Source organism: Streptomyces sp. NPDC049813 (assembly GCF_044465085.1).
Lineage (GTDB): Bacteria > Actinomycetota > Actinomycetes > Streptomycetales > Streptomycetaceae > Streptomyces.
The window spans coordinates 55,650-166,694 of sequence record NZ_JBITLI010000014.1; the positions used below are offsets into that span (position 1 = coordinate 55,650).

Annotated in this window: 104 protein-coding genes, 3 pseudogenes and 1 riboswitch (2 of these 108 running past the window's edge); of the genes and pseudogenes, 57 read left to right on the forward strand and 50 right to left on the reverse strand. The window is 73.5% G+C overall.

Annotated elements, in window-relative coordinates; genetic code table 11:
• Both ACIBW6_RS26160 and ACIBW6_RS26165 read left to right on the forward strand, forming a co-directional pair.
• Nucleotides 1–451, forward strand: the end of a protein-coding gene (locus ACIBW6_RS26160; RefSeq protein WP_399063654.1) for an amidohydrolase. 836 nt of this gene lie to the left of the window's left edge; the window shows 451 of its 1,287 coding nt (coding positions 837–1,287); its start codon lies beyond the left edge, outside the window; its stop codon occupies nucleotides 449–451.
• 49 nt (nucleotides 452–500) lie between these two features.
• Nucleotides 501–1,757, forward strand: a complete 1,257-nt coding sequence (locus ACIBW6_RS26165) for a hypothetical protein (protein WP_399063656.1) — start codon at nucleotides 501–503, stop codon at nucleotides 1,755–1,757.
• Between the two features lie 40 nt (nucleotides 1,758–1,797).
• Here the strand turns inward: ACIBW6_RS26165 and ACIBW6_RS26170 are convergent, their stop codons facing one another.
• A complete protein-coding gene (locus ACIBW6_RS26170) occupies nucleotides 1,798–2,724 on the reverse strand; it encodes a LysR family transcriptional regulator (RefSeq protein ID WP_399063658.1) in 927 nt (308 codons plus the stop codon).
• A 71-nt stretch (nucleotides 2,725–2,795) separates the two neighbouring features.
• Here ACIBW6_RS26170 and ACIBW6_RS26175 point away from each other — a divergent pair, with 71 nt between their 5' ends.
• Nucleotides 2,796–3,683: an SDR family NAD(P)-dependent oxidoreductase gene (locus tag ACIBW6_RS26175; RefSeq protein WP_399063660.1), complete on the forward strand. Its 888-nt coding sequence runs from the start codon at nucleotides 2,796–2,798 to the stop codon at nucleotides 3,681–3,683.
• Between the two features lie 56 nt (nucleotides 3,684–3,739).
• The gene (locus ACIBW6_RS26180; RefSeq protein ID WP_399063662.1) at nucleotides 3,740–4,711 is read left to right on the forward strand and encodes an SDR family NAD(P)-dependent oxidoreductase; all 972 of its coding nucleotides are present in this window, start codon (nucleotides 3,740–3,742) and stop codon (nucleotides 4,709–4,711) included.
• Between the two features lie 9 nt (nucleotides 4,712–4,720).
• On the opposite strand, the pseudogene ACIBW6_RS26185 reads toward ACIBW6_RS26180, so the two are convergent.
• A pseudogene (locus ACIBW6_RS26185) lies at nucleotides 4,721–5,387 on the reverse strand (helix-turn-helix domain-containing protein); the annotation flags it as partial.
• A 328-nt stretch (nucleotides 5,388–5,715) separates the two neighbouring features.
• Between ACIBW6_RS26185 and ACIBW6_RS26190 the strand changes: the two are divergent.
• Both ACIBW6_RS26190 and ACIBW6_RS26195 read left to right on the forward strand, forming a co-directional pair.
• Entirely contained in the window at nucleotides 5,716–6,264 is a 549-nt protein-coding gene (locus ACIBW6_RS26190; protein WP_399063664.1) for a hypothetical protein, read from the forward strand.
• Nucleotides 6,265–6,383: 119 nt separating this feature from the next.
• Nucleotides 6,384–7,415: a hypothetical protein gene (locus ACIBW6_RS26195; protein ID WP_399063665.1), complete on the forward strand. Its 1,032-nt coding sequence runs from the start codon at nucleotides 6,384–6,386 to the stop codon at nucleotides 7,413–7,415.
• 45 nt (nucleotides 7,416–7,460) lie between these two features.
• Here the strand turns inward: ACIBW6_RS26195 and ACIBW6_RS26200 are convergent, their stop codons facing one another.
• Nucleotides 7,461–10,187, reverse strand: coding sequence for a molybdopterin-dependent oxidoreductase (locus tag ACIBW6_RS26200; protein WP_399063667.1), 2,727 nt, complete (start codon nucleotides 10,185–10,187; stop codon nucleotides 7,461–7,463).
• Nucleotides 10,184–11,014, reverse strand: a complete 831-nt coding sequence (locus ACIBW6_RS26205; RefSeq protein ID WP_399063669.1) for an FAD binding domain-containing protein — start codon at nucleotides 11,012–11,014, stop codon at nucleotides 10,184–10,186. Before ACIBW6_RS26205 ends, ACIBW6_RS26200 begins: the two co-directional genes overlap by 4 nt.
• A 211-nt stretch (nucleotides 11,015–11,225) precedes the next feature.
• On the opposite strand from ACIBW6_RS26205, the gene ACIBW6_RS26210 reads away from it, so the two are divergent.
• The 3 genes from ACIBW6_RS26210 to ACIBW6_RS26220 all read left to right on the forward strand — a co-directional run bounded on the left by ACIBW6_RS26210 (nucleotide 11,226) and on the right by ACIBW6_RS26220 (nucleotide 14,486).
• Entirely contained in the window at nucleotides 11,226–12,803 is a 1,578-nt protein-coding gene (locus ACIBW6_RS26210; RefSeq protein WP_399063671.1) for a PucR family transcriptional regulator, read from the forward strand.
• A 244-nt stretch (nucleotides 12,804–13,047) separates the two neighbouring features.
• Complete coding sequence (locus tag ACIBW6_RS26215; RefSeq protein WP_399063673.1) at nucleotides 13,048–13,818, forward strand: class I SAM-dependent methyltransferase; 771 nt, start codon at nucleotides 13,048–13,050, stop codon at nucleotides 13,816–13,818.
• On the forward strand, nucleotides 13,815–14,486 hold the full coding sequence (locus ACIBW6_RS26220) for a TetR/AcrR family transcriptional regulator (protein WP_399063674.1): 672 nt from the start codon (nucleotides 13,815–13,817) through the stop codon (nucleotides 14,484–14,486). Before ACIBW6_RS26215 ends, ACIBW6_RS26220 begins: the two co-directional genes overlap by 4 nt.
• A 9-nt stretch (nucleotides 14,487–14,495) precedes the next feature.
• On the opposite strand, the gene ACIBW6_RS26225 is transcribed toward ACIBW6_RS26220, so the two are convergent.
• Complete coding sequence (locus ACIBW6_RS26225) at nucleotides 14,496–15,035, reverse strand: DUF3291 domain-containing protein (RefSeq protein ID WP_399063676.1); 540 nt, start codon at nucleotides 15,033–15,035, stop codon at nucleotides 14,496–14,498.
• Nucleotides 15,036–15,433: 398 nt separating this feature from the next.
• On the opposite strand from ACIBW6_RS26225, the gene ACIBW6_RS26230 reads away from it, so the two are divergent.
• The 4 genes from ACIBW6_RS26230 (at nucleotide 15,434) to metE (ending at nucleotide 21,949) form a co-directional block, all read left to right on the forward strand.
• Nucleotides 15,434–17,032 (forward strand): amidohydrolase family protein, encoded by a 1,599-nt coding sequence (locus ACIBW6_RS26230; protein WP_399063678.1) that lies wholly within the window; start codon nucleotides 15,434–15,436, stop codon nucleotides 17,030–17,032.
• Between the two features lie 138 nt (nucleotides 17,033–17,170).
• The gene (locus ACIBW6_RS26235; RefSeq protein WP_399063680.1) at nucleotides 17,171–17,536 is read left to right on the forward strand and encodes an STAS domain-containing protein; all 366 of its coding nucleotides are present in this window, start codon (nucleotides 17,171–17,173) and stop codon (nucleotides 17,534–17,536) included.
• 115 nt (nucleotides 17,537–17,651) lie between these two features.
• A complete protein-coding gene (locus tag ACIBW6_RS26240; protein WP_399063681.1) occupies nucleotides 17,652–18,866 on the forward strand; it encodes a metallophosphoesterase in 1,215 nt (404 codons plus the stop codon).
• 371 nt (nucleotides 18,867–19,237) lie between these two features.
• Nucleotides 19,238–19,463: riboswitch (cobalamin riboswitch) on the forward strand.
• Between the two features lie 155 nt (nucleotides 19,464–19,618).
• On the forward strand, nucleotides 19,619–21,949 hold the full coding sequence (gene metE, locus ACIBW6_RS26245; protein WP_399063683.1) for a 5-methyltetrahydropteroyltriglutamate--homocysteine S-methyltransferase: 2,331 nt from the start codon (nucleotides 19,619–19,621) through the stop codon (nucleotides 21,947–21,949).
• Between the two features lie 113 nt (nucleotides 21,950–22,062).
• On the opposite strand, the gene ACIBW6_RS26250 is transcribed toward metE, so the two are convergent.
• Nucleotides 22,063–22,971, reverse strand: a complete 909-nt coding sequence (locus ACIBW6_RS26250) for a DUF2637 domain-containing protein (RefSeq protein ID WP_399063685.1) — start codon at nucleotides 22,969–22,971, stop codon at nucleotides 22,063–22,065.
• A 477-nt stretch (nucleotides 22,972–23,448) separates the two neighbouring features.
• Between ACIBW6_RS26250 and ACIBW6_RS26255 the strand changes: the two genes are divergently transcribed.
• Together ACIBW6_RS26255 and ACIBW6_RS26260 are read left to right on the forward strand one after the other, a co-directional pair.
• Nucleotides 23,449–24,249 carry a hypothetical protein gene (locus ACIBW6_RS26255; RefSeq protein WP_399063687.1) on the forward strand — a complete coding sequence of 267 codons (801 nt, stop codon included), beginning with the start codon at nucleotides 23,449–23,451 and terminating at the stop codon, nucleotides 24,247–24,249.
• A 141-nt stretch (nucleotides 24,250–24,390) separates the two neighbouring features.
• Entirely contained in the window at nucleotides 24,391–24,615 is a 225-nt protein-coding gene (locus tag ACIBW6_RS26260; protein ID WP_399063689.1) for a zinc ribbon domain-containing protein, read from the forward strand.
• A 42-nt stretch (nucleotides 24,616–24,657) separates the two neighbouring features.
• Here the strand turns inward: ACIBW6_RS26260 and ACIBW6_RS26265 are convergent, their stop codons facing one another.
• Entirely contained in the window at nucleotides 24,658–26,235 is a 1,578-nt protein-coding gene (locus ACIBW6_RS26265; RefSeq protein ID WP_399063691.1) for a VCBS repeat-containing protein, read from the reverse strand.
• 60 nt (nucleotides 26,236–26,295) lie between these two features.
• On the opposite strand from ACIBW6_RS26265, the pseudogene ACIBW6_RS26270 reads away from it, so the two are divergent.
• A pseudogene (locus ACIBW6_RS26270) lies at nucleotides 26,296–26,706 on the forward strand (hypothetical protein); the annotation flags it as partial.
• Between the two features lie 291 nt (nucleotides 26,707–26,997).
• On the opposite strand, the gene ACIBW6_RS26275 reads toward ACIBW6_RS26270, so the two are convergent.
• Nucleotides 26,998–27,990, reverse strand: coding sequence for a glycosyltransferase family 2 protein (locus ACIBW6_RS26275; RefSeq protein WP_399063693.1), 993 nt, complete (start codon nucleotides 27,988–27,990; stop codon nucleotides 26,998–27,000).
• 85 nt (nucleotides 27,991–28,075) lie between these two features.
• Here ACIBW6_RS26275 and ACIBW6_RS26280 point away from each other — a divergent pair, with 85 nt between their 5' ends.
• The 3 genes from ACIBW6_RS26280 (at nucleotide 28,076) to ACIBW6_RS26290 (ending at nucleotide 31,862) form a co-directional block, all read left to right on the forward strand.
• Entirely contained in the window at nucleotides 28,076–30,133 is a 2,058-nt protein-coding gene (locus tag ACIBW6_RS26280) for a GtrA family protein (RefSeq protein WP_399063695.1), read from the forward strand.
• A 113-nt stretch (nucleotides 30,134–30,246) separates the two neighbouring features.
• Nucleotides 30,247–30,696, forward strand: coding sequence for a universal stress protein (locus ACIBW6_RS26285; protein WP_399063698.1), 450 nt, complete (start codon nucleotides 30,247–30,249; stop codon nucleotides 30,694–30,696).
• Nucleotides 30,693–31,862: an adenylate cyclase regulatory domain-containing protein gene (locus ACIBW6_RS26290; RefSeq protein ID WP_399063700.1), complete on the forward strand. Its 1,170-nt coding sequence runs from the start codon at nucleotides 30,693–30,695 to the stop codon at nucleotides 31,860–31,862. The genes ACIBW6_RS26285 and ACIBW6_RS26290 overlap by 4 nt, the downstream gene beginning before the upstream one ends.
• A 94-nt stretch (nucleotides 31,863–31,956) precedes the next feature.
• On the opposite strand, the gene ACIBW6_RS26295 is transcribed toward ACIBW6_RS26290, so the two are convergent.
• The 5 genes from ACIBW6_RS26295 to ACIBW6_RS26315 all read right to left on the reverse strand — a co-directional run bounded on the left by ACIBW6_RS26295 (nucleotide 31,957) and on the right by ACIBW6_RS26315 (nucleotide 37,902).
• Nucleotides 31,957–32,991, reverse strand: coding sequence for a sulfotransferase (locus ACIBW6_RS26295; protein WP_399063702.1), 1,035 nt, complete (start codon nucleotides 32,989–32,991; stop codon nucleotides 31,957–31,959).
• Nucleotides 32,992–33,145: 154 nt separating this feature from the next.
• A complete protein-coding gene (locus ACIBW6_RS26300; protein ID WP_399063704.1) occupies nucleotides 33,146–34,195 on the reverse strand; it encodes a zinc-binding dehydrogenase in 1,050 nt (349 codons plus the stop codon).
• 122 nt (nucleotides 34,196–34,317) lie between these two features.
• Nucleotides 34,318–35,844, reverse strand: a complete 1,527-nt coding sequence (locus ACIBW6_RS26305) for a hypothetical protein (protein ID WP_399063706.1) — start codon at nucleotides 35,842–35,844, stop codon at nucleotides 34,318–34,320.
• A gap of 591 nt (nucleotides 35,845–36,435) precedes the next feature.
• Nucleotides 36,436–37,167, reverse strand: a complete 732-nt coding sequence (locus ACIBW6_RS26310; RefSeq protein ID WP_399063708.1) for an ANTAR domain-containing protein — start codon at nucleotides 37,165–37,167, stop codon at nucleotides 36,436–36,438.
• Between the two features lie 108 nt (nucleotides 37,168–37,275).
• Nucleotides 37,276–37,902 carry a TetR/AcrR family transcriptional regulator gene (locus ACIBW6_RS26315; RefSeq protein ID WP_399063710.1) on the reverse strand — a complete coding sequence of 209 codons (627 nt, stop codon included), beginning with the start codon at nucleotides 37,900–37,902 and terminating at the stop codon, nucleotides 37,276–37,278.
• Nucleotides 37,903–38,010: 108 nt separating this feature from the next.
• On the opposite strand from ACIBW6_RS26315, the gene ACIBW6_RS26320 reads away from it, so the two are divergent.
• Together ACIBW6_RS26320 and ACIBW6_RS26325 are read left to right on the forward strand one after the other, a co-directional pair.
• Nucleotides 38,011–38,676 (forward strand): CatB-related O-acetyltransferase, encoded by a 666-nt coding sequence (locus tag ACIBW6_RS26320; protein WP_399063712.1) that lies wholly within the window; start codon nucleotides 38,011–38,013, stop codon nucleotides 38,674–38,676.
• Nucleotides 38,677–38,815: 139 nt separating this feature from the next.
• On the forward strand, nucleotides 38,816–39,793 hold the full coding sequence (locus ACIBW6_RS26325) for a helix-turn-helix transcriptional regulator (RefSeq protein ID WP_399063714.1): 978 nt from the start codon (nucleotides 38,816–38,818) through the stop codon (nucleotides 39,791–39,793).
• Between the two features lie 571 nt (nucleotides 39,794–40,364).
• On the opposite strand, the gene ACIBW6_RS26330 is transcribed toward ACIBW6_RS26325, so the two are convergent.
• A complete protein-coding gene (locus tag ACIBW6_RS26330) occupies nucleotides 40,365–40,913 on the reverse strand; it encodes an RBBP9/YdeN family alpha/beta hydrolase (RefSeq protein WP_399063716.1) in 549 nt (182 codons plus the stop codon).
• 122 nt (nucleotides 40,914–41,035) lie between these two features.
• Between ACIBW6_RS26330 and ACIBW6_RS26335 the strand changes: the two genes are divergently transcribed.
• Entirely contained in the window at nucleotides 41,036–41,491 is a 456-nt protein-coding gene (locus tag ACIBW6_RS26335; protein ID WP_399063718.1) for an Lrp/AsnC family transcriptional regulator, read from the forward strand.
• A 238-nt stretch (nucleotides 41,492–41,729) separates the two neighbouring features.
• Here the strand turns inward: ACIBW6_RS26335 and ACIBW6_RS26340 are convergent, their stop codons facing one another.
• The 5 genes from ACIBW6_RS26340 to ACIBW6_RS26360 all read right to left on the reverse strand — a co-directional run bounded on the left by ACIBW6_RS26340 (nucleotide 41,730) and on the right by ACIBW6_RS26360 (nucleotide 46,944).
• On the reverse strand, nucleotides 41,730–42,461 hold the full coding sequence (locus ACIBW6_RS26340) for a class I SAM-dependent methyltransferase (protein ID WP_399063720.1): 732 nt from the start codon (nucleotides 42,459–42,461) through the stop codon (nucleotides 41,730–41,732).
• 116 nt (nucleotides 42,462–42,577) lie between these two features.
• On the reverse strand, nucleotides 42,578–43,129 hold the full coding sequence (locus tag ACIBW6_RS26345) for a MarR family winged helix-turn-helix transcriptional regulator (protein WP_399063722.1): 552 nt from the start codon (nucleotides 43,127–43,129) through the stop codon (nucleotides 42,578–42,580).
• A 153-nt stretch (nucleotides 43,130–43,282) separates the two neighbouring features.
• Nucleotides 43,283–43,693 carry a hypothetical protein gene (locus tag ACIBW6_RS26350; protein ID WP_399063724.1) on the reverse strand — a complete coding sequence of 137 codons (411 nt, stop codon included), beginning with the start codon at nucleotides 43,691–43,693 and terminating at the stop codon, nucleotides 43,283–43,285.
• Between the two features lie 146 nt (nucleotides 43,694–43,839).
• The gene (locus ACIBW6_RS26355) at nucleotides 43,840–45,501 is read right to left on the reverse strand and encodes a cation acetate symporter (RefSeq protein WP_399063726.1); all 1,662 of its coding nucleotides are present in this window, start codon (nucleotides 45,499–45,501) and stop codon (nucleotides 43,840–43,842) included.
• Nucleotides 45,502–45,675: 174 nt separating this feature from the next.
• Nucleotides 45,676–46,944 carry an MFS transporter gene (locus ACIBW6_RS26360; RefSeq protein WP_399063727.1) on the reverse strand — a complete coding sequence of 423 codons (1,269 nt, stop codon included), beginning with the start codon at nucleotides 46,942–46,944 and terminating at the stop codon, nucleotides 45,676–45,678.
• Between the two features lie 230 nt (nucleotides 46,945–47,174).
• On the opposite strand from ACIBW6_RS26360, the gene ACIBW6_RS26365 reads away from it, so the two are divergent.
• The 6 genes from ACIBW6_RS26365 (at nucleotide 47,175) to ACIBW6_RS26390 (ending at nucleotide 53,177) form a co-directional block, all read left to right on the forward strand.
• The gene (locus tag ACIBW6_RS26365) at nucleotides 47,175–47,936 is read left to right on the forward strand and encodes a PIG-L deacetylase family protein (RefSeq protein WP_399063729.1); all 762 of its coding nucleotides are present in this window, start codon (nucleotides 47,175–47,177) and stop codon (nucleotides 47,934–47,936) included.
• Between the two features lie 116 nt (nucleotides 47,937–48,052).
• On the forward strand, nucleotides 48,053–49,009 hold the full coding sequence (locus tag ACIBW6_RS26370; RefSeq protein WP_399063731.1) for an ATP-binding cassette domain-containing protein: 957 nt from the start codon (nucleotides 48,053–48,055) through the stop codon (nucleotides 49,007–49,009).
• On the forward strand, nucleotides 49,006–49,800 hold the full coding sequence (locus ACIBW6_RS26375) for an ABC transporter permease (protein WP_399063733.1): 795 nt from the start codon (nucleotides 49,006–49,008) through the stop codon (nucleotides 49,798–49,800). The genes ACIBW6_RS26370 and ACIBW6_RS26375 overlap by 4 nt, the downstream gene beginning before the upstream one ends.
• Nucleotides 49,801–49,812: 12 nt before the next feature.
• Complete coding sequence (locus ACIBW6_RS26380; protein ID WP_399063735.1) at nucleotides 49,813–50,619, forward strand: MerR family transcriptional regulator; 807 nt, start codon at nucleotides 49,813–49,815, stop codon at nucleotides 50,617–50,619.
• 105 nt (nucleotides 50,620–50,724) lie between these two features.
• Nucleotides 50,725–52,227, forward strand: a complete 1,503-nt coding sequence (locus ACIBW6_RS26385) for an MFS transporter (RefSeq protein WP_399063737.1) — start codon at nucleotides 50,725–50,727, stop codon at nucleotides 52,225–52,227.
• Complete coding sequence (locus tag ACIBW6_RS26390; RefSeq protein WP_399063739.1) at nucleotides 52,224–53,177, forward strand: sigma-70 family RNA polymerase sigma factor; 954 nt, start codon at nucleotides 52,224–52,226, stop codon at nucleotides 53,175–53,177. The genes ACIBW6_RS26385 and ACIBW6_RS26390 overlap by 4 nt, the downstream gene beginning before the upstream one ends.
• A gap of 53 nt (nucleotides 53,178–53,230) precedes the next feature.
• Here the strand turns inward: ACIBW6_RS26390 and ACIBW6_RS26395 are convergent, their stop codons facing one another.
• From ACIBW6_RS26395 to ACIBW6_RS26405, 3 genes are all read right to left on the reverse strand, one after another.
• On the reverse strand, nucleotides 53,231–54,112 hold the full coding sequence (locus ACIBW6_RS26395; RefSeq protein WP_399063741.1) for an alpha/beta fold hydrolase: 882 nt from the start codon (nucleotides 54,110–54,112) through the stop codon (nucleotides 53,231–53,233).
• Nucleotides 54,113–54,169: 57 nt separating this feature from the next.
• Entirely contained in the window at nucleotides 54,170–54,550 is a 381-nt protein-coding gene (locus ACIBW6_RS26400) for a hypothetical protein (RefSeq protein ID WP_399063743.1), read from the reverse strand.
• A gap of 271 nt (nucleotides 54,551–54,821) precedes the next feature.
• Complete coding sequence (locus ACIBW6_RS26405; RefSeq protein WP_399063745.1) at nucleotides 54,822–55,196, reverse strand: ATP-binding protein; 375 nt, start codon at nucleotides 55,194–55,196, stop codon at nucleotides 54,822–54,824.
• A 549-nt stretch (nucleotides 55,197–55,745) separates the two neighbouring features.
• Between ACIBW6_RS26405 and ACIBW6_RS26410 the strand changes: the two genes are divergently transcribed.
• The 4 genes from ACIBW6_RS26410 to ACIBW6_RS26425 all read left to right on the forward strand — a co-directional run bounded on the left by ACIBW6_RS26410 (nucleotide 55,746) and on the right by ACIBW6_RS26425 (nucleotide 58,446).
• Entirely contained in the window at nucleotides 55,746–56,612 is an 867-nt protein-coding gene (locus tag ACIBW6_RS26410; protein WP_399063747.1) for a helix-turn-helix domain-containing protein, read from the forward strand.
• Nucleotides 56,609–56,860, forward strand: a complete 252-nt coding sequence (locus ACIBW6_RS26415) for a DUF397 domain-containing protein (protein ID WP_399063749.1) — start codon at nucleotides 56,609–56,611, stop codon at nucleotides 56,858–56,860. Before ACIBW6_RS26410 ends, ACIBW6_RS26415 begins: the two co-directional genes overlap by 4 nt.
• 82 nt (nucleotides 56,861–56,942) lie before the next feature.
• Complete coding sequence (locus ACIBW6_RS26420; protein WP_399063751.1) at nucleotides 56,943–57,758, forward strand: SAM-dependent methyltransferase; 816 nt, start codon at nucleotides 56,943–56,945, stop codon at nucleotides 57,756–57,758.
• 73 nt (nucleotides 57,759–57,831) lie between these two features.
• Entirely contained in the window at nucleotides 57,832–58,446 is a 615-nt protein-coding gene (locus ACIBW6_RS26425) for a hypothetical protein (protein ID WP_399063753.1), read from the forward strand.
• Here ACIBW6_RS26425 and ACIBW6_RS26430 read toward each other — a convergent pair.
• From ACIBW6_RS26430 to ACIBW6_RS26440, 3 genes and pseudogenes are all read right to left on the reverse strand, one after another.
• A pseudogene (locus tag ACIBW6_RS26430) lies at nucleotides 58,435–59,037 on the reverse strand (ZIP family metal transporter); the annotation flags it as partial. The gene ACIBW6_RS26425 and the pseudogene ACIBW6_RS26430 overlap by 12 nt on opposite strands.
• A gap of 78 nt (nucleotides 59,038–59,115) precedes the next feature.
• Entirely contained in the window at nucleotides 59,116–59,433 is a 318-nt protein-coding gene (locus ACIBW6_RS26435; RefSeq protein WP_399063755.1) for a hypothetical protein, read from the reverse strand.
• 262 nt (nucleotides 59,434–59,695) lie between these two features.
• Nucleotides 59,696–60,235, reverse strand: coding sequence for an EF-hand domain-containing protein (locus ACIBW6_RS26440; RefSeq protein WP_399063757.1), 540 nt, complete (start codon nucleotides 60,233–60,235; stop codon nucleotides 59,696–59,698).
• A 254-nt stretch (nucleotides 60,236–60,489) separates the two neighbouring features.
• Between ACIBW6_RS26440 and ACIBW6_RS26445 the strand changes: the two genes are divergently transcribed.
• Nucleotides 60,490–61,326, forward strand: coding sequence for an NAD(P)H-dependent oxidoreductase (locus ACIBW6_RS26445; RefSeq protein ID WP_399063759.1), 837 nt, complete (start codon nucleotides 60,490–60,492; stop codon nucleotides 61,324–61,326).
• 58 nt (nucleotides 61,327–61,384) lie between these two features.
• On the opposite strand, the gene ACIBW6_RS26450 is transcribed toward ACIBW6_RS26445, so the two are convergent.
• Nucleotides 61,385–64,705 (reverse strand): NACHT domain-containing protein, encoded by a 3,321-nt coding sequence (locus ACIBW6_RS26450; RefSeq protein WP_399063761.1) that lies wholly within the window; start codon nucleotides 64,703–64,705, stop codon nucleotides 61,385–61,387.
• Complete coding sequence (locus ACIBW6_RS26455; protein WP_399063763.1) at nucleotides 64,705–65,067, reverse strand: trypco2 family protein; 363 nt, start codon at nucleotides 65,065–65,067, stop codon at nucleotides 64,705–64,707. Before ACIBW6_RS26455 ends, ACIBW6_RS26450 begins: the two co-directional genes overlap by 1 nt.
• A 168-nt stretch (nucleotides 65,068–65,235) precedes the next feature.
• Between ACIBW6_RS26455 and ACIBW6_RS26460 the strand changes: the two genes are divergently transcribed.
• Both ACIBW6_RS26460 and ACIBW6_RS26465 read left to right on the forward strand, forming a co-directional pair.
• Complete coding sequence (locus ACIBW6_RS26460; protein ID WP_399063764.1) at nucleotides 65,236–65,703, forward strand: GNAT family N-acetyltransferase; 468 nt, start codon at nucleotides 65,236–65,238, stop codon at nucleotides 65,701–65,703.
• A gap of 247 nt (nucleotides 65,704–65,950) precedes the next feature.
• The gene (locus ACIBW6_RS26465; protein WP_399063766.1) at nucleotides 65,951–66,391 is read left to right on the forward strand and encodes a VOC family protein; all 441 of its coding nucleotides are present in this window, start codon (nucleotides 65,951–65,953) and stop codon (nucleotides 66,389–66,391) included.
• A 64-nt stretch (nucleotides 66,392–66,455) separates the two neighbouring features.
• Here the strand turns inward: ACIBW6_RS26465 and ACIBW6_RS26470 are convergent, their stop codons facing one another.
• Nucleotides 66,456–67,961, reverse strand: a complete 1,506-nt coding sequence (locus ACIBW6_RS26470; RefSeq protein WP_399063768.1) for a SulP family inorganic anion transporter — start codon at nucleotides 67,959–67,961, stop codon at nucleotides 66,456–66,458.
• 406 nt (nucleotides 67,962–68,367) lie between these two features.
• Between ACIBW6_RS26470 and ACIBW6_RS26475 the strand changes: the two genes are divergently transcribed.
• Complete coding sequence (locus ACIBW6_RS26475; protein WP_399063770.1) at nucleotides 68,368–68,781, forward strand: MerR family transcriptional regulator; 414 nt, start codon at nucleotides 68,368–68,370, stop codon at nucleotides 68,779–68,781.
• A gap of 212 nt (nucleotides 68,782–68,993) precedes the next feature.
• Here ACIBW6_RS26475 and ACIBW6_RS26480 read toward each other — a convergent pair whose 3' ends face one another.
• Nucleotides 68,994–70,046, reverse strand: a complete 1,053-nt coding sequence (locus tag ACIBW6_RS26480) for an RNA polymerase sigma-70 factor (RefSeq protein ID WP_399063772.1) — start codon at nucleotides 70,044–70,046, stop codon at nucleotides 68,994–68,996.
• Between the two features lie 268 nt (nucleotides 70,047–70,314).
• Between ACIBW6_RS26480 and ACIBW6_RS26485 the strand changes: the two genes are divergently transcribed.
• Both ACIBW6_RS26485 and ACIBW6_RS26490 read left to right on the forward strand, forming a co-directional pair.
• Nucleotides 70,315–71,088, forward strand: coding sequence for an SDR family oxidoreductase (locus tag ACIBW6_RS26485; RefSeq protein ID WP_399063774.1), 774 nt, complete (start codon nucleotides 70,315–70,317; stop codon nucleotides 71,086–71,088).
• Nucleotides 71,089–71,185: 97 nt separating this feature from the next.
• Nucleotides 71,186–72,046, forward strand: coding sequence for a DUF72 domain-containing protein (locus tag ACIBW6_RS26490; protein ID WP_399063776.1), 861 nt, complete (start codon nucleotides 71,186–71,188; stop codon nucleotides 72,044–72,046).
• 45 nt (nucleotides 72,047–72,091) lie between these two features.
• Here the strand turns inward: ACIBW6_RS26490 and ACIBW6_RS26495 are convergent, their stop codons facing one another.
• Nucleotides 72,092–72,526 (reverse strand): VOC family protein, encoded by a 435-nt coding sequence (locus ACIBW6_RS26495; RefSeq protein ID WP_399063778.1) that lies wholly within the window; start codon nucleotides 72,524–72,526, stop codon nucleotides 72,092–72,094.
• A gap of 54 nt (nucleotides 72,527–72,580) precedes the next feature.
• Nucleotides 72,581–72,913: a hypothetical protein gene (locus ACIBW6_RS26500; protein ID WP_399063780.1), complete on the reverse strand. Its 333-nt coding sequence runs from the start codon at nucleotides 72,911–72,913 to the stop codon at nucleotides 72,581–72,583.
• 226 nt (nucleotides 72,914–73,139) lie between these two features.
• On the opposite strand from ACIBW6_RS26500, the gene ACIBW6_RS26505 reads away from it, so the two are divergent.
• From ACIBW6_RS26505 to ACIBW6_RS26515, 3 genes are read left to right on the forward strand one after another with little or no spacing between them, the layout of a single operon-like run.
• Nucleotides 73,140–73,466 (forward strand): PadR family transcriptional regulator, encoded by a 327-nt coding sequence (locus tag ACIBW6_RS26505; RefSeq protein ID WP_399063782.1) that lies wholly within the window; start codon nucleotides 73,140–73,142, stop codon nucleotides 73,464–73,466.
• Nucleotides 73,463–73,819 carry a DUF1048 domain-containing protein gene (locus ACIBW6_RS26510; protein WP_399063784.1) on the forward strand — a complete coding sequence of 119 codons (357 nt, stop codon included), beginning with the start codon at nucleotides 73,463–73,465 and terminating at the stop codon, nucleotides 73,817–73,819. The genes ACIBW6_RS26505 and ACIBW6_RS26510 overlap by 4 nt, the downstream gene beginning before the upstream one ends.
• Before the next feature lies 1 nt (nucleotide 73,820).
• Nucleotides 73,821–74,159, forward strand: coding sequence for a DUF1048 domain-containing protein (locus ACIBW6_RS26515; RefSeq protein WP_399063786.1), 339 nt, complete (start codon nucleotides 73,821–73,823; stop codon nucleotides 74,157–74,159).
• Here ACIBW6_RS26515 and ACIBW6_RS26520 read toward each other — a convergent pair.
• The 5 genes from ACIBW6_RS26520 to ACIBW6_RS26540 form a co-directional block, all read right to left on the reverse strand.
• Nucleotides 74,131–75,273 carry a glycoside hydrolase family 3 N-terminal domain-containing protein gene (locus ACIBW6_RS26520; RefSeq protein ID WP_399063788.1) on the reverse strand — a complete coding sequence of 381 codons (1,143 nt, stop codon included), beginning with the start codon at nucleotides 75,271–75,273 and terminating at the stop codon, nucleotides 74,131–74,133. The genes ACIBW6_RS26515 and ACIBW6_RS26520 overlap by 29 nt on opposite strands.
• Nucleotides 75,274–75,413: 140 nt before the next feature.
• Nucleotides 75,414–76,205, reverse strand: coding sequence for a GH25 family lysozyme (locus ACIBW6_RS26525; protein ID WP_399063965.1), 792 nt, complete (start codon nucleotides 76,203–76,205; stop codon nucleotides 75,414–75,416).
• Nucleotides 76,206–76,604: 399 nt separating this feature from the next.
• A complete protein-coding gene (locus tag ACIBW6_RS26530; RefSeq protein ID WP_399063790.1) occupies nucleotides 76,605–78,014 on the reverse strand; it encodes a phosphatase PAP2 family protein in 1,410 nt (469 codons plus the stop codon).
• 130 nt (nucleotides 78,015–78,144) lie between these two features.
• On the reverse strand, nucleotides 78,145–79,095 hold the full coding sequence (locus tag ACIBW6_RS26535; protein ID WP_399063792.1) for a squalene/phytoene synthase family protein: 951 nt from the start codon (nucleotides 79,093–79,095) through the stop codon (nucleotides 78,145–78,147).
• A gap of 104 nt (nucleotides 79,096–79,199) precedes the next feature.
• On the reverse strand, nucleotides 79,200–79,883 hold the full coding sequence (locus ACIBW6_RS26540) for a GAF and ANTAR domain-containing protein (RefSeq protein ID WP_399063794.1): 684 nt from the start codon (nucleotides 79,881–79,883) through the stop codon (nucleotides 79,200–79,202).
• 180 nt (nucleotides 79,884–80,063) lie between these two features.
• On the opposite strand from ACIBW6_RS26540, the gene ACIBW6_RS26545 reads away from it, so the two are divergent.
• The gene (locus tag ACIBW6_RS26545) at nucleotides 80,064–80,663 is read left to right on the forward strand and encodes a TetR/AcrR family transcriptional regulator (RefSeq protein ID WP_399063796.1); all 600 of its coding nucleotides are present in this window, start codon (nucleotides 80,064–80,066) and stop codon (nucleotides 80,661–80,663) included.
• A 28-nt stretch (nucleotides 80,664–80,691) separates the two neighbouring features.
• Here ACIBW6_RS26545 and ACIBW6_RS26550 read toward each other — a convergent pair whose 3' ends face one another.
• From ACIBW6_RS26550 to ACIBW6_RS26565, 4 genes are all read right to left on the reverse strand, one after another.
• The gene (locus ACIBW6_RS26550) at nucleotides 80,692–81,336 is read right to left on the reverse strand and encodes a cytochrome b/b6 domain-containing protein (RefSeq protein ID WP_399063798.1); all 645 of its coding nucleotides are present in this window, start codon (nucleotides 81,334–81,336) and stop codon (nucleotides 80,692–80,694) included.
• Nucleotides 81,320–82,045, reverse strand: coding sequence for a molybdopterin-dependent oxidoreductase (locus tag ACIBW6_RS26555; protein ID WP_399063800.1), 726 nt, complete (start codon nucleotides 82,043–82,045; stop codon nucleotides 81,320–81,322). Before ACIBW6_RS26555 ends, ACIBW6_RS26550 begins: the two co-directional genes overlap by 17 nt.
• Before the next feature lie 141 nt (nucleotides 82,046–82,186).
• Nucleotides 82,187–82,843, reverse strand: a complete 657-nt coding sequence (locus ACIBW6_RS26560) for a chorismate mutase (protein WP_399063802.1) — start codon at nucleotides 82,841–82,843, stop codon at nucleotides 82,187–82,189.
• 129 nt (nucleotides 82,844–82,972) lie between these two features.
• A complete protein-coding gene (locus ACIBW6_RS26565; protein ID WP_399063804.1) occupies nucleotides 82,973–83,545 on the reverse strand; it encodes a hypothetical protein in 573 nt (190 codons plus the stop codon).
• 350 nt (nucleotides 83,546–83,895) lie between these two features.
• On the opposite strand from ACIBW6_RS26565, the gene ACIBW6_RS26570 reads away from it, so the two are divergent.
• Nucleotides 83,896–85,329 carry a glycoside hydrolase family 76 protein gene (locus ACIBW6_RS26570; RefSeq protein ID WP_399063967.1) on the forward strand — a complete coding sequence of 478 codons (1,434 nt, stop codon included), beginning with the start codon at nucleotides 83,896–83,898 and terminating at the stop codon, nucleotides 85,327–85,329.
• Between the two features lie 42 nt (nucleotides 85,330–85,371).
• Here the strand turns inward: ACIBW6_RS26570 and ACIBW6_RS26575 are convergent, their stop codons facing one another.
• On the reverse strand, nucleotides 85,372–86,298 hold the full coding sequence (locus ACIBW6_RS26575; RefSeq protein WP_399063806.1) for a class I SAM-dependent methyltransferase: 927 nt from the start codon (nucleotides 86,296–86,298) through the stop codon (nucleotides 85,372–85,374).
• 96 nt (nucleotides 86,299–86,394) lie between these two features.
• Between ACIBW6_RS26575 and ACIBW6_RS26580 the strand changes: the two genes are divergently transcribed.
• The gene (locus ACIBW6_RS26580; RefSeq protein WP_399063808.1) at nucleotides 86,395–87,228 is read left to right on the forward strand and encodes a MarR family transcriptional regulator; all 834 of its coding nucleotides are present in this window, start codon (nucleotides 86,395–86,397) and stop codon (nucleotides 87,226–87,228) included.
• Nucleotides 87,229–87,369: 141 nt separating this feature from the next.
• Here ACIBW6_RS26580 and ACIBW6_RS26585 read toward each other — a convergent pair whose 3' ends face one another.
• Nucleotides 87,370–89,052 carry a multicopper oxidase family protein gene (locus ACIBW6_RS26585; RefSeq protein ID WP_399063810.1) on the reverse strand — a complete coding sequence of 561 codons (1,683 nt, stop codon included), beginning with the start codon at nucleotides 89,050–89,052 and terminating at the stop codon, nucleotides 87,370–87,372.
• Nucleotides 89,045–89,590, reverse strand: a complete 546-nt coding sequence (locus ACIBW6_RS26590) for a hypothetical protein (RefSeq protein ID WP_399063811.1) — start codon at nucleotides 89,588–89,590, stop codon at nucleotides 89,045–89,047. The genes ACIBW6_RS26585 and ACIBW6_RS26590 overlap by 8 nt, the downstream gene beginning before the upstream one ends.
• A 159-nt stretch (nucleotides 89,591–89,749) precedes the next feature.
• Between ACIBW6_RS26590 and ACIBW6_RS26595 the strand changes: the two genes are divergently transcribed.
• The 3 genes from ACIBW6_RS26595 (at nucleotide 89,750) to ACIBW6_RS26605 (ending at nucleotide 94,484) form a co-directional block, all read left to right on the forward strand.
• A complete protein-coding gene (locus tag ACIBW6_RS26595) occupies nucleotides 89,750–90,640 on the forward strand; it encodes a LysR family transcriptional regulator (RefSeq protein WP_399063813.1) in 891 nt (296 codons plus the stop codon).
• A gap of 226 nt (nucleotides 90,641–90,866) precedes the next feature.
• On the forward strand, nucleotides 90,867–92,069 hold the full coding sequence (locus tag ACIBW6_RS26600; protein WP_399063815.1) for a cytochrome P450: 1,203 nt from the start codon (nucleotides 90,867–90,869) through the stop codon (nucleotides 92,067–92,069).
• A gap of 180 nt (nucleotides 92,070–92,249) precedes the next feature.
• On the forward strand, nucleotides 92,250–94,484 hold the full coding sequence (locus tag ACIBW6_RS26605; RefSeq protein ID WP_399063817.1) for an acyltransferase family protein: 2,235 nt from the start codon (nucleotides 92,250–92,252) through the stop codon (nucleotides 94,482–94,484).
• Between the two features lie 724 nt (nucleotides 94,485–95,208).
• On the opposite strand, the gene ACIBW6_RS26610 is transcribed toward ACIBW6_RS26605, so the two are convergent.
• The 3 genes from ACIBW6_RS26610 to ACIBW6_RS26620 all read right to left on the reverse strand — a co-directional run bounded on the left by ACIBW6_RS26610 (nucleotide 95,209) and on the right by ACIBW6_RS26620 (nucleotide 98,220).
• The gene (locus ACIBW6_RS26610; RefSeq protein WP_399063819.1) at nucleotides 95,209–95,670 is read right to left on the reverse strand and encodes a pyridoxamine 5'-phosphate oxidase family protein; all 462 of its coding nucleotides are present in this window, start codon (nucleotides 95,668–95,670) and stop codon (nucleotides 95,209–95,211) included.
• A 168-nt stretch (nucleotides 95,671–95,838) separates the two neighbouring features.
• Nucleotides 95,839–97,398: an MDR family MFS transporter gene (locus ACIBW6_RS26615; RefSeq protein WP_399063969.1), complete on the reverse strand. Its 1,560-nt coding sequence runs from the start codon at nucleotides 97,396–97,398 to the stop codon at nucleotides 95,839–95,841.
• Between the two features lie 111 nt (nucleotides 97,399–97,509).
• Complete coding sequence (locus ACIBW6_RS26620; RefSeq protein ID WP_399063821.1) at nucleotides 97,510–98,220, reverse strand: TetR family transcriptional regulator; 711 nt, start codon at nucleotides 98,218–98,220, stop codon at nucleotides 97,510–97,512.
• A gap of 189 nt (nucleotides 98,221–98,409) precedes the next feature.
• Between ACIBW6_RS26620 and ACIBW6_RS26625 the strand changes: the two genes are divergently transcribed.
• The 5 genes from ACIBW6_RS26625 to ACIBW6_RS26645 all read left to right on the forward strand — a co-directional run bounded on the left by ACIBW6_RS26625 (nucleotide 98,410) and on the right by ACIBW6_RS26645 (nucleotide 102,486).
• Nucleotides 98,410–99,111, forward strand: coding sequence for a GNAT family N-acetyltransferase (locus ACIBW6_RS26625; RefSeq protein ID WP_399063823.1), 702 nt, complete (start codon nucleotides 98,410–98,412; stop codon nucleotides 99,109–99,111).
• A 204-nt stretch (nucleotides 99,112–99,315) separates the two neighbouring features.
• The gene (locus ACIBW6_RS26630; RefSeq protein ID WP_399063825.1) at nucleotides 99,316–99,600 is read left to right on the forward strand and encodes a polyprenyl synthetase; all 285 of its coding nucleotides are present in this window, start codon (nucleotides 99,316–99,318) and stop codon (nucleotides 99,598–99,600) included.
• Nucleotides 99,593–100,645 (forward strand): polyprenyl synthetase family protein, encoded by a 1,053-nt coding sequence (locus ACIBW6_RS26635; protein WP_399063827.1) that lies wholly within the window; start codon nucleotides 99,593–99,595, stop codon nucleotides 100,643–100,645. Before ACIBW6_RS26630 ends, ACIBW6_RS26635 begins: the two co-directional genes overlap by 8 nt.
• Nucleotides 100,646–100,704: 59 nt before the next feature.
• Nucleotides 100,705–101,871: an oxygenase MpaB family protein gene (locus ACIBW6_RS26640; RefSeq protein ID WP_399063829.1), complete on the forward strand. Its 1,167-nt coding sequence runs from the start codon at nucleotides 100,705–100,707 to the stop codon at nucleotides 101,869–101,871.
• A gap of 108 nt (nucleotides 101,872–101,979) precedes the next feature.
• Nucleotides 101,980–102,486 carry an NUDIX hydrolase gene (locus ACIBW6_RS26645; protein ID WP_399063831.1) on the forward strand — a complete coding sequence of 169 codons (507 nt, stop codon included), beginning with the start codon at nucleotides 101,980–101,982 and terminating at the stop codon, nucleotides 102,484–102,486.
• A 102-nt stretch (nucleotides 102,487–102,588) separates the two neighbouring features.
• Here the strand turns inward: ACIBW6_RS26645 and ACIBW6_RS26650 are convergent, their stop codons facing one another.
• Both ACIBW6_RS26650 and ACIBW6_RS26655 read right to left on the reverse strand, forming a co-directional pair.
• Nucleotides 102,589–103,677: a Gfo/Idh/MocA family protein gene (locus tag ACIBW6_RS26650; RefSeq protein WP_399063833.1), complete on the reverse strand. Its 1,089-nt coding sequence runs from the start codon at nucleotides 103,675–103,677 to the stop codon at nucleotides 102,589–102,591.
• Entirely contained in the window at nucleotides 103,662–104,354 is a 693-nt protein-coding gene (locus ACIBW6_RS26655) for a ThuA domain-containing protein (protein ID WP_399063835.1), read from the reverse strand. Before ACIBW6_RS26655 ends, ACIBW6_RS26650 begins: the two co-directional genes overlap by 16 nt.
• 196 nt (nucleotides 104,355–104,550) lie before the next feature.
• Between ACIBW6_RS26655 and ACIBW6_RS26660 the strand changes: the two genes are divergently transcribed.
• Nucleotides 104,551–104,739 (forward strand): hypothetical protein, encoded by a 189-nt coding sequence (locus tag ACIBW6_RS26660; protein ID WP_399063837.1) that lies wholly within the window; start codon nucleotides 104,551–104,553, stop codon nucleotides 104,737–104,739.
• A 153-nt stretch (nucleotides 104,740–104,892) separates the two neighbouring features.
• On the forward strand, nucleotides 104,893–105,918 hold the full coding sequence (locus ACIBW6_RS26665; protein ID WP_399063839.1) for a DNA topoisomerase IB: 1,026 nt from the start codon (nucleotides 104,893–104,895) through the stop codon (nucleotides 105,916–105,918).
• 72 nt (nucleotides 105,919–105,990) lie between these two features.
• On the opposite strand, the gene ACIBW6_RS26670 is transcribed toward ACIBW6_RS26665, so the two are convergent.
• Nucleotides 105,991–106,206: a hypothetical protein gene (locus ACIBW6_RS26670; protein ID WP_399063971.1), complete on the reverse strand. Its 216-nt coding sequence runs from the start codon at nucleotides 106,204–106,206 to the stop codon at nucleotides 105,991–105,993.
• A gap of 394 nt (nucleotides 106,207–106,600) precedes the next feature.
• Here ACIBW6_RS26670 and ACIBW6_RS26675 point away from each other — a divergent pair, with 394 nt between their 5' ends.
• From ACIBW6_RS26675 to ACIBW6_RS26685, 3 genes are all read left to right on the forward strand, one after another.
• Nucleotides 106,601–107,722, forward strand: coding sequence for an endonuclease/exonuclease/phosphatase family protein (locus ACIBW6_RS26675; RefSeq protein ID WP_399063841.1), 1,122 nt, complete (start codon nucleotides 106,601–106,603; stop codon nucleotides 107,720–107,722).
• 214 nt (nucleotides 107,723–107,936) lie between these two features.
• Nucleotides 107,937–110,144: a FlgD immunoglobulin-like domain containing protein gene (locus ACIBW6_RS26680; RefSeq protein ID WP_399063843.1), complete on the forward strand. Its 2,208-nt coding sequence runs from the start codon at nucleotides 107,937–107,939 to the stop codon at nucleotides 110,142–110,144.
• 137 nt (nucleotides 110,145–110,281) lie between these two features.
• Entirely contained in the window at nucleotides 110,282–110,731 is a 450-nt protein-coding gene (locus ACIBW6_RS26685; RefSeq protein WP_399063845.1) for a spore-associated protein, read from the forward strand.
• Between the two features lie 94 nt (nucleotides 110,732–110,825).
• Here ACIBW6_RS26685 and ACIBW6_RS26690 read toward each other — a convergent pair whose 3' ends face one another.
• Nucleotides 110,826–111,045, reverse strand: the 3' portion of a protein-coding gene (locus ACIBW6_RS26690) for an enoyl-CoA hydratase/isomerase family protein (RefSeq protein ID WP_399063847.1). Its footprint extends 554 nt past the window's final position; only the last 220 of its 774 coding nucleotides appear in the window; its start codon lies off the right edge, out of view; it ends in the stop codon at nucleotides 110,826–110,828.

The window sequence follows — 111,045 nt, forward strand, 5'->3', positions numbered from 1 at the left end:
GGTCCTCACCGGCCTGCGCCGCGTCGTCCGCGCCGAGGCCGAGGCGCAGGGCGCCACCCGGGAGCCGGAGATCGACGTCTACGACTCCTTCCCGCCGACCGTCAACGATCCGGACGCCACCGCACGCTGTCTGACGGCTCTCGCCGCCGACGGGACGCGGGGCCGGATGCTGCCCGATCCGCTCGCGGCCAGCGAGGACTTCGGCCGGTTCGCGGCCGCCGCGGGCTGCCCGTCCGTCCTCTACCACTTCGGCGGCGCCGACCCCGCGGACTTCGACGCAATGGCCGTCGCCGCGCTGGAACGCGGTGTGCTGCCCGAGGGCACCGTGCTGAACCACTCCCCGCGCTACGCGCCCAGCGACCACCACGCGGTCGCCGCCGGAATCCGCCACTTCCTCGCCGCTGCCGATGCCTGGCTGGGCCGCACCAGGTCGCTGGGCCCCGCCGCCTGAGCACCGCACCGCTCCCGCCGTCGCCGCCACCACTGCCGTAAGGACACTGATGAAGTTCTGGAAACCCCTGCTCCTCACCGCCGTCCTCACACTGGCGTCCGTGACGCCCGCCACCGCCGCCGGGGCGGGTGCCTCCGGGCCCACCACGCCGGACTGCGCCTGGCATCCCCTGGGGTACCGGACGTCGAACGTCGCCTACCCCGACACCAACTCCCAGTACTGGCTGCTGCACTACACCGTGCAGGACGGCCTCAGCATCGCCCTCGACGGCCGCTACCCGGACGCCCGGTACGCCTCGTTCGCGTCCTACGACGCCGCGCACGACAGCGTCACGGGCCCGGGCGGAGCACCGGCCGTCCTGACCGACCACCAGATCGCCCCCGACCGGGGCAGCCGCAATCCCTACCAGTACGGCGGCCGGGCGGGCGGCAAGTTCACCGTCACCGTCGCGGAGCGCGCAGGCCGCGGGAGCAACGCGCTGCCGCTCTCCTCCGCGGGCACCCCGCAGGGCGCCGAAGGGACCGTCATCTACCGGGTCTACCTGGCGGACGGCACGGTGCGGCTGCCGAAGGTCACCTTCCGGCGCGACGGCCACCGGGTCTCCGTCCCCCCGTGCGCCGACGCGCAGGGCTCCGGTGCGGCCACGCCCGACGCCACCCGCGCCACCGGGCCGGCGCCGCTCCGGGACGCCGATCCGGCCCGCCCGGCCTTCGCCCGCCAGGCCGGATCAGGCCTGTACCCCAACCCCGACAACGCCTACGTCTCCGCCGGGTTCGACGCCCCGCCCGCCGGCGACGTCCTCGTCGTCCGCGGCAAGGCCCCGGCCTCGACGACCGGACACCGGGCGCGGCCCTGGCCCGACCCGGCGGCACAGGTCCGGTACTGGTCGATGTGCGACAACCTGTGGTGGGGGCCGGGCGAGGTGGTCGCCAACCCGCTGCCCGACGGCACCGTCGACCCCGGCTGCCGCACCGACTCCGACACACATGTCGCCGCCGACGGGACGTACACCTACGTCGTCGGCACGGAGCAGCAGCGCGCGGCCATCACCCGGATACCCGGGGCGACGTTCGTGCCGCTGTCCTCGGCGACGCCGACGGACAAGCATGTGCTGATCCTGCGCAACATGCTCGCCGCCCCCGGCTTCGCCGAGGCGGTCCAGCGGGTGCCGACCGGCAGCGACGCCGCTCGTACGGAGGCGGTGATGGGCGCCTACTACCCCAGGGCGACCTACTGTTCCCTGAGCCTGCTCGCCGCGTCTGGGCCGGAGGCCTGTACTGCCGGCCGCGAGGATCACAAGGAGTGAGGTTCTCCCCTACGGGTCCCAGGCGCAGTCGTGCTCCCGCTCAGGGCGGCTCCGGCACGTCGGCGCCGAGGGCTGCCGCGCGCAACGCGGTGGCCACGCGCGTCACCGGTTCGGGCGGCGTGCGCGGGAGGTGTGCCAGCAGGAGCCGCCGGTGCTCCTGGGGGCCGCGGACGGGCAGGATGCGCACGCCCTCCGGCGCTGCCGCCGCCAGCGTCACGGGCACCGTGGTGAGTCCGCAGCCCGCGGCGACCAGGTGCAGCTTGGCCAGCCAGTCGCGGGCGGTGTGCGCGATCTCGGGCCGCTCGTCGAGGCCGGGCCAGACCCCCATCAGCCGGTCCTCGCCGGACGTGGATCCGGCGATCCAGGTCTGCCCGCGCAGGTCGGCCACGTCGACGTGGTCGCCGCGGGCCAGCGCGTGCGTGGCGGGCACCGCCAGACACAGCGCGCGTTCGGTCAGGGTCCGCAGGACGAGCGGCGGTGACTCGGTGTCCGGCGGCCGGAAGGGGGGCGCGGAGGCGAGCAGGGCCAGGTCGATGCTGCCCGCCCGCAGGGCGCGTACCAGGGCGGGGGTGCCGCCTTCCCGGCCGACGACGCGCAGGCCGGGGTCGGTGTGGCGCAGGGCGGCCAGGGTGCGGGGCACCAGGACGGCGCCCGCGGTGGGCAGCCAGCCCAGGCGTACCGTCCCGGTCTGCGCGGGCAGGCCGGACAGTTCACGCGCGGCCGCGTCGATCTCCGCGAGGACGACCGTGGCGCGGCGCATGACGAGCCGGCCGGCCGCGGTGAGCCGTACGCCCTCGCGCCGCCGCTCCAGCAGCTCGGCGCCCGCCGCCCGTTCGAGAGCGGCGATCTGCCGGGACACGGCCGACTGCGTGTAGCCGAGGGACGCGGCGGCGGCCGTGAAGGTGCCCTGCTCCGCGACGGCCCGGAAGACGCGGAGCGCTGTGAGGGAGACATCGGTGAAGTCCATGACGTTTACGCATACTAGCCGTGCCGAACTTTCGTTGGACTCATGTAATGGCCGTTCGTAGCGTGGAACGCATGAACGGTTCACGGATCGCCCTCGTCACGGGCGCAAACCAGGGACTCGGCCGCGCTCTCGTCGAAGGGCTGGCGGCTCGCCTGCGACCGCACGACCTGGTCCTGCTGACCGGCCGCGACCACCGGCGGGTGACGGACGCCGCGCGGGAGGTCGGCGAGCTGCCGGCCACCCGTGCGCGCGTCGAGGGGCGCGTCCTGGACGTCACCGACAGCGAGGCCGTCGTCCGTCTCGCCGACGAGCTGCGCGCCCGGTACGGCGGGGTCGACGTCGTGGTCTCCAACGCGGTCGCCCGGCTGCTGCCCGAGGAGTCGCAGGCCGAGCGGGCCGACGAGTTCATCGACGTCTCGAACACCGCCACGCACACGATCCTGCGTGCCTTCGGACCCGTCCTGCGGCCGGGCGGGCGGCTGCTCGTCGTCGCCAGCAGCCTGGGCACCCTCGGCCACCTCGACGCGCGCCTGCACCACCTCTTCGACGGCGCGGGCCTCGACCAGGTCGAGGACGCCGTCGAGTCCTGGCGCGGCGCCGTCCACCTCGGCACCGCGCGCGAGGCAGGCTGGCCGGTGTGGCTGAACGTGCCCTCGAAGGTGGCCCAGGTCGCCGCCGTCCGCGCGGTCGCCGCCGAGCGCCGCGCCGCCGACCTCGCCGCCGGCACCCTGATCGCGTCCGTGTGCCCGGGGATGGTGGACACCGCGACCTCGCGGCCCTGGTTCAGCGACTACAGCCGGGCGCAGTCGCCGGGCCAGGCAGCCGAGGCCGTCCTCGACCTGGTCCTCGCCGACGACGTGGACCCCGCGCTCTACGGCGAACTGGTCCGGTTCGGCAAGGCCCTGGACTGGCACGGCGGTACGCCCCCGGTGGAGCAGGACCGTCTGGTGACGCCGTGACCCGCGGCGCCGACGCGCTCACCGCGCATACACCTACATCGCAGGGAAGTGCATCCATGAGCACCACCACTCCCGCCACGATCACCACCCCGTTCGGGTTCTCCAGCACGGCCACCGAGGTGGCGCAGGGCATCGATCTCACCGGCCGCCAGGCGGTGGTCACCGGGGCCTCGTCGGGGCTCGGTGCCGAGACGGCCCGTGTCCTGGCCGGCACCGGGGCGAGTGTCACGCTCGCCGTGCGTGACGTGGCGACAGGCGCACGCGTCGCCAAGGACATCGCCGGATCGACCGGCAACCGGCGGGTCCGGGTCGAGCGGCTCGACCTGACCGATCTGGGTTCCGTCGCCGCCTTCACCGCGGCGTGGCGGGGGCCGCTGCACATCCTGGTGAACAACGCGGGCGTGATGGCCGGCCCCGAACAGCACACCGAGCACGGCTGGGAGTGGCAGTTCGCCACCAACCACCTGGGGCACTTCGCGCTCACCACCAGCCTGCACGCGGCGCTGGCGTCCGCGGGCAACGCCCGGGTCGTCATGGTGAGTTCCTCGGGGCACCAGCAGTCCCCCATCGTCTGGGACGACGTCGACTTCGCCTTCCGCCGCTACGACCCGTGGCTCGCCTACGGGCAGTCGAAGACGGCGAACGTCCTCTTCGCCGTGGAGGCGACCCGCCGCTGGGCCGGCGACCACATCACCGCCAACGCCCTGATGCCCGGCGCGATCCACACGAACCTCCAGCGCCACCTCAACGGCGGGGGCAGCGGAAGGGTACCCGCCGATCTGATCAAGACGGTCGGGCAGGGCGCCGCGACCTCCGTGCTCCTCGCGACGTCACCGCTGCTCGAAGGGGTCGGCGGCCGGTACTTCGTCGACTGCAACGAGACCGCGACCGTCGACCGTCGCACCGGCACCCTGCACGGCGTCGCCCGCTACGCAGTCGACCCGGCGAACGCCCGCCGTCTGTGGGACCTGTCGCGGGAGATACTCGACCGGGCGGGGCTCCGGACGGAAGAGGGGCGGCCGGCCTGACCCGGCCCGTCAGCGGCCGGGCCAGGCGATGTCGTCGACGGCGAGGAACGGCTCGCCGGCCACGGCCCCGGGCGTGACCCCGGTGAACGCCCGGACGTCGCGGTGCAGATAGGACTGGTCGGCGCAGCCCGCGTCGGCCGCGACCTGGGCCGCGGGTCCGCCCGCGACCAGAAGGTGGGCGGCATGGTCGAAGCGGACCAGTTGTGCGGCCCGCTTGGGCGGCAGACCCAGCTGCGAGCGGAACCGGGACCACAGCCGCTCGCGGCTCCATCCGACCTCGGCCGCGAGGCCGTCGACGCGGGCCCCGCCGCGGCTGACGACGATCCGGCGCCAGGCCCGGGCCACCTCCGGATCCACCGCGGGTTGCGCCGCGAACCGCCGGGCGAGGAACGCGTCCGTCACCGCGAAGCGGTCCTGCCACGAGGGAAGTTCGGCGAGCCGTTCGCGCGGCCGTGCCGCCTCCCGGCCCCACAGGTCCGTCGAGGTCGGCGGGGGACGCGCCCAGGACCGCGCGTGCGATCACCGGGGAGAGACGTACCTGTACGCACTCCCCGATCACCAGGGAGAGACGTACCTGTACGCACTCCACGTCCTCGCCGCGCGCCAGGACCGTGCCGCCTGACCCGAGTCCGGGCCCCGCCGCGATGCTCCCCCGCTGCGGCCCGCAGGCGCCGTCACCGCCTCTTCCCTGCTGGCCTTCACCGCCAGTCACGCCGTGCGGACGAGCTGACCGGGCCGGAGCGGGGCCCGAGGGGTCTCCGTCCGCGGCGCAGGCGGGCGCCGGCGTGCGCGGGCCGGGGCGCCGTCGTGCACACGGGTGTGCTCCGCCGCACCCTGGCCCGCGCCCGCCGCGCTCTGCCCCACGCGGGCCATGGCTCCCGGGTGCGCCCCCGGGCACCATGAGAGCCCCCGCCCCCCGGTGCCTTCAGCGCCCCCGCGACCGCCGTGCCGGCGGCGCCGACCCGCCGTGCGGGCCTGAGCAGGAAGACGAAAGGATCACGTCCATGCGCAGATCGTTCAGACGACTGGCCGCCGCTCTCCTCACCACCGGGGTGACCGCCCTGGCGTTCGCACTGCCCGCCTCTCCGGCCGGCGCGGCTCCCCGCACCGTGACCACGCTGACGTGCACCAGCACGTCGACCACCACCTACGATCCGCCGATCACCACGACCGCGGCGACCAGCACCCGCACGATCGACCAGACCTACGGCCCCTGTCTGGGCACGGGTGCCGCCGCGGCCGTCACCGGGGGCACGCACACCTCCTCCAACACCACGCAGCGCTCCTGCCTGCAACTGCTGTCGACGGCGACGGTGAGCTGGACCATCAACTGGAGCAACGGGCAGAGCAGTACGGTCACCGCCCAACGCGTCTCCAACCTCGCCGGTGCCGTCTTCACCAACGAGTTCACCGGCACCGTCACCAGTGGCTACCTGGCCGGGCACGGCTTCGTCGAGACCATGACCGCACCGTCGCTGCAGATCACCACCTGCACCTTGCTCGGGGGCTCCGTCTCCGGCCTGGGAGCGGTGCACACCTTCACGCTCCTCTAGCGGACGCGGGGCGGGCGGCGGGTGCACCCCGCGGTCACGTTGTCGACCAGCTGGAAGCAGGCACGAGGACAGCAAGCGCTCTTAGATTCCGCTTAGAACACGTCCTTAGCGTCTGCGCCATGAAGAAGCAACGCGGTGCAGTCGGATTCGTCGTGTTCACGGCCGTGACCTTGGCGGCTCCCGCCGGGGTGGCGGCCGCCGCCCCCGCTCCCGCAGCGGACGCCGTGTCCGCGGCCCCGGGCAGGCCGACGGACAACTTGTACATGTCCCTCGGTGACTTCGAGGATGCCACGTCGGGCGCGGCGCCGGAGGTCAAGGCCATGATCGACCGGGCGGACATCGGCGGGGTCCAGGTGGTGGCGCCCTGGAAGGCGCTGGAGGGCAAGAAGAAGGGGGAGTACACGTGGTCGCGCCTGGAGCAAGCGCTGCGCTATCTCCACCAGCGGCACAAGAAACTGTTCGTCCAGGTCCAGGACCGGTTCTTCGACGTGGCGATGGCGGACGCCGGGGTCCCGCAGTACGTGAAGGACGCGGGCGGCGTCGCACCGACGGTCGATGAGAACCCCGACAACCCCACCACGCACGGCGCCATGGCCGCGCAGTGGAACACGGAGGTGCGCGCGGACTTCCAGGCCCTGCTCAAGGCGATGGCCCGGAAGTTCGACGGCAGGCTCGCCGGGGTGAACCTGCCGGAGACCGCGGTCGACGTGGACACCGCCACGGACCGGACCGGATACACGTCGAGCTCCTACATAGACGCCGAGATCGCCACCATGCGGTACGGCAAGAAGGTGTTCAGCAGGACGCCGTTCGTCCAGTACGTCAACTTCCTGCCGGATGACGACGATCACCGGCGCATGAAGGAGATGTTCGATCTGGCCCGGGACAAGAAGATCGGCATCGGCGGGCCGGACACCCTGCCGGACCGGCCGTACCAGATGGAGAACTCCTACAAGTTCCTGCACGCGTACAAGAACGTCCTCCCGCTCGTGGCGATGGCCGTCCAGGAACCCGACGTCCACGCCACGGACCCGCGGACCGGCGAGCCGTACACCCGTGAACGGTTCACGGACTTCGCCCACGACTACCTCGGGGCGCGGCAGCTGTTCTGGACGCCCGAAGCGGAGTGGCTGCGCACGCCCCCGGCCTGACCGCAGGGAGGATGCGACCAGGCCGTCTCCGCACCCGCGGCGAGATCAGGGACCCTCCGCGGCGCGCTCCGCCAGCGCCAGCCAGACCCGGTCCCGGGTCAGGGGGACCTCCGTGAAGCGGATGCCCGTCGCGTCGCGCAGGGCGTTGGCGAGCGCGGGCGCCACCGGGTTGAAGGGGCTCTCGCTCATCGACTTGGCGCCGAGCGGGCCGATGGTGTCCGTCGTCTCGGTGAAGTGGACCTCGGTGCGCGGGACATCGGCGTACTGGGGAAGGCGGTAGCGGCGGAAGGCGGCGGTGGAGACCTTGCCGCGCTCGTCCAGGCGTACGTTCTCGAAGAGGGTGGCGCCGAGTGCCTGCGCGACGCCGCCCTCGACCTGGCCGCGGCACTGCATCGGATTCATGACCTGGCCCGCGTCGGCCGCGTGCACGCTGCGCAGGATGCGGATCTCGCCGCTGCCGGGGTCCACGGCGACTTTGAACCACTGCGCGTTGAAGGCGACCGAGCGGGGCGTCCCGCCGAAGCGGCCGTCGGCCGTGCAGTCGACGCCGACGGCGCGCGCGGCCGCGTACAGCTCCTTGAGGAGGAGGCGGCCGCCCGGGTGCACGACCGCTTCCTCGACGAGGCGGCAGTCGGCGCGCGCGACGCGCAACTGGGCGGCGGCGAAGTCGAGGAGCAGGTCGGCCAGGGCGCGGGAGGCGCGCAGCGTGGCCTTGCCGGCGACGACCGTCCCGGTGGAGGCGAAGGCTCCGGTGTCGTGCCGGACGACGTCGGTGTCGGACTGGCGGACGGTGATCCGGTCGACGGTGGTGGCGAGTTCGCCGGCGGCGATCTGCCGGTGGACGGTAGTGGTGCCGTTGCCGAACTCGGCCGTGCCGACGGCGAGGTCGAAGGAGCCGTCGGGCAGCAGCGTCGCCCTGGCGTCGGCGATGTGGCCACCGGGCGGCCCGGTGGCGATCATCGCGAGGGCGGCGCCCTCGCCGACCAGCCAGCCGTCGGGGGCGGGGTCGTCCCGGTACGCGGACCGGGCGCGGCGCACGACGGAGAGGCACTGGTCCAGGCCGTAGCTGGCGATGTGCAGGTCCTCCTCGTGCCCGCCGGGGGTGACCATCGCCTCCCCCGCCGCGATGACGTTGCGGGCCTTGAACTCCAGCGGGTCGAGGCCGAGTCGGCGGGCGAGTTCGTCGAAGGCGGACTCGACGGCGAACGTCACCTGGCCGAGGCCGTAGCCGCGGAAGGCCCCGGCCGGGACGGTGTGCGTGTAGACGGAGTACGCGTCGACCTTCTTGTGCGCGGCGCGGTACACGGCCATGGACTCGCCGACGCTGTGGAACATGACGGCGGGGCCGTGGTTGCCGTACGCGCCGGTGTTGGACACCACCCGCAGCTGGAGGGCGGTGAGCGTGCCGTCGCGGCGCGCGCCCGCCTTGACGTGGATGGTGAAGGGGTGGCGGGTGGTGGCGCCGTAGAACTGCTCGGCGCGGGTGTACTCCAGTCTCACCGGGCGGCGCAGCCGCAGCACGGCGAGGGCCACGACGTCCTCGACGAGCATCTCCTGCTTGCCGCCGAAGCCGCCGCCGACCCGGCCCGCGACGACCCGCACCTTGTCCTGCGGCAGGTCGTACAGGGCGCACAGGGCCCGGCGGGTCAGGAACGGCGTCTGTGAGCTGGTGCGCACGGTGAGGCGGTCGTCCTCGTCGAACCAGGCGACGGCGCCGTGGGTCTCCAGGCTCGCGTGCTGCACGCGCTGGGTGCGGTAGGTGGCCTCGTGGACGGCGTCGGCCGCGGCGAAGCCGGCCTCGATGTCGCCGGTCTCGCCGTGCGCCTCGCCGACGACGTTGTCGCGCGGGCGGGCGATGCGGGCCGTCGCCGGGTCCTTGTCGTGGACGACGGGGGCGCCGGGGCGCATCGCCTCCTCCGGGTCGAGGACCGCGGGGAGCACGTCGTACGTGATCTCGACGCGGCGGCAGCCCTCCTCCGCGGCGGCCTCGCTGTCGGCGACGACGGCGGCGACTCGCTGACCGATGTAGCGGACGGTGTCGTCGAGGACGCGGGTGTCGTCCGGGTCCTCGGTGGGGTGTTCGTGGCGTGCGGTGGAGAAGTGCCGCTCGGGGGCGTCGTGGTGGGTCAGCACGGCGTGGACGCCGGGTACCCGCAGCGCGGCGGCGGTGTCGACGGCGACGATGCGGGCGTGGGCGTGCGGGGAGCGCAGCAGCTTCATGTGGAGCAGGCCCGGGACGTCGATGTCGAAGGTGTAGCGGGCGGTGCCGGTGACGACCTGGGGCCCGGCCGGGGCGGGAAGGTTGCGGCCGACGGCCTCGCCCGCGCAGGGGGCTTCGACGTGCTTGACCCCGCGGACGGCGTCCTCGATGGCGCGATAGCCGGTGCAGCGGCACAGGTTTCCCTTGAACGCGCGGGGCAGGTCGGCCTGTTGCTCCTCGTCCAGGGCCGCCGTCGTCATCAGGAATCCGGCCGTGCAGAACCCGCACTGGAATCCTTGTGCGTCGAGGAACTTCTGCTGTACGGGGTGGAGTTCGCCGTCGGTGGACGCCAGTCCCTCGACGGTGGTCACCGTCCGCCCGTCGGCGCGGAAGGCGGGGTAGAGGCAGCTGTGCACGGGTGCGCCGTCCACGTGGACGGTGCAGGCGCCGCAGTCCCCCGCGTCGCAGCCCTTCTTCACGCCGAACCAGCCGCGCTCGCGCAGGTAGGTGCGCAGGCATTGCCCGGACCGCGGGTCCTCCTCGTGCGTACGGCCGTTGACCTCGATCTTCATCGCGCCGCCCCTTTCTCTGGCCGCAGTTCGCGGCGGATCTCCTCGGCGTGCAGGAGTGTCATGTGGCGCCGCCACGCGGGCAGCCCGTGGATGTCGTCGAACCACTCGTCGTCCGCGACTGCCGCGTCGAGTGCGGCCCGCAGCGTGGCGGCGTCGGGCGGCAGCGGGAACCAGAGCCGCACCGGCCGGACGGTCGCCGCCGTGACGGTGATCGCGAACGAGCCGTCGGCCGGGTCCAGGACGCCGATCACCAGCGCGCCGGACCGGCCGAGCCCGTACAGCGACGCCTGCCGGAACGCCGTACGACAGGCAAGGGACCGGGCGGGCAGGGTCACCGAGCGCAGCAGTTCGCCCTCCGCGAGGTCCTTGCGGCCGGCGCCGGTGACGAAGTCGCTGACGCGCACCCGGCGGAGCGCGCCGTTCTGGGAGCGCAGCAGGCACACGCCGTCGAGCGCGGCCGTCAGCGAGATCATCGGGCCCGCCGGGAGTGCGTTGCAGAGGTTGCCGCCGACCGTGGCCATGTTCCAGATCTTGAACGAGGCGAGGAAGGCGCGGCAGCACTGCTCGAAGAGCGGGGCCGCGGGTGCCGTCAACGTGCGTGCGAAGCGTGACAGTTGCGCGATCGTGCAGGTGGCGGCGGTCTCCAGGGAGCCGTCGGCGTGCTGTGCGACCGGGGTCCAGCCGGTGCGGCTGAGGTCCACGAGGCGGCGCAGGTGCGGCTGCGGTTCGGAGAAGAGATAGGTGCCGCCGCCCAGCCAGGCGTCGCCCGGCCGCCAGGGCGCGGGCACCCTGGCGTCCCGGATCTCCGTCACGGTGTTCAGGTCCATGGCCGCCAGTGAAGCAACGCGTGCCCGGCCGGGACGACTGGTGCGCCACACGGAATCACCGGCGTTCGGGCCGGGGTCTTTGGTGATTCAACCAGGGGGCGTTCACCTCCGCTCACCTTGCACTTACGATGCGATATCTCGCTTTCACCTGGTGAATGCGGGATGCCGGGGTTCCTTCATCGCCCGGCGACCGTACGAGGGGCCGGAACACATGCACGTCGAACACCTCCTGGACGACCAGAGCCTGGGCCTGCGCCCGGTGTGGGCCGAGCCCGGTCTGCTGGGCCGGGAGATCAGCGGAGTGACCGTCACCGACCTGGAGGACCCGGGCCGCTTCGTTCGGGCGGGTGAGGCCGTGCTCAGCGGGCTCGTCTGGTGGACCCCGGACGGCGGCGAGGAGAAGGCGGACCGGTTCGTGCGGGCGCTGCGGCGCGTGGACGCGGCCGTCCTGCTGGCCGGCGAGGAGACGCACGGGTCGGTCCCGGAGGAGCTGGTCGCGGCGTGCGTCCGGCACCGCCTGCCCCTGGCGGGCGTCCCCCGGCACGTGATGTTCCGCGCCGTCACCGAGACCGTGTACCTCCAGCAGTGGGGCGAGCTGAGCCGCCACCACGCGCTGCCCGACCACCTCCGGGCACGGCTCGGCGGCCTCCTGGCCCAGGGCGCGGGGCCGCAGGAGATTCTCGCCGCCGCCTTCGCGCAGCCGCGGGCGGGGACCGCGGCCGCCGTCCGGACGGCTGCCGGGCGGACGGTCGCGGCGACGCCGGGTGCGGACGCCCCCGCCCCGCCGAGGGCGGGGGCCGGCGGGGCGGGCGCGGCCGGCGGCACCTCGATCCCGGTCGAAGCGGGCGTCGCGTCACCCTACGAGCGCTGGAGTCTCCACCTGCCCGAGCCCGACGCGGCGCCGCCGCGTCTGCTCCAGGAGGTGGCGGCCGTGCTGGGCCGCTGCCAGGAGGCGTACATCCGGCGTGAGACCGCGGCACGAGAGGCCGCGGACGGGCTGGGGGCGCTGCTCGTGGACGCGGGCGGCGAGCGCCGCTCCGGCGCCGCCACGGGTGTCGAGCGGGAGCTGCGCGCCTGCGGACTGCCGGCCGAAGGGCCGTACCGCGTCTTCGCCGTTCGCACGGGATCCCGGCGGGCCGGGTGGGCGGTGGGGGCGCTGGCCGAGGTGCTGGCCTGGACCGGTGGGGGCCCCGCCGCGTTGGGGCGACTGCCCGGGGGGACCGCGTTCGCGGTCGTGCCGCGCAGCGCTCCGCCGGAGGAGTTCGTCAGGGTGTGGCCACTGGTCGCCGGGGGCGTGCCGGGCGAACCGCTGCACGGCGGGACGGGCGTCCCGGCCGCGGACCCCGGCGGGCTCGCCGCGGCGCTGGCCGAAGCCCGGTACGCCCTCGCCTGCGCCCGGTCGGCCGCGCCGGGGGCCGCCCTGCTCACCGACGCGGCGGCGCTCGGCAGCCTCGACGCGCTCCTGGGCGGCGTGCCGGCACGGGTCCGCGCCACCTACAGCCGCACGGTCCTGGGCCCGTTGGCCGAGCCGCGCAACGCCTCCGCCGCCGCGCTGCTGGAGACCCTGCGCACCTTCCTCGCCTGCGACGGGTCCTGGGCACGCGCCGCCGAGGCACTGCACCTGCACGTCAACACCGTCCACTACCGCGTCCAGCGCATCGAACACCTCACCGGCCGGACCCTGTCCCGGCTCACCGACCGCCTCGACCTGCGGGCCGCGCTGCTCTGCCGCGACGCCGGGGGCGGCGATTCCGGCGGTGAGCGTGGACCTGGCGCGCAGGACGTCTGAGCACGCCCCCGGGCGGCGTCGGCGGAGAGCCGCACCCCCGCGCGCCGGGCCCCTGCGCATGGCCCACCCGCGCGGCATCGGCGCATCCTCCAATGCTTTTACCGCATATGCCACGCCATTTGGCCTAACCGCCAAGCATTAGCCAGGCCTCTTTGCACTTGAGCGCAGCAGATGCAAGATAGGAGGTGATATCCGGGGTGCGCCTGCCGTCGACTCCGGCCGGGCACGGAAGGCGAGGTCCCTCATGGTCATGCGCACCCTCGACGGTGGCGACGTCAGCCACCGGGGACTCGACCGTCCGTACGTCCCGCCGCGCCGCCCCGACGAGCGCATCGGCCACCTCGTCGCCCAGTCCCTCCGCGAGGCGCGCACCGTCCTCAACGTCGGTGCGGGCACCGGCGCGTACGAGAGCACCGCGCACGCCATCACCGCGGTCGAGCCGTCCCTGGCCATGCGGGCCCGGCGCCCCGCGCGACTCGCCACCGCCATCGACGCCGTCGCCGAGGACCTGCCCTTCGCCGACGGGCAGTTCGACGCGGCGATGGCGCTGCTGAGCGTGCAGGACTGGTCCGACATCGACGCGGGGCTGCGCGAGATGCGCCGCGTCACACGCGGGCCCGTGGCCGTGCTGACGTTCGACCCCGCGCTGATCCGCGACTTCTGGCTCTACGAGTACGCGCCGGAGGTGCTGGAGGCCGAGGCGCGCCGCTACCCGCCCCTGGCCCGGATCACGGCGGCGCTCGGCGGCCGCACCACCGTCGAGTCCGTCCCCGTGCCGCTGGACTGCACGGACGACTTCAACGAGGCGTACTACGGCCGCCCCGAGCTGCTCCTCGACCCGGCGGCCCGGCGGGCCTGCTCGGCCTGGAGCTTCCTCGACGACGGCGCCCGCCAGGAGTTCGACATCTCGCTGCGCCGCGCGCTGGGATCGGGCGCCTGGGACGAGGCGTTCGGCCAACTGCGCGGCCGTCCGGTCCACCACGGTTCGCTCGTCCTCGTGCGCGCCGCCCCGTGACGGCCGGGGCCCCGCGCGCGGACGGGGGCGGCGCCGCACCGGGTTCGGGTTCCGGCGACGGCCTGCGGACACCGTCCGGCCGGCCCGGATCGACCCCTCTCCTTGCCTGCCCGCGGCCCCGGCGTGCGGACGCCGAGGACAACCGCGCCCGCATCATCGAGACGGCGAGCGCGACCCTGACCGGCTCCCCCGGCGCCACCCTCCAGTCGATCGCGAAGGCGGCCGGGGTCGGCCAGGGAACCATGTACCGGCACTTTCCGAACCGGGAGGCGTTGCTCCTCGCCGTGTTCCGCGCGGACGTCGACGCCCTCGTCGACGCGGCCCCGCGCCTGCTGGCGGAGCACGCGCCCGTGGACGCGCTCCGCCTGTGGCTCGACCGGCTCGCCGTCTACGGCCACGGCCGGCACGCGGCCTCCCAGGCCGTGGCGGCGGCGGCCCGCGGGAGCCGCTTCTGCCCGCCGGTCGCCGGGGCGCTGGAGCAGGTGCTCGCCGCCTGCGCGGCGGCCGGGCGGCTCCGGCCCGGGACCCACGCCGACGAGGTGCTGCTGCTGGTGTCGTTCCTGTGGCAGGCCGATGGCGAACCGGTCGGGCGCGAAAGCACCGCACGCATGCTCAGCATCGTGATCGACGGGCTGTGCGCCACCGCCGGTGCGGACGCCCGCGGTTGAGCGGCCGGGTCAGCGGGAGACCGGCTTCACCGTGGACGGCGTGCCGTCCGGGGTGAAGGAGTGGTGGAAGGTGAAGGCGTGCGGCGCGGGACCGTGGTCGCCGAGGTGCTCCACCCGGGAGACGCCGTCCTGCCAGGTGGGCGTCGTGCCGTCGGGGACCCACCAGAACACGTAGTTCGGGTGTCCGGTCCGCTCGAACCAGTCGTAGCGCCGGTTCAGCGCCTGTCGGTGCAGACCGGTGTAGATGGCGTCGAAGGCGGAGTGCGGGTCGGTCCAGAGCGAGAGGGTCGCGGCCAGCGCGGTGGTCTCCCGGGTCCGCCCCTTGCCGTACCAGGACGGCACGGTGAACCCTCCCCAGGCACCCCAGTCCGCCTCGAAGAGCAATCCCCGGTCGCCGCTGCGCACTTCGGCGTGGGACAGGTACCCGGGGTGCTGACTGATCTTCCCGTAGACGGCCGCGCCGATGTCGTAGAACTCGCGCGTGAGCGATCCGGGATCCACGAGGGGTGATTTCAGGACGCCGAACGTGTACAGAGCAAGGTGGGGCATGCGTCTCTCTCTGCTTGCGGGGTGCGGGCCGTCGCCGAGGACCACGTGAAGGTAGCGGCTCCGGTGGGCCTTGTCGACGTTGCGTTTTCCGCGCGCGGATGGCCTCCGGCACGTGTCGAGCCGGGGTCCGGCGCGTCTCATGCGCCCGGGGTACGCCGCACGCCCCCGGCGGGGAGGCCGGGGGTGCGCCGAACCGCCAGGCGGGGAGGCCCGGGTGGGCCCAGCACCACCCCCCTCCCACCGTCTGGCCGCACTGTCCTGTCGCTCGCCGTCCGTCATGGTCGTAGAGGTCGGCCGACACGATCGGCGACGTCGCACGCAGGACACAAGACACAGGACACAGGACGCGCAAGAGGGGAAACCGCATGACTGGCACAGCAGTTGGGACGCCCGGCCGCATGGACCGACGAGGATTCCTGGCCGGGGCCGCCGCCGTGACCGGGACGGCGCTGGCGAGCACGACGTCCACGGGCGCGGCGCACGCGGCCGGGCCACCGGAGGCCGGAGCAGAGACGGCCGGAGAGCAGGCGGTCGGAGCAAGGGACGAACACGGGCCCGGTTCCGGCCCGTTGGCGCTGACCCACGTCACCGTGATCGACGGGTCGGGCGCCCCGCCGGCGCCCGACATGACGGTCGTCGTCGAGGGCGGCCGCATCACGGGACTCGCCCCGAGCGCCCGCACCCGGCTCCGCCCGGGCACCCGTACGGTCGACCTGACGGGCAAGTACCTGATGCCGGGACTGGTCGAGGCGCACACGCACAGCGACGGCCCGGAGGCGGTGGTCCCGGCGCTCTACGTCCTCGCCGGCGTCACCTCGGTGCGGGAGATGCGGGGCCAGCCGGTCCACGCCGAGTGGCGCGAGAAGATCCGCAGCGGCGCCCTGCTGGGCCCCCGCTGGGTGATCGGCAGCCCCATCGTCGACGGGGCGCCCTCGCTGTGGGCGGCCGACGTGGGCCCGACCATCGAGGTGCGGGACGCGGCCGAGGCCCGGCGCGCCGTGCGGCGGGTCAAGCGCGAGGGGGCGGACTTCGTCAAGGTCTACTCCCGCCTGTCCCGCGAGGCCTACTTCGCGATCGTGGACGAGGCCCGCCGCCAAGGCCTCCCCCATCTCGGCCACTGCCCCGACACCGTACCGATCAGTGAGGCGAGCGCCGCCGGTCACCGGAGCATCGAGCACCTGCACGCGCTGCTCCTGTCGACGTCGCGGCACGAGAAGGAGATCCGGCGCGCTCTGGCCGCCGTACGGATCGATCCGGGCGACCCCAGCAGCCTTTCCCGCTACCACAGTTGGTTCCAGCAGGTGCATCCCCTCGAATGGCGGGCGGTGCAGGGGTACGACCGGGACCGGGCGGACGCCCTGTTCCGGAGCCTCGCGGCCCACGGGACCGCCGTCGTCCCGACGCTCACTGTGCACCGCACGCTGGAGCTGGCCGACGACGTGCCGTCCTGGGAGGAGGAGTGGAAGTATCTGCCCGCCTGGCAGGTGGAGAGCTGGCCGGACCAGCTGGCGGCGCTGACCGGCGGGCGGACCGCCGAGCAGCGCGAGCGGTTGCGCGGGATCTTCGCGCACCGGCTCCGCCTCGTGCGCGAACTGCACGGCGAGGGGGTGCGGCTGGCGGCCGGTACGGACACCGGCACGGGGTACCTCGTCCCGGGCTTCGCCCTCCATGACGAGCTGGAGTTGCTCGTCTCGGCCGGTCTGTCCCCGGCCGAGGTCCTGCGCGCGGCGACGCAGGAGGGGGCCCGCACCCTCGGCCTGTCCGGCGTCGGCACGGTGGCCCGTGGGCAGGCCGCGGATCTGCTCGTCCTCGACGCCGATCCGCTGACCGACATCCGCCACACCCGCCGTATCCATGGCGTGGTCGTCGACGGCCGGTGGATCCCGCCGCAGGAACGCCGCCGGCTGCTCGCGGCGGTGGAACGTGCCGCGGCGGCGGCCCCGCCGCCCGAGGAGGGGGCGACCATGTCGGGCTGCGGCTGCGGTGGGCACCCCTGACGGCTGCCGTACCGCGCAGGCGTCTCAAAAGGCCGTGTCCCGCCCGTTCGATCCGGGGCCGAACGGCCCTCCCCAGAGCGATGATCGGGGCCTGGTGTCCCTATAAAAATAGAGCCCTCACAGGGTTGGCTGGGTCCCATGACGCTCACCTACGAGGACACCACCTCCGGCCTCACCGAACACTCCGTCGGCGGCACCCTCGTGGTCGCGCCGCAAGGGGAGATCGACATGGCGGTGGTGCCCGGGCTCACGGCTCGCCTCGACGTGCTGACCGCCGACCCGCTGCCCGACCTCGTGCTCGACCTGCGCGCGGTGACCTTCGTCGATTGCGCGGGGCTCGGCGCGCTGTGCCGGGCCCGGACCCGGGCCGTCGCCGCCTGCGGGCGGCTGCGGCTCGTCACCGACGACGAGAGCGTCTTGCGGGTCCTGCGGATGACCGGCCTGGACTGGGCCTTCGACATCTCCCCGGCCCTGCCGTGGGAGATGGCCGCGCGGACGGGGTGACGCGGCCCGTTACGGGGCCCGTGCGGGCCGGGCCTGCCCGTAGGCGCCCTCGGATCGCCGGCGGACGACCGGATAAGGTGCGCGCGACGGCAGCAGTGGTACCAGGAGGGGACGCGTGACCGACACCAGCGAGACCCAGCCCCCCGACAGCCCGGTCCAGGAGACCCTGCCGGGCCTGCTGCGACGGGTGATGCGCTTCATCCCGCTCGTCGCGCCCGTCCTGTTGTGGAGCGTGCCGTGCTGGGTCCTGTTCCACGCCGGTCAGCACTGGTCCACGCCCGTCACGCTGACCGGCACCGTGCTGTGCGGACTCGCCCTGATCACCATGCCGTTCGCCATGATGCGCGGCCACGGCCGGCGCCAGCAGGACCGGGCGGCGATCGTCGGGGACACGCTGCTCGGCGTGGGCTGGGTGGTGTTCACCTGGTCCGTCGTCCTCGGCGTCCTGTTGCGGCTCGCCCTGGCCGTGGGCGGCGTCGGGACGGGCCAGGACCGGGCCCGCGCCGTGACATGGGCGATCCTCGGTGTGGCGGCCGTGCTGCTCGTCTGGGGGTACGCCGAGGCCCGCCGGGTGCCGCGGGTGCGCCACCTGGAGGTGCGGCTGCCGCGCCTGGGAGCCGGGTTGGACGGCACGCGCGTCGCCCTGATCACGGACACGCACTACGGCCCGCTCGACCGCGCCCGCTGGTCCGCGCGGGTCTGCGAGCGGGTGAACTCCCTGGAGGCCGACCTGGTCTGCCACACCGGCGACATCGCCGACGGTACGGCCGGCCGCCGCCGCCCCCAGGCCGCCCCGCTCGGGACCGTCCGGGCCTCCCGGGCCCGGGTCTACGTCACCGGCAACCACGAGTACTACAGCGAGGCCCAGGGCTGGGTCGACCTCATGGACGAGCTGGGCTGGGAGCCGCTGCGCAACCGCCATCTGCTGCTGGAACGCGGTGGTGACACCCTCGTGGTCGCCGGTGTGGACGACGTCACCGCCGAGTCGTCCGGGCTGGCCGGACACGGCGCGCATCTGGCCGGGGCCCTGCAAGGCGCCGATCCCGAGCTGCCCGTGCTGCTCCTGGCGCACCAGCCCACGTTCGTCGACCGGGCCGCAGCCGGTGGCGTCGATCTCCAGCTGTCCGGCCACACGCACGGCGGCCAGATCTGGCCCTTCCACTACCTGGTCCGCCTCGACCAGCCGGCTCTCGCGGGCCTCAGCCGGCACGGCGCCCGCACCCTCCTCTACACCAGCCGCGGCACCGGTTTCTGGGGTCCGCCGTTCCGCGTCTTCGCACCCAGCGAGATCACTCTGCTCGTGCTCCGCTCACCGCAGCGGTCCGGCTGAGCCGCTCACGGTCGTCCCGCACGGTTCCGGCCCCGCGACGGGCCGGGCCCGGCCTCCCCGTTCCGCCACCCCGCCTCGGGATCAGCGCTGAGCCCGACCCGGCCGGTCCGCCTTCTCCTGCGCGTCGAGCAGTTCCTCTCCTTGTTCGAGCCCCCAGCTCCCGAGTGCCGCCAACGTGCCCTCGACCAGACTGCGTCCCCCTCCGGGTTTCATCCCGGCGCGGCGGTGCCGGGCGTGCCCGCGCTGCCCGTGTCCGGGGCGGAGTGACGGGGTGCCGGCTGCGGTCCGTCCGGAAGCAGCGGCGTCCCTTGCGTGGCTCATCTCACAATCCGGATCCTGGACGGTGCGGGTGTCGGCCGGCGCCGCCTCGTAGGGTGGCGTCCGCAGTCGGTTCGTCCTGTCCGCCAGGCAGGGCGTCGCAAGAGGGAACCCGGTGGGAATCCGGGACTGCCCCGCAGCGGTGAGCGAGAACGACCGCCGTCATACGCACTGGCCCCCGAGACAGGGGGCTGGGAAGCGACGGCCAGTAGGTGTCCCGTCCGGTCCGGACGGACGTGCTCGCGAGTCCGAAGACCTGCCGACTGCCCGTGTGCGTACGACGCGTACGCGGACATCCCGGTGACCTCGTGGGCGGGTCGGCGTACACATGCGGCGGACGACCGTGCCTCGGCGCGGGCAGCCCGCGGTGTGTGACTCCTTCGTGCGTGCGGGTCCCCGGGATCCCAGGGATACGTCTCTCGAAGGAGATCTCCGTGACCACGAAGACCGCCGCTGCCGCCGCGACGGCGCGGGCCACCGTGTACGGCTACCCCCGCCAGGGCCACGACCGCGAGCTGAAGAAGGCGATCGAGGGGTACTGGAAGGGCCGCGTGAGCGCCGCCGCCCTCCGCTCCACCGCCGCGGACCTGCGCCGCACGAACTGGCGGGAACTCGCCGCCGCGGGCCTCGGTGAGGTGCCCACCGGCGACTTCTCGTACTACGACCACGTCCTGGACACGAGCGTCATGGTCGGGGCCGTCCCGGCGCGGCACCGCGAGGCCGTCGACGCGGACGCCCTCGACGGGTACTTCGCCATGGCCCGCGGCACCCAGGACGTCGCGCCGCTGGAGATGACCAAGTGGTTCGACACCAACTACCACTATCTGGTGCCGGAGTTGGGGCCGGACACGGTGTTCACCGCCGACTCCGCCAAGCAGGTCACGGAGCTGGCGGAGGCCCTCACCTTGGGGCTGGCCGCCCGCCCCGTCCTCGTCGGTCCGGTGACCTACCTCCTGCTCGCCAAGCCCGCGCCCGGTGTCGCCGCCGGCTTCGATCCGCTGACCCTGCTGGACCGGCTGCTGCCGGTGTACGCCGAGGTGCTGGCCGACCTCCGCGCGGCGGGCGCCGAATGGGTGCAGCTCGACGAGCCCGCCCTGGTCCAGGACCGCACCCCGGCGGAGCTGAACGCCGCCGCCCGCGCCTACCGCGACCTCGGCGCCCGCACCGACCGGCCCAAACTGCTGGTGGCCTCCTACTTCGACCGGCTCGGCGCGGCCCTGCCGGTGCTGGCCAAGGCGCCGGTCGACGGCCTCGCCCTCGACTTCACGGGCGCCGCCGCCGCGAACCTGGACGCCCTGGCGGCCATCGGCGGGCTGCCCGGAAAGCGACTGGTCGCCGGGGTCGTCGACGGCCGCAACGTGTGGGTCGACGACCTCGCCGGGTCCCTGGCCACGCTCGGCACCCTGCTCGGCCTCGCGGACCGCGTCGACGTCGCGGCGTCCTGCTCGCTGCTGCACGTCCCGCTGGACACGGCGCCGGAACGCGACATCGACCCGCAGATCCTGCGGTGGCTCGCCTTCGCCCGGCAGAAGACCGCCGAAGTGGCCACCCTCGCCCGGGGGCTCGCCCAGGGCACGGACAGCATCAGGGCGGAACTGGCCGCCAACAAGGCGGATCTGGCCTCGCGGGCCGCCTCTCCCCTCACCCGCGATCCGGCCGTCCGGGCCCGCGCGGCGGCGGTGACGGACGCGGACGGCCGCCGCGCGCAGCCGTACGCCGAGCGGGCCGCCGCCCAGCGCGCCCACCTCGCGCTGCCGCTGCTGCCGACCACCACCATCGGCTCGTTCCCGCAGACCGCCGAAGTGCGGTCCGCCCGGGCCGGCCTGCGGGCCGGACGCCTGGACACCGCGGACTACGAGGCACGCATCAGGGACGAGATCCGCGACGTCGTCTCCTTCCAGGAGAAGACGGGCCTCGACGTCCTCGTGCACGGCGAGCCCGAACGCGACGACATGGTCCAGTACTTCGCGGAGCAGCTCACCGGATACCTCGCGACGCGGCACGGCTGGGTCCAGTCGTACGGCACGCGCTACGTCCGCCCGCCGGTCCTGGCCGGGGACGTCTCCCGGCCGGAGCCGATGACGGTGCGCTGGACGACGTACGCCCAGTCGCTCACGGACCGGCCGGTCAAGGGCATGCTCACCGGGCCGGTGACCATGCTCGCCTGGTCCTTCGTCCGCGACGACCAGCCGCTCGGCGACACCGCACGGCAGGTCGCCCTCGCCCTGCGCGACGAGGTCACCGACCTGGAGACGAGCGGCACGTCGGTCATCCAGGTCGACGAGCCAGCGCTGCGTGAGACGCTTCCGCTGCGCGCCGCCGACCGCGCCGCGTATCTCGCCTGGGCCACGGAGGCGTTCCGCCTCACCACCGCGGGCGTGCGGGCCCGGACGCAGATCCACACGCACATGTGTTACGCGGAGTTCGGGGACATCGTCCAGGCCATCGACGATCTCGACGCCGACGTCATCAGCCTGGAAGCGGCCCGCTCCCACATGCAGGTCGCCCATGAGCTGGCGGAGCACGGCTATCCGCGTGCGGCAGGGCCGGGTGTCTACGACATCCACTCCCCCCGCGTCCCCGGCGTGGCGGAGGCATCCGCCCTGCTGCGCACGGGACTTGAGGCCATCCCGGCCGAGCGGTTGTGGGTCAACCCCGACTGCGGCCTGAAGACCCGCGGCTGGCCCGAGACCCGTATCTCCCTGGAGAACCTCGTGGCGGCTGCGCGTGCCGTCCGCGCCGAGCTGGGCGCGGCCAGGGCCTGACGGCGGCACGGGAACGCGTCGGGCCGGGGTGCCTGCCGCCCCGGCCCGACGCGTCGTATCACACGGCGGGGTGGGTCACCGGGAAGGTGCTCGCCGTGCGGTCGCCGTCCCGGTCAGGCCGGCGGCGGCTTCGTGGCGGTGCGTCGGCCGCGGTGCCGGGGGTGGCTCTGGCGCGGCGGGCGGCTGAGGGTGATCTGCCGCATCAGCTGCTGGAAGCAGGCGAGCGCGGCCAGCGCGGGCAACGCGGCCGCTGCCGCGTCCAGCGGCCGGTGCCGGGCCTGCGCGACGCACAGCACCATGGCGACGACCGAGAACAGCAGCACGACCGCCCATGAGTGGGCGGCGCGGCGCCGGTGCAGCCCGGCGCGCAGGACCGACAAGGAGGCGACGATCCAGGGGCCGTAGATCAGCAGCGGCCAGGCGTTCACGGTGTAGGACGTCGTGCGGTGCACGGCGAGTTGGCGCAGCGGGTGGTAGCTGACCATGCCGCCGAAGACACACACGGCGGAGACCGTGACGGCGGCGACGGCGGCGATCACCACGCTGGTCAGCCGCAGCAGACCGGCGCCGGTGGCCCGTCTGCGCGGGCGGGCACGCGAGCGGCGCCGGCGCGCGGGCGGTGGCGGCTGGAGGCGGTTCAGGTCCGCGGTGGCGATCTCGGCTGCCGTGGGATCGGGTTCGCCGGGGAGGGGACCGTCGGGACCGTCCTGCCCGAACTCCGGTCCGGGGCCGCTCAAGGAATCTTCCGGGTGGAGTACTTCATCGGGGCCCACGTCCGTCGCGTGTACGAGGGTGGGTGCGCCGTCCGTCACAAAGTCAGCTGCCTGGTGGGTCTCGTGATCGATGGCCTCGCCGAGCAGATAGGCGAGTTCTTGGGTGGGGTCCCAGTGCGAGGGCAGCGAGCCCACATGGGTGAAGGTCTCCTGCGGCTGGGGTCCGGAGCCGGGTGCCGCCGGGCTTCCGGTGGCGGGGCCGGGGATGAAGGGCTGGGACCGGCGGTGGCGGCCGGACGTCTCATGCACGGCCGTGCTGCTGTCGGCCGTCGCGCCAGGAAGTGCCGTAGGTGTGCGGGCCGTCGGCCCCGGCAGCGCAGGAATCCTCGGGCCGCGCGAGCCCGTGCGGTGGTGTGAACTGCCAAGCGCCCGTCCGGCTCGTACGTACCGCCTTGCCGCCGACTGCATCCAATACGGGGATTTCCGGGGAATAGCGAGGCTCTGCTCTGTTCATGTTGCACACAACCGTTTCTGCTCTCGGAAAGGTGTGCGGCATGCGGGTGAACCTGGAGCCGCGCGATTAGCTCGTCAGGATGATGATCCTTAGTTACTCGTCCCCCATCGTTCGGGCTCCGCCGGGGCGCCGTGGGCCCGTCTGGCGGACGGGGTGTCCCTCGTGCGGGGACGAGAAAAGGTTTCCGCCCCTCGTGGGACGGACCACCGCCGAAAGGGTCTTGAGACTGCCCCGGCCCGGAACACCGGGCCCCCGATCCGGAGGTGGCCCCTGTGGTCCTCGTCATCGTCGTCGCTGTGCTCGCCCTGCTCGCCGGCCTCGCCGCCAACCGTTGGCTGCGGCCGCGGCTGGTCAACGGCGACGATCACGACGGGATGGCGGTCAAGGACCTCGTGGGGCCGCTGCTGACGATGACCGTCCTGCTGCTCTCCTTCGTCCTGGTCACCGCCAACGGCTCCTACGGGAAGGCCGAGGTCGCCTCTCGCGGCGAGGCACGCGCCCTGGACCAGCTCGTGGAGACCGCCGAGTACGCCCCCAAGGCCGAGCAGGCCCGCATCCAGGCCGACGCCGTCTGCTACGCCCGTGCCGTCCGCGCCCAGGAGTGGCCCGCGATGGCGGACGGGAACGGCTCCGCGGCGCCGAGCGTATGGTCGACGAGCGTGCGCGGGTCCTTCAAGAGCCTGGTCGGCCAGCCCGTCTTCGGCATGCTGGTGTCCGCCGACAACAAGCGGTCCGACGAGCGGGAGGAGCGCCTCACCCAGGCGACCTCCAGCATTCCCGGCACCATCTTCTGGGTCCTGCTCGCCACCCTCGTCATCACGGTGGCGGCCCTGAGGGTCTGCCTGCCGCGCAAGAACAACCGGGGCCAGCTCATCACCCTCGTCGTCATCACCGCCCTGCTGACCACGGCACTGGTCATCATCCGCGACGTCGACCGGCCCTTCGGCGGCATCATCGACGTCGCCCCCACCGCGATCACCGCCGCCGGCCAGGAGGCCGAACGCGACTACACGGCGGACTACCCCGCCTCCGAGCTGCCGTGTGACGCCGACGGCAACCGCCGCGCCACCTGAGAGGCACGGCGCTGATTGCTCAGTATTCGCTCAAGTTGCTTTCCGCGCAGCGGGCCGTGCGGCGATGATCGAACAGCAGCCGATCAGGGGCCCGAGACGCCGGTGGGGCGGTGACGGCGGTCGGGGCGACGAGGGGGACAGATGGCGAAAGCAGTGCGTGTCTCGCTGGGCGAGATGTGGATCACCTGCCAGGTCTGCAAGAACGACTCCTTCCGCGAGCGCGGGGTCAAGCTCAACAGCACGGGCGCGGAACTCTTCAAGATGGCCTGGGCCGACGAGACGGCGACCGGACTGATCTGCCAGCGGTGCGGATATGTGCAGCTCTTCGCCAACCGGCAGCTGAAGCTGCACCGGGTCGACGACTGACGACTGACCGGGGAAGTGGGCGGGCGGCGCGCGGTCGCGTGCTCAGTGGGCGATGCCGCCGCCGCCCAGGAACAGGTCCAGCTTTCCGGTGCGCTCGAAACTGTCCCCGTAGAGCCGGGTGACGCCGCTCGTCGACAGCCCCGTGTCCGTGCCGGGCAGCAGCCACGCGGTGCTACGTACCCTGTTGTCGCCCGGCGCGGCCACCGTCAGGTCTGCGCGGCGGTCCCCGTCCAGGTCGACCAGGCGGACCGCCAGGCCGAACGTGGTCCGCGCGCTCCTGCTGCCGCCGATGTCGCCCGCGTCGACGACCTGGGCCCCGTCGCCGGTCAGCCCGTTGGCGCTGCCCAGCAGGAGCAGGACCTGTTCCGGTCCGGTCTTCGTGTACGGCTTGCTGCGGGGTGAGCCGACGACCACGTCCGTGTAGCCGTCGCCGTTCACGTCGCCGGTGTCGAGGGAGAGGAAGGCAGTGTCGTCGATGTCGTCGGCGTCCTCGGCGTTTTCGTTCTGGGGGTTCCTGCCGGGGACGCCCGGTGTGTCGCGGTCGATGGTCGTGGACGGTTCGCCCTTGCCCGGTCCCGCGGTGGAGCCGTGCACGACGGTCACCGCGCCGGGGCGGGCCTTGCCTCTCAGCGAGCTGAGCACGAGGTCCCCGACGCCGTCGCCGTCCACGTCGCCGACCGCTCCGGTCGCCGCGTCGGGCAGGTCCACGTCGTCCGGTTGGACGAGCCCGCCGCGCCGGGCATGGAAGTAGCTGACCGGCCGGCGTTCCTCGAACCGCGCGGTGCCGAGCGGCTCCTCGTGGTGGAAGGCCAGCAGTTCGTCGGTGCCGTCGCCGTCCAGGTCCCCGGCGACGAGGTCCTCGTAGTTCGCGGTCCGGACAGAGCGCGCGGGCCGGCGCGGGGTGGCGACCCGGCCGGTGCCCGCCGGGGCTCCGTCGCGGGCGAAGGGGCCCTTGAGCAGGCCCGTGCGGGAACCGAGTCCGAAGACGAGGTCGGCGTGCCGGTCCCCGTCGAAGTCCCCGGCGACCAGGTGCTCCTCCAGTGCCTGGTCCGCCGCCCAGGGGACGTGGTTGCGGTCCGTCCCCGGCACCCGGGCGGCGCTCGTCAGGCCGTCCGGTGAGCCCCACATGATGATCACGCTCGGCCTCCAGTCGAAGACGGCGGTGGCGAGGTCGGTGTAGCCGTCCCCGTCGAGGTCGCGGGCCACGACGTCGCTGCCGAAGTACGCCTCGTAGTCGGCCTTCCCCGGCATCCCGGCGTCGTTCTGCGTGAGGTACTGACAGCGGGCGACCCCGGTCCCGTCGCCGGATCCGTAGGCCACCGCGATGCTGCCGCCCGCATCGGCGTTCGCGACGTCACCCAGAGCGCCCATGGCCAGGTCCGGGTGGCCGTCGCCGTCGAAGTCGGCGGCGGGGACGGGGGCGGTTCCGGCCGATGCGTGCGCGTCCCGCGCCTTCTCGGCTTGCGGTTTCGTGCCCGGTGCCGGGGGTCCTGAGGGTGCGGTGCCGTGCAGGGCGGTGTGGCAGGGGCGGGGCGCGGCGAGCGCCTCGTCCCCGGACCGGGCGACGAGCACCGCGATCACGAGGGCGACGGCGACCAGCACCGCACCTCCCGCGATCAACCACCCGCGCCTTCCGACGCGGTCGCGCATCGTTGCCCGTGCCTCACCGTCGACGTTCATATGATCAAGAACGCGGAGTCGGGGGGTGGCGGTTCCGGGTCGCGGCGCTTCTGGACGGGGGCCGACGTCGGAACGGCCGGCCGGGGCGCGGCGTACTCCGGGGGATGCCGGAAGGCCCCCGACCGGCCGGGGCGCGGCGCCTTCGGACCCCGGTGGCGACACCGGATACGCACACGAACCCGGTGGCCGGTGCCGGTGGCGCGGTCCGCGGCTCGCGGTCACCCTGGCAGAGTGAAGCTGACGTTACGCGCGACGGGTGCCGCGGACGCGGACACCGTGTGGCGGCGCTATCTGCACCCGGCCCTCTGGCCCACCTGGGCGTCGCAGATCCGGTCTGTGGAGGCCGGGCCCGAGCTGCGGCCTGGCATGCGAGGGCGCGTGCGTCCCGCGTTCGGGCCGACCGTGGCGTTCGTCGTCACCGCCGTCGATCCCGCGGCCCGCACGTGGAGCTGGCGGGTGCGGGGCAGGGCCGGTCCGCATGCGGTTGTGGCACGGGGTCCGGGCGGGAGCAGCACCGGGTGCCATGACGTGGTTGCGGATAGAGGGGCCGCTGCCCGTCGTCCTGGCCTACGCGCCGTTGGCCCGACACGCCCTGCGTCGCCTCGTACGTCCCTGAGATCCGGCCGCTCCGCTGCCCCGCGGCCCTCGGGTAGGCCCGGACACCGCTCCCCCGTTCAGCCGGCCCACTTTCCGCCCGCCGCCTCAGGCGCTCGCCCCGGGCCGCCCGCTCCCCGCGGAGCTCCGCAGCAGCCCCGCCGGAACGAAGTCCGCGCTCCGGGACGGTGCCGGGTACTGCAGATGGGCGAGCCGCGTCTGTTCCTGGCGCATGTACATGAACGATTCCAGGATGTACCCGACCAGCAGCACGAGCACCGCGATGATCATGATGGCGGCGGCCAGGACGGCGGTCGGGATGCGGGGCACCACCCCGGTGCGGGCGAACTCCACCACGACCGGGAGGCCCAGGGCGAGGGAGACCAGGCCCAGCAGACCGGCGATGACGGAGTGGAAGAGCGCGGGGCGCTGGCGGCGGGCGAGCCCGAGGATGAGGGTGAGGATGCGCCAGCCGTCACGGTAGGTGCGCAGTTTGCTGGCGCTGCCGGTCGGCCGGTCCTTGAACCCGACGCCGATCTCGGCGGTGGGCAGGCGCAGGCTGAGCGCGTGGACCGTCATCTCGGTCTCGGTCTCGAACTCCCGGGACAGGGCGGGGAAGGACTTGACGTAGCGGCGGGAGAAGACGCGGTAGCCGCTGAGCATGTCGCTGACGTCGTTGCCGAACAGCGAGCGCACGGCGCCGGTCAGCAGTTTGTTGCCGACCTCGTGGCCCGCCCGGTACGCGGTGTCGACGGTCTGGCGGCGGGCGCCGACCACTTGGTCGTAGGGGCCCGAGAAGAGCAGGTCGACCATCTCCCGCGCGCGGGAGGCGTCGTAGGTGTCGTCACCGTCGATGATCAGGAGCGCGTCGGCCTCGACGTCCGCGAAGGCCCGCCGGATGACGTTCCCCTTGCCCTTGCGCGTCTCGCGGCGCACGATCGCACCGGCCTTGAGCGCCTCGTTGACGGTGTTGTCCGTGGAGGCGTTGTCGTAGACGTAGATCACGGCCTCGGGCAGGGCCGCGCGCAGGTCGCGGACGACCGTGCCGACCGCCGTCTCCTCGTTGTAGCAGGGCACGACACAGGCGACCGTCGGGCTCATGGGCGGGCTTCCCTTCGCTTACGATTGACCATTGGTGATTATGTCCGATTTGTTCCTTTTCTTCGACTTCGCTTAGGTTCATAGCGTGCTGCAGCGGGCGACGTGGGACCCCCGGGTCATGGAGTGGGTGCGCAACATCTGGCGGGAGGCCGCGGCCTTCGGCGTGGTCGGCGCGGTCGCCTTCGTGGTGGAGTTCGCCGCGTTCAACGTGCTGATCTCGGGCACGCCGTTCTCCCGCGACGGAGTGCTGCGCTCGGCACCCGTCGTCGCGTCGGCCCTGGCCACCGGGCTCGCGATGGCCGTCAGCTGGTGGGGGAACCGGCACTGGACCTACCGGAGCCACAAGCAGCGCGTGACCCGGCGCGAGGTGGGCTGGTTCGTCGGCATCAACCTGGCCGGGCTCGCCATCACGGCAGCCCCCGTCTACGTCTCGCACGAGCTGCTCGGCCTCGACTCGGCGTGGAGCGACAACGTGGCACGGCTGGTCGGCTGGGCGGCGGCAACCGGGGTGCGGTTCGCCGTGTACCGCACACGTGTGTTCGCCGGGTCGGGGCCGGCGTGTGCCGGATCCACGGCCCCGGCGGAGGCCGGGCCCGGACGGGGACCCGCCGCGGCGGAGGCTGGGCCCGGGCGGGGACCCGCCGCGGCGGAGGATGGGCCCGGGCGGGGACCGACCGCGTCGCGCGCCGGGCGACGGGCCTGGCCGTGGTGGCTGGCCGCCCTCGCGGCCCTGTGCGGGTACGCCGTGGCCACGGTCTTCCACCCGGGGTTCCTCAGCCCGGACAGCGCCGACCAGTTGCGGCAGGCACTCAACGAGAGGCCGGTGACCGACTGGCACCCACCGGTGATGGTCGTGCTGTGGCGCGTGCTGATCCACCTCACCGGCGCCATGTCCGCGATGGCCGCGCTCCAGGTCGCCGTGGTGTGGGGATCACTGTGGGCGCTCGCGGTGACGCTGTGGCACAGGACCGGCAGCCGCGGCCTCTCGCTCGCCGTGCTCGGCGCCGGTCTCGCGCCGCACGTCGTGAACCTCACGGGCGTCGTCTGGAAGGACGTCCACATGGCGTACGCGCTGCTCGCGGCCTGCGCCCTGGCGCTCGTGGCGCGCGAGTTGCCGCAGGGGCGGCACAACGGACCGCGCTGGGCACTGCTCGTCCTCGGGGTACTGTTCCTCGCCTACGCCATGCTGGTCCGCAAGAACGGGATTCTCGCCGTCGCCCCGGTCTTCGTGCTGCTGGTGCTCGCGGCCCGGCCGGCGACGCGCAGCGGGCGGCGCCGGTGGCTCGTCGCCACGGGCCTGTTCGTCGCGGTCACCATCGGCGGCAGCGTCGCGGTGTCCGCGGCCACCACCCCGGTGGCGACCCGCCAGTACGCCCAGATCCCGCTGGACGACCTCGTCCACGTCCTCACGCCCGGGCAGGTGCGCGCCGCGGCCGAGCGGGCCGGTGCCGGCCCGGAGTTCCGGGACCGGCTGGTCACCGCCGCCGAGCGGTGCCGGAGCCGGGGCGTCACCAGCGACGCCTACTTCCGCTGCTACCCGCGCGACCCGTCGCTCGGCTCCACGGAACTCGGCGACCAGGCCGACGTGCTCGTGCGGATGTGGACCCGGCAGATGCCCCGGCACTGGACGGGTTACGCGGAGTACCGGCTGCGGGTCTTCGCCAAGCTGCTCTTCCAGGGCAACCAGGCCTTCCAGAACGGCACCACGACCGGCGCCCGGACCATCCCCGCGGTGGCGAGCGCACCGGTCAACGACCAGCTCACCGCCATGCTGAGGAACTACGTCACCGGGTTCGTCCGCGACGTCCCGTTCCTCTTCCAGGGCTGGTTCTGGCTGGCCCTGTCCCTGGTCCTCGCGCTGCGCCGCCGCTGGCCCGGCCCCTACGCGCGGGAGATCCGGCTGCTCGGGGCGAGCGGAGCGCTGTACATCCTCGCGTACCTGCCCACCGCGCCCGAGTCCAACTACCGTTACGTGTACTGGCCGGCCATCGCCGGCACCCTCGCGCTCCTGCTCGTCCTGGCCGCCTTCGTGCTGCGGCGCCGCGCGGCGCGGTCGGAGGCCGTCGGGGACGGAGACACCACGACCGGCGATTCTGACCGGGCGCCATCGATCGAACCTGACGATCCGTCACCAGCACGCTAGGTCAACTGGGTTCGCGAACCACTCCCCTTGATTCCGTACCGCGTCTTGCCCAGCGGTGCGGCGGCGCTCTACCTTACTTCGAAGTAAGTTTACTACTCGGTAAGGGGATTGCCTTGACCGCCTACCAGACCGTCTTGGTCGGCACGGACGGCTCGGAGTCGTCGTTCGCCGCGGTCGCGAGTGCCGCCCGGCTCGCCGCCGCCTGCAAGGCCGAACTCGTCGTCGCCTGCGCCTACTCGCCGATGCGCGAGTCCGAAGTAGCGGTGGCACAGGACCAGTTGGGGCGGGAGGCCTATCAGGTGGTGGGTTCGGCGCCCGCCGAGGACACGCTGCGGACCGCCGCCGACCGTGCGCGGGCGGAGGGCGTGGCGGACATCCGGTCGATCGCGGTGCAGGGCGAACCGGTGGCATCCCTGGTGGGGATCGCCCACGAATGCTCGGCCGACCTGGTCGTCGTCGGAAACCGCGGGCTGCGCTCGCTCACCGGACGCATCCTCGGTTCGGTGCCCGCGGAGATCGCCCGGAAGGCGGGGCTCGACGTACTGATCGTGCACACCACATGAGCGCGGCGGAGCCGTCCAGGGACGCCCCGGCGGATCCGACCGGCGCCGGGCAACTGCGCCGGGCGGTCGAGGAGATGCTGTTGGGCGGTGGCCGTGTCTGGACGAGACGCGACATCGCCGAGCGGTCCGGGGTGCGGCCCGAGCGGTCGGCGCAGATCTGGCGCGCGCTCGGCTTCCCGGTGGTCGACGACGACGCGCGGGTCTTCACCGACGCCGACGTCGACGCCCTGCGGGCGGGGGAACGGCTCATCCGGGCCGGGCTCATCACCGAGCAGAGCGAGACGATGATGGCGCGCGCCCTGGGCCACCATCTGTCGCGGCTCGCCGAGTGGCAGATGCACACGCTCTGGACCTGGCTGGAGCGCGACCTGGATGCCCCTGGTGACACCGCGGCCTTCTTGACGCACGCCGCGGCCCTGCTGCCGGAGATGGAGCTGCTCCAGCGGCACGTGTGGCGCCGTCATCTCGCGGCCCAGGCCGGGCGGATGCTCACCGGGGCCGAGCACCGTCCGCCGGGCGGGGCCGCGGGCGAGCCCGAGGCGCGGGCGAAGGCGGCGACGGACGCGGCGGGGGCGCCCGGGAAGCAGGCCGGGACCGACGCCGGCGGCGGGCCGGGCGCGGCGCACGAGGCCGCCGACATCCGGCATCTCGCCGTGGGCTTCACCGACATGGTCGGGTACACCCGGATGACCCGCGGTCTGGACGGTCCCGAACTGGTGCGGGTCCTCGACCGGTTCGAGACGCTGAGCGGCGACGTGGTCGCCGAAGGGCTCGGCCGCGTCGTGAAGACCATCGGCGACGAGGTCCTCTTCGTCTGCGAGTCGGCGGCCGCGGCCGCCGACATCGCGCTCGAACTGACCGCCCGCGCCCAGGGCGAACCCGGCCTGCCGCACCTGCGCACCGGTCTCGCCCACGGGCCGGTCCTCAACCGGTTCGGTGACGTGTACGGGGCCGCCGTGAACATCGCGGCCCGGCTCACCGCGGTGGCCCGCCCCGACACCGTGCTGGTCGACACGGTCTTCGCCGGTGAACTGGCGGGGACCTCGGCGTACGACCTCAAGGTGCTGCGCCCGGTGTCGGTGCGCGGTTACAGCCGGCTCCGCCCTGTCCTGCTGCGGCCGGTCCGTCCTGCCGGTCCGCCGGTCGCCGGACGTCCTCACCGGTGACGGACGGCGAGGCTCCCGTACGACTGCCGGCGGTCCGCGGCCTCACGTCCCGGCGTCACCGTGGCGGGGGCCGCCTGCCGCCCGGTGAGTGGTCTCAGCGAGCGGCCAGGGCGCGCGTGCCCGGCGCACAGCTCGCCGTCAGGTCGTCGAGTTCCGAGGCGGTCAGCCGGCGTGCGGCCGTGCCGCGGCGGCCGCCGTCGAGCCAGGCGCACGCGCCGTCCAGCCACTCCGCGTGCGGCTCGACCCCGGCGAACGCGGCGAGCCGGGCGAGTTCCGTACGGGGGTGGTCGAGGAGGTCCTCGTAGGCGAGCGACGTGGCCTGACCGGCGGGCAGGCCGTCCGTGAACTGCACGCCTTGAGTGACGAGTTCGGACCACAGCGCCCCGAAACGGCGCAGCGGGAACTGCCGGTCCCGCACCAGTGCGGGGTCGAAGCGCTCTCCCAGCAGGGGCGCCAGGTCCGGCGGCAACAGCCGCACGTGGGCCTCGGTCAGGTCGCCGAAGTCCTCGACGCCGGTACGTTCCCTGATCTCGCGCATCAAGGTGATCGTGCGGTATCCCGGGTGGCGGCTCATGGACAGGGCGCAGTCCGGTCCGTGCCGGTGGAGGTGGACGAATCGCGCGTACGGGAAGGTGGCGCGCAGCTTGGATGCCCAGCCGGTGGAGTAGCCGGAGCGCTCCACCGCGGTTGTCCGGCCGAAGCGAGCGCACAGCCAGTCGAAGAGGGCTTCGTGATGGGCGGCGGCGGTGCGTTCGGGCCATTGCGTCACCGCGGCGCGCACCTCGTCGAGCAGGCCGTCGGGATCGTCGCTGAGGTGCGGCAGCACCATGAGGGAAAGCGCCGGGATACCCGTGGTCTCGGCCGAGTACCGTCCCGGACGGCGGGTGTAGAGGAACTCCGGCATCGGCAGTCCGCTGCGGAGCATGGCGGCGAAGTACGGAGTGGGCCGGAACAGGGCGTCCCAGAACCGCGCGCCCGACAGCCGGCCGGCGGGGAAGGCCGCGTCGCCGACCGACGCCATGAACTCGTTGAGGCTGAGCACGTCGGGATGCGTGTTGAGGATGCGGGACAGCGCGGTGGAGCCGCTGCGGCCCGTGCCGATGACGAACGTCAGACTGCGCAAGATCATCCTCCACCGGTACGGCTACGGATACGGGCGCGGGCCGTCCGCTCAAGGCTGCCCACGCGGTCCGGGACCGCAACCGCCCGGGCGGCCTCCGCGTCGTTCCCGGCTTACGGGCCAGCGGGGATACGCAAAAGCTTTCAGGGCCCGCACGGGGACTTCACGGGTGCATGACGATCTTTCCGACGTGTCCGCGGCGGGCCAGCTCCTCCTGGGCCCGAGCGGCCTGCTCCAGCGGGAAGGCGGCCGCGATGACGGGCTGGACCGCCGCCTGCCGGGCCAGGTCCATGAGCAGGTCGAAGTGGGCCGGTGTGTGCATCGCCGAACCGATCACCTGCGCGTTGTGGAGGTACAGGCGCCGGACGTCGAAGGCGACGCCGTAGCCGCCGAGGGCGCCGGCGATGACCCATCGGCCCCCTTCGCGCAACAACGGCAGCCCGTCGCCGACCAGTTCGCCCGCCACGACGTCGAGCGCGACGTCGATCCCCTCCGGGGCGGCGGCGCGGAGCTGTCCGACGACGTCCCCGGCGCGGTCGACGACTTCGTGGGCGCCCGCCTCACGCACCGCCGCGATCTTCGTGCCGCTGCTGATGGCGACGACCCGGGCGCCGCGGGCGCGGGCGATCTGCACCAGCGCGATACCGACGCCGCCGGACGCCCCGGAGACCAGGGCGGTCTCGCCCTTGCGCAACCGGCCCCTTTCGATCATGCCCAGCGCCGTGCCGTACGCGGTCGGCAGGGTCGCGAGCTGGTCGTCCGTGAGCGCGGAGCCGGTCACGTCGTGCGCCTGCTTCGCCGGCGCCGTCACGTACTCGGCGTATCCGCCGTCGCGTTCGCTGCCCATCAGGCCCACCGGGTGGGCGTCCGGCCCGTCGCCGTCGTAGAGCGCGGGGTCGATGACGACGCGGCGCCCGACGAGGACCTCGTCCACGCCGGCCCCCACGGCCACGACGTGACCGGCGACGTCGGCGCCCTGGATGCGCGGGAAGTCGACCGGGCCGCGCCAGCCCGACCGCGCCTGCGGGTCGTCCGGCCGACCGTAGGCACCTTCGCGGGTCCACAGGTCGGTGTTGTTCAGCGCGACGGCACCGACCCGGACGAGCACCTCCCCGGCGCCCGGGACGGGGACGGGCACTCGCACCGATTCGAGGACCTCGGGTCCGCCGTGCCTGGTGATGCGCACCGCTCGCATGACATCGGACTTGGTCATGGGGAACCTCCTCGCAGGTATACCGATCTGTATAGCTCTCGCTCCACCGTACACCGATCTGGGGACGGACCCTCTGGAGTGGGTGCCCGCAGGTCGCCGACTTGGCGCTGGGTCCGCGGAGGTCAGCCCGTGCGCCGCCGGCGCCACAGCAGTGCCGCCGCGACGCCCGCGCAGGCTGTGAGACCGCCCCCGATTCCCCACGCGCGGCCGTGCCCGGAAGCCGCGGACGCGGCGTGGCGCGCGTCGAGGGTCACGGTCACCGCGGCCGCGTGGTCGACCGTGTCGGGGTCCGCGGGCGGCTCGCTGCCTTTGCGCGCCGCGAGCCGGACCCCGCCGTCGCCCGCGCTGTCGCCGAACCGCAAGGTGAACGGGAGCGTCTCCTCGGAGCCGGGCTCGTGCACGCGCCGCAGTGGGCAGGTGTAGACGGCGCCCCGGTGCCGGCACAGGGGCTCGAAGTAGTCGTCATCGATCTCCTCCATCGGCTCCTTCACCACCTCGGCCCCGCGCGGCACCGTGAACACCAGGTCGTACGCGCCGCCCTGCCCCGGGTCGCCGGGCCCCGCCGTACGGGCCCCCACCCGCACCTCCCGCTCCTCGCCCGGCGCCGCGCGGACGTGCGCGCCGATCGCCGCGTAGTCGGCGGGGTTGTCGGTGGTGACCTCGGTCCAGGTCTCCCGCTCGTCGCTCCACCGGCCGCTGCCGTTGCCGGTCCGCGACTGCGCGCGCAGCCGTGGGCCGTCGCCGGGCTCGCCGTCGTCGGGCACGACCACGTCCTCGTACGGGCCGAGGTCCAGGGGCCAGGCGGACTGGTGCAGGGAGCCGTGGTCCAGCACCTCGGGAGCCCGCACGCGCAGGCCGGGCCGGAACACCACGGTCTGCCCCGGGCGCAGGCGCAGGTCCGGGAAGGAGCAGGTGGCGGTCGTCGGTGCGGTGTCCCCGCCGGTGTAGCGGCAGTTGGCGAAGGTTCGAGCCAAGGTCAGTGCGCCGTCCGCCGCGACCAGCAGGCCCATCCCGTGGACGGTCGTCTCGCCGGCGTTGCGGACGGCGAGGTCCAGGTCCGTCGCGGCGCCGGGCCGTACGCCGTCGAGGGTGTCGGGGGCCTGGAGTTCCAGGACGGGCCCGCCGACGACCACCGTGGTCGTCGCGGTGGAGACGTGGCCGTCCGGGGCCCGGTACCGCAGCCGCAGCCGGCCCGTGTCGCCCGCCTTGCTGCCGGGCGCGGCGTACGGCAGCGCACCTGCCCAGTCGGCCCAACTGTCGTACGTCGCACCCACTTTGCAGACCACGCGGACGCCGCCGGAGCTGGTGCAGCCGTTGCCGAACCGCTTCAGTCGCAGCGTCTCCTCCGCGCCGCTGACGTCCATCGTCAGCCGCCCGGTCTTCTCGCCCGCCGCCGTGTCGTCGCCACGCGCGTACCGGATGTGCAGGCGCTTGTCGCGCTCGGGCCGCTTCCGGCCGCCGGGCGGCTTCACGTGGTACGTCCTCGGCGCCACGAGCCCGGCGTCGGAGGCGTGCCCCGCGGACCCCGCGTCCGTCAGGCCGCCGGGCAGCAGCGCGACGAGCACCGCGATTCCCGCCACGGCGGCGCACAGGAGGAGGGCGCGGCTTCGGCCGCTGAGAGGTCGCTGGTCCGCGGGCTGCACAGGCATGCGGGCCAGTCGAACACAGGGCTGGTCAGCGGCCAAGGGGATGCTGTCACGGGTCGGGAACAGGGGTGTCTCGGGGGCGTCTTCAGGGCTTCCTCGGGTCTTCTTCAGGGCTTCTTCGGGGAGCCGCGGGCTGAGCACGTGCTGGGGGCGCGCGGGGCAGCCACGTCTGCGACGCGTCACCCGGGCGGGTCCCTTCGCGGCGGATCGCCCGGGCGGGCCCCATCGCGGCGGCGGGCCGCCGGGCGGGACACTTCCCGGCTGGCCGCCGTCGCGAGTCGCCTTCACAGCAGGCCACCCCGACAGGCCACCACCACAGCGGCCACCCGGACGGACCACCTCCGCGGCAGACCGCCGTGGCAAGTCGCCTTCACAGCGGGCCACCCCGACAGGTCACCACCACAGCGGCCACCCGGACGGACCACCTCCGCGGCAGACCGCCGTGGCAAGTCGCCTTCACAGCAGGCCACCCCGACAGGCCACCACCACAGCGGCCACCCGGACGGACCACCTCCGCGGCGGATCGCCCTGACAGGTCATCTCCACAACGCGTCCCTCGGGCGGCCCCTTCGCGGGGCCGACCATCGCGCCGGTTCAAGGTCCCGGCGGGTCACCGTCGCTCAACGGGTCGGCCCCGGCCAGCACCGCCGCAGACAGCTGTGGCAGCGGCTGGCCCGAGGCCATCGCCCGGGCCCGCAGCACGCTCAACGCCTGGTCGACCGTGAGGTGGTGGCGGGCGGCCAGGAGTCCGCTGGCCCGGCGCGTGCTGCCCCAGTGCGCGTCGATGACCTCCGTGGGCTCCCACTCCCCCGGTGCCGGGCCGCCGAGCAGGGCGCGGCCGCGGTCGAGGAGCACGTCCGCCACCGCCCCGGCCGCGGCCTCCGCGCGCTCCAACGGCCCGCGGTCCATCGTCTGCGGCCGCTGGTACACGACGTCCATCGAGCCGACGCACGCCCCGTCGGCCAGCAGCGGATACGCCTGCACCGCGCGGACGGACGGCAGCCGCTCGTCGAGGAGCGGCCCGAACACCGGCCACATCGCCTGAGGTCGGCGCACGTCGTTCCACAGCACCGCCACCGACGCGGCGGCCGCCGTGATGCACGGCCCCTCCCCCGTGGCGAACTGCAACTCCTCCAGTTCCACGCCCACATCGCCGGACGCGCACAGCAGTTGCCGCTCCGGCAGGTGGGTGAGGAGCGCGATCGTCACCGCGTGCGCCCCCAGCCCCTCCCGCACGGCCGTGCACATGCGTCTCGGGACCTGCCCCGGCTCCTCCGCACCCTCCACCGCGTCCCACACCAGCCGCGCCATCGCCTCAGCCGCCATCAGATCTCCCTCGCCACCGTTCCGCACAGCGAGTCCCCCGGCCACGGGACTTAAGTACATCGCACACCCGTCCGCAGGGCCGGCCCCGTCCGCGCGGACCGCCGTCGTTCAGCCGCCGTCACCGCGGCCGGCGGTGAAGGCTCCCGCGGCGGCGGCCAGCACCGCGGCGGCCGCGGCTCGCTCCGGCAGGTCGGGGTCGGGGTCGGCGCGCAGGAGGACCAGCTGGTGGTAGACGGGCGCCGTGGCGGCGACGAGCAGGCTCCGCGCGTCCGTGCGGAGCCCGGGGAGTTCGCCGCGCTCCCTCGCCCGTTCGACCAGGACCTCGCACTGGACGTACCGGTCGGCCCACAGGGCCGTCTGGGCGCGCGCGGCCTGCTCGGAGTGGAACGACGCGGCCAACAGCGCCGTGGCGAACGAGGGCCGTACGACCAGGGACTCCTGGATCTCCTGGTTGAGGGCGGTCAGGTCGCCGCGCAGGGAACCGGTGTCCGGTGGCCGCCAGTCCATCTCGCCCGCCGCGGCGATCACGTCGACGAGCAGCCCGCCCACGTCGCGCCAGCGCCGGTAGACCGTGGCGCGGTGGACGCCGGCGCGGGCAGCGACCCGCTCCAGGGTGAGTGCCTCGTAGCCGCCCTCGGCGAGTTCGGCGCGGACCGCGTCCAGGACCTGGGCGCGGACACGGGCGGTGCGCCCGCCCGGGCGGCGGTCCGGCCCGGTGGCCGTCGGCTCTGTCATCGACCTTCTCGAATCCGGTTGATCTACGTGCGCGGACTGTGCCAGCATCTTAATGCAACAACCGTCGCACTAACGAACGTCGCACCGAGGAGAGGACCCGCCTTCCTGATGCCGCCCGTGCCTGCCGTGCCTGCCGATCCCACCGTGCTCCACCCGATGCCCGACCACCCGCGCGTCGTGCTGCTCAAGCCGCTGGTGACGTCGCCGCTGATCGACGTCGGCGCGTACTCGTACTACGACGATCCGGACGACCCGACCGCCTTCGAGACCCGCAACGTCCTGTACCACTACGGGCCCGAGCGGCTGGTCATCGGCAAGTTCTGCGCACTGGGCACCGGGACGCGGTTCATCATGAACGGCGCCAACCACCGCATGGACGGCCCGTCCACCTTCCCCTTCCCCACCATGGGGGGCTCCTGGGCCGACCACTTCGACCTGATCACCGGTCTGCCGGGACGCGGCGACACCGTCGTCGGCAACGACGTCTGGTTCGGGCACGGCGTCACCGTCATGCCCGGCGTCCGCATCGGCCACGGCGCGATCGTCGCCACCGGCGCGGTGGTCACCGCGGACGTACCGGACTACGGCATCGTCGGCGGGAACCCCGCCCGGCTCATCCGCACCCGGTACACGCCCGACGAGGTCACTCGGCTCCTCGCCGTGGCCTGGTGGGACTGGCCGGTGCAGCACATCACCGACCACGTCCGCACGATCATGTCGGGCTCGCTCGCGGAACTGGAGGCCGCCGCGGCCCAGCTCGACGAACGCGCCTGACACACCTCCGCCGCCCCCCTGCCGAAAATGTCCGGTTCTCGCCGTGCGCCACCGCGGCTTGCCCGCGGCCCGGCCACGGCGGCGTAGCGTCGATGCGGGGATCGGCACGCGGAACCCCGGAGGACGAGGGGGTGGGGTCGTGAGCGCCGAGTGCGAGGGTGTGCCGTTGGTGCGCAGCCACCTGGCGACGCGGGAACCCGCGCTGGCCCGGCAGTACATGGACGCCGCCTACGGGGCGAGCCTGCGGCTCAGCGGCAGGCTCGACGGGCAGGAGATGCGGCTCGACCGGGTGGGCACCGGCCGGTTCACGATCGACCACCTCGTGCTGCCGGGCACGCTGCGCTTCTCCTGCGACCCGCTGAGCCGGGCCCTGATCACCGTGACGGAACAAGGGCACTTGGGCATCGACTGCCAGGGGCGCAGCGACCGTCCGACCCGGTCCACTCCCCTGCTGACCCCGGACGGTGAGCCGTACGAAGTGCTGTCCGAGACGGCGACGATGCGGGTGACCGCCCTCGACCCGGGCCTGCTCCACGACACCCTCGGGACGCCCGTCGCCGACCGCGCGCGGCTGCGGTTTGTCGAGCTCCAGGCGGCGGATGCCGCCGCGGTCCAGCTGTGGCGGTCCGCGACCGCGTTCGTCTCCGGCCGGCTCAGCGGACAGGAAGCGGTACCCGCGCTGTTGTCGGGCCAGTTGGCCCACCTGCTCGCCACGACCGCGCTGTCCCTCTTCCCCCACCAGCGGCCGGAGCGCCGCGGGTACGACAGCACGGACGCCACCCCCGCGACCCTGCGGCGCGCCATCGTGTACATCGAGTCGCACGCCGACCAGGACGTCACCCTCACCGACATCGCGCTCGCCGCGTGCGCGTCTCCGCGCGCGGTGCAGCAGGCTTTCCGTCGGCACCGTGCGACCACGCCCCTGGGGTATCTGCGCCGGGTCCGTCTCGCGCACGCCCACCGGGAGTTGCAGACCGCGAGCGCGGGAACGGCGAGCGTCACCCAGATCGCGGCCCGCTGGGGGTTCGCCCATCCCAGCCGGTTCGCCGGCTACTACCGCGAGGAGTTCAGCGAGAGCCCCGCCGAGACTCTGCGCGGAGCTGCTCCGGAGAGCTGACGAGTGCGGCTGTCGACCCTCAGGTGACGTCAGGTCGGATGGTCGGTGCCGGTGCCGGTGCCGGTGCCGGTGCACTACTGGACCGGGCGGCGCGCCGGGGGTACCGGGCGGCGCGCTGGGGACGGCGTCCAGGTACCGGGCGGCCGGGGACGTCGGCCACCGACTGCCGCGTCCTCCGACCGCACCGGACCGGACCGCGTGTGGTCTGCTCTCGGCCCGCGCGGTCTCCACGGCGCGCCGTCGACAGCCGCCGCGGATCAGGCCCTCGGGGTCCGGGAGCGCCTGCCCGAACGTGCGCGAACACGCTGGGTGTACCAGTCTGCCGACGTCCCGGGAGGGCGTCCGCCCGCAGAACGCACAGTCCCGTCCGCAAAACGCAGCGGCTCCGGAGGCGACCGCCACGACCGCGCAGGGCTGCATGACGGGTCATCAACTTCACGATGAACATGCCCTCTTCTCGTGGCCGGCGCGGCCCGGCGCCGGGGGCCCGGCCCCTAGCCTCAGGGCGTGATTACTAGGAGTACCGGACCTCCGTGCCTGGCCGGGCCCGTCCCATTTTCGGCGCGCCGCCCTACGTCTGGAGCAGCGACTCCAGGAGACGTTGCCCCACGGGCCAGGAACCGAGGTTACTGGCGGAGTTGAGGTGTCCGCCGTGTTCCTCCAGGTGCCACCGGGCCTGCCACCCGGCGGCGAACCCCGCCGCCGCCTCGGGTGTGCAGTACGGGTCGTCGGCGCCGGCCACCACGAGAGCCGGGCAAGGTACGGGCCTGGCGTCGAGCCCGGTGAACGTCGCGGCCGCCTCGCGGGGGAACGCCGGCCCGCGCGGATCGGGCGGCGCCACCAGCAGCGCACCGGCCACCGGACGCGCGGGCTCCAGCGCCAGCCACGCGGTCGCGGCCCAGCAGCCCAGGCTGTGCGCCACCAGCGCCACCCGGTCGTCCTGCCGGGCCGCGGCGTCGTAGGCCGTGCCGACGGCGGCTGTCCAGTCGCCCAGTTCGGGCGCGGACCATGACGCGGGAGCGGTCCGCACCGCCGCGCCGCCCCACTGCCGCTCCCACGCGGTCTGCCAGTGTTGCCCGTCCGAGCCGTCGATCCCGGGGATGATGACGTACGCGACCACGGTCTGCCACCGCTCTCGTTCGTTGCCCCGGCTGTTCGAGGGGCGTCTGCGGCAGATTGTGCGGGACGCGCCCTGGGCACGGTGGCGGCACAAGCGATCCAGAAGGAGGGGCGGGGACGACGATGGATTCACTTGACCGGATCGACCGGGAGATTCTCGCCCTGTTGCAGCGCGACGGTCGGCTCACCGGTGCGGAGGTGGGGCGCCGGGTCGGACTTTCGCAGCCCGCGGCGGCGGCTCGGATCCAGCGCCTCGAGAAGGCCGGAGTGATCACCGGGTACCGGGCCGTCGTCGATCCGGCGGCCCTCGGTCTCCCCCTCCACGCCGTCATACGGCTGCGCACCACGCACACCCTCCTCCCCCGCGCCCTGGAGTGCGCTTCCCGGACCCCGGAGGTCGTCTCCACTCTGCGCGTCACCGGGGAGGACTGCCTCATCTGCGAGGTCCGTTGCGCGCGGACGGGACGGCTCGAAGAGGTCGTCGACGCGCTCGCCCGGTACGGCCCCGTCACCACCTCGCTGGTCCTGCACGCCTATCCACCGAAGTCGCTGACCGAGGCTGCCGATCGAAGCCGCTGACCGCGGCGCGGGCCGGAGGCACGGTCGATGACGCTCGCCCTCGGCGCGGAGTCACGGTACGAACAGCGGCGGAATCACGGCGCGGAGAAGGTCCGCCGGTAAGCCCCCGGCGTGGTGCCGAGGTGGGTCCGGAACCGCCGGCGCAGATTGACCGCCGAGGCGAGTCAATCCACCGATTCCGCCACGACAGCGACCTGAACAGCTGAGTCATCGCAGCGCGCCGGAGACCCACTCGACGTCACGTCCGGCGCGCGACCGTGATGATCTCTCGGCTCGTGCCCGTGACGGGCCCGCCCTCCCAGTCCCCGTAGCGCGCCTCGATCTCGAAGCCGGTCTCGGTCAGGAACGCGTCGAGTGCGGGCACGTCGAGGAAGCGCAGGCGCGTGCGTTCGACGCGCAGCACGGTGCCGTCGGGTTCGGTGGTCGTCTCGGCGACCGTGACCACGTCGCCGACGACGGACTCGGTCGCGTGCTGGACGCGCAGCGTGCGGCCGGACGCGTCGGTGACGTCGCTCGCCTGCGACGGGTGCCACTCCTCCCAGGCGCGTGCCTGCGGGTGCCGGGTCTCGAAGGCGAAGCGACCGCCTGGACGCAGCGCGGTACGGATCGCAGCGAGCGAGGCACGCACCTCGTCGTCGGTGACCAGGCACTGGAACGCGTGGCTGGCCATCGTCACCAGGTCGAACTCGGCGTACCGTCCCACGTCAGCCGCGGTGCCCTCGGCCCACTCGATGTCGGGGCGCCGCCGGGCCCGGGCGAGCGCGGCGCGGTTCGGGTCGATGCCGGCCAGCCGTCCGCGGTGGCCGGCTTCACGCGCGCGGCACAGCATGGAGCCGGTGCCGCAGCCGACGTCCAGGACCGAGGGCGCCGCCGCGACCAGCCGGTCGTAGAAGCCGTCGCCGGGCCACTGTTCGGGGTCCCAGGGGTTCAGCAGGTCGTACAGGGCCGCGGCATCGGCGTCGGTGAACATGACGTGAGTATCCCCGCTGTCGCGCCGGCGTCGGCGCGGTGTGCCCGGAGGTGGACGCAGCAGCTCCCTGAACGCGAGCCGCACCACCCGGTACGGGTCGCAGACGGCGACCGGCATCACTGCCCGCAGGCCTGCCGTCCCGTAGCTTCCCGGAGGGGCCCCTCACCCCGGCCCCCGGGGCCTTCTCCCTCGCCCCCCGCCGGCGCCGGCGGCTCCCCGCCCGCCTCGTTGAAGTCGTTGAGGGCGTCGATGAGCGCCGTCCGCCGGTCGGGGGCGAGCCGTGCGACGATCGCGGCGATCTCCAGGCGGCGGCGCGCGGTGACGTGTTCGACCGTTCCTCGGCCCTCGTCGGTGAGCCGCAGCAGGGTCTCGCGCCGGTCGGCGGGGTTGACCTGCCGGTCCGCGAGGCCCGCCGCGATGAGCCGGTCGATCATCCGCATCGCCGTGGAGGGCGCCACCCCCAACACCTCGGCCAGCTCGACGAGTTTGGTCGCCCCGCGCGAGGACAGCACCACCAGCATCCGGAACTGCGGCAGCGTGACCCGGTCCTCCACCTCGGCGAGCGAGCGCGCGGAGACTGCCATCAGCAGCCGGGATGCCGTCAGCACCGCGCGGGTCACCGCGTCCACGTCGTCCAAGTGCTCCACCGGAGCCGCGTTCCTGGGCATGACATATTTCTACCTCGCACCGCCCCGGCGGCGCCCGCGCCCCGACCAGGTCCCTAGTAGTGCCGGACCGGGGTGTTCTGACGATACGTCAGGCGGTGGACCGTGCACCTCAGGGCCGAGGCGACCGGGACGGCCGCCGCGTGGAACGATTCCTCAACGCCCGTGACCGCGCGGGCACTTGTCCGGCGCCCCGGCCCCGGTTCCGCGCCAGTGCCGCACGCAGTACGCCACATCGCATTCGGGGCAGAACCCGGCGTCGCCCTTGAGGCCCGCGGCGTGGATGCGGGCGTAGCTGCGCGGATACTCGAAGGCGGCCTGGACGCTCCGCGCCTCGGTGTCGCCGAGGTTCTCCCCCAGGCCGTTCGCGGCGCCGTCCGCGTCCACGATCAGCCACCAGGCCGCCGTGTCGCGGACCTGCCCGTACGCCTGGCGCTCCTCGGCCCCCCAGCCGTACCAACTCGCCGGATGCGCACCGGGCCTGGCCAACTCCAGGCGCGTGACCTGCGCTTTACATACAGCGCAGACCACATGCAGCACGAACAGCAGGGCGGGGATCTGTCTCATCGCAACGCACTCAGGTCGACTGGGTCGGGCGGCAGAACACCCCGGACGCGACCCATACTTGCACAGTGCAACGGCGCGGCGAGCCGGAACCGGCAACCCGGGTGGCCCCTCACCCGCCGCGGCCTCCTCTGCCGAGGCCGCGGCGGTCAGAACCGTTCGCTTCCCCGTTCGGGCCTTCCCCCCTGGGCGCGGCCGACCGGGTCGGTTGACCGTGGCCGGGGCGGTGCGCCGGGTGCGGGCCAGGGCGCCGCGTCCCGGCTCGCGTGGCGCCGCGTCGCCCCCGCCCGGGTCCGGCCGACGAGCCCGAGCAGGAACCCGACGGGGATCGTGATCAACCCGGGGGTCTGGAGCGGGAACCAGTGGAGGTCGTGGCCGGGGAAGACGGCGATGGGCGAGCCGGTGACCGCCGGGGAGCCGCCCAGCAGCACCACGATCAGCGGCAGCGTCCCGTGGACCGTCCACCGCACCCCGGTGGCGGAGAACCCGGGCAGGAACAGCGTGTAGAGAAGGATGGGCGCGAGCACCGAGGCCGCGACGGTGAACGACAGCGAGATCATCGTCAGGCGCCCGCGGTCCCCGAGGACTGCCGCCAGCGCGACGGTGGCGACGCCGACGAGGACGATGCCCACCCGTGCCCGGCGGATCTCGCCGGCCGCCGACCGGTTTGCGCCGCCGGTCGCGGGTCCGGCCCGGAGGTCACGCACGATGCTGGAGGCAGCCGCCAGCGTGATGCCCGCCACCGCCGCGAGCGTGGTCGCGAAGACGGCGCACGCGACGATCGCGAAGAGCATGCTGTGCCGCGCGCCGCCGGCGACGGGGTCGAGCGCGCCCGTCACCATGAGCAGGGCCGTCGCTCCCCCGGGGTCCGCGGCCCGGATCGCGTCCCGGCCGATCAGGGCGCAGGCCCCGAGCCCGGCCACCACCACTCCGGCGCACACCAGCGCGACGGGGCCGACCGCCCATCCGATGGCCCGCCGGGCGGTGCGGGCGTCCCGGAGCGGGTGCAGACGCATGGTGATGTGCGGCAGACAGGCGGCTCCGATCACCAGCGTGGCCTGGAAGCCGATCAGGTCGAGCCGGCCGGCCGGCGAAGGGCCGAAGTGCAGGCCGGGCCACGCATAGGCGTCGCCGGCCTTCGAGCGGTCGCGAGCGGCTTCGAAGAGGGCCACCGGTGACCAGCCGTACCGGCCGAGGATGATCCCGGCCAGGATCAGCAGGGCGACGAGGGCGACCCCGACCTTGAGGATCTGGACGTGGCCGACGCCGCGCATCCCGCCGAAGGCGGCGTAGCAGATCATGAGGGCTCCGCCGGTGACCGTGCACCCGATGAGCGCACCGTCGGTGAGGCCGAACATGGCGACCATGATGCGGCCGGTCGTGGTGAGCTGCACCAGGAGCAGCGGGGTGAGGACGACCAGGCTCGCGACGCCCAGCGCCCTGCGCACGGACGGGTCGCGGAGGCGCTCGGCGAGGAGGTCCCCCAGGGTGAACACGCCCGCGCCGCGCAGGGGTTCGCCGGCGATGCGCATGACCAGGTAGAGCGAGAGAACGGTGGCGGCGGCGAAGAGCATGCCGTCGGCGCCGTCCAGGGCGACGGCGCCCGTGGTGCTCAGCAGGGTGGCCGCGGAGATGTAGTCGCCGGCGATGGCCAGGCCCCCGCCGACCGGGCCGAACGCGGCACTGCCGCCCGCGTAGAAGTGCTCGGCGTCGTCCACGTCGGCCGCCGCGAGCCCGCACAGCAGCAGTGACACGGCGACGAAGCCGAGGAAGACCACGACGGCGAGCGACTGCCCGTCGCCACCGGTCACGGTCGGCGCTCCGGCCCGTCGAGGCGGGCGCGGCCGGTGAGGCCGCCCGGGGACACAGGTGAAGGCGTGACGAGAGACATGCGGGGCATGGCACCAGCCGCCCGTCGGCGCGTACAGGCGTCTCGGCGGACCGGAGGCGCCCGCACAGCGGCTACGAAGCTGTCCTGTGCGGCGTCACAGTCTTCGGTCACATCGCCTGACAGGAAGGGGAGTTGTCTCGGACTGCCCGCGGTCGCCCCGGGTGGGACGGCGTGCGCGGTGCACCGCTGCGGCCACGACCGCGAGCGCCGCGGTGGCGCCGCCGAACACCATGACCGTCGAGGGGGACGTGCGGTCGACGGTGACGCCGCCGAGCAGCGCGCCGAGCGCGATCGTCGCCTGGAACGCCGTCGTGAACAGCACGGTGGCCGCCTCCGGTGCGTGCGGCGCCGCCTTGCGGAAGAAGGTCTGGGAGGCGACGGGCACCGCCCCGTACGCCGCGCCCCACACGAGGAGCAGCGCCACGGCGCCGCCCTGCCGGTGCCCCAGCGGCGGGAGCAGGACCGTCGCCATGGCGATCAGTGCCGCCGCGAGGCCGAAGGTGGCCCGGGGCCACCGGGTGAGGGCCGCGCCGCCGGCGAAGTTCCCGGCGATGCCCGCGGCGCCGAAGAGGAGCAGGAAGGCGGTGACCGACCCGGAGCCCGCGCGGGTGACCTGCTCCAGGAACGGGGTCACGTAGGTGTACGCCCCGAAGTGCGCCAGGACGACGAGGAAGGTCAGCAGGAGGGCGAAGCGGGTGCCCGTGCGGCGCAGGACGCTCCGCAGCACCCGGAGCCGTGTGACCTGGAGGGGCGGAAGCGGGGGAAGAGTCAGCCACAGCATGACGAGCGTGGCTGCCGTCAGGACGCCCATGACGGCGAACGTCGTTCTCCAGCCCGCGAGTTCACCGAGGAACGTACCGGCCGGGACGCCCAGTACGGAGCCCAGGGGGACGGCGGAGAAGACGACGGCGGTGGCCCGCCCCACCGAGGCGGGTGGCACGAGACGCTCGGCCAGGGCGGCGCCGATCGACCAGAAACCGCCGATCACGATGCCGACGGCGACCCGGGAGACCAGGACCAGCCAGTACTGCGGCGCCGCCGCCGCGAGAAGGTCCGCGAGGGCCAGCAGGAGCAGCAGCGCACCCAGCGTGCGCCGTCGGTCGGCGCGCGCCGTGGCCACGGTCACCACCGGGGCCGCGACCGCCGCGAGCAGGCCCGGCAGGGTCATCGTGAGCCCGGCCGTCCCGTCGGAGACGGCGAAGGCGGCGCCGATCGAGGTCAGCAGCCCGATCGGCAGGATCTCGGTGGTGACGACGCAGAAGATCCCCAGCGTCACCGCGATCACGGCCGGCCAGCCGCCCCGGGGCGCGGGTGCGGGCGGGCCGGCGCCGTCGGAGTGCGGGGCCGTGGTGGTCGAGACCATGAGTTCCGTCCTGGTGGTGTCGGCTGTGGTGCGGTTAGTCCAACAGGGCGAGAGGGCCGGGCGCCGGCAGCTTGGCGACGTCACCGTGGGGCGCCACGATGATGTCGCCAACCTGCTGGTGGGGCAGGGAAGTCGTGAGGGGACAGCAGGGGCGTGTGTCGTCGTGCGGGGGACGCACCGGGGCCCCGGAACTCCGGACGGCGGGCCGTGGACGCGGAAGGATGGCGGGCATGACCTTGCCTGCGCTTCCCGAGGAGTCCTTCCGGCGCGTGCTCTGCGTCGTCGCGCACCCCGACGACATGGAGTACGGCACGTCCGCGGCCGTCGCGCGCTGGACCGCCCGCGGCATCGAGGTCGGCTATCTCCTGCTCACGCGCGGCGAGGCGGGCATGCCCACCGCGCCCGCGGAGACGGCCCGCCTGCGCGTCGCCGAGCAACAGGCCGCCTGCGCCGCCGTCGGCGTCACGCAGCTGACCATTCTCGAACATCCGGACGGCGTCCTCGTCTACGGCCTCGATCTGCGCCGGGACATCTGCCGGGAGATCCGCCGGTTCCGGCCCGACGTCGTCCTCGGCGCCGGTCACGAGATCGAGACGCCGTACGGCTTCGACCAGGCCGACCACCGGGCGGCCGGCCTCGCGACGCTGGACGCCGTGCGCGACGCGGGCAACCGCTGGGTCTTCCCCGAGCAGATCGACGACGAGGGCCTCGCCCCGCACTCCGCGCGCTGGCTCGTCGTCCCCGGTCTCGCCGGCTCGGGCGCGACCCACGGCGTCGACGTCACGGGCGAACCGCTGCGCCGCGGCATCGCCTCCCTCGAAGCGCACGCCGCGTATCTGGCCGCGCTCCCGGACCACCCGGCCCCCAGCGCCCTCATCCCGCAGTTCGCGGCGATGAGCGGCAAGGCCATGGGGGTGGAGCACGCGGTCCTCTTCCGCGCCCACGACCTCCAGGCTCCCCCGGACTTCGGCGCCGCCGACGCGCAGGACTGACCCGGGGCCGCGAAGGACGTACCACGTCTGCGGCGTGGGGAACCGCTCGCCGGCCGGAGGTCTTGTCACCGCGGCGGTTGCCCTTGACGCAGGGGCAACCTCGCAGCATGGCCGGCATGACGACGAGAACCAGTGCGATCGAGGTCACCGGGGTGCGCAAGGCGTACGACGGCCACGAGGTGGTCGCCGGGGTCGACCTGACCGTCCCCGCAGGCACCGTCTATGCCTTGCTCGGGCCGAACGGGGCGGGCAAGACCACCACGGTCCGGATCCTGTCCACACTGCTGCCCCCGGACGCCGGCGAGGCGCGGGTCGCGGGGTACGACGTCCGCCGCGAGGCGGATCGCGTGCGTGCGTCGATCGGCGTGACCGGGCAGTTCTCCGCCGTGGACGACCTGCTGACCGGGCGGGAGAACCTGCGGTTGATGGCCGACCTCGGCCACCTCGGCCGGCGCCGCGCGACGGACGTGGTGGAGCAGCTGCTGGAGCGGTTCCGCCTCGCCGGGGCCGCCGACCGGCGCGCGGCGACGTACTCCGGCGGCATGAAGCGGCGGCTGGACCTGGCGATGACCCTGGTGGCCGGGCCGCGGCTGATCTTCCTCGACGAGCCGACCACCGGTCTCGACCCCCGCAGCCGCCGCGAACTGTGGGCTCTCGTACGAGAGTTGGTGGCCGACGGGGTCACCGTCTTCCTCACCACGCAGTACCTGGAGGAGGCCGACCGGCTCGCGGACCGGATCGGCGTGCTCGACGGGGGCCGCCTGGTCGCCGAGGGCACCGCTGCCGAGCTGAAGCGGCTGGTCCCCGGCGGTCATGTCGAACTGCGGGCCGCGGACGGCGAGCGGCTGGAGGAGTTGGTGCGCCGGTTTCCCGGGGCCGAGCCGAACGCCTCGGCGCTCACCGTGACCCTGGCGCACGACGGCAGCCTCCGCACACTGCGCCGGCTGCTGGCCGGAGTCGACGAGGACGCCATCACGGGGATCGCCGTGCGCACGGCGGACCTGGACGACGTGTTCCTGGCCGTGACCGACCGCCCCTGCGCCGACGCGGTTCCCGGCGGGGTGACGGCATGAACCACCTGACGTACGCCCTCCGCGATTCGGCGACCATGCTGCGGCGCAACCTCAGACACATGGTCCGCTACCCGTCACAGACACTGATGCTGATCGGTCTGCCCCTGCTGTTCCTGCTGCTGTTCGTCTACGTCTTCGGCGCCACCATGGGCGCCGGTCTGCCCGGAGCGCGGGCGGGGGACCGCGGCGACTACCTGACGTTCATCACCCCCGGGGTCCTGGTGATGGCGGTGGCGAGCGTCTCCGTGAGTACGGCGGTCTCGGTCGCCGCCGACATGGCGGGCGGGATCATCGACCGGTTCCGGACGATGGCCATCGCCAAGGTCTCGGTACTCACCGGCCATGTGCTCGGCGCGATGATCCAGACCGCGCTGGCCCTCGCCACCGTCTTCGGGGTGGCGTTCCTGCTCGGTCTGGAGCCGGCCGCGTCGGTGGCGCGGTGGTGGGGCCTGGCGGCTCTGCTCACCCTGCTGTCGTTCGCGATGACCTGGTTCACGGTGGCGCTGGGGCTGGTGAGCCCGAACCCGGAGACCGCGAGCAACTGGCCGATGATCTTCGTCCTGCTGCCGTTCGTGGGCAGCGGGTTCGTGCCGGTCCAGTCGATGCCGGCCGGGCTGCGGTGGTTCGCCGAGTACCAGCCGTTCACCCCGGTCATGAACGCCTGCCGCGGTCTGCTGACCGGGCCGCTCGACGGTGCGGACGTGCTCGGGGCGGTCGGCTGGTGCGCGGCGATCGGGTCCGTCGGCTACCTCTGGTCACGGCACCTCTACCGCACCCGCGCCGCGACCTAGGAGACTGCCCGGATGCTGACCATCGGCGAGCTGGCGTCATACGCCGGAGTGACCGTGCGCGCTGTGCGGCACTACCACGACAAGGGGCTGTTGCCCGAGCCGGAGCGGGACCACTCCGGCTATCGCAGGTACGGGGCCGACACCGTGATCGAGTTGGTCAGGATCCGGACCCTGGCCAGGGCCGGGGTCCCGCTGGCGCGGGTGCGGGAGTTGCTGCGGGCCGACGAGGAGGAGTTCGCCGCGGCGGTCGCGGAGATCGACGCGCGGCTACGGGCGGAGATCCGCGCGCGGCAGCGGCACCGCGAGCGGATCGCGCGGCTCGCCGCCGGGGACAGCCTGGCGCTGCCCCCGGAGGTCGTCGAGTACCTCGACCGGCTGCGGGCGCTCGGGGTCGACGAACGGATCGTCGAGGTCGAGCGGGACGGCTGGATCCCGCTGGTCGCGCGGTCGCCGCGACGGGTCCCGGAGTGGATGGCACGCAAGCGGGAGCAGCTAGCCGATCCGCAGGTCAGCGGGTTCTATCTCACCCTGAGCGAAGCTCTCGACCGCGCGGACGACGACCCGCGGCTGGCCGAACTTGCCGACACCCTGGCCGCCTACCTCACGCGGATGGCGAACGAGCAGGGTGATCGCTACATCGACGACACCGGCATCGAGCCACCGTTCGCCGAGCTGCTGGACACCCATGTGTTCACCACCCTGCCGGCCGCCCGCCGGCTGATCGAGCTGCTGCGGAACCGCGGCTGGTCCGGGTGGACCAAGTTGGAGCGCGTGCGTCCGGCGCGGGGTGCGTCGGGAGGGGCCGGAACGTCGCCGTAGCAGAACGCTGTGGGCGTGCTCCGCCGCCGCGCATCTGAGGCGCCGCGATGACTTCGCCCCTCCCCGGTTGTCCGTACCAGTGACGGCACTTCATGGAGGGGATTCGTGAGCAGCACAGGACGGACGACCGGCGAGCAACGCTGGGTGCTGGGTCTGACGGCGGTCGGCTCGGTGATGGTCGCGCTCGACGCCTTGGTGGTCGCGGCGGCGCTGACCACCATGCGCCATGACCTCGGCGCCTCGATCGAGCAGCTGGAATGGACGGTGAACGCCTACAACCTGAGTTTCGCGGTGCTGTTGCTGACGGCGGCGGCGGTCGGTGACCGGTGGGGGCGGCGGCGCGCGTTCGCGGCCGGGCTCGCCCTCTTCTCCGTGGCGTCGGTCGCCTGCGCGCTCTCCCCGTCGGTGTCGTGGCTGATCGCCGCCCGGACCCTCCAAGGCGTCGGCGCGGCCGCGGTGATGCCGCAGGCGCTGAGCCTGCTCGGTGCCGCGTTCCCGCCCGAACGCCGCGGGTGGGCCATCGGTGTCTTCAGCGGCCTGACCGGGCTGGCCGTGCTGAGCGGCCCCATGATCGGTGGCGCCGTGACCGAGGGACTCGCCTGGCAGTGGATCTTCTGGATCAACGTGCCGGTCGGAGCCGTCGCCCTGCCCCTCGTGCTGCGCCGTGTCCGCGAGAGCCGGGGCCCGGCCCGCCGGCTCGACCTGCTCGGCACCGCCCTGGTCACCCTGGCTGTGCTCGGTCTGGTGTGGGGTGTGGTCCGCAGCCAGGCGGCGGGCTGGGCGAGTCATGAGGTGACGGGGACGCTCGTCGGCGGGCTCCTGTTGCTCGTGGCGTTCCTGGCGTGGGAGCGGCGTGTCGCGCAGCCGATGATTCCGCTGTCGTCCTTCCGTTCGCGGTCGTTCTCGGCGGGGAACGCCGCCGGATTCTTCCTCACCGCCGCTCTCTTCGGCGCGGTGTTCTTCCTCGCCCAGTACATGCAGGCCGCGTTCGGCTCCGGCCCCCTGAAGGCGGGTCTGCAGCTTCTGCCGTGGACGGCCACGCTCTTCCTGACGGCGCCGCTGGCGGGCCGGATGGCCGACCGGGTCGGCGAACGTCCGCTCGTCGTCGGCGGTCTGGCGCTTCAGGCAGCGGGCCTGTGCTGGCTCGGCATGCTCGCGGCCGGTCCGGTGTCCTCGGTGCGGTACGCCGTGCTGGTCCCGCCGCTGATCGTGGCCGGCTGCGGGGTCTCCATGGCGCTGCCCGCGACCCAGAGCGCGAGTGTGGGGGCGTTGCCCCGCGAGGCGCTGGGGCTCGCCTCCGGGGTGTACAGCATGATGCGGCAGTTGGGCGGAGTCGCCGGGGTGGCCGTCCTGGCCACGGTGTTCGCGGCCGCGGGCGGTTACGGCGCGGCGACGTCGGGGTTCGGCCGGGCGCTGGCCGCGTGCGGGCTCATGTCGTTGCTCGGGGCACTGTGCGGCCTCTGCGTCGCCGCCCGGCCGACCCCTGCGCCGGAGATCCCGGAGAAGGTGCCCGAGCCGGAGGGGCAGATCGGTACGACTCTCCGCCCGGCGCGGGCGTCAGAGGACATGCGGGCGCAGGCGCGGACCCGTTCCGAGGAGGCGCGATGAACCTGGAGGACGAGTTCGCCCAGTACCGCGGTGACCTGGTGGCGTACTGCTACCGGATGCTCGGTTCCCTGCACGACGCGGAGGACGCCGTGCAGGAGACGTACCTGCGCGCATGGCGCGGGATCGCCGAGTTCGAGCAGCGTTCGTCGGTCAAGACCTGGCTCTACCGGATCGCCACCCGGGTCTGCCTCAACGCCCTGAAGCACAGCAGCCGCCGCATGGTGCCGTCGGCCATCGGCGCTCCCGGCACCGATCCGCACGCCTTAGAGGCCCGTGCCCCGGAGGCGACCTGGCTCGAACCGTTCCCCGACGTGATGCTCAGCGCCGACCCGGCCTCGCTCGTCGGTACCCGGCAGAGCATGCGGCTGGCGATGGTCGCGGCGTTGCAGCACCTGCCGGCGCGCCAGCGCGCCGTGCTCATCCTGCGGGACGTCGTCGCGTTGCCCGCCGCGGAGGTCGCGGACCTGTTCGAGACGACGACCGCCGCGGTGAACAGTTCGCTCCAGCGGGCGCGCACGCAGATCGCCGAACTCGCCCCGGCCGAGGAGGAGTTCCGTGAACCGGACGAACCGCGGCGCCGCGCGCTGCTCGACCAGTACGCCAGGGCGCTGGAGACGGCGGACCTGACCGCTCTGAAGGGGCTGCTGACGCAGGACGCCCGGTGGGAGATGCCGCCGGTGCCGACCTGGTTCAGCGGGCGCGAGGACGTGCTGCGCCTGCTCGCGGCGAAACTCCGCCCGGGCCACGGCCACCGGATCATGGTGGAGACGTCCGCCAACGGACAGCCCGCCTTCGCCATGTACATGCGCGGACGCGACGGCGCCTTCCACGCACATCAGTTACATGTGCCGACGCTGACGCGGGACGGCGTCTCGGCGGTCCTGGCGTTCCACCGCGGTGACCTGTTCCCGCACTTCGGCCTGTCCATCGACCGCGCCGCGGAGGGGTGACCGCGCGCCGGAGCGCGTCCAGGTACGGGGGTGACGGGCGGCGGACCGGCAGGTCACGTCACCGGGGCGCCGGCCGGGCCCTGGAGGAAGCCGCCGATCGCCGCGGCCAGTTCGCCGGGCGCCAGCTCCGCCACGTGGTGACCGGCGTCGATGCCGTGGCCCCGGACGTCGTCCGCCCAGCGCCGCCAGATCACCCGGGGGTCGCCGTACAGCTCCTCCAGGTCGTCCTGGAGCGACCACAGGACCAGCGTCGGGCAGGTGATCCGCGTACCGGCCGCGCGGTCGGCCTCCTCGTGGCGGCGGTCGACGGTGAGGCCGGCGCGGTAGTCCTCCAGCATCGCGCGGACCACGTCGGGGTCGCGGGTCGCCCGCCGCCACTCCGCGTGGTTCTCCGCGCCCATCACCTCGGGGTCGCCGCGGTACCAGCTGTCGGGGTCGGCGGTGATGACCCGCTCGGGGACGTCCGGCTGGGCGAAGAAGAACCAGTGCCACCAGCGCGTGGCGAACTCGGCGGTGATCCGCGACAGATGCTCCGACACGGGCAGCGCGTCGGCGAAGGCCACCCGCGTGACCGCCCGCGGGTGGTCGAGCGTCAGGCGCAGTGCGACGGCGCCGCCCCGGTCGTGTCCGACGAGCGCGAACCGCTCGTGTCCGAGACGGCGCAGCACGGCCACCACGTCCGCGGCGACGGCACGCTTGGAGTAGCCCGCGTGGTCCGCGGTGAAGGCCGGCCCTCGGGAGCGACCGTAGCCGCGCAGGTCCGGGCAGACCACGGTGTGGCCGGCCGCCACGAGCAGCGGGGCGACGCGGTGCCATGTCGCCGAGGTGCGGGGGTGGCCGTGCAGCAGTACCACGGGCGGCCCCTCGCCGCCGTACCGGACGAAGACCGACGCCTCGCCGACCTCGATCTGCGCGGTCTCGAATCCCTCGAACACCTGGGCTCCTTGAGGTTCGGCATGTTTTGCGTGCGGCGGGCGGATCACCGCGCGTCGTTACCGGGGGTCGTCACCGCGGGTCGACAGGGGCGCCCAGGTGTAGCGGACGCGGACGCCGCGGCGGCGGAGCCAGGCCGTCTCGCGGTGCCGGAGATCGTGCGCGGACTCCGGCGCTATGGCGCTGGGCCACCGGACCAGCACCGCCGCGACGTGTCCGGTCTGGACGAGCTGCCGCACGCGGCGCCATCCGCTGCGCCGGACCGGGTCCGGCTCGCCGTAGGTGTCCGTGACGACCTCGGCGATGGTCATGCCGCGCTCCCGGGCGAAGGCGCGTCCCTCGGCCCGCGCGCACTGCGTGGCGGCCCCGTGGGCGTCCGGGGCGCGGTCCGCGCACACGTACAGCACGACAGGGGACGGGGTGTCGCCGTGGGGGCTCATGGGTGCCTTCTCTGAGGGGATCGAGGAGAGGTCCTCGCCGCGTGAAGGGGGTGCGCGGGGCCCGGCCGTGGCGGTCGTGGCCTGTGACGTGGGAGGAGAGGGGTGCGGGTGTGCGCGGAGGCGGCGCCGGGGTGCGGGTGGGGTGCCGGGGTGGCTCCCGGGGGCGGGTGGGGTGCCGGGGTGGCCCCCGGGCGCGGGTGGGGTGCCGGGGTGGCGGCCTCCGCAGGGAGGGCCGCCGTGCCCGTCGTCGGCACCCAGGCGACCGCCGCCGTCAGGGACAAGCCGCCGTCAGCTCCGCCCAGACGACCTTGCCCTCGACCCGCGTAGAACGTGCCGAGCCCCAGCGGTCGGCGAGCTGCTGGATGAGGACCAGACCGCGGCCGCTCTCCGCCCAGGGCCCGGCCTGCTGCTGCTCGGGCGGGGCGACCGGGACGCGGCCGTCGTCGTGGAGTTCGATCCGCAGGCGCTGTTCGTCGCCCGTGAGCGTGAGGCCGCACAGGACCTGTTCGCTGCCCGTGTGCAGCACCGCGTTCGTGGTCAGTTCGGAGACCAGCAGGACCGCGTCGCAACAGGTGTCCCCCGGCACCTGCCAGGAGCGGAGCCGGTCGCGGACGGTGTCGCGGGCGGATCTCGCGCTGGCACGCACGGCGGGCAGGCCGAACCAACACTCCCGACGCGGCACGGTCGTCGCTAAGGCAGGGGCCGGTGTCGGGGGCGGGGACACAGTCACAGAGGTCGCCTTCCAAGGCCTGGCACGGGGCCGGCACGGAGTGGGGGTCGGGGCGGGTGGTGCGGGAGATGCAGGCAGTGCGTGCGGTGGAGACGGTGCGAGGGGTACAGGCGGTGCGGGACGTGCAGGCAGGGCGGGTGGTACCGACGGCGCGGGTACTGCGGGTGGTGCGGGTGGTGCGGGTACTGCGGGTGGTGCCGGCGGTACAGGCGATGCGGGCAGTGCAGGCCGCCGAGCGCGGTGCTCCGGGCCACGCCGACCCGGCCGGCACCGACGCGCCGCATCCGGCGGAGACCGGATGCCGCGTCAAGATCGAGACGGGACCGCGCATATGCCGAACTATGCGCGTGATCACCGGCCGCTGCAACCGACTCGCTGATAATTTCAGCACGCGGATATCGCTCTGGCGTCGTCATCAAGTCACTGTCAGAATGGACATGTTGATGACCCTTCAGGAGGTAGCGCGTGAGCGACGCCCGCCCCGGCACCAGCGCGCCGACGGTGCTGCGCATGATCCTCGGCCGTCGGCTGCAGGACATGCGGCTCGCCGCCGGCGCCTCGCTGGAGGACGCGGCGCGAGCCCTGCGCGTGAAGACCCTGACGATCAGGCGGCTGGAAAAGGCCGAAGTCGCCCTCAAACCGCTCTACGTGGAGAAGCTCCTCGAGACCTACGGGGCGGAGCGCCGGGAGATCGACGAGTTCGTCGACCTGGCCGAGCAGGCCAACGAGCCGGGCTGGTGGCACTCCTACCGCGACGCCGTCCCGAGCTGGTTCACCGCCTACGTCAGCCTGGAGACCGGCGCCAAGACCCTGCGCACGTACGAGCCCCAGTACATAACCGGTCTCCTCCAGACACCGGGGTACGCCCACGCGGTGCTCCGCGGCGGGCTGCCGAACGGCAGTGAGGAGGAGGTCGCCCGCCGCGTGGAGCTGCGGCTGCACCGGCAGAGCCTGCTGGAGCGGGAGGACGCCCCCACCCTGTGGGTGGTCATGGAGGAGGCGGTCCTGCACCGGCAGGTGGGCAGCGCCGATGTGATGCGGGACCAGATCGACCACCTGCTGGCGGTGACCGAACTTCCGCACGTCAGTGTCGACATCGTGCCCTTCGCCGCGGGCGCGCACGTCGGGGCGTGCGCGCCGTTCACGTACTTCCGGTTCGCGGAGCCCGAGTTGCCCGACATCGTCTACAGCGAGCTGCTGTCCGCGTCCGTCTATCTGGACCAGCGCGCGGACGTCGTGGCCCACCTGGAGGCCCACTCCCGTATGGCGCTGCTGACGTCGTCCGAGGACAGCAGGGCTCTTCTGAAACGTATGCGCAAGGAGTACTCGTGACGGTCACCGACGAGGGCGTCTACAACGGGATGCCCGCCCGCGACCTGGGTGAGCAGGGGTGGGAGCGCCCCTGGAGCGGGCCGAACGGCGGGCAGTGCGTCGAGACGAAGAAGCTCGCCGACGGCCGCGTGGCCCTCAGACAGTCCACCGATCCCGCCGGGCCCGCGCTGATCTACGCGCGCGAGGAGATCGCCGCGTTCCTGCGCGGCGTCAAAGAGGGCCTGGCCGACCACCTCACCGCCGGATGAACCGGCCGAGGGCGTACGGAACCGCACGCCCGGCTCCGTTCCTGGCCTGCGGGCCGACAGACATACGCACGAAAGGGCATTCATGACCACCAGGCAGGCCGGCCGGGACCTCGACACGAGCAAGGCGCACTCGGCCCGGATGTACGACTACTTCCTCGGCGGCAAGGACCACTTCGAGGTCGACCGGGAGGCGGCGCTCGTCGCCGCCAAGGCGCACCCGGGGCTCCCCGTGACCGCCCGTGAGAACCGGGCGTTCATGCACCGCGCCACCCGTGTGCTGGCGCAGGAGCACGGCATCCGGCAGTGGCTCGACGTCGGCACGGGCATCCCGACCGAGCCCAACCTGCACCAGGTCGCCCAGTCCGTCGCCGTCGACGCCCGCGTCGTGTACGCCGACAACGACCCCCTCGTGCTGAAGTGCGCCGAGCGGCTGATGCGCAGCACGACGCAGGGCCGCACGGCCTACATCGAGGCCGACGTCACCGACCCCGACGCGCTGATGACCGCGGTGCAGGACTCCGAGATACTCGACTTCGGCCAGCCCATCGCGCTGTCCCTGAACGCGCTGATGCACTTCGTCACCGACCCGCACGACCCGTACGCCATCGTGCGCCGGCTCCTCGAACCGCTCCCCGTGGGCAGCGCCCTCGCCATGAACCACTGCACACCGGACTTCGACCCCGTCACCTGGAACAACGTGGCGAAGGCCTATACCGAGTCCGGGACACCGGTGCAGTTCCGCTCGCACGATGACGTACGCCGGTTCTTCGACGGCCTGGAGCTGATCGAGCCCGGCATCACCTGCTGCCACCGCTGGCGCCCGGCCACGCCGGCGGACGGCACGGAACCGGCGGACGCCGAGATCAGCCTGCTGGCGGGCGTCGGCATCAAGCGGTGACACCGTCGGTCCGCGGGCCGCGTCAGGTCTTGTCCCGGGCGGCCCCGCACCGCGATCACCGACGCTCATGCGCATGGATGAACTGAACGCCGTCGAGCGCCGGTTGTGGCGGGTTTTCGCCCGCGGCGCAGCCGTCGACGCCGGTGGCGGCGCTCCGGAGGCGGAGAGTGCCGTACGAGCGGAGGTGCTCGCGGCGCTGCTCCTCGGGGACGGCCCCGACGCCGAGGAGGGCGCCCGTCCGGCGTTGCGTCTGACGGGCGCGCACATCACGGGCCGCCTCGACCTGCGTCTCGGCGACCTCCCGGTCCCGATCCTGCTGGACTCCTGCCGCTTCGACGAGGCGCCCCGGATGCAGGGCGCGAGGATGCGCGATGTCGCCCTCACCGGCTGCGCCCTGCCCGGTCTCGACGCCGGTTCGACGCAGATAGACGGCAGGCTCGATCTGCCCCGGTCGCGCCTGCGCGGGCCGCTCGTCCTCACCCGCGCCGAGATCCGCGGCACGTGGGACCTGCGCGCCACCACGGTCACCGCGCGCGCCTGGGACCGAGGCGATCTCCGCCGTCCGGCTGGACGTCGGCGGCGACCGAGCGCTCGAAACGGTCGACATCAGCGTCGCCCGCAACGTCGACCTCAGCCTGGGCATGCGCGCAGCTCATGCGTGCGTCAGGTGTGCGGGTCAGGCATGTGAGAGCGCGAAGGAGACCAGGAACCCGCACACCGTCACCAGGCCGATCGCGAGGTGCGCCTCCTCGAAGGCCTCCGGGATCATCGTGTCGGCCACCATGGCCAGGATGGCGCCCGCCGCCACCGCCGTGACGGCGGCGATGACCGCGGGGGAGAACGCGCCGACGACCGTGTAACCGAGGACGGCCGAGACGGTGCTCGCCGCGGCGATGGCCGTCCAGACACCGAAGACGTAGCCCCGGCCGCGGCCCGCCCGCTTCATCCCCGCCGAACTGGACAGCCCTTCGGGCACGTTGCTGATGAACACCGCCGCCACCGTCATCAGGCTCACCGCGCCGCCGTCCAGCAGGCTCACACCGATCACCGCCGACTCCGGGATGCCGTCCAGCAGCGCCCCGAGGGCCAGCGCGAGTCCCGATCCGCCCTGCTCTCCCTCGGTCGGCTGCGCGCGTCCCGGCCGGGATCCCGAGCGCTTGCGGTGGCGGGCGCCGCGGCGCGCCAGCCATATGTTGCCCAGCGTGTAGGCGCCGGCGCCACCGAGCGTGCCGATCGCCGCCGGGGCGAGACCGCCCTCCCCGTACGCCTCGTCGACCAGTGCGAGCCCGGCCGGGGGCGGGGTGACCCTGGCCCTACTGGTCGGTGTCGGACACGGGCCTGTGCTCCCAGGGGTCCGTCATCGCTCGCACGGGCTCTCGTCGAAGGCGTCCGTCGCCAGCCCAAGGGGGCCTGCGCGCAGGGGGAAGCGCTGACGCAGCACGGCCGCCGCCTCTTCCCTGCTCGCCTCGATGCGGAAGTGTTCCCAGGCGATGAAGAGCACGTCGGCGACGAGGACTGTTTCGCTGGAGGACGGCTCGCACGCCGGTTCCTTGGCCGTCCGCCGCCAGGCGCGGGAGATGGCGATGTCCGCCGCTGTCCGTACCTGCGCCTCGCGATGGGCAGCATGCGCGAGAGCCGCCCGCTGCGCCCGTCGGCGCCCCCAGTAACCCGCCACGTCACACCCCCAGTCGGGCCCCTCGGGTCGCGGCCCCGGGCTCCCTTCGCCCGGCTCGAAGCCGTCGACGCACAAGGCGCCTCATCGTCCACCTAGGGGGACATGTGCCCCGGCCTCACGCGGTGATGCCTGCGTTCTCACTTCTTGCTGTCACAGGCTCACGTCGTGTTGCCGGCGGGGTGTTGCTGTGGGGCGTTCCCTGTCGGCGCCGCGGGGAGGAGCTGAGGCCGCGCGGGTCGGCGTCGCGGCCTCAGCGGGTCTGTCAGGCGGGCAGCCTGCCGCAGAGGACATTGCCGGGCGCGGCCGGATCGTCGCTGATCCAGAACTGCCGCCACAGCGTGCCGAACTCCTCGCGGCTGAGCTGCCCGTCACCGTTCAGGTCGAGCAGCTCGAAGACGCCCGCCACGTCGGCGGACCGTCCGTTCCAGGTCTCCACGAGCCGTCGGTGCTCGTCGGCGGAGATGCGGCCGTCGCCATCGGCGTCCACCGCCTCGAAGACGGTGTCGGCGGTCGCCGTGACGCTGGCGACCATGGCGGGCAACTTGTCGACGAGCGCCAGCAGTTCGCTCATGTCGACGCCGCCGTCGCCGTTGGCGTCCCCCACCTCCAGCAGGGCGGCCCACCAGGCCATCAGCAGCGACTCCATCCGCGCCCCGAGCTCGGTTCCGGGCCCGGCTGCCGACAGTTGTCTCCACCGGGCGACGAGCGCCCGGAAGTCGTCCTCACGCAGATAGCCGTCGCCGTCCGCGTCGAACGCGGTGAACATCCCCCTGAGCTTGCGCTCCTGAAAAGCATTGGCCACGAGCAGCCTCCCTCGACACAGCCGCCAACCACGGACCGCCCGCCACCGCCGTGAGCGACGACGAGCGATGCGTCACTCTAGGACGGAACGCGCCCCCGGCCCCACGAGCACATGCGCGCGAACGCTCACTCCGCCGACACGTTTGCCGAGGACGACGCCAGGAACCGGCGACCGGAGGAGGCTGGCCAGATTCTTTCGCCTTACGACCATCTGGCCAGTGTCGGCGCGTCCCGTCGCAGGGCAGGGTCGAAGGCATGAACATTCTCTGGATCTTCGCCCACCCCGACCAGCGCTCCTTGAACGGTTCCTTGATGCGCGAGGCGCTGAGCTTCCTCGACGCGGAGGGACACGAGCACGTCGTCTCCGACCTGTACGCGATGAAGTGGAAGGCGGTCGTCGACGCCGACGACTTCCCCGAGAGCACAGACGCCTCGGGCGGCACGGACGGCACCGGCCGCCTACTGGTGGGTGCGGAACAGGAACGCGCCTTCCGGGACGGCACGCTGAGCGAGGACATCCGTGCCGAGCAGGCCAAGCTGGCCTGGGCGGATGTCGTCGTCCTCCACTTCCCGCTGTGGTGGTTCGGCCCGCCCGCCATCCTCAAGGGCTGGATCGACCGGGTCCTGACCCAGGGGCTGGGGTTCGGCGTGAAGGACGACGCCGGGCACACCCGCAGGTACGGCGACGGCGGCCTGGCCGGAAAGCGCGCCTGGATCGTCACGTCCGTCGGCGCCCGCGCGTCCGGCTTCGGCCCTCGCGGGCTGCACGGCCACATCGACGACGTCCTGTTCCCGCTGCTGCACGGCGCGTTCTGGTACACCGGCATGGCACCGCTGGCCCCCTTCGTCACGTACGGGGCGGACCGCGCGACGCCGGAGGACTACGCCCGCACGGCCGAGGCCCTCAAGGAACGCCTCCACGCCCTGCCGCACGCCCGTCCCCTGCCCTACCGCCACGAAAGCTCCGGCGACTACGACCGGGACCTCGTCCTGGACCCCGCCCATGCGCCGGGCCGGACCGGGCTCTGCGTCCACCGGACCGATTCTCCGGAGGCAGGACCAGCGCCGGCGCGGCGTCGGAGCGTCGACTGAGGCACCCAGTCGCACCACGACTCGGCTTCGTGACGGCCGTCCGCGCCGCGCAGTGCCCTCACACGGGCGTCTCGTTGATCGTGGTGACAAGACCTTGGTGTCCGTCCAGTGCGCTGAGGTCCAGCCTTACCCCGCCGATGGTGTGGAGGGTGAGGTGTGTCAGGGACGGGAAGACCCGGGCGAACTCCGCCGCTGTCCCGCCACGGCTCACGCCGCGCAGGGTGAGGGACCGGATCCTGGGCAGGGGCGCGAGGCGACGGGGCTTCGGCGTCACGGTCTGCCGTGCCTTCGCCAGCGCGGACGACTGCCTGCCGCGGCGTTCGAGCAGGGGACGCGGCAGGACGAGCGGCAGGACGAGACGCGGGAGCACGAAATCGAGGCTGGTCAGCGCGGGTGCCTTGGCCGCGGCCAGCAAGAGGGAGAGAACGTCGCAATCACCCTCCACGACAAGTTCGTCGAGGGCCGGCCACTGGGTGAGATCGTTGATCATCGTCTCGTCGTCGCTGCTCACCCGCAGTTTCTCGACGCGGGCGTGGCCCCGCGGCAGTGGGATGCGGCTGTCCAGCGGTGCGCCCACCACCGTCAGGTCCCGGAGCTCGGTGAGCTCCTCGACGACGCTCAGCTCGCTTTTGCGCAAGTGGCCGATCTCAAGTCGGAGCGTGCGCAGGGGAAGCCGGGCCAGGGCCGACAACTGGCTGACACGGGGGCAGTCGCGCAGCGCCAGCGAGCGCAAGGCCGATTGGTCGCGTACGAACGCGAGGTCGCCGAGGAGCGGGTTGGCGGACACGGTGAGCGAGGTGAACCGGTCCGGCGGCAGGGCCGCAGCCAGGTCCGCACTGCTGATGGGCATGTCCACCGTGACATGCCCGACGGGTCCGCAGTGGCGGAGTGCCGTGATCATGGGTGTGGCGGTGACGGTCAGCTCGTCGTCATCGAGGCGCATGGCGGAGAGCACTTCCCGCGCGTACGCCTCGGCGGGGAACGCGGCCCAGCTGGAGCGGAGCAGGCGCCTGACAACCGGGTCCTCGTGGCCGGCGAAGTCTCTGAGCAACGGCAGGGCCGCGAGCCCGCCGACGTTCCGGATCAGGGTGACGAGGGCTGCGACCGACGCGTCCGCCACGGTGGCGGCCTCGGGCATGAGGGGGAGGATGTAGGCGCCCAGCGAGGCGAGTCTGGCGGATTCGGTGGCGTCGGCGGGTGGCAGCAGGGCGCGGATCCGCGCGGCTACGGTGGCACGCTCTCTTTCGTCCAGATAGATCGCGCTCATCGCGCAGTGGGCCGCCAGCACGTGGATGTCGGCACGGGCCCCCCGCGTGCTCTGCTCATCACCCTTGGCGATCAGGTCGTTGACGAGACGGCGGACCTCGCCCCGATTGCAGTGGCCGACCGCCAGGAGCACGATGTCCTGCCACTGTTCGTCCCCGGCGTGCCGCAGCAACTCCGCCAGGCTGTCGCACTCCTGGAGCTCCTTCGCCGCCAAGTAGTCCTGGAAGGTGCGGTGGATGAACTGGATGATCTTCTCATTGCGCTCTTGCAGCAGGCCGCTCCTGTTGAGCAGATGCGTCAGTACGGCGTCCGGGGTGCCCTGTTGCTGGACCTGCGGCATGCCTGCCATGGCGAGTTCGATCTGGTGGCGGGCCTGGTCATGGGTGAACTCGACGGCACCGCCACGGGCCAGCCAGGCCGCGATGCGCTGCAGAAGTTGTTTGTTCTCCTCCACGCCGAGGTTGATGCCCTCCGGCGCGTTGACCCGTCGCTGCGCGTCCCGGCCGCCGAGGAGCATGGACAGTGCCGCCGTGTACAGGGACCAGCGGGACGTGGGGAGGAGGCCTCTGCGTCGTCGGTGCAGGGCGCAGACCACCGCGCACAGCAGGGGCGTCCGGGTGAGGTTGAGCAGGGTCCTGTTGCGCAGCAGCTCCTGCTCCAGCGCCTGCTCCAGCGCGGTGAGGGCATGCAGCTCCGACGTGGCCCGGTGCGCGTCACGGAAGCCGTCGCACTCGATCCGGGCCGCGGCGTGCCAGGCGCGTGAGAAGGCCAGGATGTCCTCGTCCTGCATGGGCAGCAGCCGCAACTCGTCGAACCCCTCGCGGCTCAGCCAGCTCTCCTCGACGGCGAGGGGCCGCACGGTCACCAGGCACCGGTTGTGCGGATACATCGCGAGCAGTTCGGACAGCTTGCGCCGGGCGTCGTCGCGGTCCCGCGGCGGCACTTCGTCGATGCCGTCCACCAGCAGCAGCCCGCGTCCCGCTTCGAGGACGCGGCGGGCCCAGCCCGGCGGGATGCCGTCCACCGGGAGCTCCGCGACGTTCGGCAGCTCCCCGGGGCCCGGGAACGCGGTGCCGAGCGTCGAAAGACTGCGCATCGGTACGACGAAGGGCACCAGGTCGTTGAGAGCGGCGAGTTCGGGCCTGAGCGCACCGCAGGCCGCGTGGGAGGCGAGCCACCACACCAAGGTGGTCTTGCCCGCGCCCGCCTCGCCGCGCAGCAGGGTGCGGGGCCGGTCGACGAGAAGATCGTCGATCCGGTGCCGGACGGGTGCCACCGCGCCGGCACCACGGTCCGACGTCAGCGCTTCGAGGCTGAGGTAGGCCGTGTCGAGATCCCACTTGTTCTCCGTCGTGCCCAGTTCGTCGATCCCGAAGATCTCCGTCTTGCGGTACCGCGCCTGCAACGCACGCGCGTAGTGCCGTTCGAAGCGCTCGTCGTCGGGGTGGGTCTCGGTCACCGGTTCCAGGATCGGAGGAAGGTAGCCGGGATCCGCACCCGCGACGAACCGGGGGAAGTCCGCGGCGGCGAGGATGCTCGCCACGGGGACGGCCTCGATCCGCCGGTGGCCTCTCCCCCGCGGCACTTCCGTGACGATGCCGATGAGCACCGCGCCGGCGAACACGGGAGAACCGGAAAGCCCGGCGAGCGGCGAGGATGCCGACGCCGGGGAGACCGGCTCCACCGGGGGCCGGTCGAGCTCGCACACCAACGCGCCTCGCTGCTCGCCGGCCAGCGGCAGCACGACGCCCGTGAACTGATCCGATTCCAGCCGCCCGTCCTGGTACCGCTGCACGGCGGGGAAACCGACGATCTGACAGCTCGGGAGCGCCGCCGTGGTGGCGACGGTGCCCCAGCGCAACCTGGGCAGTGCCCATGTGTCGGGAGCGACCAGGTCTTCGCCCGTGAGCAGCAGGGCGGCGTCGAGGGCGGCGTCCGTCCAGACGACGCGGCTCGGGATGGGCTGTTCGCCGCTGGGGTGCGCGGCGCGGATCCACTCCTTCTTGCACAGGACGTGGGCGCTGGTCAGCACGAGCCGGGGCGAGAGCATGACGCCGCTGCCCTGGGCGCCCGACAGGACCGCCACGGTGCGCTCGGAGGCCGAGCGGAGCATCACCGCTCCGTGGCGGAGCGGCGGCCGAAGCCTTCGGTGTTTCCCTCGTCGTCGTGCGCGACCCGCCAGGCGGCACCGGTGCGGGCGTCCTGCGGCTTGAGGGTGAAGGCGACCTTGTGCGTGCGGCCGGAACCGTGTGAGACGTCGGCTCCCGCGTCGACGACCCAGGCCTTCACCTTGCCGCCCGCCTTCAGGTCACGGCGAATCTCGACGGTGAACTCCATCTGGATGTCGCCGAGTTCGAAGGTGACCTCCTTGCCCGCGCCCTGTGCTGCCGCGGTCGTCAGACCCTCGCGCACAGCCTGGACGGCCTGTGCCAGGTCGATGGCCGCCACCTCGTCGTCACGCTTCGGTACCCGCACGAAACCCTCCCCCGTTCTGCCTGACCGTTCGCCGGATCAGGGTAGTGTCCGTCGCCTTCAGAAGAGGTGAGGTTTCCAGTGGAACGACGACAACCGTCACAAACGGTGGGCTCCCCTTCTGCGCTGCCAGGTGGAGCCGCCCCCGGACCTGTCACCCTGACCGGCGAGTTGACCAAGCTCAGGCCGACCCGCGAGGACGATCTCGCATTGCTGGCGCGTTGGTTCGCCGATCCTGATGTCGTCGAGCACTGGGGCGGGGTTCCGTTGGCGCCGGCGGAGGTGGCCGCCAAGTATGTCGGGCGGCGTCGGCCGCAGGTCGGGTCGTTTCTGGTCCTCGCCCAGGAGGTGCCGGTCGGCTACGCGCAGTACTGGCATGCGGCCGGGGCCGAGGGTGGTCTCGACATGGTCCTGCTGCCAGGAGCGCGGGGGCGGGGGCTCGGGCCCGACGCGGCCGGGGTCCTGCTGCGGCACGTGTGCACGACGCTGGGATGGACGCGCGTGACCGTCGATCCCGCGACGGAGAACGTCCGGGCCGTGCGCGCCTGGGAGAAGGCCGGTTTCCGGCACGTGTCCGGCGACGCGGAGAGCACGCTGCTGGAGTATCGGCCGGAGAGTCGCGGGCCGGCGGTCTCCTAGCCGGCCCCCGAAAACCGGGCCCCGCCCCGAACGGGCCGATCCGCGTTCCGGCCCCGGCCCCGCCGCAGCCGCCGCGCGGCCCCCGCCGGATATTTTCGAGGTCCGTCGGCGGACGCATGTCGAGAACCTCGCACCGGCTCCGTCCCAGCGTCATCAGCGACAAGCGGCGGGCGGCCGGCGACAAACGGGCAGCGGCTCGCAGCCACACCGGCCACCCCAGCCACGTAAGAGAGAAGGAGAAGCCACCATGGCGGTTCAGCGGATGGACAACGTCGGCATCGTCGTCGAGGACATGGACGCCGCCCTCGCGTTCTTCGAGGAGCTCGGTCTGGAGGTGGAGGGCAAAGCGCGCGTCGAGGGGCCCGTCGCCGACCGGTGCACCGGGCTCTCCGGGGTGAGTTGCGACATCGCGATGGTCCGGACGCCGGACGGGCACAGCCGGCTCGAACTGGCGCGGTACCGCACCCCCGCGGCCACGCGCGACGAGCCGCGCGACCGGCCGCACAACATCCTGGGCACCCACCGCGTCATGTTCCTCGTCGATGACCTCGAGGACACCCTGGAGCGCCTGCGGCCCCATGGTGCCGAGGTCCTCGGCGAGGTGGCCCGGTACGAGGACAGCTTCCTGCTCTGCTACGTGCGCGGCCCGGAGGGCATCATCGTCGGGCTGTCCGAGCAGCTCGGCTGAGCGGCGGGCAGCCGGCCCCGGCGCCGCCCGCCGGACGCCTCTTCCCCCCCTCCGGGCGCCGCGGTCAGTGGCCTGCGGACCCCGCGCCGGTGAGCCTGCCGTGGAGGTCGGCGCTCGGGTCGTTCAGGCCGGTGATCTCCACCGTCTTGCCGCGCTGGGCGTACTTGGTCTCGATGGCGTCCAGGGCGGCGACGGACGAGGCGTCCCACACGTGGGCGGCCGACAGGTCGATGACGACGTGCGGCGGATCGCCGGCGTAGTCGAACTGGCCGACGAGGTCGTTCGAGGAGGCGAAGAAGAGTTCGCCGGTCACCGTGTACACGACCGTGGTCCCGTCCGGGTCGGTGACGGCGGTGACGCGCGCGAGGTGGGCGACGCGCCGGGCGAAGACGACCGTGGCGGTGACGGTGCCGACGACGACGCCGATGGCGAGGTTGGAGGTGGCGACCACCACGATCACGGTGATGACCATGACGGCGATCTCCCCGACGGGCATCCGGCGCAGCGTCCGGGGGGCGATCGAGTGCCAGTCGAAGGTGCCGAAGGCGACCATGACCATCACGGCGACCAGGGCGGCCATGGGGATGTCGGAGACGACCGGGCCGAAGACGATGCAGAGCACCATCAGGAACGATCCGGCGAGGAACGTGGAGAGTCGGGTACGGGCCCCGGACACCTTCACGTTGATCATGGTCTGGCCGATCATGGCGCAGCCGCCCATGCCGCCGAAGAACCCGGTGACGATGTTGGCGATGCCCTGGCCGATGGACTCGCGCGTCTTGGAGGAGTGCGTGTCGGTGATGTCGTCGACCAGTTTCGCGGTCATCAGCGACTCCATCAGGCCGACCAGCGCCATCGCCAGGGCGTAGGGGGCGATGGTGGTCAGGGTGTCGAGCGTGAACGGCACGTCGGGCAGGCCCGGCACGGGCAGGGATGACGGCAGGGCGCCCTTGTCGCCGACCGTGGGCACCGCGATGCCGGCGGCGACCGTGATCACGGTGAGGATCACGATGGAGACCAGCGGCGCCGGGACCACCCGGGTGACCTTCGGGAAGAAGACCATCAGGGCGAGGCCGGCCACGATCAGCGGGTAGACCGCCCACGGCACGTCGTGCATCTCCGGCACCTGGGCCATGAAGATCATGATGGCGAGCGCGTTGACGAAGCCCGTCATGACCGAGCGGGGCACGAAGCGCATGAGCCTGGCCACGCCGGCCGCGCCGAGGATCACCTGGAAGACCCCGGCCAGGATGACGGTGGCGACGAGGTAGCCGAGGCCGTGTTCCCGGTTCATCGGCGCCGTGACGAGCGCGACGGCGCCGGTGGCGGCGGAGATCATGGCCCGCCGGCCGCCGACGACCGAGATCGTGACGGCCATCGTGAAGGAGGCGAACAGGCCGATGGCCGGGTCGACGCCGGCGATGATCGAGAACGAGATGGCCTCGGGGATCAGGGCCAGGGCGACGACGAGTCCGGCCAGCACCTCGGTGCGCCAGACCTTGGGGTCGTTCAGCCAGTCGGGCCGGAGGCCGCGCAGCCGCGCGGCCGGGGACACTGCGGTGGAGGACAAGGTGATCGCGTACCTGTCGTGCTCGGGCACACCCCACGTCGGCCGGGGCCGGGGCGCGCGGGAAGGGTGCGGGGGACCGGGCCGGTCTCCCGCGGGCGGCCCGCGCGGCGCGGGCCAGGAACGTCGGGGGGTGTGCGGAGCGGGCGTCGGCCGGGGCCGCGCCGACGGCTCACATCACGGGGCGAAGGGTCACGGCGGGCAGGCGGCGGCGCTCGGCGTCCAGGGCTCGCGCACGCGTCTCTCCTGCAAGGATCGGGGCTTCGCCGGGGGCGCCATCGGCCCCGGGAACGACAACGGCGGGACGGCGACCGCCGCCACACCGCCAGCAACTCTACCCTAACGTTAGGGTAGGGACCGGTGGCCGTACGGGACGCGGCGCACCCTGACCAGAAGGGCCGGGACGGGCGTGGACGACAGGCACATGCAGATCGGCGAGGTCGCCGCGCGCACGGAGCTGTCCCTGCGCACCATCCGGCATTACGAGGAGACCGGCCTGGTCATCCCCTCGGCCCGCTCGCAGGGCGGCTTCCGCCTCTACACGGAGACCGACGTCGCCCGGCTCATGGTCATCCGCAGGATGAAGCCGCTGGGCTTCACCCTGGACCAGATGCGCGACCTGCTGGACGCCACCGACCGCCTGGACGCCGGCGAGGCCCTCGACGCCGACCGGCGCGACGCCCTGCTGGAGCGCGTCCGCGACTACCGGCGCACCGCAGCCGACCAGATCGACAAGCTGCGCGTCCAGCTGGCCCGCGCCGAGGAGTTCGCCGCCACCCTCGAATCCCGCCTGGAGACGGCCACACCCACCACCCGGACGTGAGGTCCACGGGCTCTCGTCCCCGGCTCCGTACTCGCGGTGCGGGGCAGGCAGGTGCGGCACCCCGGGCACACTGCCGAACCCAGGGTGCCTGAGCCCGGCCGGTCCCCGCGGGGTGCCACCGGCCTGGCCTGGCTCGTGAGTGCCCCCGCAGGCGCGGCTCATGCCGCCCGGGGCCGCCCGTCGCCATGGTGACCGTGGCCCGGGCCTCCCCGTCAGCGGCTGAGGGCGGTCTCGTACGTGACGTGGGACAGCTTGTCGGGGTTGCGGATGTGGTAGGCGCCGGTGACGAGGCCGTCCTCGACGCGGACCGCCAGCACACCGTCGATCTGGCCATCAATGCGGACGAGGAGGGCCGGGCCGCCGTTGATCTGGACCGGTTCGAGCGTCCTCTCTTCCCGCTGCCACCAGCCTTGGGCGAGGAGGCGGGCCACGTCGGCCGCGCCCACGACGGGCCGCGGCAGGGCGTGCCGGACTCCCCCGCCGTCGCTGAGGGCGACGACGTCGGGCGCCAGGATGTCGAGCAGGTCTTGCAGTTCGCCGGTCTCGACCGCTCGCTGGAAGGCGTGCAGCGCCGCCCTGGTCCGGGCCGCCGTCACGGCCCCGCGGGGCCGACGGGCGGCGACGTGGGACCGGGCGCGATAGGCGAGTTGGCGCGTCGCGGCGGGAGTCCTGCCGACGGCGCCGGCGATCTCGTCGTAGCCGAGGTCGAACACCTCGCGGAGGACGAACACGGCGCGCTCGACCGGCGCGAGGGTCTCCAGGACCAGCAGCATGGCGAGCGAGACGCTGTCGGCCAGTTCGACGTCCTCGGCCACGTCCGGCGCGGTCAGCAGCGGCTCGGGCAGCCACGGGCCGACGTACGTCTCCTTGCGGCGGCCGAGCGCGCGCAGCCGGTCGAGCGCCTGCCGGGTGGCGATCTGTACCAGGTAGGCGCGTTCCTTGCGCACCGCTGTCCGGTCGACGGCCGTCCACTTCAGCCAGGTCTCCTGCACCACGTCCTCGGCGTCGGCGGCCGAGCCGAGGATCTCGTAGGCGACGGTGAACAGCAGGCTGCGGTGGGCGAGGAACACCTCGGTGGCCTCGTGGGACACCGCGCTGTCGGGGGACGCGGCCGACCGGGCCGCGCGCTCCGTCGCCTCCGCCGGGTCCGCGTACCGAATGCCGCGCTCCGCCGGATCCCCGTACCGACCTCCGCGCTCCGCCGGATCCGCGTACCGGCCTCCGCACCCCACCGGGTTCGCGTCCCCACCCCTGCGTTCCGTCATCCCCGGCTCCCGTCTGTCCGTCTCCCCGCCGCGCCCGGCCGGGCCGCCGTGCCGAGCGCGTGTCCATGGTCCGTGCACGAGACGCCGCGCGGCGCACGCGCGTCACACCTCCAACGCGTGGCCTGCGTCACAGAGTTGCGGGTGTGACGGGCGGCGGGGTCACGGCGTCCCGTGTGTGTCGGGACGCCACGCACCCGCACGGCTGCCGGTCGGCTGCGCCGGCGTCGCCCCCGGACTCTTCCCCCCTGGCACCTGAGAGGCACGAACCATGGACACCGGAAAGAGCACGAAGTTCGCCGTCGCGGGAGCGACCGGACGGCTGGGACGGCACGTGGTGGACATCCTCACCGAGCGGGGGCACCAGGTGGTGCCGATGTCCCGCGCCACCGGCGTGGACGTGATCACTCGGAGCGGACTGGCCGAGGCGCTCGTCGGCGCCGACGTCGTCATCGATGTCGCGTCCTGGCCGACGTCCGACGAGGAGGCCGCCGCGGAGTTCTTCCGCACCGCCGCCGCGAACCTGCACGCGGCGGGGCAGCGGGCGGGCGTCGACCGGATCGTCGCCGTGTCGATCATCGGCGCGGACCGGGCCACCGCCGGATTCATCGCCGCTCAGCAGGTGCACGAGGAGGCCGTCCTCACCGGCCCGCTGCCCGCGCGCATCCTGCGAGCCGCGCAGTTCCACGAGTTCGTCCCCCAACTCCTGGAGTGGCAGCAGGGCGACGTCGCCTACCTCCCCGACCTGCCCGCGCAACTCGTGGCGTGCCGCACGGTGGCGGAGGCACTGGTCGACCTGGCCTCCGATCCCGGTGCCGCGCGCCCGGCGCCCGGCGAACCGGTCCCGGAGATCGCAGGCCCCCGCAAGGAGTCCCTGTACGAGGCGGGCGCGCTGCTCGGCGCCCGACGCGGCGTCAAGGTGGTGGCGGTCGACGGCTCCGGCATGCCCGACGCCGACATCGCCGCCGCGGGCGCGTTCCTGCCGGGCCCACATGCCACGCTCGCCGGTCCCCCGTTCGCGGAGTGGCTCGACGCACAGGCGTGACCCGGCGCCCGCCCGAACTCGGCACGCGCGGGCCGGATGCGCCGTCCGCCCGAGATCCGGCACGCACAGGCGCGCGTCGGCGGGGTACCGGTGGGCCATGGGTGACATCTACGTAGGCACGTGTTCGTGGACCGACCCGGCGCTGGTGCGCAGCGGCTGGTACCCGCGGGGGCACCGGGACGCCGAGGGGCGCTTGCGGTACTACGCCGGGCGGTTCCCGGTCGTGGAGGCCGACGCGTCGTACTACGCCCTGCCGCAGGAACGGGTCGGCCGGATGTGGGTGGAGCGCACCCCTGACGGCTTCACCTTCGACGTGAAGGCGTTCTCCCTGCTGACCGGGCATCCGACCCGCCAGGCGGTGATGCCGGACGGGCTGCCGGCCGACACCCGGGACCCGGCCGTGCTCGACGAGGTGTGGGCGAGGTTCGCCGAGGGCGTGGCGCCGCTGCGGCACGCCGGGCGGCTCGGCAGCGTGCTGTTCCAGTTTCCGCCGTGGCTGCGGCCCGGGGCGCGGGCCGCGCACGTGCTGGCGCAGACGGCGCGGCGCACGGCGGGCTGGCCGGTCGCCGTGGAGTTCCGGCATCCGGACTGGTGGCGTGCGGAGCAGGCCGCGTCGACCTGTGCCCTGCTCGCGGAGCACGGCATGAGCGCCGTCGCCGTCGACATGGCGCAGGGACTGCCGTCCTCCTTGCCCCCGGTCGCCCCCGTCGCCGATCCCCGGCTCGCCGTCGTACGCTTCCACGGGCGCAACACGTCCTGGGGGCGCGGGAGCAAGGAGGACCGCTTCCGGTACGCGTACACGCCGTCCGAACTGTCCGGCTGGCTGCCGCGGATACGGACCCTCGCCGAGCGGGTCGAGCGGGTCCACGTCCTGTTCAACAACTGCTGCGGCGACGCCGCCGTGCGGGCCGCCGAGCAGATGAGTCTTTTGCTGCGCGAGGCCCGGCAGCACGCGTGACGCGCCGGCGGGGGACGCGTGCCGTGCCGGCCCGGCAGGGCACGTTCAGTCGATGCAGAATTCGTTGCCCTCGATGTCGCGCATGGGGATGCACGACTCGTTCTCCCCGTCGGCGTACAGCGTCTGCACATGCGTGGCGCCGAGCGCGACCAGCCGCGCGCACTCGGCCTCGAGTGCGGCGAGGCGCTCCGCACCGACGAGCCCCGTGCCGACCCGGACGTCGAGATGCACCCGGTTCTTGACGGTCCTGTCCTCGGGGACACGCTGGAAGTACAGGCGCGGGCCGACTCCCGAGGGATCGCTGCAGGCGAACCACGCGTCCCGCTTCTCCGGCGGCAGCGTGCCGTTGAACTCCTCCCAGGTGGCGAACCCGTCCGGTGGCGGCGGCGCGACGTACCCCAGGACCTCGCACCAGAACCGGGCGACGCGCTCCGGTTCCCGGCAGTCGAAGGCGACTTGGAACTTCTTGATCGCTGGCATCGGCGCACCGTACCGCGGACGAGGGGGACGGCGCCGCTGGTTTCTCCCGTCCCCTCAGGCCTCGTCCCCGGCCCGCGGTTCACAGAAGATCCCCGACGCCCGGACGCCGTCCTGGAGCACGCTCCACGGCCGGCGCAGGGCGAACGCCCAGGCACCGTAACCCCGCCGCTGCAACTCGCGGTCCACGGCCAGCGCCGACCACTGCCCGGCCACGGTGAACTCCGCCACGACGTCGGCCGCTTCACCGCGCAGCACGAGGACGTGCCAGGCCGTTCCCGCGCCCCGCACGACGGTGTGGGCCACGGCGTACAGACCCGTGCTGTCGCCGCCCACCGCGTCGGTCACCGTCTGGGCCCACAGCGACAGATCCGGCAGCCGCCCGCTCACCAACGTCTCCGCCTCCTCACGCGCGGCCCGCGCCCGCCCCTGAGGGCCTGACCCGAAGGCACCGGCCCTCGCAAAGTCCAGCCCTACCCAGCGAAGGCCTGGCGAACGCGAGGAATCGCGCCGTGGCGTGCCGGACGCCGTGGGCACCTGACAGCTCCACTACTCGGTGATACGTTGTACCGGTACTCGGTACTACGAAGTACCACTGAGCCGGGGAGTGCTCGTCGTGGACGACCTGACGGAGATGCTGAAGGGCACGCTCGAAGGGTGCGTGCTCGAGATCATCGGCGGCGAGGAGACGTACGGATACGCCATCACCCGGCGGCTGAACGACCTCGGCTTCACCGAGGTCGTCGAGGGCACGGTGTACACCATCTTGCTGCGACTGGAGCGGAACAGGCTCGTCCAGGTGACGAAGAGGCCGTCCGGGGTCGGCCCGCCACGCAAGTTCTTCGCGCTCAACGACGCCGGCCGCGCGGAACTCGCGGCGTTCTGGACGAAGTGGCAGTACCTCTCCTCACGCGTCGACAAGCTGAAGGAAGGCGGGAGATGAACCTCTGGGAGACCCTCACCGGCAGCGACATCACCAGGGAGTGGCAGGCGTTCGAGGTGCGGGCCGCGGCCCTGCCGGATGACCACCGGGCGGCCTGGGAGCAGATCAAGGTGTGCCTCCTCCCCCACGGCGACTTCACCGGCCGCGGTCTGCTGCCGATCCTCGACGGCGTGCTCGGGCTGCTGGAGGAGACGGCGGCGGAGGGGCAGAGCGCCCGTACGGTCCTCGGCGAGGACGTCCCGGGCTTCTGCACGGCGCTGGTCGGCGGCGACGGGACCCGGACCTACCGAGATCGCCGGCGTGCGCAGTTGAACAGGAACGTCGCGCGGAAACTGAGCCGGCTGGGAGGCTGACGTGGGCATCCAGGACGTCATCGAGGGCAAGAAGCAGTGGCGGGCGCACGTGGCGCGGGTCAAGGCGCTGCCGCCGGACTACCAGATCGTCTACAAGGAGATGCAGAAGTACCTGTTCAAGGTCGGCCCCGTGGAGCCGTCCGGCGGGCCGCTGCTCCCCGGCATCGTCGACTTCTTCGAGGAGGGCGCGGCCGCGGGCAAGGGCGTCCTGGAGCTGATCGGCCCGGACGTCGCCGCGTTCTGCGACGGCCTGATCCAGGACTCCCCCACTTACGCGGCCGCTTATCAGGACGCTCTCGGCCGTCGCTCCGTCACGCCAGACCCGCCCGCAGCGCGTTGACGCGCGCGGCGCCCGCGTCGAAGGCGCCCGCGTCGAGGGTGCCGGCCGTCAGCGCCTCGGCCAGCGCCGTCACCGCCTGCTCTCCCTGGGCGACGTCGCGGGCCGAGCACAGCAGGAGGTCCATGCCGGCCCGGGCGGCCAGGACGGCGCGGTCGCCCGTGCCGCCGTAGGCCTGGAGCGCCTTCGCCTCCAGGGCGTCGGTGATCGTCACGCCGCGGAATCCGAGCCGGTCGCGCAGTTCGCCGACGACGGTCGGGGAGAGCCCGGCGGGCCGGGCGGCGTCCAGCGACCGGTAGACGGCCCAGGAGAGCATGACCAGTCGGGTCCCGGCCGCGATCGCCGCGCGGTACGGCGCCTCGTCGACGCCGCGCAGCGTGGCCGCGGGCGTGGTGACGGTGACGGGCCCCAGGTCGGTGTTCTGCTGCGCGGAGGCGGGGCCGAGGCCGGGGAAGTGCTTGGCGGTGGCCGCCACTCCCAGGTTCTGCTGGGCGGTGACGAAGGCGGCGCCGCACGCGCCGACGGTCCCGGGATCGGTGCCGTAGGAGCGCTCGTAGCGGTCGGTGAAGTCGCCAGGGACGCGGTACACGTCGAGCACCGGGGCCAGGTTGACGTTCATCCCGACCCCCGCGAGGTTGCGGCCCGCGCCGCTGCCGGTGGACGCGGCCCGCGCCTCCCGCTGCGCCGAGGCGCCGACGTCCTTCGCGGACAGCACGGGCTCCCCGGGCAGCCGGCGCACCATGCCGCCCTCCTGATCGGTCATCAGCAGCAGCGGCGCCCGTACGGGAGAGGAGGCGTGCGCCGCGGTCATCGCCTCGATGACGTCCGCGATCTGGCCGAGGCTCTCGATGTTCTCCCCGAAGAAGATCACCCCGGCCGTCCGGCCGTCCCGGATCGCGTCCATCAGGGCGGCCGGAGGCGTCGGTCCGGGATAGGAGTGGATGACGCACTGCCCCGCGCGCCGCGCCTGGTCCGCGGCGGACCGCGGGGAGCGGACCCCGCCGGGCCGCGGCGCGGCGCCGGCCGTGCCGCCCGCGAGCCCGAGGCCGCCGGCCAGGACCGCGGTCGCGCCTCGCAGAGCGCCACGCCTGCTGAACGGTGTCGGTGTCGGGCTCATGACGTGCTCCTTCGCGAACTGTCGGGGGTTCCCGTTCCGGCGCACCCGCCGGGACGCCGGGGCCGGAGCAGCCTGTCGCGTCCGCTCCGGCCCGTGCACCGATCATGCCGGGGCGGTGCTCCCGGACCCGGCATCCGCCGTCACGGGGTGTTGTTCGCCAGCGCGAGCAGGCGGGAGCGGTCGCCGCTGAAGCGGTCGCGGTCCACGTTCCCGGAGATGCCGCTCACCGAGCCGGTGGACGTGTACTGCCAGACCGTCCAGTACGGGAAGCCCCGGGGGATGGTGGGGCCGGCCGCCGAGGTCCAGTGAGCCACCCACAGCGGGCTCCTGGCGGACATGCCGGTCCAGCCGCCGGTGCAGGAGTTCCACCAGCTCGCGCTCGTGTAGATCACCATGTCGCGGCCGGTGCGGGCCTTGTACGTGGTGTAGAAGTCGAGGATCCAGGACTGCATCGCCGCGGGCGTCTTGCCGTAGCAGCTGCCCTCGATGTCGAGGACGCCGGGGAGCGTCAGGTTGTCGCGGGACCAGGCGCCGCCGTTGGAGGCGAAGAAGTTGGCCTGCGCGGCGCCGCCGGACACGTCCGGCCGGGCGAAGTGGTACGCGCCGCGGACGACGCCCGCCTTGTACGCGTTCAGGTAGTTGGCGCTGAAACTGGGGTCCTTGTAGGTGGTGCCCTCGGTCGCCTTCATCCAGGCGAACTCGACGCCCGCGCCGCGCACCGAGCTCCAGTTGATGCCGCCCTGCCAGTTGGAGACGTCGATGCCGACGGGGTTGGCCAGGGCGCCCGCCCCGGGCTCCGGGTCGAGCCGCAGCTGCCGGGTGTCCGCCTTGAAGTCCTTGCTGTCCTGTACGTATCCCACGCCCATGTAGCCCTTGCCCAGCGGGACGGCGCTGTCCGACGCCCGTGGCGCCGAGGTGGCGGTGCCCGACATCAGGCTCAGGAGCAGTGCGGCGCTGGTGCCGATGGTTCCGGCGGTCGCGAGTCTTCGCTGTATGGACGGAGTGCTGAGGGAAAGGCTCTGCGGGAACAAGGCTTCCTCCTGCCGGGTGGGGGGTCGGCGCGCGTCCGGCCGGACGGCGTCGAACGCGTGCCTCACGGAGGTTCTACGCGCGTCCGGTTGACACGAACACGACACAGTGAGCCACAGGGACGTACATGCGGTAAACCCTTTCCCGGCCCGTTAGTGGTCTAGACCCAGGTACACCCGGATGAGCTGCGCCGACGCGCCGAAGTCCGGTAAAGTTTCCCCGGATGGCGGCGTACGCGGACCGGTGCGGCCCGGTCCGGCACCCCCCGCCGCCCCGGTCCGCCGGCCGTCGTCCGGGCGGGGTCACGGGACCAGTTCACCCGGGTCAGCCCGGCGCGCCCCGGCGGGGAGGGGCACCTCGCGGCGGGGCCGCGGCACGCGCACCGGGGTGGTTCCCGGCCCGCCCTCGTCCTCCCGCCGCCACCGCCGGGTCGTGCGCACGTAGCCGTACATGACCGAGGCCGTCGCCAGGAGCACCGCGGGGCCGTACACCCACGGATGACGGGCCATGGGCAGCGACAGGTAGCGGTAGGCCAGCAGGAGCGCGGTGAAGACGGCGGTGCCGTGGAGGACCAGGCGCACTCCCGCGCGGTCCCAGCCGCGGTCGTACGTGCGCAGCCCCGTCTCGATGGTGAGGGTGAAGACCACCCCGGCGACGATGTCCGCGCCGTAGTGGTAGCCGAAGCCGAGCGTCGCGCCGAGCGTGGCGACGAGCCACAGCGCCCCGACGCAGCGCAGGACGAGGGGGCCCCTGCGGCTGTGCAGGAAGATCGCGGTGGCCCAGGCCGTGTGCAGGCTGGGCATGCAGTTGCGCGGGGTGATCTCGTCGAACGGCATCGTGTGCGGGACGCCGACCGGGACCCCGGTGTGCGGCCACAGGTCGGCCACGGCCCACGCGCCGCCCTCCGCGCCGTAGGCGTAGACCGGTCCGACCACCGGGTAGAGCATGTAGACGGCCGGGCCGAGCAGGCCGATGACCAGGAACGTCCGCACGATGTGGTGGCGTGGGAAGCGACGCTCGGCCGACACGTGCCGCATCTGGTACAGCGCCACGACGACCGCGGCCACCGCGAGTTGCACGTAGACCCAGTCGAGGACGTGCGCGCCGACCGTGCCCGAGGCCTCGACCATCCGGCCCACCAGCCAGGACGGGGAGCCCAGCGCGTGATCGGCGACCGCCACGTACTGGTCGAGGACCCGCGGGCGCGTCTTCCACGTGATCAGCAGCCAGGTGTCGCCGGTCTTGCGGCCCGTCACCAGGAGCAGCGCCAGGCCGACGCCCTTGAGGAGCAGGGCGCGCTCCGCGCCGGTGCGCCGCGTCACGGCGACGACGGCGCAGGCCAGGGTCGCCAGAAGTGCGCCGTTGCCGACCATCATCTGGGCGCCGGCCAGCGAGCGTATGCACCAGAAGACGAGGTCGACGCCGACCGCGGCGCCGAGCGCGAGCAGGCGCTGGCGCCAGGTGAGAACCACCATCGTCATCGCCAGGCCCGCGTACAGCACGGTCCCCGACTTGGGCGCGAAGACCACCTCTCGTGCCTGGTTGGTGAGGGGGCCCCGTTCGCCGTAGCGGCGCGCGAGGATCTCCAGCGCGACGAAGAAGCCCAGGACCACCACCCCCGCGACACCCCAGGCCACGGCGCGCAGCCGTCGCCGTCCGGTGCTCCCGGTGCCGTCCCCCGGCCGGAGCTCTCGTGTCACCGTCGATCTCACTGTGCAGCCGTTCCCTCGGGTCATCCGCTGTCCGTGCCGCGTCGGACGGGTGCGGACCGGCTGCGCGACGCGGCCCGCGGCAGACGGCTGGTGCGTGCTGCCGGTGGACGACGGGCACGGGGCGCCGGGGTCAGTGGCGCAGCAGGTGCGGGTCCCGGCCGGGGCGGGCCGCGGCCCGGGAACCGCGGTCGTCGGCGCGGACGCGGGCCAGGAGCGCGAGGGCGCCGGGCACGTCGTCGCGCACGGGTCCGCGGGCGACGGCGTCCCCCGCGGTCTTCACCTTGTCCAGGCGCCGCTCGGTCATCAGCAGCGCGAACCGGGTGAGGGGGCGCAGCGGCCCGGGCATCTCCTCGACGAGTGCCTCCGCCCGGCGTGCGGCGTCGAGCGCGGCGTCCGCCGAGGCGCGGACCAGGGCCCGCACGGGAGCGCCGGACCGGCCCGCTTCGAGGTCGGCGCGGGTGACGCCGTGCGCGTCGAGGGAGTCGGCGGCGAGGTAGAGCCGGCCGTCGTCCAGGTCCTCGTGGAGATCGGTGAGGAAGTCGGCGCGCTGCCAGGCCTCGGCGAGGCCGCGGCAGGCGCGGGCGAAGCGGTCGCTGCCACCGCCCGGGTGGGCCAGTGCGGCGGTGAGCATCGCGAACGGCCAGGACAGGCGGTCGACATGGCGCTGTACGTCGTCCTCGTCGGCGAAACCGGGATCGCCCAGGTCGGCGCGCGCACCGTCGAGATAGGTGCGGGTCCAGTGGTGCGGTGTCCGGCGGGCGTCGACGGAGCGCAGGTAGGCGCGGAGGATCGGGTGGTGCGCGGGTCCTCCGGCGAGCGCGGAGCGCCCGTGCGCGTCCCACGTGCGCAGCCGCCCGGCGCGGCCGGCGGACGGGCCGCGGTCGCACAGGTCGTCGGTGACGCGGCCGAAGGCGTACCCGGCGACCGCGTGCGGCTGGTACTCCTCCCGGCCGAGCACTCGGATCGCCGTGTACAGCGCGGGTTCGCGGCGGCGCAGGTACCGCGCGGCCGCGCCGTAGTCACCGCGGGCCGCGCCGTCGCGCACGCCGGCCGCCGCAAGGCAGCGTCCCCATGTCCTCACGTCCCGGCCCCCTTCCGCCGCTGCTGTGTTCGTGCCGCAGGCCTGCCGCCGGAGGCGCGATGCGTCCTGCGCGTCCGGCCGGCCTGCGGCAGGATGTCACGAACTCACTCCAGGCCGCCGCGTTCGCAGACGCGCTGGGCCACCTCGCGGAGTTTGACGTTCTTCTCCTGCGAGTAGCGGCGCAGGACGTCGAACGCGTCGCTCTCGGAGAGGTTGTGCTCGGCCATGATGATGCCCATGGCCTCCCCGATGGCGTGCCGGGTGTGCACCGCCTCCTGCATCTGGGCCTGTTCGCGGGCGCTGGCGAGGGCGACGGCGGCGTGGGAGGCGAGTGACCAGCCGGCGGTCTCGCTGTTGTCGGTGAACACGCCCCTCTTGCGCGAGTAGATGTTGAGGGCGCCGAGGTCCTCGTTCTCGGTGTAGAGCAGGAAGCCCATCATGCTGCCGATGCCGAGGTCGTGGGCGCGGGGCGCGTACGCGGGCCAGCGGACGCGCTCTTCGGCCATGTCCATGATGCGGAAGACCGGGTGCCCCGTGCGCGCGGCGTCGAAGCAGGGGCCCTCCCCGCACTCCCCTTGCATCCGGTCGCTGTCCACGACGAGCTGCTCGGTCGCGGCGAGGGTCTCGACCTGCCCCTTGCGGATCGTGAGGATCCCCGCGGCGTCGCAGCCCTCGATCAGCTCGACGGAGGCTTGGGCGATCTTGCGCAGCGTGCCGTCGACGGTGTCCTCCGCCAGCAGCTCGCGCGCCTTCGCAGCCAGTTGCACGGCGTACTCGCGCCAGTCCACAGGCACACTTCCTCCCACATCGGGTCACGCCGCGGACGCAGCGCGGGACCCAGCCTCCCACGTGCGCCCTGTCCGGGGCGGAGGAACCCGTCGCGCGGGTCCACCAGGGCGCGCCCCTGGCCGGGCGGGCCACGCGCCCTGATACAGACCGTTCTCCTCCCTGTTCGCTACCCTGGGCGCATGAGCCAGAGCACCAGCCACCAGAGCAGCAGAGGAAGCGGCACATCGGAGGCGCGGTCACGGCTCCTCGCCACGGCGACGAGGATCTTCTACGCCGAGGGGATCCACTCGGTCGGCGTCGACCGGATCATCGCCGAGGCGAAGGTCACTCGTGCGACGCTCTACCGCCACTTCAAGGGCAAGGAGGATTTGGTCCTCGCCTACCTCGCGCTGGCCGACCGGGAGTTGCGGGCGCAGGCCGAGGCGGCCCAGGCGGGTGAGCGGTCGGCGGCCGACAAGGTCCGGGCCGTGTGCCGGACCATCACGGCGGGCATCCGGTCGCCGGGGTTCCGGGGGTGCGCGTTCCTGAACGCGGCGGCGGAGTACCCCGACCGCGACCATCCGGTGCACCGCGCCGTGCTGGCGCACCGGCAGTGGTTCCTGGAGACCGTCACGGGTCTGCTGGCCGGGACCGGCGACACCCCGGCCGAGCCGGCGGGCCGGCACCTGGTCATGCTCCGGGACGGCGCCATGGCCTCCGGCTGCCTGGCCGATCCCGTCCTGGTCTCCGAGACGTTCCTGGCGGGAGTGGAGGGGATCCTGCGGGAGCGGGGCGCCTGAGCCGCGGGGGCACGGCCTCAGCCGTAGATCACCGCGGCCGCCACAGCGGATGCTCCCGCTGCGCCCACTCCCCCGCCACCGAACCGGTGCGCATCCCCCTGCGGGCCTCGGGGTCGCCAAGCGCCATGCCGATGTGGCCGGCGAGGACGACGCCCAGGGTGAGGGCCAGCCAGTCGTGCACGAAGGTGGCCGCCGTGCGCCACAGCGGCGGGGTGAGGTGGGTGAGCCACATCATGAGCCCGGTGCCGAGCATGACGAGCACCGCCCCCGCGGTCCACGCGGCGTACAGCTTCTGTCCGGCGTTGAACTTGTGCGCGGGCCTGGCCCCGGCCCGCCTGTCCCTGCGCACCGCGGCCCGCAGCCACACGCGGTCGTGCGGGCCGAAGCGGTTCAGCAGCCGCAGGTCGGCGCGGAGCGCCCGGGACCCGAGGGCCACCAGGACGGGGACGGGCACCGCGAGCCCCGACCACTCGTGGACGGTGACGACGAGGGCGCGGCGGCCGACGAGTTCGGCGAGCACGGGGACGTACAGGAACGCCGCGGTGAGGACGCAGACCCCGGTGAGCCACGCCGTCGCGCGATGCGCCCACCGCTCGGCCCGGCTGAAGCGCGGCAGGCGTCCGGCGGTACCCGCCGCCGCGGCGGCGGCCGCTGTCTCAGGTGGTCGGCGCATCGTCCCGCCCGTTCGACCGGCCGACCCAGGCGTCGACGTCGTAACCGCGCTCTTCCCAGTAGCCCTGTTCCACGTGCTGGGTGACGGTGATGCCGGAGAGCCACTTGGCGGACTTGTAGAAGTACATCGGCGCCACGTAGAGGCGGGCGGGGCCGCCGTGGGAGTGGTCGAGGTCCTTGTCCCGCATGCGCAGGGCGACCAGGACGTCCGGGCGGCGGGCCTGTTCCAGGGTGAGGCTCTCCGTGTAGGACCCGTCGAAACAGGTGAAGCGCACCGCGCCGGCGGAGGCCCGCACGCCCGCCGCGTCCAGCAGCCGGGACAGGCGTACGCCCGCGAACGGCGTGCCGGGGACCCGCCAGCCGGTGACGCACTGGACGTCGCGCACCATGCGGGTCTGCGGCAGCGCCCGGAGCCCGGCCAGGGTGTACGTCGTCGGGCGGTCGACGAGTCCGTCGACGGTGAGCCGGTACGTCGCCGCGGTCTTGTGCGGCACGGACGAGGTGACGGAGTAGTAGCGGAACCCGCCGCCGTTGGGCAGCAGCCCCGTCAGGCCGGTGGGATCGCGTTCGGCGGCGCCGCCCAGGAACGCCTCCGTGGCCCGCTGGAGGGCGGGGGCGGCGAGCACGCCGAGCGCACCGAGGCCGACCGTCCCGAGGAAGACCCGGCGTCCGACGGGGGTGCCTCGCTCCTCCGGGGGTGGTGAGTCCATGTGTCGTCTCCCGAGGGGGCGGGCCGGCTGGTGCCGGGGGGGCGGTGGCGGGGTGTCGGGGCGGTCGCTGTCGGGGCGCGCCCGCCGGACCGCCTCGGTGGTGGTCGCCACGCGGCGCCGCGGGCGGCGCGCGGTCGGGTATCAGGCCCGCTGCCCGCGCGGTGCGTCGGCCCGGCAGACCGATCGCGTCGCGGTCTCCAGCGCCCGGCGGTGGAGGCCGTCCAGTTGTTCGCCCGCCGCGCCCACCCCGCTCGCCAGGGCCAGGTGCGCCGCGCAGGCGAGGGGTCTGGCGCGTACGCCTTCCGTCTCCTTCAGCTCGTGCAGCAGGGCCGTGGTCAGCCCGTCGAGCCGTTCGCGGATCCGGTCGAGGTCGGGGCGGGTGGTGGGGGCCTGCCCGGGGTGGGCGGTCCAGCGGGCGAAGAGGCCCCGCTGCACGGCCTTGCTCGCGGTGATCTGATCGCGGAAGAACGCCACGGCCGCCTCCGGGGCGACTCCGGCCAGTACCGCCTGCTGCCGGACCTGCTCCAGTACTTGTTCCTCGCGCGCCGGGTCCTCGATGGGCGCATCCGTGCCGTACTTGGACGCTGCCACGTCGTCGCCGACGCGCAGGCGTTCGATGACCAGGTCCGTCAGCGGGCCGAGGCCGCCGAGCGGACCGGCCGCCTCGACCGTGGCGCCGGCGGCTCCGGCACGCGCCGGTACGTCAGCGGCCACGACCTGAGGGGCGGTCAGCACGGCGGTGGCCACGAGCACTCCGGTGAGCGCGGCGCAACGGCCCGTCCTGTGCAGCGACTTCACGTGTCTGTCTCCCTAGAGGTATGAGCAGCGTACGCCGCCCGCGGCCCGGGGCGCAGCGGGTGGAGCAAGGGCCGGTACGTGCAGTGGATGAGGGCGCCGGTCCGTCCGGCCGGGCGGTCGTCGCCCGCCTCAGCCCTGCTTGGCGGCGCGGCCCAGCCGCAGGGCCGAGACGAGGAAGAAGACGCCGCCCGGGATCGCGTAGCCGATCGCGCTGGTCAGGGTCGGCTCGGCCGCGCCGGCCGACGCGACGAACGACGCCCCCGCGAGGACCGAGATCCCGCCGCTGAGGATCATCGGCCACTGGCCTCCCATCGCGCGGCGCGGCACCGCCACGACGAGCTGGACCAGGCCGGACACGATCGCCCATGCGCCCCATACCCGCAGCACCGCGGGGACACCGGACGCCCCGGCGATGCCCACGGCGACGGCCGCCGCGAGGCTGACCGCCATGTTCACGTAGAGGACCACGGTCGACTGCGTGGTGCGCGACGCCCGCGCGTCGACGACGGCCGCGGCCACGTCGAACAGCGGGTACACCACGAGCAGCACGGTCGCGACCGGCGTGAGCTTCGCGGACAGGGTGAACATGACCAGCGCCCAGACGAGGGCGAAGGCGAACCGGACGAAGTACAGGCGCCGCAGGGCGGAGGCGGTGCCCGTGGTCGCGGGGGCGGTGCCGGGCGAGACGGTGAGGGTGCTCACGAGGGGGCCCTTTCAGTGGATACGGGGAGGGCAGCACGGCCCGGGGCTCAGGAGAGGTCCGGGCCCGCATCGCAAGAACGAACGTTCTGTACGCATAGATTGGCCCGCCCGTCGGACCCTGTCAAGACAGAACGTTCTACCTACCCCCAGGGGTCGACTTCGCCGCCTCGTCACCCGGCCGCCCGATCAGCCAGACATTCCAGCGTCCGGGCGCCCCCATAGACGCACCCCGACCCGTTGACGTGCCCATGCCCCATCGCTACCTTCGGAGAGCGCTCTCCCCCACAGGCGAAGCGCCCTCGCCGCGCGACGAAACTCCAGGGAGCCCCTTGATGAAGCCCGCGAGATCCATGTCGGCCGCCCTTTGCGCCACCCTGACAACGTTGTCTGCCCTCGTCTTCGGCGGGTTGACGGCCTCCCCCGCCACGGCGGCCGCGACGGCCGTCTGCAATAAGTACTGCGACGCGCGCGACCCGTCGCTGAGCCCGCAGGACCGGGTTCCCGTGACCGCCACCGTCTCCGCGCGCTCCATCGCCCTGCACGTCGACGACACCGACGCGATGGGCTGGGCCTCCCTCGACAACGGCGGCGCCGGTGACCGGGTCTGGCTCGACCGGTCCATGGACGGCGGCCGGACCTGGTCCTCGGGCAGCAGGCTCGGGGACACGGCGGTGCCCTCGGGGGGACGCGGCTGGCGGACGCAGATGTACAACGTGGACGACTGGGGCAGCCAGGGCGTCGGGGCCCTGCGGGCCTGCGGGCAGCCGTCCGGCGGCGCCATCGCCTGCACCCCCTGGGCGCGCACCACCTGGAACGCGGGCAGCCGGAGCACCGCCGCGGCGACCGCCCTGATGATGTCGTACGACCGGAACACCAAGCTGTTCGGCGGCAACGGCTGGTGGACCGCGGCCAACGCGCTGACCGCCGTCATCGACAACATCCGGATCAGCGGCATGGGCAGCTACAGGTACGCGATCGCCGACATCTACAACAAGAACATCAACGCCCAGGGCGGACAGTTCCGCAACGAGTATCTCGATGACACCGGGTGGTGGGGGCTGGCCTGGGTAGCCGCCTACGACCTCACCGGGGACCGCCGCTACCTCGACACCGCGCGGGCCGACGCGGACCACATGTATGCCAACTGGAACGGCACCTGTGGTGGCGGCGTCCGGTGGAACACCGGCGGCAACTACAAGAACGCCATCACCAACGAGCTGTTCCTCCAGCTCACTTCGGCGCTGCACAACCGCCTCCCGGGCGACACCGTCTATCTGGAGCGGGCCCGCGGCGAGTGGGACTGGTTCCGCAACAGCGGCATGATCAACGGCGACCGCATGATCAACGATGGCCTGAACGACAGCTGCGCCAACAACGGCCAGCCGACATGGACCTACAACCAGGGTGTCATTCTGGGCGCGTTGGCCGAACTCTCCAGGGCCACGGGCGACACCGGTCTGCTGACGACCGCGCGGGGCCTTGCCGACGCCTCCAGCGTCCGGCTCCAGGCCGACGGTGTGCTGCGCGAACCCGGTGAGGGCGACAGCTGCACCGGGGACGGCCCGAGCTTCAAGGGCGCCTATGTGCGCGGCCTCGGTGCCCTCAACCGCACGCTGTCGGACCGGCCGTACGCGGCCGCCCTCACCCGGTGGGCGAACAGCGCCCACGACCACGACCGCAACGCGCTCGACCAGTACGGCCCGCACTGGAGCGGCGGCACCGGCGCCAGCGACTACGGCTGCCAGCAGAGCGCCCTCGACCTGCTCAACGCGGCGTCCGGCTGAGGCCGGTTCCGCGCGTCTGACGCCCGGGACGGGGGCCCGGCGTCAGCGGCGTTCGGCGACGGCGACGCGGCTGGACCGCAAGGAGGTCCGGACGCGGTCCGGGCCGCCGAGGGCGTGCGCGACGCCGAGGAGGTCGTCGTCGGACGTCACCGTCAGGCCGTACTCGGCGAGCATTGCGGCCATGCGGGGCGGCTTCCACAGGGAACGCCAGGGCTCGCCCGAAGTGACGGAGTTGCCGAGCACGCGCGTCAGGAGCCTGCCCGCGGCTGCCTTCGCCGAGGGCGTCTGGTAGTTGACGACGAGCGTGCTGCCCGGGGCGGTGCGCGCGGCGAGCGCGGACAGAGTGGCGCGGACCTCGTCGCGCGTCAGGTAGGGGACGACGCCCTCCCACAGCCAGGTGGTGGGGGCCGCCGGGTCGTGGCCGGCGGCGCTCAGCGCCGTACCGAGGTCGTCGACGGCGAGATCGACCGGCGTGAACCGTACCGAACGGGCCGTGGGCGGTGGTCCGGGGGCGTCAGCGCCGCCGCCCGGCCCCGGGTCGCCCTCCGAGGCCTCGGCGAGGCGGGCCCGCTTGTCCTGCTGGGACGCCGGATGGTCGACCTCCCACACGTCCGTCCCGGCGAGCCCGGGCAGCCGCCACGCCCGGGTGTCGAGGCCCGCGCCGAGGATCACGAGCTGGCCCGTCATGTGGGCGCGCAGGGCCTCGTCGATCGCGACCGTGCGCGGCGCCACCACTTCGGCGCTCGCCCGTACGGTCTCGTACACCAGGCGGGCGTGCCAGCTCGCCGGAGCGGTGCCCGCCCGTACCTCGTCCACGGGGACGCGTTCCTCGGCGCGCAGGAGCCGGACCGCCACCGGATCGCCGAACCGGTCCGGGGCCGTCCTGCCGTCCGCGGCCGCCCGCCCCTGGCAGACCGTCACCGCGGTCCGGCTCGCCGTGCGTGTCCCCTTCTTCATGGGGTTCTTCATGGGGCCGCATTCAACACCATGCGCTGCCGTGGACCCGGGCGGGGCACCTCGGCCGGTTCCGCCACGGAGGGCCGCGCCGCGGGCAAGATGGCGGTCATGACCACGAAGCACCGCGCCCGTCGCATGTTCGAGCTCCTGGAACCGATCTGTCTGGTCACTTTCATGGCTGAGGAGTGCAATGAGGAGCTGGCGGCGCTCGGGCACCGCACCTACTGGGACGGCTACTTCGCCAGTCGCGCCGCTCCCCTGGGGCGCGTTCCGGCCGACGTCGTCCACGCGGCCTTCTACAGCTTCGCCGACGGCGAGGTGGCACGGCACATCCCGAGCGCGTGGGAGACGATCCCGCCCGAGGCGTCCGTCGCCGCGCGGGAACGCGGCAGCGCGGCCGCACTGCGGCGCATCCTCGGCGCCGGGACGGCCGGCTCCCCAGGGCTGCGGCGCGCCGCCGACCTGACCACGAAGGCCGCGACGAGCGCACCCACGGCAGGCCGGGTGATGTACGCCGGGATGCGCTCGCTCGCCGTGCCGGACGATCCGGTCGCCCGGCTGTGGCACTCCGCGACCATGCTGCGCGAACACCGCGCCGACGGGCACATCGCCGCCCTCGTCGGGGAGCGGATCGGCGGCACGGAGGCGCACGTGCTGGACGCGCTGGCCCGGGGCATCCACCCCCCGGAGTCGTTCGGGCGCATCCACCACCTGCCGAAGGAGCGGCTGGCCGCCGTGATGGAGGGCCTGCGCGAGCGCGGTCTCGTCGACGCGGACGGCCGCTTCACGGACGCGGGCCGTGCGACGAAGGAGCGTGTCGAGGCCCTCACCGACGAGCTGGCCGCCCCGCCGTACGACGCCCTGTCCGCCGCCGAACTCGACGAACTCGTCGCTGTGCTGCAACCGCTCACGGCGACGTTGGAGGCCGCGGGGTCGCGGTAGCGGGTGGCATCGCGCCCTGCCGGATCCCCCGCCGTACGTGGAGAGCCGCCGGTATGCGGAGGCGTCAGTATGCGGGGGCTCGCCCGTATGCGGGGGCTCGCCAGTGAGTGGCGGGGCGCCGGCCGTGGGACGCCGCATGCCTCAGACGATCTCGAGGTTGGCCATCATCCCCATGTCCTCGTGTTCGGCGTTGTGGCAGTGGAAGAGGTAACGGCCGCGGTAGGCGTCGAACCGGGTGATGATCTCCGCCGCTTCACCGGGTCGCAGGGAGAGGGTGTCCTTGAGGCCCGCGTCGTGCGGGAGCGGCTGTCCGCCGCCCCGGGTCAGGACGCGGAACCCGACCAGGTGCAGGTGGACGGGGTGGTGCACGTCGGCGACCAGGCGCCACACCTCGACGTCGCCGTGGCGGACCGTCACGTCCGTCCGGGCGGGGTCGAACGGTCTGCCGTCGATCAGCCACCCGTGCCGCCCGTCCGTGCGACCGGCCCGGAAGGAGATGTCCCGCACCGCGCCGGCCTGCGACCGGCGCCACGACGGCAGGTCGTCGGCGAGGACGCGCGGCAGCCGGCCCCGGTCGGTGACCTTGCGCGCGACCCGGAACGCCATGACGTCGCGGGCGCGGCCGGAGCCCGCGCGGTTGACGATCCGGACGCGCTCGCCCACCGGGACCCCGGCGAAGTCGATGACGACGTCGTAGCGTTCGGCCGGGGCCAGGGGCAGGAGCCGGTGGGTGACGGGGGCGGCGAGCAGGCCCTGGTCGGCACCGATCTGGACGAGGTCGAGCCGCCGTCCGTGGTCCGTGACGGCTTCCAGTGTGTAGTGCCGGGCGTTCGAGGCGTTCAGGAGGCGCAGCCGGTAGCGGGCCGTGTCCACCTCGTGCACGGGCCAGGGCGCGCCGTTGACCAGGATCACGTCGCCGAGGACTCCGGCCATGTAGGGGTCGCGGACGCCGGGGCGCTCGCTCAGGGAGGGGTCGAGGGCAGGGTAGTCGAGGCTGCCGTCGGCGGCGAAGGCCCGGTCGGCGATCATGAGGGGCAGTTCGCGCGGCCCGGCCGGGAGGTCCAGCGCGTCCTCGGTGGCGTCGCGGACGAGGTGCAGGCCCGCGAGGCCGCGCCAGATGGCCGGGGCGGTGAAGTCCATGCGGTGGTCGTGGTACCAGAGGAGGGTCGCGCGCTGGTCCAGGGGGAAGGTGTAGTCGCGCGTCAGACGGGTCACGACGGCTCGCGGATCGTGCATCGTCATCGGCATCGGCATCGGCATCGCGGGGCCGGCGTGCCCGCTGTGGTTCTTCACGCCCGGCGCGTGTGTGCCGTGCGAGGTGTGTGCCGTGGGGCCATGGCCTCGTGCGGCGGGCAGGACGAGGTCCGTCGGGTATCCGTCGTCGCTCGCCGGCGTCCGGCCGCCGTGCAGGTGCACGACCGTCGGGACGGGCAACTCGTTGCGGTGGGTCACGGTGACGGGGCGGCCGCGCCTGGACTCGATCGTCGGTCCGGGGAACGTGCCGTCGTAGGTCCACATCCGCGTCCGGACACCGGGCAGGATCTCGACGTCCGCCTCGCGCTGGGTGATCTCGTAGCGGTCCGTGCCACCTGTGGTGCCGGACGGGGCCAGGACGGCAGGCAGGGGCAGGGGTACCTGGAACGGCGGCGGCAGGGGCAGTGCGCTGCGCAGTTCGCCCCCGGTGTGCGCCGGGCGCCGCGCCATCGCGGCCGTGGTCGACAGCCAGCCGCCCGCTGTCAGGACGAGCGCCCCGCCGATGCCGAACGCCTGACGCCGCGTCACCTTGGTTGCGGCGACTGCCTCGTCGGCCTGTCGCTCAGCCATTCCCGTCCCCCTGCTCCGCCGGCCGCGTCACGGTCCGGTTGCCGTCGCGCGCGGCCCGGGCCCGTGGCGACGGCGAACGCCGCCAGACGGCGATGAAGACCACGGTCAGCGCGGCGATGGTGATCACGCCGAGCGGCAGGTGCAGCCAGAGCGCCCCGCGCATCCCGGCGACGTACTGCACCGTCTCGGCCGCGACCAGGGTCGATGTGGCGGCGAACGGCCAGGGCCGGCGCAGCCGGACCCACACCACGACCGCCACGATCAGCTGTACGCAACCGACCGTCGTGGTGATGTCGGCGCCGAGTTCGTGCCAGCGCAGGGCGTCATAGTCGCCGCTCAAGTACACCCCGGCGAAGGCGGGTTGGCCGAAGATGGCCACGGTGTGCACGCTGACGGCGATCCGGAGCAGCCGCCACGCGAGCTTTCTCCCGAACACGGGGCCGGGGTCGGGGCCGGGGCCGGGATCGACACCGGGATCGGTACTGTGATCGGGGTCAACCACCCCTACCTGACCGCTTTTTGTGATGGCGGTGGCCATGCGCGTCCTCCTCTCGTCCGTTCGACGGGGACGGGTTCGACGCTATGACTCGGTCGGCATCATGTCTAAGATCAGTATTGCTATGCGGTTATCTCGCCGCAGGCATGAGAGCAGACCGCGCGAGGCGGCACGGCATGAACGGCAGGGGAAGGCGGCGTCATGGATCTGAACGGCCTGAGGCAGTTCCTCGTGGTGGCGCGCCTCGAGCACCTGAGCCGCGCGGCCGACGAACTGCGCGTAGCCCAGCCGTCGTTGAGCCGCACCATCGCCCGGCTGGAGCACGAACTCGGCGCTCCCCTGTTCGACCGCGCCGGCCGGCTCCGGCTGAACGACGCGGGCCGGCTCTTCCGCGGTCACGTCGAACGCTCCCTGGGCGCGCTCGACGCGGGGCGCCGCGCCGTCGCCGAGGCGGCCGACGCCGGCGTGGGCACGGTGCGCCTGGCCTCGGAGACGTTCCTGACCCTCACCGGGCCGTTGACGGCGTACAAGCGGGCGCATCCCGATGTCGAGGTGGAGCTCCGGTGGACGCCCGCCGAGGAGATGGCCCGTCGCCTGCGGTCCCAGGACGTCGACCTGTGCGTCGCGTCGCAGCCCGTCGACGCCGCGGGCCTGGAATCGATGCAACTGCTCGATGAGGCCGTCGTCCTGGCCACCCCGCTCGACCATCCGCTGGCCGGGCGCGCCTCGGTGACCGTCGGCGAACTCGCCGGGGAACCCTTCGTCGTGGCTCGCAGAGGGCACTGGCAGCGGCGCCTCCTCGACCGGCTCTTCGGCGCCCGCGGCCTCACCGCGAAGGTGGCATGCGAGGTGGACGAGCTGGTGGCCATCGCGGACCTGATCAGCGCCGGTCTCGGTATCGGTCTCGTGCCGGACATGGCGCGGCACACCGCCACTCACACCCCGCTCACCTGGGTGCCCGTGGACGCCCCCGACTGCCGGCGCAGGCTCACCCTCTTCTGGTCCGCGGACAGCCACCTGTCGACGGCGGCCCGCCTGATGCGCACCGCCATCACCGACTGGAACTGGGAGAACCCGCGCGACGACGCGTAACTGCGTGTGACGCCAGTGCAGTTGACGCCGTTCTGCCGAGACTCCTACCCGTACCGCGCGGCCCTCATCACCTACGCCCGCACCAGCCGAGCGAACGAGCAGAGCACCCGAGCGACATGGCGGAGCGCCCGCGAAACGGGGACCACACCCCACTACGTGTTACGGTCACCCCGCACATGAAAACGGGGAGCACCCCCCATTTCTTCCTGTCTGCCGGGAGCCGTCGATGCGCACACAGCACCCCACCGTCCAACTCGCCGCCCTCACAGACGACTTCGTCGCCGATCCCTATTCCGCGTTCCGTGCCTTGCGCCCCCGTGGACCCGTCCATCACGTGCGCTTTCCCACCGGGGACGAGTCGTGGCTGGTGATCGGGCACGAAGAGGTACGGGCCGCGTTCGCCGACCCCCGGCTCCGCAACGACGTACGGCACTCGGCCGACTTCACGGACGACGGCCTGTACGCCGTCGGCCGCAACATGCTCCAGGTCGATCCGCCCGACCACACCCGCCTGCGGACGCTGGTGGCCCGCGAGTTCACCGCGCGCCGGGTCCAGGCGCTGCGGTCCCGCGTGACGGAGGCGGCGGACGCGCTGCTGGACGGCGTGGCCGCCGACGGCCGGGCCGACCTGGTGGCCGCCTACGCCCATCCGCTGCCCCTCACCATCATCTGCGAGCTGCTGGGGGTGCCGGGCGCTGACCGGGACGTCTTCCGGGCCTGGTCCACGCGCGTCGTCGCGCTCGACGACCCGGAGGGGTCCGCCCGCGCCTCGCAGGAGATGGCCGGTTACCTCGCCGGACTCGCGCAGGAGAAGCGCCGGTCGCGCGAGGCGCCGGAGAGCGACCTGCTGCACGCGCTCGTCCGCGGGGACGACGGCGACGCCGACCGGCTCACCGCCGAGGAGCTGCTCGGCATGGCCTTCCTGCTCCTGGTCGCCGGGCACGAGACCGCCGTCAACCTCGTGGCCAACGCCGTCCAGCTGCTGCTCGGCCACCCGGAGCAGCTCGCCGCCCTGCGCGCGGACCCCGGCCTGCTGCCGGGCGCGGTGGAGGAGACCCTGCGCTGCGAATCGCCCGCTCCGGCCGGCACCTACCGCTACGCCGCCGAAGCCCTGGACCTGGGTCCCGTGCGGATTCCGGCGGGCGCGCGGGTCGTGCTCTCCATCGCCGCCGCCAACCGCGACCCCGCGCGCTTCCCGCACCCCGACCTCTTCGACATCCGCCGCGACCCGGCGGCGACGCGGGCCCACCTCGCCTTCGGTCACGGCCTGCACCATTGCCTCGGCGCGCCGCTGGCCCGGCTGGAGGCCACGGTGGCCCTGCGTCTCCTGCTGCACCGGTTCCCCGGCCTCTCCTTCGACGGCGACGGCACGCCCCGCTGGCGCGCCAGTCTCATGCGGGGCCTTCAGGAACTGCGCGTGCGCTGGTGACCACCCGCCGTGCCGGAGCGCGCTGGGCGTGAACCGGCGCCCAACTGCGGGTGAGCCGCAGGTCACGCGGGATCGGGGAGCCGCGGAACTCCCCGGATCTGCGCAACTGTTCGACTTCTGGGCCTGTCCCACGAGTGCGCCCCCGTACCACCACGTGACTCGTGAGGACACCGAACCACCGTGACCCAAGCACTGCCCCTGCGCCTGCCCCGGCCCCGCGTCCGCCCGCGCAAGCCGGACACCGCCCCTCGGCCGCCGGTCCCGGACCGGCGGGCGGACATCCAGGGACTGCGGGCGGTCGCGGTCGGCCTGGTCGTCCTCGCGCATGCCGGGACACGCCATTTCCGGGGCGGTTATGTCGGCGTGGACGTCTTCTTCGTCCTCTCCGGTTTCCTCATCACCTCCCTCCTCCGCCGCGAGCTGGAGCGGACCGGCCGCATCCGCATGAGCCGCTTCTACGCCCGGCGCGCGTTGCGCCTGCTGCCCGCCTCGACCCTCGTCGGCGTGGTCACCCTCGCCGGCGCCTACTTCTTCCTCTCCAAGGCCCGCTTCGAGGAGTACGTGGGCGACGCGGTCGCCAGCGGCCTGTACGCGGTCAACGTCCGCCTCGCCCTGTCCGGCACCGACTACCTGCAAGCGACCGCGCCGCCCTCGCCGTTCCAGCACTTCTGGTCCCTCGCGGTCGAGGAGCAGTTCTACGTCGTGTGGCCGCTGGTGCTGACGGGCGCGTATCTGCTCGCCGGACGGCTGCGGCGCGAGGAGCCCACCGCCGGGTCAGGTCCCGGCGGATCGCGTCCTGGATGGTCGCGTCCCGGTTGGTCGCGTCCCGGATGGTCACGTCCCGGCGGGTCGCGACCCGGCGGGCCCGCGGTCGGCGTTCCGTTCGTGATCGCGGGCCTCCTCGTCGCGCTCTCCTTCGCCGCGGGCCTGCGCACGACGGGCTCCTCACCCTCGTGGGCCTACTTCGGCTCGCACACCCGGGCTTGGGAACTCGGCGCCGGGGCCCTGCTCGCCCTCGGCGCCCACCGCCTGCGCCGGATGCCGCCGGCGCTCGCCGCGGGCGCCTCCTGGACGGGCCTCGCCGCGGTGCTCGGGGCGGCGCTGGTCCTCGACGACAGCACGCCGTTCCCCGGGACCGCCGCGCTCGTCCCGGTCGCGGGGACCGTACTGGTCCTCGCGGGCGGCTGCGTCCCCACCCGGTTCGGCGCCGAACTCCTGCTGCGTCAGCGGCCGTTGACTGCCGTCGGCGACCTCTCCTACGGCTGGTACCTGTGGCACTGGCCGCTGCTCGTCCTCCTGCCCGCCGTCCTCGACGAGCCGGAGCCGGACGCGCGGGCCGCCCTCGCGATGTGCGGGGTCGCTCTGGTCGCGGCCTGGGCGACGCTGCGGTTCGTGGAGAACCCGCTGCGGTTCGGCGCCGCCTTCCACGACCGGCCCCGCGCGTCGCTCGGGCTCGGCGCCGGGCTGACGGCCGGTGCGCTGGCCCTCGCGTTCGTCGCCGCGCTCTTCCCGCCCGCCATCGACTCCGGCCGGGCCGCGCCCTCGCTGGCCGCGGCCCTGGACCGGGCGCCGGACCCGCAGGCACGCCTGGCCGGGCTCCTCGCCGCACCGAACGACGTCGTGCCGGGCAACCTCACCCCGGGGCTGACCGCGATCAAGGCGGGCAGGTCCGCCGTCTACCGGGACGGCTGCCACCTGAACCTCACGTCTGTCGCCGTACCGGCGTGCACGTACGGCGACCCCGCCGCGGCCACCACCGTCGTGCTCTTCGGGGATTCACACGCCGCCCAGTGGTTCCCCGCCCTCGACCGCCTCGCCCGCGCGCGGCACTGGCGCCTCGTCTCCCTCACCAAGGCCTCCTGCAAGGTCGCCGACGTCACCATCGTCAGCGACGGCGGGCCGTACACCGCCTGTGACACCTGGCGCGCAAAAGTCCTGCGCCGGATCGCCGAGCTGCGGCCCGAGCTGGTGATCGCCTCGTCGTCCGACGCGGGCGACCCGGTACGCCCGGACACCGGCGGCCCGGTACGGCAGTGGACGGCCAGCTTTGAGCGGACCTACCGGGCGCTCCGGGCGAGCGGGGCCCGCGTGGCGGCGCTCCTCGACACGCCCTGGCCGACGTCGGACGCGGTGGACTGCGCCGGGACGCACCCGCTGGACCTGGCGCGGTGCGCGACGAGCCCCGACCGGGCGGCGAAGGATCCGCGCCGGGCCCGGGCCCTGCGCTCAGCCGCCGCGGCGACCGGCGCGACCGTCCTCGACCCCGGCCCCTGGGTGTGCGCGCCCCGCGTCTGTCCGGTGGTCGTCGCCGACACGCTCGTGTACCGCGACGACGGTCATCTGGCGGAGGCGTATGCGCGGGCTTTGTCACCGGTCGTCGGAGCGGAGTTGACGCGTCGGTTTGCGTTGCCGTGATTGGGGGGGCGCCGGGGGTGGGGGCCTTGGGTTTGGGGGGAGGCAGGACCCCGGGGCCGAGGGTCGGCGCCGCGGGTACGGGGGGCTGCCCGTGGGCGAACCGGGTCGGGGCGCGGGCTCCGGGCCGCTGGCCCCGGGAGGCCGCGGGTCCGGGGGGCTGACCGCGAGCTCCCGGGTCAGCTGCGGGCTCCGGGCTCCACGCCGCTAGCCCCGGAAGGCCGCGGGTCCCCGGGGGGGCTGCCCGTGGGCGAACCAGGTCAGGCCGCGGGCTCCGGGCTCGACGCCGCCGGCCCGGGAGACCGCGGGTCCCGGGGGGGCTGCCCGTGGGCGAACCGGGTCGGGGCGCGGGCTCCGGGCTCCACGCCGCCGACCCCGGAAGGCCGCGGGTTCGGGAGGGCTGGCCACGGACGCCCGGGTGCGGTTGCAAGCTGCGGGCTCCACACCGCCAGCCCCGGAAGGCCGCAGGTCCGGGGGGCTGACCACGGGCGCCCGGGTCAGGCCGCGGGCTCCGAGCTTCACGCCGCCGAGTCGGAATCACACCGCCGGCCTCGGCTCAGCGCCGCCAGCCCCGGATCAGGCTCACCGGGTCGGCCCACGTGCCCCGGATCAAGCATCCTGGGTCGGCCCACGTGCCCCGGATCAAGCTCCTTGGGTCGGGCCACGGACCCGGGATCACGCCGCGCCCCCACGGCCGCCGCCGTCGGCCCCCGCCAAGGGCCCCCACTCAGTCGAGCCAGCGCCCCTCCCGCATGACGACCCGGCCCCGCAGTTCCCGTTCCCCGCGCCACGCGCGCACCGTCCGTGGGGTCACGCGCAGGTAGTGGTAGGGCGCGTCCTCCCTGCGCGGGTCCCAGCCGAACTTCTCGGCGAACGCGGCGGCCGCGTCCGGTGGCACCGCCGCCGCGTCGAAGGTTTCCGCTTCTCCTTGCAGGGTCACCACGTCGAAGGTGTGCGACAGCGCCAGGCGCACGCGCGGGTCCTCGCGTATGTTGCGCGCGGTCGCGGAGGCCGCGCCGGTGCACATCCAGACCGCCCGCCCGTCCCACGCGAACCACAACGGCACCTGGTGCGGGCCGTGGTCGACGTGGGCCGTGGACACCCACATGTCCCGCTCCGTCCGGAGGCGGTCGAGGGTGTCTTGTCTGCGCTCCGCCGCGCTGCGGCGGACGGTCTCGGTCTCGTGCATGGGAATCGACGCTAGTCAGCGCCCGCGCCCTGCGCATCGGACGCAGGACCTAGGCCCGGCGGCGGAGTACACGACCGGCGGCTGACGGGAAGCCCGCTGCCCGCCGACGACGTGTGCCCACGGCGCGACGGTGAACCGCCGTACCGTGGGCACACGCTCCGCGCTCGCTCAGCCGACCGGCGCCGCCGGGGCCCCGGACGTGGCGTCCTCGGACTCCTGGGCCAGGCGTTCCATGCCGCTCGTGTTCTTCAGCGGCTTCTCCTTGACGAACAGGACCGCGACCAGCGCGAGCAGCGCGAACGGCGTGGCGACCAGGAACAGGTCACCGGTCGCGACCCCGTACGCGTGCTCCACGATCTCCCGCATCGGGGCCGGCAGGGTGGTCATGTCGGGCACCCCGTGCCCGGCCGACCCGCCCGCGTCGGCCGGCACACCGGCCTGGGCGAGGCCCTTGCTCATCTCGGAGGCCACGCGGTTGGCGAGGATCGCGCCGAGCACGCTGGTGCCGATGGTGCCGCCCAGGCTGCGGAAGAAGGACAACACCGAGGTGGCGGCGCCCAGTTCGCCGGCGGGCACGTCGTTCTGCGCGGCCAGGACCAGGTTCTGCATCAGCATGCCGACGCCGATGCCCATCACGGCCATGAACACGCTGAGCAGCCCGAAGTGGGTGTCCGCGTCGATCGTGGAGAGCAGGCCCAAGCCGACGGTCATGGCGACGGCGCCGATGACCAGGTAGATCTTCCAGCGGCCGGTGGCGCTGATGATCTGGCCCGCGACCGTGGACGAGACGAGCAGACCGAGGATCATCGGCAGGCTCATCAGGCCCGCGACCGTGGGCGACTTGCCCAGGGACACCTGGAAGTACTGCGACAGGAAGACCGTGCCGCCGAACATCGCCAGGCCGACCAGCAGGCTCGCCACGGTGGTCAGCGCCACGGTGCGGTTGCGGAAGATGCCCAGCGGGATGATCGGTTCGGCGACCCGCGACTCGACGAGGACGGCGGCCACGAGCAGCACCACTCCCCCGGTGACAAGGGCGGCGGTCTGCCAGGACGCCCAGTCGAACTGGTTGCCCGCGAGCGAGACCCAGATCAGCAGCGCGCAGACGCCTGCCACGATCAGGAACGCGCCCAGGAAGTCGATCTTCGCCTCGCGGCGGACGGTGGGCAGCTTCAGCGTGCGCTGCAGCAGCACGATGGCGAGCAGCGCGAACGGGACGCCGATGAAGAAGCACCACCGCCAGCCGAGCCACGACGTGTCGACGAGGACGCCGCCGATCAGCGGACCTGCGACGGTGCCGATGGCGAACACGGCGCCGAAGATGCCCGCGTACTTGCCGAGCCGGCGCGGCGGGATGACGGCCGCCATCACGACCTGGGCCAGGGCGGTGAGGCCACCGGCGCCGATGCCCTGCGCGACCCGGCTGAAGATCAGCAGGCCGACGTCGTGGGAGAAGCCGGCCAGCAGCGAGCCGACGATGAACATGCTCAGGGAGAGCTGGAGCAGCAGCTTCTGGTTGTACAGGTCGGAGAGCTTGCCCCACAGCGGCACCGTCGCGGTCATCGCGAGCAGTTCGGCGGTGACGACCCAGGTGTACGAGGACTGGCTGGCCCCGAGGTCGGCGATGATGCGGGGCAGCGCGTTGGAGACCACGGTCCCGGCGAGGATGGCGACGAACATGCCGGCCATCAGGCCGGACATGGCCTGGAGTATCTGTCGGTTGGACATGGCGGTGGGAGGCGCCTCGGGCGGCGCCGCTGTAGCGGTCACTTCGTCTCTTTCAGGGTTCAGCACTGAGCCCCCGTCACAGGTGGGGGGGCTCCAGGAACAGGGGGTGGGTCAGCGGCGCCGGGGCGCGGCGGGCGGGGGCGGTTCGGGCAGGCCGGCGGCCAGGTGGTCGAAGACCTCGCGGAACACGTCGTCGAAGTCGGCCTCGTCCTGGCGCACGCACCAGTGCTCGACGGCGGTCCGGACGGCCGCGGAGCCGACGGCGGCGACCAGCCGCGGGTACAGCCCGAGCGCCCGGCGCCGCCGCTGCTCGGCCTCGGTCGCCGTGTCCTCGCCGCGGGCGGCGGAGAAGAGGGGCGAGCCGGCGCCGATCCGTTCGGCGACGGCCTCGGCCAGGCCGAGTTCGTCCGCCAGGTGGGCTCCGATGCTGCGTGCGAGGAGGTCGGGTGAGCGGCGGAGCACCTCGGCGTGCAGCGCCCACAACTCCTGTTGCTGCTCGATCTCCTGCAGTTCCACCGCGAGGGCGTCGCGCAGCGCTTCGAGCGGCGAGAGGCCGTCCGGCGCCGCCAGCACGGCGGCGCGCACGCGGGCGCTCGACTCCGCGCCGATCAGGACGAAGACCTCTTCGCGCGAGTCGAAGTAGTTGAAGAAGGTGCGGGGCGACACGCCCGCCGCCTCGCTGATCGCGTCGACGGTGATGTGCTCCACGCCGCGCTCCGCGGCCATCCGTACGGCCGCTTCGACCAGCGCGGCGCGCGTCGCGCGCTTCTTACGCTCGCGCCAACCGCCCGCGTCTGCCACCGTCTCCGCCATGGCTTGCATGCTACGCAAAAATGCAGGCTCTGCAAAACCGTGCGGAGACGCCGCTCGGCCCGACGCCGTCGGGGCCACCCACGGCCCGTCCGGTCCGGCACGGCCCGGCCGCCCCGCCGGGAGCCTCACCGCCGTGTCGTACGGTGGCCCGCGCGCCGGGCCCAACTCGTCCGGCGTCCCGAAAGGAAGCGGACCACGATGAACGACGACGACCCCGTACTCGACGATCCGGTGGGCCGGTCGCTCGGCGGCCGGCATGCGCACCTCGCCCGGCGGCTCGGCCGGGCCGCGACCTATAGGGCGCAGGCGGCGACGTTCTCCGCCGTGCCCGCGGAGGCGAGCGCCGAGGACTGGGCCGATCTCGCCCGGCTGCTCGGACCGGGCGCCTTCGCCGACATGTTCAGCTGCCCGGCCGCGCCCCCGCCGACCTGGGAGCCGGTCTTCCGCCTCGACGGCCGTCAGCTGATCTGGCCCGGCGGGGCGGGTCCCGGCGAAACGGCCGCGGAGTCGGGCCCCGCCGTGGTGGAACTGGGTGCGGACAGCGTGCCCGAGATGCTCGACCTCGTCGCGCGGACCGAGCCCGGCCCCTTCTGGCCCCGCACCCACGAACTCGGCACCTACCTCGGCGTCCGGGTCGACGGCGTCCTGGTGGCGATGGCCGGAGAACGTCTGCGGCCCCCGGGGTGGACCGAGATCAGCGCGGTCTGCACCGCGCCCGAGGCGCGGGGGCGCGGTCACGCCGGCCGCCTGGTCGGCGCGCTCGCCACCCGCATCCTGGCCCGCGGCGAACGTCCCTTCCTGCATGCCGCGGAGACGAACACCGGCGCGCTCGCGCTGTACGAGCGGCTCGGATTCAAGACACGTAGGCAGGTGACGTTCCGGGGCTTCCGCGCACCCTGACGGCCCGTCACCGTGCGCTGGTCCGCGCGGTGGGCTGATGGAGCCAGACCGCTCCAGCCGTCCGTGCCGCCGTACACCGCTCGAAAGTGATCCGTCGAAGGGGTGGTTTACGGCGGTCGGCCGGGCGGGTCCGCGTCCCGTCGAGTGTCCTGAATGCCGCGGGGGCCGGGCCGACCGGTCCGGCAGGACGGTGGAGGGGGACGCATGACGACCGGCGCACGGCGGGGCCAAGGCCTGGACGGGCAGGCGGTGTTACTCGTGGCGGGGCTCGCGGACCTGGCGGTGAGCGCGGTCGGCGAGGCCGCGGGAACCGTACGGCAGTGGCTGCGCAGGTCGGACGGGCCGGACCTGGCCCGGGACGCGCAGCAGGACCTGATGGCCCGCGGACGCATCGCCCTGGACCGGCTCGCGACCGTGCCACCGGCCCATCTGGAGCTCCTGGCCCAGCAGGTCGTCGCCCGGCGAGCGGCGTCCGGTGGCGATGCCTGAGCGCTGGGACCAGGCCGGCTTCCGGGTCCGCGTCGACACGTTCCTGGCCGGTTTCCTGGCCGAGGAGGCCGGTCACCTGGTCGCCGTCGACGAGGCGTTGCGGCCGGTGGCCGGCCAACTGCGGGCGGCGGCCGCACACGGCAAGCGACTCCGGGCCGCCTTCTGCTACTGGGGGTGGCGCGCGGCCGGGCAGCCCGACAACGACGCGCTGCTGCGCGCGGCCGCCTCGATGGAGCTGGTCCACGCGGCGGCGGTCGTCCACGACGACCTCATCGACGACAGTCCCCTGCGGCACCACGCCCCCACCGCCCACGTCGCCCTGCGCGCCGCCGTCGCCGGCCGCCCGGGAGCGCGCGCCGCGGCCCGCTCGCTCGCCATGCTGGTCGGTGACCATCTGATGGCACTGGCCGGTCAGCTCCTCGCGACCAGCGGGCTTCCGGCCGCCTACCTGGCCAGGGCCCGGCCCGTCTGGTCGGAGCTGGCACGCGAACTGATCGCGGGCGAGTGCCTGGAGATCCTGAGCACGGGCGCCCCGCCGGACACCGACAGGTCGCTGAAGGTCGTCCGCTACAAGACGGCCAAGTACACCGTCGAACAGCCCCTGCTCATCGGGGGCTTGCTGGCGGGTGCCGCGCCTGGTCTGCGGGCGGGACTGCGCGCGTACGGGCTGCCGCTGGGCGAGGCCTTCCAGCTCCGTGACGACCTGCTCGGTCTGTTCGGCGAGTCCGGCACCACCGGGAAGGCCGGCCTGGACGACATCCGGGGCCACCGGCCCACCACCTTGCTGGCCCGGGCCTGGGAGGCCGCCTGCCCGGCCCAGCGCGCGGAGCTCGCCGCGCTCCTGGGCCGCCGCGACCTGGACGAGTCGGACCTGCACACGGTCCGGCAGCTGCTGCGCGAACTCAAGGCCCCGGGCCAGGTGGAGGAGTTGATCGCCGCCCGGGTGAAGGAGGCCGTCGGCAGCCTGGGCGGGCTCGGCATGCCCGCAGCGGCGCACCGGGCCCTCACCGACCTCGCGCGCACCGCCACCGATCGCCCGTACTGAACCCACCACGGGGACGGGCCGCCCCTGACCGCGGGCGCGCCGGCCCGGAAGGAACCCACATGACCTGCACCGAAGCTTCGATGAACGCGCTGCGCCTGGCCGGTGACGAACTCGCCGACGCCGTCGTGGCGACCCTCTTCGAACGGGAAGAGGTGGGCAAGTTCAACACGTTGATGCGCTACGTCTCCACGGCGGGCGCGCCACTGCCGGACGGGCTGCCGGAGGTCGCGCGCGAGTACCTGCAGGCGACGAGCGTCCCGCCGTCCTGGGTGGACTGGGGTGAGATGGAGAAGGCGCGCCTGTTCTTCATCGACAACAACGTGCACATCTCCACCGCCCTGTCCTTCGCCTCCATGCCCGCCTGTTATGTCGTCCCGAACGTGGCGCGGCTGCTGTCCACGACCCACGGCCTGGACTATCCCGCGCGGCGGATGGCGGAGACCGGCCAGTTCACCGTCTACCTGATGCAGCCGGACGCGTTCGAGGCGGGAAGTCGCTTCATCCCGGCCGCGCAGAAGGTGCGCCTGCTGCACGCGTCGATCCGCCACCACCTCAAGCGCGAGGACCGCTGGGACGCGGCGACGCTCGGCACGCCGATCAACCAGGAGGACATGATCGGCGGCCAGATGTTCTTCTCCATGCTCGTCCTGGACAGCCTGCACCGCCTGAACATCCACATGTCGACGGAGGGCGCCGAGGCGTACTACTACGCCTGGCGCGTGGTCGGGGCGATGCTCGGCGTGGACCAGGAGGCCGTGCCGAAGACGCTGGAGGAGGCCCGCGCGTTCCTCGACCTCTACATGCTCCGGCACATGGGGCCCTCCGAGGAGGGTGCCCACCTGACCCGCCAGCTGATCGACCTCTACGAGGAGGTCGTGCCCGGCACTCTCTTCGACCCCATCGTCTCCGCCCTCATCCGGTACCTGATCGGCGACACCTGCGCCGACTGGCTCCAGGTGCCGCGCACCGCCTGGGACAAGGTCGCCCAGGCGGTGCCCGCGCTGCTCGGGGTCCTGGAGACGATCGAGGACCGCTCCCCGTTCGGCGCCTGGGCCCTGGACCGGATCGGCCACCTGACCAGCGTCTTCGAACTCTCCACCCTGACCCGCGGCCGCGTCATGCACTACGCCGTGCCGGAGCACCTCAAAAAGGACTTCGGCGTCGAGGCCACGGTCCCCCGCACCCACCGCTGGACCCCACCGGCCCCGACGGTGGCGGGGCTCTGACCTGGTCCGGTGCGGCTGCCACTGCAGCGGAAGGTCGTCGAACCGGGCGGCCGGCCCGACCGGAGGGGGCTCCGGCGGGTGTCAGTGCCATGTGGCACCGTCTGGCGAATGAACGAACGTGTTGAGCGGGTGGACGAGCACGACCGGGTGCTGGCGGTCGTCAGCCGGAGTGACGCCGTGCGGCACCGTTGGCCGCACCGCGTCGCGACGGTCGTGTGCCGGGACACGCAGGGCCGGACGCTCGTGCACCGCCGCCCGCCCAGCGCGTCCCGTTTCCCCGGTCACCTCAACTGGATGCTCGGCGGCGCGGTCGGCGTCGGCGAGTCCTACGAGGCCGCTGCCGCACGAGAGTTGACCAAGGAACTGGGGGTGCTGAGCACGCCCGCCCCGCTGTTCAAATTCCTGTGCGCGGGGGTGCTGGGCCCGTACTGGCTGGGTCTGCACGAAACCGTGGTGACGGGCCGCATCGCGCCTGATCCGGCGGAGATCGCCTGGCACGCCTGGCTGACCGAGAGCGAGCTGCGTGCTCTGGTCCGGCACGAGGCGTTCGTACCGGACGCCCGCGAGGCGTTCGACCGGTACTGCGCCCTGCGTCCACGGCCGCCGCGCCCATGATTCCTCGCCCTCCGTCCCCCGGCCGTCGACCTGGCCCCGACGAGGGCGTCGCGGGGAGGTCGGCGGCGGGGAGTACGGGGGCAGCCGGATCGTGGGCCGAGGTCAGCGGGGGTCCAGGGGGACCGGGGCCGGGCGGGGGGTCGTGGTGGTGAGGGGGATCGCTCGGGCTTCGGTCGCGGCCGTCAGTACCGCTTGCATCACCTCCAGGACGTGGAAGGCGAGCGTGCCCTGGGCCCGGCCCGCCGTCGGGTCGCCGGCGAAGGCGCCGGACCAGAGGAGGTCGGCGAGGCCGTAGCCGCGGGCCGCCTGTCGGTAGCCCGCAGAGACCGGGAGCACCTCCCAGCCCCCGCCCGTGTCGAGGCGGACGTCACCGCTGAACAGGTTCGGGTCCGGCACGGCCAGCGATCCGTCGGTGCCGTGGACCTCGATGGGCGCGGCGTGGGTCGACACGGCGTCGAAGCTCATCAGCAGGGTCGAGATGGCACCCGAGGCGTGCACCAGCGCGCCGGTGACGTGGGTCGGGGTCGCCACCGGGATGCGGTGGCCCGCGCGGGGCCCGGTCGCGATGACGCGTTCGCCGCGCAGGGCGCTGGCCGCGCCCGTGACGCTGACGACCGGGCCCAGCAGGGTCACCAGCGTCGTCAGGTAGTAGGGCCCCATGTCGAAGAGCGGGCCGCCGCCCGGCTGGTAGTAGAAGTCCGGCGCCGGGTGCCAGCGTTCGTGGCCGGGCGTCACCATCGTGGCCGTGGCGCTGACGGGCCTGCCGATGGCGCCCCCGTCGATCGCGGCACGGGCCGTCTGGACTCCGGTGCCGAGCACGGTGTCGGGCGCACAGCCGAGGACCACCCCGGCGGCGGCCGCGGCGTCGAGCATGCCGCGGGCCCCCTCCACCGTGGCCGCCAGCGGCTTCTCCACGTACACCGCCTTGCCCGCGCCGATCGTCGCCAGCGAGGTGTCGGCGTGCGCGGCGGGGACGGTGAGGTTCAGGACGGCGTCGATGTCGTCGCGGCGCAGCAGCTGCGCCACCGTCGTCGCGGTGGCACCGCAGGCGTCCGCCGTGGCGGCGGCGCGCGCGGCGTCGAGGTCGGCGACCGCGACGAGCGCGAGGTCGTCGAGCCGGCCGATGGTCTCCAGGTACTGCCCGCTGATGGTCCCGGCGCCGATGAGTCCGATGGTCAGCGGGCTGCCCACAGCATCCCCCGCTCGATGATCGTCCGTACGTTCGGGTCCTGGAGCGTCTCCACGCGGTGGCCCGGCGTGCAGGCGAAGACGCGTCCCTCGCCCCATCGGCGGGTCCACACCGCCGGGCAGGTGTGCGGCCGGTGCCAGGGGGCCCAGGGGCGGGCCGGCAGCGTCGTCGTGGCCAGGACGTCGAGGAGCCCGTCGGTGAGGACCCAGTACTGCTCGGTGACGAGGTCGAAGCTCTCGATGCCCGCGGTGACGGGGTGTTCGGCGGCCGAGGGGAGGATGTCGATGCGGTGCGGCAGGTAGTTGTCGCACTGCTCGCCCGTCCGCAGGTCCGGTTCCTTGCCCGGGTGGTGGGCGAACTGCGCGCCCACCAGGTGCAGATACTCCGCGTCGGCACGGTAGGCGTCGACGATGCCGCCGTGCCACCCGGCGAGGCCGGTGCCCGCCTCGATCGCCGCCCGCAGGCCGCGGACCTCCGCCCGCTCGATCGTCGACATGGTCATGCACTGCACCACCAGGTCGGTGGCGGCCATCCGGTCCGCGTCCGCGTAGACGGCCGGGGAGTCGAAGACCTCGTAGGTGAAGCCGTTGCGGGTGAGATGGGGAAGGAACAAGTCAGTGGCGGCCTCGGGCTGGTGTCCGTCCCAGCCGCCCCGCACGATGATCGCTCGCTTGGTCATAAGAGGTGAGACTTTCGCACCGGGGTGGTTCGCGGTAGACCGCCGTCACGCCGGACCGGCCCGCGACTCCCCCGGCACCCGGCCGTTCCGCCACGCGCCGCGGGCGGCACGGACGGTGTGGGTGGCGCGGGCAGCGCGGGGCCCGTCCGGCGCACCCGGGTCGCGCGACGGCCGGGCCCGCCGTTAAACCAGAGCTATGACCGACAGCCAAGAAGAGGTCCACCGCCCCGGCGAGATCGTCCCCGCCTCGGGGATCTACGAGTGCGACTGCCAGGAGCACCACGGCTACAGCACCGACGTGCGCGGCCACCGTTTCCCGCCCCCGCCCGAGGGGTGCACGGGCCACGGGTGGCGGCTCAAGGACGCCGCGCACCCCGACTCCTGACGCCGCCGCGCAGGGGTCGCCTCGGCGCAGGCCCGCCCACCGGCCGAGCTGCCGTACCGCTCGGCCCGCGCCGCGACCCCGTCCACACCCGCGGACTGCGCCGAACGCGGCACTCCCAGGTCTGACCCGGGGCTCTACGGGAACCCCTGGAACATGCACGAGAATCGGCGGCTGCGGACGAGTCACCTCGACAGACCGGGGATCACCCGGGTCCGTTCGGGAAGCGGCTTCCGCTACAAGGACGCCTCGGGCCGCCCGATCACCGACCCCGCGGAGAAGGAGCGGCTGCGCGCCCTCGTCATCCCTCCCGCCTGGCAGGACGTCTGGATCTGCCCCTGGCCGAACGGGCACCTGCAGGCCGTCGGCACCGACGCCGCGGGCAGGCGCCAGTACCTGTACCACCCGCGGTTCCGGGAGCATCAGGAACAGGCGAAGCACGATCACGTGCTGGAGGTCGCCCGCGCGCTGCCCGACGTACGCGCACAGGTGACCGAGGACCTCGCGCGCCGCGGGCTCTGCAGGGAACGTGTCCTCGCCTGCGCCGTCCGCCTGCTCGACCTGGGCTTCTTCCGCATCGGCAACGAGTCCTACCGGCGGGACAACGGCACGTACGGACTGACCACCCTGCTGAAGGAACACGCCTCCTGCCGGTCGGGCGAGGTCTGCCTCACGTATCCGGCGAAGTACTCCAAGACGCAGACCCGCGCGCTCATCGACCCGCCCGCGTGCAAGGTGCTGCGCACGCTGATGCGCCGCGGCGGCGAGAGCCCGCGCCTCTTCGCCTACTGGCAGGGCGGCTCCTGGCACGAGCTGAGCGCCACCGAACTCAACGAATACCTGCGCGACAGCGCGGGCCGCGACATCAGCGCGAAGGACTTCCGCACCTGGCACGCCACCGTGCTCGCCGCGGTCGCCCTCGCGGTCTCCGCGCGGGTCGCGAAGGAGTCCCGTACCGCGCGCAAGGGTGCCGTCACGCGGGCGGTCCGCGAGGTCAGCGCGTACCTCGGCAACACGCCCGCCGTCTGCCGGGCCTCGTACATCAACCCCCGGGTCGTCGAACTCTTCGAGGAGGGCCGTACGATCGCGGACTCGCTGGAGGAGCTGGGCGACGGCGCCGCGTTCGGCCACCCGGCGACCCAGGGCCCCATCGAGGAGGCGGTCCTGCGGCTCCTGGCGTGACGGGCCCCGCCGGTCCGCGACGCGCACGGGCGGCATGGCCCACGAAGACCCGGCCCCGGCCCGGGCGGGACGTCACGCCACGGCCAGCCCGTCCAGTTTCCCCGCCTTCGCCTCCTCGACCAGCGACGCGAACTGGTCGGCGCTCATCTGCACGCGCTGACCGAAGTCGTCGGTGATCACGATGCGGCGCTCGTCCGCCGCCCCCGGGTCGACGAACAACTGCGGGCAGCCGCAGTCGCACTTCCCGCAGAACGTGGCCACCTCTTGCAGGCCGGTCAGGCCGGTCAGGCTTGCCGGACCGGCCTGACCGGTCGAGGCCGTCACGTCAGTCACGTCGGTCATGGTCGGGCTCCCTCGAGACAGGTACGGACTGTTGTGCCCCGGACATACCCCTCCGCGTCGGCCGGAACGCCACCGCGCGGCGGCCGCCGGGAGCACGCCCGGCGCGACGGCGGGCGCGTCGCGCCCCACGTGCATCCACCGCCTTGGCCGCCCGGGAACTCCCGGGCTCCCTTAGCGATGCGCGGGCCACCGGCAGCCCGCGCGGTCCAGGTGACGGCGCGTCACCAACGACCAGGGCACACGGCACATTCCTGGCCCCGGGCCGCGAGGGCGGACCTGTCGTCGGCGTATCGGAATCCGCATACGCTCCGGCAACGCGACGGCGCCTTCACTGACCGACATGACTGCTACCCGGACGCCCGCACGGACGACGCCCCGCCCGCACCGCCGACTGCTGCTCGGGCCGCGGCGGCCCGAGGACGGCCGGTTCCGTCGCCCTCGCACCCCTGCCGGACCCGAGCCCGAGTCTCAGCCGGGAGCAGGCCCGGGGCCGGGGCGCGGCCCGTGGCGACGCGGCCCGCTGCTCGTGGCGGCGGCCCTGACGCTCGCGCTGCTCCTGCTCGCGCACGCGTGGATCCCGGACGCGGGCGGCCTCGGCAGCCTGGTGGAGACGTTCCTGCCGTGGTGCGGCGGGTTCGTCCCGGTGCTGCTCGCCGCCGCGGCGTGGCGCCGCTCCGCCTCGGCGGCGCTCGCGCTGCTGCTGCCGCTCGCGGCGTGGCTGCACCTCTTCGGCGGGCTGCTGGGCGACCGTTCGCAGGCAGGCGGCGACCTCACCCTGGTGAGCCACAACGTGGCAGCCGCGAACCCCGATCCGGCCGCCACCGCCCGCACGATGGCCGCATCGGGCGCCGACATCCTGGCGCTGGAGGAGCTGTCCGAGCAGGCCGCGGGAGTGTACGAGAAGGGCCTCGCGGCGGCGTACCCCTACCACGCGGTCCTGGGCACGGTCGGCGTGTGGAGCAAGCTGCCGCTGTCCCGCACCGAGCCGGTCGACCTCCAGCAGGACGTCGGACGGCTGGGCGCGCGCAAGCCGGCCGCGGCCAAGCTGGCCGAGGCCCGGGCGCTGCGGACCACGGTGGCCACACGGCAGGGACCGCTGACGGTGTACGTGGCGCACCTGGGCTCCGTACGGGTCACCCCCGCGGCGGGCTTCTGGACGGAGTCGCGGGACCGGAACGCGCGGGCGCTCGGCGCAGCGCTCGCCGCCGAACGGAGTGAGCGGGTGGTGCTGCTCGGTGATCTGAACGGCACGGTGGACGACGGCGCGCTCGACGGCATCACCACCCGGCTGACCTCGGCCCAGGACGCGGCCGGTGCGGGCTTCGGCTTCAGCTGGCCGCGGTCCTTCCCGGTGGCGCGGATCGACCACATCCTGGTCCGCGGTGTGGAGCCGACGCGCGCGTGGCTGCTGCCGGCCACCGCCAGCGACCACCTGCCGGTGGCGGCGGAGATCGCCTGGTGACGCCGGGCGCGGATACGGGTCACCCAGGCCCCACTGCGCCCCCCGTCCCGCGCTTCCCTCTTCCCGCATCCCGCATCCCGCATCCCGCCACCCGCTACTCCCAACCGACACCACCCGTTCACCCCGCCTTCCGGTGCCCGTCCGCCGAGGTGGCTTGCATGAGCGCGAACGCGCGGCGTGCTTGTCCGCGTCGTCACCGGGAGGGAACACACACGTGAGTCGTGCACGAAGACTTGGCGTCCTGGCCGTCAGCGGAGCGCTGGCCCTGTCGTACGCCGCGACGACGGTGCCCGCGCAGGCCGCCGACGGGCCCGTCGCCGCCACGCAGTTGAGCATGGTCCAGCCGACCGAGGTGCGCTACCTGTGGGCGGGCGCCTCCGGGCTGCGCTACTGGCTGCCCGAGAGCGGTTCGACCCAGCCGCACTGGCTGGACTACGCGGGGGTCACGCCGCCCGCGCACGCCGGACCGGACGCCCTGGCGACCGGCACGGACGTGGTCTCCTCCCGGGGCGAGGGCGTCGTCACGCAAGCGCACCGGGGCACCGGCGTCACCGCCACGGTCACGCTGCCCGCCGGGCAGACCTACCTGAACGCCGTCGGCTGGAGCGTGCTCACCAAGGACGCCGCCGGCGCGCTGCATGTCCTGCGGGCGCAGGGCGACGGCACGACGCGGGACGTACCGGTCACCGGTCTGCCCTCGGGCGCCGAACTCACCGGTTCCGTCACCACCAGCGGTTCCGTCCGGTACCTCGCCGTGGGGTACCGCCTGGACGGCGCGGTGTCGACCGGGCTCGTCGACCTCGCCGACGGCACGCTCGGCGTCACGCTCGCCGGATCGACCGCCGTGACCTACAACGACCGCTGGCTGGTCGTCAGCAACCGGGCCCTGCGCACCGATACCGCGCCCGGCACCGCGCCGACCACGGTGACGCCCCTCGGCTCGGCGCTCGCGGTCGTCGGCGACCAGCTGCTGAGCGGGAACGCGACGGTCCTGCCCGCCGGGCAGGAGCCCGTGCTCCAGGCCACCTCGCTGACCACCGGGGACCGCCGCACCGTCCTGGCGAACTCGTCCGGGTCCATCGCGCCCAGCCTCGACGGCGGCGCGCTCGCCCCGGCCGGGCCGGACAGCACCGAATGGAACGTGCACCGGATCACCGCCACCGCCGACGGCGGCGTCACCACCGAGCGGGTGCTGAACCTGCCCGCGCACAGGGCGACCGTCGACGGCCTGATGCTGGCGGGCGGCGAGCTGCTCCTCCAGGGCAACCCCACGCACAACGGCGGCTACGACGCCGTCTACGCGATCCCGCTCGACCGCGACGGCAGACCCACTGGGCGGCAGAGCTACCGGGCTTCGCTCCTCAACGCCTCGCCGTGTCTGGGCGGGGACGCGGCCTGCCCGCAGCTGGAGGCGCTGGGCGACGGCCGGTTCGCGTACCTGTCGACGGACCCGGACAGTACGGAGGCCGTGCACACCGCCAACAGCCGGACCTCGTTCTCCTCCGCGGCCACCGGGTCGACCGCGGGCCGCATCGGCACGGGCAGCGGCCGCTACGTCCTCTACAACGGCGGCAGCCCGGCCGTGCAGAAGGTCGGGGACTTCGCGCGCGGGGCCGGCGGGTCCGTCGCGCTCAGCCGCACCCGGACCGCCGCCGCGATCTGGGGCCAGCGGCTGTGGATACCGGGCAGCACACAGGGCAGTGTCGTCGCCTACGACCTGAAGGCGAAGAAGAACGTGGCGACCGTCGAGACGGGCGCCCCGTGCACTGCGAGCGAGCTCCAGGCGGTCAACGCCTGGCTGTACTGGTCCTGCGGCAGCGCGGGCCCGGCCGGCGTGTACGACCGCGCCACCGGCCGTGCCATCCCGGTCCCCTCCGGTCAGGCCCGGCTCGCCGACGGCTACCTGGTGCGTGAGGACCGCACCGCCCACACGCTGCTGCTCACGGACTTCCACACCGGTACGGCGACCACGCGCACCGTGGCCCGGCTGCCCGCGGTGGACGAGAACACCGGTGGCAACACCGGGCGCTGGACCGTGGACCGGTTCGGCGGCAACCTCGCCCACCTCACCGAGGACGGGCGGGTGGCGCTGGTCACCGCGGGCGTGCCCACGTCGGCGCTGGCCCAGATGGAGGCGCAGACCGACGCGGTCCCCGGGCCGACGGCCGGCGCGCCCTGGCAGCCGGTGTGGCAGCTCAACAAGCCCGCCGCCTGGAAGCTGACGCTGGCCGACGGCGGTGGCACGGTCGTGCGCACGCTGACCGGGTCCGCCACGGCGGCGGCGGTCCGCGCGTCCTGGGACGGCCTCGGGGAGAACGGCCGCCGGGTCGCCCGGGGCACGTACACCTGGCAGCTCACCGGTACGCCCCGCGACGGCACGGGCCCCGATCTGTCCGTGTCCGGGACGACGACGGTGGACTGACCGGGCCGTCCTGTAAAGGGATTCCCGGCCACAGCGGCATATCTCGGCCACTTCACCGGCGACACAACAACCGTTGTGGCGTCCGGGCTGTCACACCAAGCAGGAGGAAGCACTCCAAGACCAACAAGGGGGAAATAATGCGATTCAGCCGATCTCTTCTCTCGCTGGGCGCGGTGGCGGCCCTGACGGCCGGCTCCACGGCCGTCCTGGCGTCACCGGCTTCCGCCGCACCCAACACCACGCCGCAGAAGGTCTGCGGGAGTGCCTACAAGACCGTCAACTCCGCGCCGGTCGGCTCGCTCGGCACGGTCTACCTCACCTACAACTCCGCCAACGGCCGCAACTGTGTCGCCACCATCCGCAGCAGCCCGGGGGCCGGGGTCGATATGTCGACCTGGGTGTACGTGCCGGACACGGACCAGGGCGACTCGGACTACGGCACGTACACCTCGTACGCGGGGCCGGCGTCCGTGTACGGCAAGGCGCACTGCGTCGACTGGGGCGGCAGCATCAAGAACGTGTACGTCTCGGTGTACGGCTCCAACTGCGCCGCGCTGCGGGAGCACCGGGTCACCACCGTCCGCTGACCACGACGGTGGCACGCACCAGGTGATGCAGGCACGTGTGGCCCGCTCCGGAGAGCTCCGGAGCGGGCCACACGTGTCGAACCCGCGGAGCGAGTCAGTGGGCGCGCACCACCTGCGCGGCGAGCAGGTGCGCGTCGAGCAGGGTGATGTCGGCGGTGCGGTCGGCGCGGGAGTACGCGGCGAGCATGCGCCGGGTCGTGAGCAGGGCCTCGGGCGAGCGTCTGACCAGGGGCCGGGTCCAGGTGGCGACGGTCCGCTCCAGCGCCTCGGCCGGGGCGACCTTGTGCAGGAGCGCGAGCCGGTGCGCGGTGGCG

Coding starts and splice junctions, on each gene's coding strand:
- ACIBW6_RS26165 (WP_399063656.1), top strand. CDS start 501: ATGAAGTTCTGGAAACCCCTGCTCCTCACCGCCGTCCTCACACTGGCG.
- ACIBW6_RS26170 (WP_399063658.1), bottom strand. CDS start 2,724: ATGGACTTCACCGATGTCTCCCTCACAGCGCTCCGCGTCTTCCGGGCC.
- ACIBW6_RS26175 (WP_399063660.1), top strand. CDS start 2,796: ATGAACGGTTCACGGATCGCCCTCGTCACGGGCGCAAACCAGGGACTC.
- ACIBW6_RS26180 (WP_399063662.1), top strand. CDS start 3,740: ATGAGCACCACCACTCCCGCCACGATCACCACCCCGTTCGGGTTCTCC.
- ACIBW6_RS26190 (WP_399063664.1), top strand. CDS start 5,716: ATGCGCAGATCGTTCAGACGACTGGCCGCCGCTCTCCTCACCACCGGG.
- ACIBW6_RS26195 (WP_399063665.1), top strand. CDS start 6,384: ATGAAGAAGCAACGCGGTGCAGTCGGATTCGTCGTGTTCACGGCCGTG.
- ACIBW6_RS26200 (WP_399063667.1), bottom strand. CDS start 10,187: ATGAAGATCGAGGTCAACGGCCGTACGCACGAGGAGGACCCGCGGTCC.
- ACIBW6_RS26205 (WP_399063669.1), bottom strand. CDS start 11,014: ATGGACCTGAACACCGTGACGGAGATCCGGGACGCCAGGGTGCCCGCG.
- ACIBW6_RS26210 (WP_399063671.1), top strand. CDS start 11,226: ATGCACGTCGAACACCTCCTGGACGACCAGAGCCTGGGCCTGCGCCCG.
- ACIBW6_RS26215 (WP_399063673.1), top strand. CDS start 13,048: ATGGTCATGCGCACCCTCGACGGTGGCGACGTCAGCCACCGGGGACTC.
- ACIBW6_RS26225 (WP_399063676.1), bottom strand. CDS start 15,035: ATGCCCCACCTTGCTCTGTACACGTTCGGCGTCCTGAAATCACCCCTC.
- ACIBW6_RS26230 (WP_399063678.1), top strand. CDS start 15,434: ATGGACCGACGAGGATTCCTGGCCGGGGCCGCCGCCGTGACCGGGACG.
- ACIBW6_RS26235 (WP_399063680.1), top strand. CDS start 17,171: ATGACGCTCACCTACGAGGACACCACCTCCGGCCTCACCGAACACTCC.
- ACIBW6_RS26260 (WP_399063689.1), top strand. CDS start 24,391: ATGGCGAAAGCAGTGCGTGTCTCGCTGGGCGAGATGTGGATCACCTGC.
- ACIBW6_RS26275 (WP_399063693.1), bottom strand. CDS start 27,990: ATGAGCCCGACGGTCGCCTGTGTCGTGCCCTGCTACAACGAGGAGACG.
- ACIBW6_RS26290 (WP_399063700.1), top strand. CDS start 30,693: ATGAGCGCGGCGGAGCCGTCCAGGGACGCCCCGGCGGATCCGACCGGC.
- ACIBW6_RS26295 (WP_399063702.1), bottom strand. CDS start 32,991: ATGATCTTGCGCAGTCTGACGTTCGTCATCGGCACGGGCCGCAGCGGC.
- ACIBW6_RS26300 (WP_399063704.1), bottom strand. CDS start 34,195: ATGACCAAGTCCGATGTCATGCGAGCGGTGCGCATCACCAGGCACGGC.
- ACIBW6_RS26305 (WP_399063706.1), bottom strand. CDS start 35,844: ATGCCTGTGCAGCCCGCGGACCAGCGACCTCTCAGCGGCCGAAGCCGC.
- ACIBW6_RS26310 (WP_399063708.1), bottom strand. CDS start 37,167: ATGGCGGCTGAGGCGATGGCGCGGCTGGTGTGGGACGCGGTGGAGGGT.
- ACIBW6_RS26315 (WP_399063710.1), bottom strand. CDS start 37,902: ATGACAGAGCCGACGGCCACCGGGCCGGACCGCCGCCCGGGCGGGCGC.
- ACIBW6_RS26320 (WP_399063712.1), top strand. CDS start 38,011: ATGCCGCCCGTGCCTGCCGTGCCTGCCGATCCCACCGTGCTCCACCCG.
- ACIBW6_RS26335 (WP_399063718.1), top strand. CDS start 41,036: ATGGATTCACTTGACCGGATCGACCGGGAGATTCTCGCCCTGTTGCAG.
- ACIBW6_RS26340 (WP_399063720.1), bottom strand. CDS start 42,461: ATGTTCACCGACGCCGATGCCGCGGCCCTGTACGACCTGCTGAACCCC.
- ACIBW6_RS26345 (WP_399063722.1), bottom strand. CDS start 43,129: ATGCCCAGGAACGCGGCTCCGGTGGAGCACTTGGACGACGTGGACGCG.
- ACIBW6_RS26350 (WP_399063724.1), bottom strand. CDS start 43,693: ATGAGACAGATCCCCGCCCTGCTGTTCGTGCTGCATGTGGTCTGCGCT.
- ACIBW6_RS26360 (WP_399063727.1), bottom strand. CDS start 46,944: ATGGTCTCGACCACCACGGCCCCGCACTCCGACGGCGCCGGCCCGCCC.
- ACIBW6_RS26365 (WP_399063729.1), top strand. CDS start 47,175: ATGACCTTGCCTGCGCTTCCCGAGGAGTCCTTCCGGCGCGTGCTCTGC.
- ACIBW6_RS26370 (WP_399063731.1), top strand. CDS start 48,053: ATGACGACGAGAACCAGTGCGATCGAGGTCACCGGGGTGCGCAAGGCG.
- ACIBW6_RS26375 (WP_399063733.1), top strand. CDS start 49,006: ATGAACCACCTGACGTACGCCCTCCGCGATTCGGCGACCATGCTGCGG.
- ACIBW6_RS26380 (WP_399063735.1), top strand. CDS start 49,813: ATGCTGACCATCGGCGAGCTGGCGTCATACGCCGGAGTGACCGTGCGC.
- ACIBW6_RS26390 (WP_399063739.1), top strand. CDS start 52,224: ATGAACCTGGAGGACGAGTTCGCCCAGTACCGCGGTGACCTGGTGGCG.
- ACIBW6_RS26400 (WP_399063743.1), bottom strand. CDS start 54,550: ATGAGCCCCCACGGCGACACCCCGTCCCCTGTCGTGCTGTACGTGTGC.
- ACIBW6_RS26420 (WP_399063751.1), top strand. CDS start 56,943: ATGACCACCAGGCAGGCCGGCCGGGACCTCGACACGAGCAAGGCGCAC.
- ACIBW6_RS26425 (WP_399063753.1), top strand. CDS start 57,832: ATGGATGAACTGAACGCCGTCGAGCGCCGGTTGTGGCGGGTTTTCGCC.
- ACIBW6_RS26445 (WP_399063759.1), top strand. CDS start 60,490: ATGAACATTCTCTGGATCTTCGCCCACCCCGACCAGCGCTCCTTGAAC.
- ACIBW6_RS26450 (WP_399063761.1), bottom strand. CDS start 64,705: ATGCTCCGCTCGGCCTCCGAGCGCACCGTGGCGGTCCTGTCGGGCGCC.
- ACIBW6_RS26465 (WP_399063766.1), top strand. CDS start 65,951: ATGGCGGTTCAGCGGATGGACAACGTCGGCATCGTCGTCGAGGACATG.
- ACIBW6_RS26480 (WP_399063772.1), bottom strand. CDS start 70,046: ATGACGGAACGCAGGGGTGGGGACGCGAACCCGGTGGGGTGCGGAGGC.
- ACIBW6_RS26485 (WP_399063774.1), top strand. CDS start 70,315: ATGGACACCGGAAAGAGCACGAAGTTCGCCGTCGCGGGAGCGACCGGA.
- ACIBW6_RS26490 (WP_399063776.1), top strand. CDS start 71,186: ATGGGTGACATCTACGTAGGCACGTGTTCGTGGACCGACCCGGCGCTG.
- ACIBW6_RS26495 (WP_399063778.1), bottom strand. CDS start 72,526: ATGCCAGCGATCAAGAAGTTCCAAGTCGCCTTCGACTGCCGGGAACCG.
- ACIBW6_RS26510 (WP_399063784.1), top strand. CDS start 73,463: ATGAACCTCTGGGAGACCCTCACCGGCAGCGACATCACCAGGGAGTGG.
- ACIBW6_RS26520 (WP_399063788.1), bottom strand. CDS start 75,273: ATGAGCCCGACACCGACACCGTTCAGCAGGCGTGGCGCTCTGCGAGGC.
- ACIBW6_RS26525 (WP_399063965.1), bottom strand. CDS start 76,205: ATGTCGGGCACCGCCACCTCGGCGCCACGGGCGTCGGACAGCGCCGTC.
- ACIBW6_RS26545 (WP_399063796.1), top strand. CDS start 80,064: ATGAGCCAGAGCACCAGCCACCAGAGCAGCAGAGGAAGCGGCACATCG.
- ACIBW6_RS26550 (WP_399063798.1), bottom strand. CDS start 81,336: ATGCGCCGACCACCTGAGACAGCGGCCGCCGCCGCGGCGGCGGGTACC.
- ACIBW6_RS26555 (WP_399063800.1), bottom strand. CDS start 82,045: ATGGACTCACCACCCCCGGAGGAGCGAGGCACCCCCGTCGGACGCCGG.
- ACIBW6_RS26570 (WP_399063967.1), top strand. CDS start 83,896: ATGTCGGCCGCCCTTTGCGCCACCCTGACAACGTTGTCTGCCCTCGTC.
- ACIBW6_RS26575 (WP_399063806.1), bottom strand. CDS start 86,298: ATGAAGAACCCCATGAAGAAGGGGACACGCACGGCGAGCCGGACCGCG.
- ACIBW6_RS26580 (WP_399063808.1), top strand. CDS start 86,395: ATGACCACGAAGCACCGCGCCCGTCGCATGTTCGAGCTCCTGGAACCG.
- ACIBW6_RS26585 (WP_399063810.1), bottom strand. CDS start 89,052: ATGGCTGAGCGACAGGCCGACGAGGCAGTCGCCGCAACCAAGGTGACG.
- ACIBW6_RS26590 (WP_399063811.1), bottom strand. CDS start 89,590: ATGGCCACCGCCATCACAAAAAGCGGTCAGGTAGGGGTGGTTGACCCC.
- ACIBW6_RS26595 (WP_399063813.1), top strand. CDS start 89,750: ATGGATCTGAACGGCCTGAGGCAGTTCCTCGTGGTGGCGCGCCTCGAG.
- ACIBW6_RS26600 (WP_399063815.1), top strand. CDS start 90,867: ATGCGCACACAGCACCCCACCGTCCAACTCGCCGCCCTCACAGACGAC.
- ACIBW6_RS26610 (WP_399063819.1), bottom strand. CDS start 95,670: ATGCACGAGACCGAGACCGTCCGCCGCAGCGCGGCGGAGCGCAGACAA.
- ACIBW6_RS26615 (WP_399063969.1), bottom strand. CDS start 97,398: ATGTCCAACCGACAGATACTCCAGGCCATGTCCGGCCTGATGGCCGGC.
- ACIBW6_RS26620 (WP_399063821.1), bottom strand. CDS start 98,220: ATGCAAGCCATGGCGGAGACGGTGGCAGACGCGGGCGGTTGGCGCGAG.
- ACIBW6_RS26625 (WP_399063823.1), top strand. CDS start 98,410: ATGAACGACGACGACCCCGTACTCGACGATCCGGTGGGCCGGTCGCTC.
- ACIBW6_RS26630 (WP_399063825.1), top strand. CDS start 99,316: ATGACGACCGGCGCACGGCGGGGCCAAGGCCTGGACGGGCAGGCGGTG.
- ACIBW6_RS26635 (WP_399063827.1), top strand. CDS start 99,593: ATGCCTGAGCGCTGGGACCAGGCCGGCTTCCGGGTCCGCGTCGACACG.
- ACIBW6_RS26640 (WP_399063829.1), top strand. CDS start 100,705: ATGACCTGCACCGAAGCTTCGATGAACGCGCTGCGCCTGGCCGGTGAC.
- ACIBW6_RS26645 (WP_399063831.1), top strand. CDS start 101,980: ATGAACGAACGTGTTGAGCGGGTGGACGAGCACGACCGGGTGCTGGCG.
- ACIBW6_RS26655 (WP_399063835.1), bottom strand. CDS start 104,354: ATGACCAAGCGAGCGATCATCGTGCGGGGCGGCTGGGACGGACACCAG.
- ACIBW6_RS26660 (WP_399063837.1), top strand. CDS start 104,551: ATGACCGACAGCCAAGAAGAGGTCCACCGCCCCGGCGAGATCGTCCCC.
- ACIBW6_RS26665 (WP_399063839.1), top strand. CDS start 104,893: ATGCACGAGAATCGGCGGCTGCGGACGAGTCACCTCGACAGACCGGGG.
- ACIBW6_RS26675 (WP_399063841.1), top strand. CDS start 106,601: ATGACTGCTACCCGGACGCCCGCACGGACGACGCCCCGCCCGCACCGC.
- ACIBW6_RS26685 (WP_399063845.1), top strand. CDS start 110,282: ATGCGATTCAGCCGATCTCTTCTCTCGCTGGGCGCGGTGGCGGCCCTG.